Genomic DNA, 113721 nt, shown 5'->3' with positions numbered 1-113721 from the left:
GCGTCTCCCCCAACTCGGCGATCAGCCGCGCCCGTTCGCGGCTCTGCTCGACGACGGAGTGCACCCACAGGCCCATCAGGACGCTGGCGGCGACCACGACGAGCGTGGAGACGAGGGTCTCGCTGAGAAACTCCGCGCTCCAGCCCTGCCGCAGCCAACTCCCGGTGAGGGACGAGACGGTGGCGAGCCCGGTGAAGACCACGGAGGTGCGCGGGGTCCTGCCGAAGAGCCAGAAGTGCGGCAGCGCCACGATGAACAGCGCCGCGTAGCCGCTCCGCAGGTAGGAGAGGCCGCCGATGCCGAGGCCGAGCATCCACAGGTAGGTGTGCGGCCGGAGCACGGGGTTGTCCGGGAACCGGTCGAGGACCGTGTAGCCGAGCACGATGCAGCCGAGCAGCACCAGCACCCCGTACCGCGTCCCGCCGCCGCGGTCCGTCAGGACGAGCCCGACGGCCATCGCGCCGAACAGCACCTGGCAGATCCTGTTCCACTGGCCGAGCGTCCTGCCCCGGAACGGGTCGGCGGGATGGCCGGGGACCGGGCCGTGGGCGGAGTCCTCACCGTCGCCGGTCCCCGCCCCGCGACTGCCGATCCTCGACCAGAGATTCATGGGGATCAACGTACGTCGATCGGTGGGCCGACCGGTACGACGGCGGCCGCCCCACCCCGCGGCGGAGCCTCCTGCGCCCGCCGCATCCCGCGTGAAGGCCACCAGCTCGCCTTGCCGAGCAGCAGCATGACCGACGGCAGGATCATGATCCGGATGATGAACGCGTCCAGCAGGACGGCCGCCGCCAGGACGAAGCCGATCTGCTTCATCTCGATCAGGTGCAGGAAGACGAAGCTGGCGAAGACCGTCACCATCACCACCGCGGCGCTGGTGACCACGCTCGCCGAGCTGCCGATGCCGTCGAGCACCGCCTTGCGGGTGGGCACACCGCGCAGTGCTGCCTCCCTGATCCGGCTCACCACGAACACCTGGTAGTCCATGGAGAGTCCGAAGAGGATCACGAACAGGAACAGCGGCACCCGCGATCCGATCGTCCCGGTGGAGTGGAAGTCCAGCAGTCCCTCGGCCCACTCGCCCTGGAACACCAGCACCAGCAGCCCCAGCGCCGCCGCGGCGGACAGCAGGTTGAGGACGACGCCCACCAGCCCGAGCACCACCGAGCGGAACGCCAGCAGCGTCATGACGAAGGTGACGGCCAGCAGCGCCCCGATGACCAGCGGCAGTTTGTCCCTCTGGTGTGCCGGATAGTCGGCGTACCGCGCGACGTCCCCGGTCACCCCCGTCTCGGCGCCCGGGATCCGGCCGACCGTCCCGGGCACGTAGTCGTCCCGGAGGTGGGCGAGCGACTCCCGCGCCTCGTCGGAGTTGCCCAGGTGGGGAACGGACAGGCTCAGCACGCTGATCCGGTGGTCGGCCGAGGTCCGGAGCCGCGGCTCACCGGTGAACAGCCGGTCGGCCCGCGCGCGGCGGCCCAGCTCCCGGAGGCTGTCCGCCACCTCGCCGGCGCGGCCCGCCGCCGCGCGGACGACGACCTGGTGGGTGACCCGCAGCTCGGGGAACGCCTCGTTCAGCCGGTCGTAGGTCCGCATGGCGGGGATGGCGCGCGAGTGGGTGTCCTGGCTCATCTCGGTCAGCTTCAGCCCGGCCACCGGGGCGGCGAGGGCGAGCATGGCCAGCGTCGAGACGACCAGGGTGATCGCGGGGTGCTTGCTCGCGGGCCGCATCAGGACGGCCCACACCCGGCCGGTGCCGGACTTCCGCGGCCGGCGGGACGGGCGTGCCCGGCGCGCCGCGCGGCGCTGGGCCCGCTGCCCGATCGTGACGAGCAGGGCGGGCAGCACAGTCAGCGAACTGGCCACGGCGACCAGGACGACGAGGACGGTTCCGGTGGCCAGCGAGGAGAAGATGACGTCGGAGGCCAGGTACAGCGTCGCCGTGGAGACGACGACCGCGAGCCCCGCGACCACGACCGCCCGCCCCGACGTCGCGGCGGCCAGCTCCACCAGCGCCTCGGGGCCGATCCGGCCGCCGGAGCGCTCGCGTTCCTCCCGTTCCCGCTTGAGGTAGAAGAGGGTGTAGTCGACGCCGACCGCGAGGCCGATGAGCAGGATGACGTTGTTGCCGACCCCCGCGTCGGGCGAGACGTGCGAGGCGATCATCGACAGCCCCATCGCCGCGGCGATCGACGAGAGCGCCAGCAGCACGGGCACCAGCGCCGTGATCAGCGAACCGAACGCGATGAACAGCGTGATCAGGGTGACCGGAAGGGTGATCTTCTCGGAGAGTGCCAGGTCGCTGTCCCGCTGCCCGTCGACGCCCTTGCTGACGGAGGGGTGCCCGGTCTCCTCGACCAGCAGCCGCGGGTTGCCCCTCTGCACCGCCTCCGTCTGCTCCCGCAGCGGATCGACGTGCTTCTGGGCGTCCAGTTCCGAGCCCTTCATGGTCACTTCGACCACGAGCGCCCGGCCGTCCTTCGCGGCGCGCGGGGCGGCGGCCTTCTCGACCTCGGGCAGCTTCGCCATCCGGGCCGCGACGTCCCGCGCGGCGGCGTCGGCGGCCGCCCGGTCCAGGGCGCCGGCCCTGGCCGATATCAACACCTGCTCGGTGGGCCTGCGTTCCAGATGGCCTTCGGCCGCCATCGCCTCGGCACGGCCCGCCTCGCCGACCCGGTAGTCCTCCGTGGTCGCGCTGTTCGTCCCGACCGCGATGCCGACGCCCAGGCACAGCACCACGAACGCCAGCCATCCGGCGATCGCGCGCCAGGGGTGCAGAGCGCTCCATCGAGCGGCGCGCACAGGTAGCTCTCTCATACGGAAAAGCCTGGTCGAACGGGGTCCGCCCGCGACAGCACCGACCGGTTGTACTTCCCGTCCACCGAACGGTCGACCCCGGTGGTGGGGATGTCCCCACCCTGCCGTTCCGGCGGCACCGTGAGGACACCGTGAGGAGGCGATCAGGGCAGCAGCCGCGGCGTCGCGGCGCTGGGTGGCTGATCGTACGCCCGCTCGTAAACGCCGGTGAAAGCGGCGTGAAACCGACGGATTTCCGAACGCCGTGCGTCCGCTCGGTAACGACCGGGCGTCGGGAAAATACGTCGGCGGCGCGACCTGTCCGCCCTATCGCCGACGCCCGTACGAGAAAGCGCCGGAAAACAGCGAAACGCCGGCCCCCGCATCCGAGGATGCGGGGACCGGCGTCGAAGGTTCGCGATCAGGCGGGAACGATGTTCTCCGCCTGGGGGCCCTTCTGGCCCTGGGTCACGTCGAACGTGACCTTCTGGCCCTCCTGGAGCTCACGGAAGCCCTGGGTGGCGATGTTCGAGTAGTGGGCGAACACGTCGGCGCCGCCGCCGTCCTGCTCGATGAAGCCGAAGCCCTTTTCCGCGTTGAACCACTTGACGGTGCCGGAAGCCATGATGTTTCTCCCTCAGGGAATGCTCTGGACCCGCACTGCGCGAGCCTCGCGTCGCCGCGATGATTTCCCCGTACGGAGAGACCCGGTCACGCCGAGCGCCCGCTCCGGCCGGAGAGCCGGGAGGCGCGTCTGGGTTTTCGGGAACCACAACTGCAACTGATGTCGACGGTAGCACGGCACACCCCACCCTGCGGAGGGAATTTTCCACCCGTTCGGAACGGCGGGAAAAAAGCAGGGGTGGAGCTATTCGGGATTCTGTTACGGCGGAATGAGAAATATGTATCGCGTTATGCGGCGTACGATCGCCACCCCGGCCTGCTCACCGGCCCGGCCCGGCCCGCGGCTCGCCCGGCCGGGCGCCGAAAGCTATCGTGGCGACGACAGACATGCTGCCCGACCCCTCCGTTCGATAGGGTCCGCGCGTGGCGCGACGCCGTCCGGCAGGCGCACCCCGCCGAACAGGCGGCGGCCGGCCGGCACCGTTCACCGGGCCGACGGCGACGACCCACCCGTGGGGCCCGGGCACGCACGGCCCGTCGCCCCTCCGAGGCCCCGACGAAGGGTGTGCATGGCTCCGGAGGCCCGTCCGAACGCCGCCGACAACCTCGACGACGACGATTACCCCGCCTACACGATGGGGCGCGCCGCGGAGATGCTCGGCACCACCCCCGCGTTCCTCCGCGCGCTCGGCGAGGCGCGGCTCATCACCCCACTGCGGTCGGGCGGCGGCCACCGCCGCTATTCGCGCCGGCAGCTGCGCGCCGCCGCCCGCGCCCGCGAGCTCGTCGACCAGGGGACGCCGGTCGAGGCGGCCTGCCGCATCCTCACCCTGGAGGACCAGCTGGAAGAGGCCCTCCGCCTCAACGAGGAACTCCGGCGGGGCGGAAGCCACCCGGACCCGAGCTGACGGGACGGACTCCGCGGCCCGCCCCGCGCCCGGCCGCGCCGATCGACGGCCGGGCACGAGGGCCCACGGCCGCACGTACGAGTCCGCTCGCCCGGCGGGACCCTGTGAGGGCCCCGGGTCACCAGACGAGCGCGTCGGCGGGATCCGTCTGCCAGTAGGTGACGGCGACCGAATCGTCGATCCACGTACCGGCGGGCAGCGCGACCCTCGCCGACTCCCCCGCCGGACCCGACCCGTTGCCGAGGCCGACCCGGACGGCACGCGCCCAACGGCCGTGGCGGGCACTGCCGTCGGCCGCGGACAGCGCTATTCCGGCGTACGCGGACTCACCCGGCGCGAGGGTGACCACCGCCTGCGGCTTGCTGTCCTCCACGACGCCGGTCACCGACTGGTCGTCGTCGAAGCCGAGGTACGGGTGGGCGTAGGCGTTGCACTTGGTGTTGCCGGTGTTGGTGAGGATGAGGAGCTGGTGGTTGATCGGGCGGGACACGTTCCGCACGGTCAATGTGGCATGAGCCACGGAACACGCGGCGGTCACGGGCGCCGCGCCCGGACGGGCCGCCGGCGCGGCCTGGCTCGTCCCGGCGGCGAGTGCGAGGGTGGCGACCGAGAGGAGGGCGGAGGCGGCGAGGCGCGAAATACGCATGGCAAGGCTCCTGTTGTCGGGACAGACGTTTTTGTTGGTTGCTGATGTGCCGTCACGAAATGCGTATAGGCGACGCCTTACCCAGGTGACGCACTCAAAGGTGGCGCAGGAGCGTCACGACCATCAGGACGGACGCGACCAGCACTCCCAGAGCCACGACGTCGACGAGTTCGAAACGGAGGCGGACTCTGATCCGCACGGCAGCTCCTGTTCCGACCGCGCCCGGCGGTTCGTACGGGCCGCGGTCTGTGCCGACAGCCTGTGCCGTGGCGCGTTCCGGCGGCAAGGCGTGTCGCACGCTTGGGGAAGCCGGAACGGCTGCATATAGTCCGACCTGGGAAGATGCCGCGCCCTGGAACGCGGATATGGGACGGGAAGAGCCTGTATGTCCGAGGGGATAGCCGAGTTCGCGGCCCGTTTGCGGGAGCTGAAGGGCCGTTCGGGACAGAGTTACGGAGCCCTGGCCAAGCGGCTGCACATGAGCACGTCCACCCTTCACCGGTACTGCCACGGCGTCGCCGTGCCCACGGAGTACGCCCCCGTCGAGCGCTTCGCCCGGCTCTGCGGCGCCGCCCCGGACGAGCTCGTCGAGTTGCACCGCCGCTGGATCATCGCGGACGACGCCCGGCGCCGGAAGGCGCAGGCGACCACGGACGCGGCACCCGTCAGCAGTGCGGGCGAGGCCGGCGACGAGGACCGGCACCCCGAGGCGGAGACGCCCCCCGAGGCGCAGGCGGCACAGGCATCCCGGAAGGCGCGGACACCGCGAAAGGCCCAGGAACCGCGGGAGACGCAGGCGCCCGGGGGGGACCCGGGAGGACCGGCGGTCCGCCGCCGACGCCGGCCCGGTCGCGCCCCCGACACCGGCACCCGTACCGGCACCGGCACGGGCACCGGTACCGACCGCCGGGGAACCGGCCGAAACCCCGGCCGCGGCCCCCGCTCCGGCGGCCACACCCCCGGAGGGGCCGAAACCGGCCGTTTCCGAAACGGCACCCATATCGGCGCCCGAAACGGCGCCCGAAACGGCGCCCGTAACGGACCTCGCATCCGCACCGAGCGCCGCCCCCGACCAAGAACCCACCACCCCGGCCCCGCCGAAACCTCCCGCTCCGGGCCGGCTCCGCCAGGCGATCGGAGCCCGTCGCCCGAGAGCGGCCTCCGCACGGCCGGGCACCGCCCCGTGCGGCTCCCGGAAGCGCGTCCGGCGCGCCCTGATCGCGGCGGCCGTGGCCGTCGCGGTCCCGGCGGCCGTCGTCGCCAGCTACGCCGCCACCAAACCCGGCTCACGCGCGGACGCGAGCGCCGGCGGAACGCCGACGGGCCGGGCGGACCGGGGCCTCTCGGTGGACCGACGCCCCGGAGGGCCGGGCTACGCCCCCACTGCGCCGGTCCCGAGCCCGCCCGGACTGTCCGGCCCGGACGCCACGGCCGTCCCACTGGTCCCTTCCTTCCCGAGCGGCGCCCCCGCCCCGGGCGGCCCGCAGGGCAACCCGTCGGACGCCGCGCGCGAGTCGGCGTTCCCCGGGCAGGCGTCCCCGGGGCCGACGCCCCCCGGGACCGGCGCACCCGCCCCCGACGCGCCCTCCGGTATGCCCGTGAGGGTGACCACCAGCCCGTACGCCGTGATCGACCGGTGCGACCAGGTGTTCGTCACGGGCCGCACGCCGGCCGAAGTGCCGCCGCCCCCGCCGGACGGGAACGCGCGGGGCTGGGTGAGCGCGCTGCGCGCGGTGCCCGGTGGGCGGATGCAGCTCGAACTGGCCGTCCAGGGCGCGTCCCGGCAGGCGGTCGTGCTGCGCGCGCTCCATGTGCGGGTGGTCGGACGCACGGCGCCGCTGGCCTGGTCGGCCTATGTGATGGCGGACGGCTGCGGCAGCGGTGTCACACCGGCCACGCTCGACATCGACCTGGACCGCGACAACCCGCGCGCCCGGCCGGTGGCAGGCCGGCAGGGGGACATCCGCATCCCGGCGACGGACTTCCCGTACAAGACGTCCGCCACCGACCCTCAGGTCCTGGACGTGGTCGCTCACACCTCCGGCCACGACGTGCAGTGGTACCTGGAACTGGAGTGGAGCAGCGGCGACCGGCACGGCACCCTGCGCATCGACGACCGCGGCCGGCCCTTCCGCACCACCGCGATCAAGGACCGCCCCCAGTACCTCTACCGGTCGGACACCGACGTCTGGGAGGAACTGCCGGACTACGCGCGCCGGGAGTGACGGGCCGTTCGGATCCGTCCGGCGCCCGATGGCCTACTCATCCGGGGCCCATCCCTCTTGGGCCTACTCCTCCGAAGAGTCCTCCTCCGAGGGCTCCTCCTCGTAAGGAGCCTCCTCCGCGAGCCGCTCGCCGATGTCGTCGGCCCAGAACTGCGCCCAGCGCCGCACCGCCTCCGTGCCCGCCTCGTCCAGCCCGCACGCGCTGAACTCGGCGTCCCCGCGCCAGTCCAGCCCCTCCAGCCGCGCCTTCAGATCGGCGAGGTCGAAGGGGTCCCGGGCGTGCCGGCGCCCGAGTTCCTCCAGTTCGACGCGCGACCAGCGGTCCGACGCGGCGTGGACGTCGACGAGGTCGCGCGCGAGCCCCCGGTCGGCCAGCGCCCGGACCTTCGTCCCCACCACGTCCTCCACCGCGAGGACGCGTACGGCTCCGCTGCGGGCCGGCGGGCGCCACAGCGTCTCCTTGGCGATCCCGACCTCGCACTCCTCGTCGTTCAGGGAGTCCGTGGCGGTGAACCGCGCGGCGAGCGGGTCCGCCGCCGCGTCCCGCACCCGCCATCCGCGGGCCTCCAGCCCGGTCCGCACCGTCGCCAGGACGTCGGCCATGGGCGTCTGGGTGTCGGTGGCGAAGTCGAGACCCGGTCCGGGCTCGGGGTGAGGTTCCCCGGGACGGCCGGATCCCCGCGACAGGCCGTGAAACCGCGCCGCGAGCCCGCCGGCCAGGACGAGCGGGAACGCGGCGCCCACGTCGGAGACGTCGTCGAGCAGCCGCCGCCGCGTCCCGGCGAGGAGCGCGCCGAGGCGCGGGTCCTCCACCCGGTCGGACGGCGTGGACGGCACGGAGGGCACGGCCGGCGTCGGGGGGGGTGGGCGGCGAGTTCGTCATCACCCGGATTATCCGGCCGCGCACCCCACACCGCGACCCACGGCCCCCCGCACGCTGCTACGCGCTCGCGCCCCCGTCCACCACCAGGTCGTGTCCGACCACGAACGCCGCCTCGTCCGAGGCCAGCCACGCCACCGCGGCGGTGATCTCCCGGATCTCCGCGACCCGTCCGATCGGCACCACGGCCCGTACCCGCGCGTCGCGCTCCTCGGCCGTCTCGCCGGGCCGGAAGGACATCGGCGTGTCCGTGCCGCCCGGGCTCACCGCGTTGATGCGCACGCCCTCGGCTATGTACTCGCGCGCGGCGGTCCGGGTGAGGACCGACACCGCGGCCTTGGACGCGGCGTAGGCGCCCAGGCCCGGCCGGCGGGCGTGGAAGCCGATGTTGGAGGCGGAGTTGACGATGGCGCCGCCGCCGTGGGCGCGCATGTGCGCGATCTCGTACTTCATGGAGAGCCAGACGCCGGTGGTGTTGACCGCGAGGACGGACGCCCACGCGTCCTCGTCCTGTTCGGCCACCGGAGCCGGCCTGCCGAAGACGCCGGCGTTGTTGAAGGCGATGTGCAGGCCGCCGTGGCGCTCCACGGCCGCGGCCACCATGGCCGCCGCGTCGGCGGCCCGGGTGACGTCCGCGACCACGGCGGAGCCCCGGCCGCCGGCGGCCTCGATCAGCCGGACGGTCTCCTCCAGGTCGGCCGGGGTGGGACCGGCCACGACCACGGTGGCGCCACCGCGGGCGAAGGTCAGCGCGGCCTCCCGGCCGATGTTCCTCCCGCCGCCGGTCACCAACGCCACTTTCCCGGCGAACCGTTGGGACTCGGCGGGCGTGCGGGAGGGCCGGGCGGTGGATGCCGTACCGGGCAGGGACGGATGGCTCATGACGAGAACTCCTCGGTTTCCAGTGGTGAAACGGTGCTGGTGGTCAATACGGCGGACCGTGCGGTCACTACGGCGGACGGCGGTCAGGGGACGGGACCGGCCCCACCGCCTCCCCCGCCGTCGCGCTCCCCGTCCGGCCCGACCCGCTTCAGCGCGTACGCGACGAGCGCCGCCCCGCCCGCGCACACCGCCGCGGCCACCGTCAGCCCGTACCCGTACCCGGCCGACACGGCCTCGGCCGCGGCCGTTCCGCCGTGCCGCAGGCGGTCCGCGCGGGTGGCCGCGAGGGTCACCAGGGCGGCCAGACCGACCGTCGGCCCGACTTCCATGACGGTATTGACGACGCCGCCGGCGAGCCCGGCCCGGTCGTCCCGCACCCCCTCCAGGGCGGCGACCGTCGCCCCGGAGAAGACGCAGGCGATGCCGACGGGGAAGAGGAGCAGCCCGGCCAGGGTGCCGCCGAGGTACGGGGTGTCCGCGCCGAGCCGGCCGAGCAGCAGCAACCCGCCCGCGCAGAGCACGAGTCCGCCCGCCGTGACGGACCGCGCCCCCCGGTTCCGGACGGCCCGCGCCGCGAGCGGGCCCGCCGCCAGCTGCGCGGCGCCGAAGGGCAGAAAGGCCGCGGAGGTCAGCAACGGCGAGGCGGAGCGCACCTCCTGGAGGTACAGGGAGAGGAAGAAGAAGATCGCGGACATCCCGGCGGAGCCGACCAGGATCGCTCCCAGGGCCGCCGCCCGCCGCCGCGACACCAGGAACCCCAGTGGCAACAGCGGTTTCTGGACGCGCAGTTCCACCACGACGAAGGCGACGAGCAGCAGCAGCCCGGCGACGACCGGAGCCCACACCCGCGGCGTGCCCCACGCCCGTTCGCCCGCCTCGACCAGGCCGTGGCTCAGCACCGACAGCCCGGCCGTCACCAGGACCGCCCCCCGGCACGTCCAGCCGGACCCGGACCGGCGCCGGGCCCGCGGGCAGCACGCGCGGCGCGGCGAGGACGACGCACAGCGAGACGGCGGCCGGGACGGCGAACGTCCACCGCCAGGACGCCCAGGTGGTCACGGCGCCCGAGAACAGCGTGCCCGCCGTCGCCCCGAAGCCGCCCAGCCCGCCCCAGACGGCCAGGGCGCGGGCGCGCCGCGCCGCGTCCGGGTACAGGGACCGGACGAGTGTCATGGCGGAGGGCGCCGCGAGGGCCGCGCCGGCGCCCTGGACGAACCGGGTCGCCAGGAGCGTGCCGAAACCGGGGGCGAAGGCCGCCGCCGCGGAGGCCGCCCCGAAGACGGCGACGCCGGCGACGAGCAGCCGGCGGCGTCCGTAGAGGTCGGCCAGCCGGCCGCCGAGCAGCAGCAGGCCGCTGAAGGACAGCCCGTAGGCGGCGCTGACCAGGGTCAGCCCGGCCCCGGAGAGACCCAGGTCGCGCTGGACGGCCGGCAGGGCCGGGGAGAGCATCGTGATGGCGAGGATCAGGACAACCTGGACGGCGCCCAGCAGGGCGAACGCGGGAGCGGTGGCACGAGGTGGTCCCGCGGCGCGTGCGGTGGCTGACGGCGGCATGCGAGAACTGTCGGCCGGAGCCGGGCGGGCTCCTAGCCGTGCCGGGAGAGTCCGTCAGATGCGCGCCGGCCCCCGAGGGGCGCCCCGGGCGCGCGGGAGCCGCCCCCGGGAGGGCCGGGGGCGGCTTCGCCGTGCTGCCGACGGATCAGTGGGAGCGGTTGTGGTCGGCGTTGAACGACAGGATCGGGACGTTGTCCAGGAAGTGGGACAGCGGGTCGTCGCCGTCGTTGATCGTCGAGTTCTCGGTGCACATCTGCTGCTGCTCCGAGGACAGGATCGGAATGTCCTGCAGGCCGATGTTCACCAGGCCGACGATGTCCTGGAGGTTCAGCCTTCCGATGGCGATACACGGCTTGTTGAACGAGCCGTTGATGAGACCCATCTGGGGGCTCATGTAACCGCCGGTGTAAGTGTTTCCGTACATCTGGACGGCCTGGTTGCCATTGGCGACGTCCTGGCTGCGGGGTCCGTCTGCCAGGGCGGGGCCGACGGAGCCGCCGACTGCCGACGCCGTCAGGGCGGCCGTGGCCACTACCTTCTTGATCACAGTGGTTCCTTCGCTCTGGTCGATTAAACGAGCGCTACTTGCCTAACTCGGCGCAGTGGGGGAAGTTTCGGGCTTCATTCATTCGGGCCTCCGTCATTCGGCCCACGGCCGGCGCTGCGGTACACGGCTTTTCCCCCACGCGCCCGGCCCGTTTTCACCGGCACCCTGAGCCGTACCGCCGCCCGGAAAACGGAAACCCCCTGCCGCGGGGCCCGCACACCCGCAGCAGGGGGGAATCCCGTGCTCGTACTTACCAGAGCCGGCCGTTGGCCGAGCCGTTGCCCGAGATGATCGGGATGTCGTCGAGCAGGTGCGACAGCGGGTCATCGCCGTCGTTGATGGACGAGTTGTCGGTGCACTGCTGCTCCTGCTCCGACGAGAGGACCGGGATGTCCTGGAGCCCGATGTTGATGAGGGCCACGATGTTCTGGATGTTGGCCCGGCCCAAGCCGATGCACGGCTTGTTCAGCGTGCCCTGGATCAGGCTCATCTGCGGGCTTTCCTTGCCCCCGGTCTTGGTGTTGCCGTAACCGGTCTTCGCGCCGTTCGCGTTGGCGATGTCCTGCGAGTCGTGACCCACGGCCATCGCGGGGCCGCTGATGGCTCCGACCGTGGAGACCGTCAGTGCGGTCGTGGCGAGTACCTTCTTGAGCACGTCCATAGCCTTTCGATCGTGTAGCGCCCCCACTGAGAAAGCGATCTGGATAACTTCGACCGGAAGGAGAGGTTCCGGGGTTTCACTCATTCGAGCCAGTGAGCGCACGGGATCGGAAGGGTAAAGAGGCGGGACGCTTCCGGTACGAAAAAAGGCTGGTCCTCGCGGACGTTTTCCGGGCATTCGTTCAGGGCGCCCGTCATGATTTCCCGGGTGCCTGACGATGTGATTTCCGTGACGCAAAGGAAAGGGGGAATGGGGCGTTCGCCGGTCAGGCCCAGCCCTGCCAGCTCGTGGGGGCGGTGAATCCCGTCGGCCGCCAGCGGGCCGGGGTGCACGACAGGCCGTACTCGGAGACCTCGGGGGCGGGCCCGGCCCCGAGGACGGGCTCGGGCTCGGGGCCGGCGTCGCAGCCCGTGGCGGCGCAGGCGAGGAGCACGGTGGTCACGGCGGCGAGTTCCTCCTCGCCCGCGACGCCCTTCTCGACCCTCACGAACATGTCGGTCATAGCCGTTCCACTCCCTCGGCGCACCGGACGTCCGTGCGGCGGCGCCGCGAGTGTCCGGTTCTTCCACCGTGCTCCCACCGGCGGCGGGGAGGAACCCCGGTACCTCCGAACGGGTGACGGCGGGAGCGCCGGGCGGTTCGCGCATCCGGATGAACCGTTCCGCCGGCCGTCCGCCGCCGGACCGCGGCCGGGCCGCCGGCGGCCCGCCCGAAGAACGGTCGGACAGCGGTCGGAGAGCGGCCGAAGAGCAGCCGCAGAGCCGCCGAGGGGGCTCCCACAAGGGTCCGGGAGGCCGGTCCCGGCGAACGCTGCCCCGGACCGAGGGGCCACGCGGCCCGGCGCCGTCCCGCCGGGGGCGGGGCAGGCGCACCCATGGGCGGCCGTCGGCAGGGTAGGCGGCCCGGGAGCCGATGGTTTCCTGAGCCATGATCTCTCTCCCCACGGGCGGACGCCGCCGCGGGGAGACGCTCCGACGACGGAAGTACGGGCACAGCGGAACGAAGGAGAGCAGGGACCACATGGGCAGCACCCCCCACACGCGCAGGAGCGACACCCGTGAGCGCATCCAGCGGACCGCGCTCGACCTCTTCGTCACCCGGGGCTACGAGAAAACCTCCCTGCGGGAGATCGCCGAACGGCTCGGAGTCACCAAGGCGGCGCTGTACTACCACTTCAAGACGAAGGAGGACATCCTCGTCGCCATCTCGGACCAGGTGGGGGCGCCCGTGGACGAGCTGATCGACTGGGGCGAGGGCCGGCCGCCCACGCTGGAGACGAAGCGCGAACTCCTCTGCCGCTACAGCGAGAAGCTGCGGGAGGCGGTGCCGGTGTTCCGCATCCTGCAGGAGAACCAGGCGTCGCTGCGGACCCTGGACATCGGGGCCCGGCTCAGAGAGCGGGTCACCCGGCTCTCCCGGCTGGTCCACTCGGGCGCCGACGACCTGGCCACCCGGGTGCGCTGTGCCAGCGCCCTGCTCACCGTCCACTTCGGGGCCCTGGCCCTGGACGACCTGGCGGGCGACCCCGAGGAGCGGCGGCTCGCCGCGCTGACCGTCGCCCTGGAAATCCTGGACACGACGGCTCCCGGTCCGGCCGCGGCGACCGCCTGACGTCCCGTACCGCCCGACGGCCCGAACCAGGGGAGCGGCCGCGTAGGCGCCCCTTACGGCCCGGGGTGGCCGGGCCGTAAGGGGCGGGGACCCGTAGGGGGCATGCGCCCCTCACAGATCCGGGATCCGGGATCCGGTCAGCCGACCCCGACGGGGGCAGGGGTCGGCGCCGGCCCGGTGGTCTCGTCCGCGCGCAGCCGCTCGGCCTCGGCCAGGGCCCGGGCGCCCCGGCCGGGGGCGATGTCGAGGCGGGCCAGCACGGAGGGCACGGCGACGCTCGGCATCACATGCTCGTACAGCGAGATGGCGCGGCGTTCCAGGTCGGCGCGGCCGGTCACGACCTGGGACATGATGTTGATGCCGGCGTAGGCGCCGACGATCAGCTCCGCCGTGTCGGCGGGCACCACGTGCGGCAGCACCTCGCCGCGCTCCTTGCCCTCGGTGAGGACGCGGCTGTGCACCTGGCTCCAGCCGTGGAACGGGCCGCTGCGGTTGAGCGAGGTCGAGCCGTGCTCCAGGGTGAGCCGGACGCTGCCGCGCAGCAGCGGGTCCGTCCGGAGGCGGTGGGCGAAGACCAGGCCCATGTCGACGAGTTGCTGCATCCTCGACGTCACCAGCGGCTCAAGGGTGGCCGGCGACTCGGTCAGCTGGGCGTCTATGACGGCCAGGGCGAGATCTTCCTTGGAGGCGAAGTGGAAGTAGAGCGCGCCCTTCGTCACCTCGGCCCGCGTCAGGATCTCGGTGATGGTCGCCGCGTCGTAGCCCCGTTCGTCGAACACCGCCGCGGCCGCTTCCAGGATCGTCCGGCGCGTTCTGATCGCGCGGTCCTGCTTTGCCACGGTCTGCCTCCGAATCGATAGCCCGCCCACCGCGCGGCCGACGACGGGGCGGCGCATGACCGTGTCGTCCGACGCCTTGACGCGCTCCCCGAAGGAAACCGACGCGTACGTATCGTAAGTCGCCCGGCAAGCGCGGACCCGCCCGGGGAGGGCGCGGGTCGAGCCTACGCAGCCGAGGGCGCCCGGCGCGACGGTGAACCGGCCATGTACGGCGGGCCGTGTCTGGTGCCCGGCGCGTGAAGAACCGTCGGACACCGACCGGTTGGTACGGAACCGCGCCATGTCCGCGACCGGCGGCGGCCGGGCGCGCCGGCGGCCCGTCGCGGCTCCCGGCACGCGTGGGCCGAAATCCACACGTGGCGGGGCGGGTTGCGACGGGCCGGAGACGATTCGGCCGCTACGGAAAGGAGTTCACGGCGGGCGGAGGCGGCGCGGGGTGTGCGGCCGGGGCGCGCGGACCGGCCCGCGGCGGCGGGACGGGCGATCGGACGGGGATGCGGCCCGACGGCCGGCGCCGAGGAACGGAACGGGTGTTCAGATCCGAGGTACGGAGTCGCGCGTCGAAGTCGAGGGTCGAAGTCGAGGGTCAGGGCTGAATGTTGCCGATCATGTAGCAAACGATCGCGATCACTATGAGGGCCAGAACGACAACGGTCTTTCTTTCCTTGCGCGTCATGGATTCCATCACGCCTCCCAGACAACAGCCGGTGATTCGGACCGCCCTGACCAGGAAACTACTCGTGATGGGAGGGCGACACTACGGATGCATCGAAAGTCTGAGCAGGACTTGAGGTTGCCCCTCCGGTTGCCCACGCGCCGGACATATGACCGTTTGGGCCACCGGACCCATCCGGGTTCTCGTCCTCCGTTCCGCCCGATACCCGCACGTTCTGTCGTTATGGTCTGCCGTGCCGTCGCCTGTGGGCGGCCCGACCGAGGGAGATCACAGCGGGATGACTCTCAGCCTCACCGGAACCGCCTTCTTCGCCCTGCTCGTCGCCGTCACGGTGCTGTCCGTCCTGGCCACGCTGCTGTTCTGGGCGAGGATCCCTGGGCCCGGAGCGGTGCGCTGGGCGGCCCGCGTGCTGTTGATCGTCGTATGTCAGCTCACCGCGATCTGCACAGTGGCCACCTGGATCAACACCAGTTACGGCCTCTACGCCTCCTGGGACGACCTGCTGGGCCGCACGGACGGGGCCGGGCCCGTCGCCATGCAGGGGCCGCCCGCCGAGCACGCCCAGTTCGCCGAGGACGACCACGGCATGCGGGAGACGTACTTCCACGGCACCCGGTCCGCCCTGTCGGGCCAGGTCCTGGTCTGGACCCCGCCGGAGTACGACGATCCCCGCTACCGCCGCGCCACGTTCCCCGTCGTGATGCTGCTGCACGGGGTGCCGGGGACGCCGCAGTCGTGGATCGACCAGGGCCGGATGCCCCGGTCCTACCGGAAGCTGCTCGCCGAGGGGCGGACCCGCCCGTTCATCCTCGCCGTGCCGGTCATCAACCCCGGCGGGCGGGACACCGACTGCTCCGACGCGTCCGGGCGGAAGGTCGCGACATGGCTCGCCCGGGACGTCCCCGAGCTCGTCCGGCGGCACTTCCGGGCGGCGCCGCAGCCCAGGTCGTGGGGGCTGCTGGGGATCTCAACCGGCGGCTTCTGCGCGGCGAAGCTGCCGCTGCAGTTCCCCCGGGTCTTCGCCGCCGGCGCGGCCCTCGACCCCGACCCGCTCAACGGCGACGGCGGCGCCCTCGCCGACCCCGCCCTGCGGCAGCGCAACAGCCCCACCTGGCTCGTCGGCCACACGAAGGCCGATGTGTCCCTCTTCCTCGCGACCTCGCGCCAGGACCGCGACAGTCCGCCCGCCTACATCGAGGAGTTCCAGCGGGAGGCGGCGAGCAGCCGGGTCCGGCTGAAGACGATGCTGCTCGACAAGGGGGGCCACAACTACCGCACCTGGTCGGCGCTCTACCCGGAGGCCTTCGCCTGGCTCGCCCAGCAACTCCCGGGCGGACCGCCGGCGCGCTGAGGCCCGGGGGCCGCGGGAGGGCAGCGGCGGGTACGGCGGTACGGCGTATGGCGCCGGGCCGGGGTACGCCGTGGCGGTGGCGAGGGCGTCAGCCCCGCTCGCCCTCCTCCTCGTCCGGCCGGTCGTCGCCCTGCCGCTGCGGGCCGGCGTCTCCGTCGGCCTTGCCGTCGTCCTTCACCTCGGCGTCCTTGCCGTCGTCGGCGTTCCCGGCCCCGCCCTTGTCGTCGGCCTTCCCGTCGTCCTCCTGCCGCTTCTCGTCCTGCTTCTTCTCGTCCTGCTTCTTCTTCTCGCCCGACTTCTTCCCGCCCTCCGTGTCCTGCGGGAACGTGAGCTCCTTGCTCATCCACTCCATCACCGGCCCGATCTCCCGGCGCCAGGTGGAGAACTGGTGGCTGCCCTCGGGCAGGACGATCGTCGCGGTGCGGAGCTTCTTCTCGTTGGCCAGGCGCAGGAACTCCTCGGTGTCGTGGAAGTTCTTCTCGCCCTTGCGGCTGGTCGCGAGGAGCAGGGAGACGGGCGGGGCCGGGAGGTTGCGGAGGCGCCACATCAGGTCGTGCTCGCGCTTGCGCTGCTTGCCCTTCTCGCCGCCGCCGAAGAGGTCGCCGGTGGCGATGTCGTTCTTGACCGAGAGGTCCCCGGAGAGGGAGGCGGCCACCGGATAGACGTCAGGGGCACGCATGGCGAGCTGGAGGGCGCAGGTGCCGCCGGTGGAGTAGCCCATGATGCCCCAGGCGGTGGCGTCCTGGCCGACGCGGTAGGTGCTGCGCAGCGCGTCGGGGAGGTCCTTGGTCAGGAAGGTCTCGGCCTGCGGGCCGTCCGGTACGTCGACGCACTCGGTGTCGCGGGGCTGGGCGATGGTCGGGCTGATCATCACGATGACCGTAGGGGCCATCTTCTTCTCCTCCAGGAGGCGGGCCGCGTTCAGCGGGACCTGGAGGTTGCGGGCGAGGCTGACCCGGCCGCCCGGGTAGCCGCTGACGACGACCATGACGGGGAAGTGGGCGCGCTCGTACTGCTTCTGAAAGTACTCGGGCGGCAGGTAGACGTACGCGGAGTTGACGGCCAGGGTCCGCTTGCCGATGACGCGGACCGAGCGGACGGCGCCCACCTTGTCCTCGGGGCCCTTGGGGTACCCGGCGAACTTCTCGACCCGCTCGCCGCCGGTGGGCTGGATCAGGCCGTCCTTCGTCTCGCTGACCGAGGCGCGGGGGCCGGTCCCGCTGTTCATCTGCGTCACGTTGACGGGGGCCTTGTCGACGCGGCCCAGCAGCTGGTTCCAGGTGCCGAAGAAGCCGACGCTGGAGTTGACCACCAGCAGCACCGCGGCCATGATCGACAGCTGCGTGAGCAGGATGGCGCCGAGCCGGCCGAGGACGGGCAGCGGTCCCCGCCCGGAGAGCCGCGGCCAGATCCACACCATGAGAGCCACACACAACACGGCGGCGAACGCCACCGTGTACATCAGCGACCTGCTGGTCAGGCCCATGCGGTGCTCACTCCCTGCCTCCGGTTTCCGTGGGTACTCACGTTCGGTTCTGCCGCGTTCATCGGATAAGAGGCGAGAAAGGCCCGGCAGGGTTGCCCTGCCCCCTGTTTCTTCCTCGGCCCTTCCCCGCCCGTTTCCTGCCCGTTTCCCGTTCGAGTCCCCGGCTCTCCCGGGGGTTCCCGCGGGGGAAGGGACGCCCGGACGGCCCCGGGCACCTGCCGGGAACACCGGCGCGGTCTGGCCGAACGCCGCCTTCCGCCGGATGGTGGAGAAAGGTTCCGCGGGGGCGGGCCGGGACACCGGTGGAGGTGGAGGGCATGCCGAACGACGCCGCCAGGGCGGTCACCTCGGGGGCGAACCCCTGGCTCAGTGGCTTGTTCGAGCCGGTGCGCGAGGAGATCACGGCCCTCGACCTCCCGGTGACCGGCCGGCTGCCAGATGCGCTGCGCGGCCGCTACCTGCGCAACGGGCCGAACCCGCTCCAGGTGGACGATCCGGCCGCCCACCACTGGTTCTCCGGGGAGGGCATGGTGCACGGCGTCCGGCTGCGGGACGGGCGGGCCGCCTGGTACCGCAACCGCTGGGTGCGCTCCGACGCGGTGGCCCGGCGGCTGGGCGAGAAGGTGCTGCACGGGCCCCGGCACCTGGTGGACTTCGCGCCCAACACCCACGTCCGCCGGTTCGCCGGGCATCTGCTGACCCTGGTCGAGGGCGGGGCGCTCCCCTACGAGCTGGACTCCGAGCTGGACACGGTGGGGCCGTTCGACTTCCACGGCACGCTGCCCGGCGGACTGGCCGCGCACACGGTCCTCGACCCGGCCACCGGCGAACTGCACGCCGTCGCCTACTGCCCGGCCTGGCCGTACGTGCAGTACCTGGTCGCCGGGACGGACGGCCGGATCCGCCGGCACGTCGAGGTGCCGGTGACGGGCCGGCCGATGATGCACGACTTCTCGCTCACCGAGCACCACGTCCTGCTCTACGACCTGCCGGTCGCCTTCACCCTCGGCCCCGGCCTCTCGGTGACCGCCTTCGGCTGGGACCCGGACCGCCCGGCCCGGCTCGGGGTGCTCCCCCGGGAGGGCACCGCCCGGGACGTGCGCTGGCTGGAGCTGGAGCCGTGCTTCGTCTACCACGCCATGAACGCCTACGAGCGGGACGGGCTGATCACCGTCCATCTCGCCCGCTACGAGCGGCTGTTCGACGGCACCCGCAAGGGCCTGGACAAGCAGCCCGCCCACCTGGAGCGCTGGACCGTGGACCCGGCCGCGCGGACCGTGCGGCGGCTCCGGCTGGACGACCGCGCGGTGGAGTTCCCGCGGATCGACCCGCGCCGGCCGACCCGGGAGCACCGCTACGGGTACGCGGTGCGCGAGCCGCTGGGCGAGGACCGGGCCGGGTTCGGCGTCGGGCTGCTCAAGTACGACCTGGAGCGCGGGACGTGCGACGAGTACCCCGTGCCGCCGGGCGGCGACGTCGGCGAGGGCGTGTTCGTCCCGGCGGCGCCCGGGGCGGCGGAGGACGACGGGTGGGTGCTGGCCTACGCCTTCGAGCCGGAGCGCGGGGCCACCGACCTGCTGGTGCTGGCCGCCCAGGACCTGGCGGCGGGGCCCGTCGCCCGGGTGCACCTGCCGGTGCGGGTGCCGGTCGGGGCGCACGGCGATTGGATCCCGGATCCGGGGTAGACGAAAGGCAGCGCTCCGGTGGCTGGACAAGGACCCGGCGCACACCGGACCAGACCCGGTCCCGGACCCGGTGTAATCGGGACCAGCGAGGAGCACGTTACTGACGAGGCGTTAGAGCTAGCCTTACCGGAGTCGCACAGTAGGTACATTCCAGACAAAGGTAAGGATTTCTCCTCATGGGAATTCGCAGCCTGCTGCGGAACGCGTTCGGCCGGTCGAAGACGGGTGACGACGGAACGCCGGGCCTCCCCCAGCAGAGCACCGCCCCCGCGCCGGAGCCGGCCCCGGTCGCAGCCGAGGCGTCGGCCCCAGCCGCCACGACGTCCGCGGCCCGAACGGCCCCCAAGGCGTCCAAGGGTTCCAAGGTCCCGGCGTCCGTCCCCGCCCAGACCACCACCGACCGGGTCCCCGACCCCGGCCCGCTGCACCCCGTCCCCGGGCCGCCCACCCCGGGCCCGCGCCCCGACCCGGTGCCGGACCCGGAGCCCGCCCCGACGCCGATGCCCGAGCCCAAACCCGTACCGCAGCCGGAGCCCGTCCCCACCCCGGACCCCAACCCGGTGCCCGAGCCGGCGCCGGGCCCCGAGCCGGAGCCCTCGCCGGCGATGACGGCGGCGGCCGCGGCCCCGGCGGCCGTGGCGGCCCCGACGGCACCGGTCGCGCCCGCCGCCCCGAGCCCCGCCCCCGCCGAGGGCGAGCGCGGTTCCGCCATCAGCCTGGAGAAGGTCAAGAGCTCCGCCCCCGGCCTGGTCAGCCTCTACAAATCGGCGGGCGTCTCGCTGCGCAAACGCGGCCTCGCCGGACAGCGGGCCGCCGTCTACCTCGTCCTCGACCGCTCCGGCTCGATGCGCGAGTACTACAAGAACGGCAGCGTGCAGCGCCTCGCCGAGCAGGTGCTCGGCCTCTCGGCGCACCTCGACGACGACGGGACCGTCCCCGTCGTCTTCTTCTCCACCGAGGTCGACGGCGTCGCCGAGCTCGACCTCACCGACTACGCGGGCCGCATCGAGGAACTGCACTCCTCCCTCGGGCACATGGGCCGCACCAACTACCACCTCGCCATGCGGGAAGTGATCAAGCACTACAAGAAGTCCGGCGCCACCGACCCGGCGTTCGTCGTCTTCCAGACGGACGGCGGCCCCTACAGCAAGTCCGCCGCCGAGAAGGCCCTCTGCGAGGCCGCGAAGCTGCCGATCTACTGGCAGTTCGTGGCCTTCGGCGACCCCGAGGGCAAGGGCTTCGACTTCCTGCGCAAGCTGGACGCGCTGCCCGTGCCGGAGCGCCGCGCGGTGGACAACGCGGGCTTCTTCCACGCGGGCCGCGACCCCAAGGGTCTCGCCGACGACCTGCTCTACGAAGAGCTGACGGCCGGCTTCCCCGCCTGGCTGGAGGAGGCCCGCGAGGCCCGCGTCATCCGGCAGCGCACCCGCTGACCCTGGCCCGGCGCCCCTCGTCCCCTTGCCGATCCCACCCGGGGGCCGTCCCAGCCGGACGGGGACGGCCCCCGGAACCGGGGAATCCGGCAATTGGGGCGACAGAGAGTAACCACCTCATCGATCGCACCGCGTAAGCACGACGCCCGGACAGATCACCCTCCGTACTCCGCCTCTCGCCGATCAGAAGCCGTTGAAGTGGGCATCGTAGGAATGTGAACGATGAATTCCCCCTCGGCAGCTACGTCGTCGACATCCGCACCGGCCGGCTCGGGCAGGTCATGGACACCCACGCCGGTTACGTTCAGCTACGGCCGCCGCGCGGCGGGATCGAGTGGTCCTGTCCGCCGTCGGCCATCCGGTTCCCCTCCGACGCCGAGGCGGAAGCCCTGGTTCCGGCGCAGCCCCAGGCCGGTGCGGCGGGCCGCGGACGGGCCGGGGGCCGGGCTGACGGCCGGACTGGCGGCCGGACAGGGGGCCGGGCCGGCGGCGGGGCGGACGCGGGCGGCAACGCCGGGGAGCGCGGCCGGAGTCGGTGACCCCGCGCGGTGTCTCCCGCCCCGGCCCCCCGGACGGCGCGCTCCGCCCGCGCGCCCGGCACGGGGCCGTCCATAATGCCGCGCTGCCGCCGCCTGGTACTCGGATACGCTAAAGGTGCCTGTGGACACAGGGTCACAGGCTCCGTACCCGAGCACCGACCAGGGAGCAGCCGGCATGGCTCGACACCTCATCACCAGCGCCCTTCCGTACATCAACGGGATCAAGCACCTGGGCAACATGGTGGGGTCCATGCTCCCGGCGGACGTCTACGCGCGCTACCTGCGCCAGACCGGGCGCGAGACGCTCTACATCTGCGCCACCGACGAGCACGGCACCCCGGCCGAACTGGCCGCGAAGGAGGCCGGCCTGCCGGTCGACGCGTACTGCGCCCAGCAGCACGAGGCGCAGAAGGCGATCTACGACGGGTTCGGCCTCTCCTTCGACTACTTCGGCCGCAGCTCGTCCGCGCAGAACCGCGAGATCACCCAGCACTTCGCGCGGCAGCTGCAGAAGAACGGGTTCATCGAGGAGCGCGCGATCCGCCAGGTGTACTCGCTGGCGGACGCGCGCTTCCTGCCCGACCGCTACATCGTGGGCACCTGCCCGCACTGCGGCTACGACAAGGCGCGCGGCGACCAGTGCGAGAACTGCACGCGCGTGCTGGACCCCACGGACCTGATCGACGCCCGCTCGGCGATCAGCGGCAGCAGCGACCTGGAGGTGCGGGAGACCAAGCACCTGTTCCTGCTCCAGTCCAAGCTGCAGGGCGAGGTCGAGGCGTGGATCGACGAGCAGGGCAAGGACTGGCCGGTCCTCGCCTCGTCGATCGCCCGCAAGTGGCTGACCGAGGGCCTGCACGACCGGGCGATCACCCGCGACCTGGACTGGGGCGTCCCGGTCCCGGCCGACACCTGGCCGGAGCTGGCGGCCGAGGGCAAGGTCTTCTACGTCTGGTTCGACGCCCCGGTCGAGTACATCGGCGCCACCAAGGAGTGGGCCGACGAGCTGCCGGCGGAGCGCGACTGGAAGTCGTGGTGGTACGAGGCGACGGACGTCCGCTACACGCAGTTCATGGGCAAGGACAACGTCCCGTTCCACACGGTGATGTTCCCGGCGACGGAGATCGGCACCCGTGAGCCGTGGAAGCGGGTCGACTACGTCAAGGCGTTCAACTGGCTGAACTACTACGGCGGCAAGTTCTCCACCTCCCAGCGGCGCGGCGTCTTCACGCACGACGCGCTGGAGATCCTGCCGGCCGACTACTGGCGCTACTTCATGATGGCCAACGCCCCCGAGTCGGACGACACCTCGTTCAGCTGGGAGCTGTTCTCCGCGACGGTCAACAAGGATCTCGCGGACGTGCTGGGCAACTTCGTCAACCGCGTCCTGTCCTTCTCCCGGAAGCGGTTCGGCGACGAGGTGCCGGCCGGCAGCGAGGCGGGCGCGGCCGAGACGGAGCTGGGCCGGGAGGTCGCGCGGCTGCTCGCCGAGTACGAGGGCCACATGGAGGAGATGCAGTTCCGCAAGGCGGCGCAGGCGCTGCGCGCCCTGTGGAGCGCGGGCAACTCCTACCTGGAGACCAAGGCCCCCTGGCTGGAGATCAAGACCGACCCGGACGCGGCGGCGCTGACGCTGCGCACGGCGATGAACCTGATCCACCTGTACGCGGTGGTCTCCGAGCCGTTCATCCCGGCGACGGCCGCCGCGATGCGCTCGGCGTTCGCCCTCACCGGCGACGACCGGACCTGGGTGACGCAGGACGAGGCCCGTTCGCTGTCGTCCGTCCCGGCCGGTACGGCGTTCACCGTGCCGCCGGTGCTCTTCGCGAAGATCACGGAGGAGGACCTGGAGTCCTACCGCGAGCGCTTCGGCGGGGGCGACGAGGCGGCCTGACCCGCTCCTCGAACCCGTACGCCGCAGGGCCCGGAACCACAGGTTCCGGGCCCTGTCCCGTCTCCGGTCAACGCGCGTTGATCGTTCGGCAATCGTTCGTTGAGCGGAGCGCGCCAGGCTGTGGGGTGTTGGCCGTGGGGGAGACCGAAGGAAGACCGGACCAGTGTTGGATGACCGAATCACCGTGAGCGTGCACGCCTCCGACGAGGTGGGCCGCGCCCGCCTCGTCCGCGACCTGCGGACCCTGCCCGCCCTCCGGGTGGTGAGGAGCGGCGCGGCGGTGCAGATCCTGCTGCTCGGGCGGCACGACCGCGACGCCGCGGGCGAACTGCGCCGGCGGAGCGCCGGAAACTGGGCGCCGCTGCTGGTGGTGGCCGACGGGCTCGGCGACGCGGAGCTGATGGCGGTGTGGGAGTACGGCGCGCGGACCGTCCTCCCGATGCACCGGGTCACCCCGCGACGGCTGGGCCGGGCGGTGCACGCCGCGGCCGGCTGCTGCCCGCCGGAGCCGCTGCCCGAGCTCGGTGTGCTGGTGTGAGCCGGCCGACGGCTCCCCACGGGGGTGGGGGCCGCCCCGGCCACTCCGGACGTCCTGGTCACTCCGGACGCCCCGGCCACTCCGGCCACCGGAGCGCCGGTACCGGAAGGGCAACGCGGAAGGGCCCGGCACATCGGCGCCGGGCCCCTCGTCGTACGGCTCTCGCGGTTACTTCACCGTCGGCGGCTTGCGCAGCGACAGGTGGAGTTCCTTCAGCCGGGACTCGTCGACCTCGCTCGGGGCGCCCATCAGCAGGTCCTGGGCGTTGCCGTTGAGCGGGAAGGCGATGGTCTCGCGGATGTTGGGCTCGTCGGCCAGCAGCATCACGATGCGGTCGACGCCCGGGGCGATGCCGCCGTGCGGCGGGGCGCCGAACTTGAACGCGCGGAGCATGCCGCCGAACTCGCGCTCGACCTCCTCCTGGGAGTAGCCGGCGATCCCGAACGCCTTGTACATGACCTCGGGCTCGTGGTTCCGGATGGCGCCGGAGGAGAGCTCGACGCCGTTGCAGACGATGTCGTACTGCCAGGCGAGGATGTCCAGCGGGTCCATCGTCTCCAGGGCCTCGAGGCCGCCCTGAGGCATGGAGAACGGGTTGTGGGAGAACTCGATCTTGCCGGTCTCCTCGTCCTTCTCGAACATCGGGAAGTCGACGATCCAGCAGAACCGGAAGACGTTCTCCTCGAACTGGCCGGCCCGCTTGGCGGCCTCGACGCGGACCGCGCCCATGATCTTACTGACCTCGTCGAACTCGCCCGCGCCGAAGAAGACGGCGTGGCCGGCGGCCAGGCCGAGCCGCTCGGTGAGGACCTTGACGTTCTCCTCGGTGAGGAACTTGGCGATCGGGCCGGACAGCGTCCCGTCCTCGCCGACGCGGACCCAGGCCAGGCCCTTGGCGCCCTGCTCGACGGCGAACTCGCCGAGGCCGTCGAAGAACTTGCGCGGCTGGTCCTGCACGGACGGCACCGCGAGGGCGCGCACGTGCTTGCCGGCGAACGCCTTGAACTCCGAGCCCTCGAAGACGTCGGAGATGTCCACCAGTTCCAGCTTGGCGCGCAGGTCCGGCTTGTCGGAGCCGTACTTGAGCATCGCCTCGCGGAACGGGATGCGCGGGAACGGCGAGGTGACGTGGCGGCCGTTGCCGAACTCCTCGAAGAGCTCGGTCATGACCTTCTCGATCACCTGGAAGACGTCCTCCTGCTCGACGAAGGACATCTCCATGTCGAGCTGGTAGAACTCGCCCGGCGAGCGGTCGGCGCGGGCGTCCTCGTCGCGGAAGCAGGGCGCGATCTGGAAGTAGCGGTCGAAGCCCGCGATCATCAGCAGCTGCTTGAACTGCTGCGGCGCCTGCGGCAGGGCGTAGAACTTGCCGGCGTGCAGCCGGGACGGCACCAGGAAGTCGCGCGCGCCCTCGGGGGAGGTGGCGGACAGGATCGGGGTGGCGAGCTCGTTGAAGCCCTGCGCGGTCATCTTCTCGCGGATGGCCCGGATGACGGCGCCGCGCAGCATGATGTTGCGGTGCATGCGCTCGCGGCGCAGGTCGAGGAAGCGGTACTCCAGGCGGCGCTCCTCGTTGACGCCGTCCTCGGTGTTGATCGTGAAGGGCAGCGGCTCGGCGGCGCCGAGCACCTCGACCTCGGTGACCTCGACCTCGATCTCGCCGGTGGGCAGGTCGGGGTTGACGTTCTCGGCGCCGCGGCTCATGACGCGACCGTCGATACGGACGACGGTCTCCTTGGTGAGCCGGCCCAGCGCCTCGTTGGCGGGGGTGCCGGGGCGGGCGACGAGCTGCACGAGACCGTGGTGGTCGCGGAGATCGATGAAGAGGATGCCGCCCAGGTCGCGCCGATTGTGCAGCCAGCCACTCAGGCGCACGTCGGTGTCGACGTCAGCCGCACGGAGCTCGCCGCAGGTGTGGGACCGGTAACGATGCATCGTTCATCCAAGTCGTGGTCGAAGGCGTGGTTCGAGGGGCGCGCTGCACTGGCTCGCCGCACTGGGTTAGCGTGCATACAGCACTGAGCAAGGGTACTGCCCCACCCGCCATCGGTGGTCTGCACCGAGCGAACCCGCATAAAGTGGGGCAATGCGCACCGAGGACGTGCTGGCCGCCGTCGCGACCGGCCTGTGGCACTGGGACGGGGCCACGGGACGCGTCACCTTCGACGCCGAGGCCGCCCGGCTGCTGGGGCTGCCCGCCGAACGGACGGAGCTGTCGGAGTCGGCCGCGCGCGCCCGCTTCCACGCGGTGGACTGGGTGGAGTTCCAGGGCATCATCAGCGTGGCCGTCGCGGAGGACGCGCTCGCCGAGGCCCGCATCCGGGTGGTGGACGAGGCCGGCCGGGTACGCCGCACGGTCCGCGCCCGCACCCGCCAGTCGGCCCACGGCGGCCCCCGGTCGCTCGTCGGCATCCTGGAGGAGGTCCCGGCGCCGCACCCCGGCACCTCGCCCGCCCGGACGACCGTCACCGGCGACTGGCGCCGCAACCGGGAGGCGTTCCTGCTGGACGCGGGCCGGGCGCTGGCGGAGGCCCGGTCCACCGCCGAGGTGCTGCGGGTGGCGGCGGGCCTGTCGATGCCGGGGTTCGAGCCGTCGGCGCTGGCGGTCTTCGGCACCGACGGCGGCCGGGTGACGCTGATCGGCCACCACGGCTACGCGCTGGAGGACGTCTCGGCGTTCCTGGAGATACCGCTGGACGGCAACCACCCGGCGCCCGAGGTCGTCCGCACCGGCCGGGCCATCTACATCCCCTCCCCCGAGGACTACGCCCGCCGCTTCCCGCAGGTCTGGCCGCTGGTGGCCCGGTTCGGCCGGAAGTCCTGGGCGTTCCTGCCGCTGATCAACGCCGGGCAGACGATCGGCGCCTGGATGGCCGGGTTCAGCGTGCCGGTGGCCTTCACCCCGGACGAGCGGTCGGTGCTCACCACGGTCGCCCGGATGCTGGCGCAGGCGCTGAGCCGGGCGAGCGTCCACGAGTCGGAGAAGGAGCTCTCCGCCGGCCTCCAGCGCTCGATGATGCCGACCGTCCAGCCGGACATCCCCGGGATGACCGTGGCGGCCCGCTACGTGCCGACCGGCGGCGGCCTGGAGGTGGGCGGCGACTGGTACGACATGATCCCGCTGCCCTCCGGCCGGCTCGCGCTGGTCATCGGGGACGTCCAGGGGCACGACGTCCGGGCCGCCGGGCTGATGGGCCAGCTGCGGATCGCGCTGCGCGCCTACGCCTCCGAGGGGCACCACCCGGACGCCGTCCTCTCCCGCGCCTCCCGCTTCCTGTCCGGCATCAACGAGAGCGGCCTGTCCGGCGTCGACGACGGCGTCCCCCCGGACCCGCGCTTCGCCACCTGCCTCTACATCGAGGTGGACCCGGCGACCGGGCTGCTGGTCATCGCCCGGGCCGGCCACCCGGACCCGGCGATCCGGATGGCCGACGGCACCATGCTGGTCCGCGCCACGGCCGGCGGGCTGCCGCTGGGCATCGACCCGGACACCGACTACCCCACCACCCGGCTGCTCCTGGAACCCGGCGAGACCATGCTGGTCTGCACCGACGGCCTGATCGAGACCGGCGGGCACGACCTGGAGACCGGCTGGTCGCGGCTGCGGGAGGTCATCGAGGGCGAGCAGGCGGCGGACGACCCGGAGTTCCTGGAGACCCTGGCGGACGCCCTCGTCCAGGCCGTCCACGGCCCGTCCTCGCACTACACGACCGGGCCGCTGGTGGACCGGCGGGAGGACGACATCGCGCTGCTCCTGCTCCGCCGCGAGGCACCGGCCCCCGCCGCCGCGCGGGCCGCGGAGCCGCCGCCGCGGCGCACGGTGATGAGCATCGCCCAGGCCGAGCCGGAGCGCATCGCGGAGGCCCGGCAGCAGGTGCGGGACCTGATGCACGACTGGCCGGACCCGGACCAGACCGACTCGGCGGTGCTCATGGTCTCCGAGATGCTCACCAACGTGCTGGTGCACACGGACGGCGACGCGCTGCTGAGGGCGTCCGTGTCCGGGGAGCGCGGGCACCGGCGGGTGCGGGTGGACGTCGCGGACACCAGCGACGAGCTGCCGCACCGGCGCCACCCCGGCGAGATGGCCTCGTCGGGGCGCGGGCTGGTGCTGATGGAGCTGCTCGCCGGGGCCTGGGGGGTGGACCCGCGGGGCGAGGGCAAGAACATCTGGTTCGAGCTGTACGAGGCGGGGCGGCCGTCGCCGGACGAGCTGGCGGCGATCACCTGACGCGCCGGGGTGCGGGGCGGTGGGGTGACACGCCGGAGCATGGGCGGTGGGGGCTCACCCCCTGAACCGGGTGAGCCCCCACCGCGTCCGGAGCGCCCCTCCGGTGGACCCGGAGGGGCCGGGCCCGCGCGGGAGGGGCGGGCCCGATTTCTTCCCCCGCGCCGGGTGAGGGGAACACCGACCGCCTTCACTCGTTGGAGTGATTCACCGGATGAATGGACCGGTCATCGGCGAGCCCGGCGGCGCTGTCAGGACGCGGGGATCGTCCCCAGCCGCCCGGCCTTGAAGTCGTCGAAGGCCTGGGCGAGTTCGGCGTGGGTGTTCATGACGAACGGGCCGTAGTGCATCATCGGCTCGCGCAGCGGCAGCCCGCCGAGCAGCACCACCTCGAACCGCTCGCTCCGGGAGTCCTGGACGTCCCCGGCCTGGACCACCAGCGCGTCCCCGGCCCCGAAGACCACCGCCTGCCCGCTGCGGAACGGCCGCCGCTCTGTGCCGGCCGTGCCGTGCCCGGCCAGCCCGTAGGCCAGCGCGTTGAAGTCGGGCCGCCAGGGCAGCACCAGGCGGGCGCCGGGGCTGAGCGAGGCGTGGATCATCGTGATCGGGGTGTGCGTGGCGCCCGGGCCGGCGTGGCCCGCGACGTCCCCGGCGATCAGCCGGACCAGCGCGCCGCCGTCCTCCGAGGCGAGCAGCCTGACGTTGCCGCCGCGGATGTCCTGGTACTTGGGCGCGATCATCTTGTCCTTGGCCGGCAGGTTGACCCACAGCTGGAGGCCGTGGAACAGCCCGCCGGAGACCACCAGTTCCTCGGGCGGCGTCTCGATGTGCAGCAGTCCGGAGCCGGCGGTCATCCACTGGGTGTCGCCGTCGGTGATCACGCCACCGCCGCCGTGCGAGTCCTGGTGCACGAAGGTGCCGTCGATGATGTACGTGACCGTCTCGAAGCCGCGGTGCGGGTGCCAGGGGGTGCCCTTCGGCTCCCCGGCCGCGTAGTCCACCTCGCCCATCTGGTCCATCATGATGAACGGGTCGAGGTGCCGGTAGTCGATGCCGGCGAAGGCCCGGCGGACCGGGAAGCCCTCGCCCTCGAACCCGGCGGGCGCGGTGGACACCGCCAGCACCGGGCGGGCCGCGGGGCCCACGGGTGCCGTCACGCGCGGCAGGGTCAGCGGGTTCTCCGCAGTTACAGCAGGCATGTCGCCCTCCTTCGGACGTTCCGTCCCCCGGGTTGCCTCCAATTTAGTTGAAGCCTGAACAACCTGCAAGGAGTGGGTGTTCCCGGCCTGTCTCCTGGGACACTTGATCAATGCGTGCCAGATCCGCCCGGACCGGAACGGGAGCGAGCCCCGGACCCCGGCCCGGCCCCGGCAAGGCCGGGTACACCGTCCTCTTCGCCACCGTGCTGGCCCTGGCCCTGCTGGGCGTACTGGTGGCGACCCGCGGCGCGGCCACCGACGGGCCGCTCGCCGCCGGCGAGTCCTCGGGGCACTACGCCGAGCCGGAGGGGGTGGGGGACGCGGCCGCGGACGCGATGGCCTCGGCGGTACGGATCGAGCCCGGTACGCCGGGGCGGCCCGTGGCGCGGGCGGCGGACCGGGGCGCGGGCCGGAAGGCGCGTACGGATCCCCTCCCACCGTCCCGGCCCCTGGAGGCCGCCCCCCGGGACCCCTCGCCCGCCATCGGGCCCCTCTTCTCCACCGACCAGGACGAGCCCGGCCACGGCTGCACCGCGAGCGTCGTCCACAGCCGGGAGCGGGACCTGCTGGTCACCGCCGCGCACTGCGTGTACACCAACGGCTTCCGCACCGACGTCGCCTTCGCCCCCGGCTACCACGACGGCGAGGCGCCCTACGGCGTCTGGGTACCGACCTCGATCGACGTCGACCCCGAGTGGATGTCCGACCGGGACGAGGACCACGACGTCGCGTTCCTGCGGGTGCGCCAAGTCGGCACCGACACACGGGTGGAGGACGTCACGGGCGCCGAACGCATCGCCTTCCGCCCGGCGGTGGACCGCCCGGCCCGGGTCCTCGGCTACCCGGGGGAGGGCGAGCGGCCGCTGGCCTGCCAGAGCGTGGTGCGGCGGGAGAGCGCTTCGCAGCTGCGGTTCGACTGTGCGGGGCTGCCCGGGGGGACGAGCGGGAGTCCGCTGCTCACGGATGTGGATGCGGATTCGGGGCTGGGGACGGTGGTGGGTGTGCTCGGGGGGAAGGACGAGGGCGGGGACGACGAGACGTCGTACAGCTCGTACTTCGGGGGCGCAGTGGAGCGGCTGTACCGGCGGGCGACCGCCGGGTGAGGGTGCCCCGGACCCTCCCCCAGAGGGGGGGACCCCCACTTCACCGTTTCTTGCGGGGGCGCTGCCCCCGCACCCCCGCAACCGCGCTCCGCGCGGCTGTCCTCAAACGCCGGACGGGCTGACCAGTCAGCCCGTCCGGCGTTTGAGGACAAGGGGGTCTGGGGCGTCAGCCCCAGGAAGCGGCGAAGTGGGGGTCCCCCCTCTGGGGGAGGGACCGGGGCGAACCCCTACCCGTACATCCGCCGCATCGCGAAGTCCACCATCTGCTCGACCGCCTTCGCGTCGAACACCATCCGGTGGTCCCCCTCCATGTCGAGCACGAACCCGTACCCCGTCGGCAGCAGATCGATCACCTCCGCCCCGGTGATGACGAAGTACTTCGACTCCTTGCCCGCGTAGCGCCGCAGCTCCTTCAGGGAGGTGAACATCGGGATCACCGGGTGCTGGGTGTTGTGCAGGGCGAGGAAGCCGGGGTTCTCGCCGCGGGGGCAGTAGACCTTGGAGTTGGCGAAGATCACCTGGAAGTCCTCGGCGGACATCGAGCCGGTGGTGAAGGCCCGTACCGCGTCGGCGAGCGACGGCGGGGACGGCTCGGGGTAGAGCGGCTGCTCGCCGTAGCCGCCGGGCTGCTGCGGCGGCGCGTAGCCCTGTTGTCCCACGTTCTGGTCGTAGCCGTACATGGGCCAAAGCGTAACCAGTCACAGTTGGCCCAACAGGGGTTGCTTCTTATTACCGGTGGGTAGCATCATGCAGATTACTGATCGGTACGCACTCGGTAAGCACGAGGAACGCCCTCCCGTCACCCCTTACGGAGCCGTTGTCATGGGCCACTACAAGTCGAATCTCCGCGACATCGAGTTCAACCTCTTCGAGGTGCTCGGCCGCGACAAGCTGTACGGCACCGGCCCGTTCGCGGAGATGGACGTCGAGACCGCCAAGGACATCCTGTCGGAGATCGCCCGCCTCTCGGAGAACGAGCTGGCCGCGTCCTACGCCGACACCGACCGGAACCCGCCGGTCTTCGACCCCGAGACCAACACCGCGCCCGTCCCGGACACCTTCAAGAAGAGCTACCAGGCGTACATGGACGCCGAGTGGTGGCGCCTGGGCATCCCGGAGGAGATCGGCGGCACGGTCGCGCCGCGCAGCCTCCTGTGGGGCTTCGCGGAGACGATCCTCGGCTCCAACCCGGCCGTCTGGATGTACTCCTCGGGCCCGGCCTTCGCGGGTGTGCTGTTCGCGGAGGGCACCGAGCAGCAGAAGCACATCGCGAAGATCGCGGTCGAGAAGCAGTGGGGCTCGACCATGGTCCTCACCGAGCCGGACGCCGGTTCGGACGTGGGCGCCGGCCGCACCAAGGCGGTGCGGCAGGAGGACGGCTCCTGGCACATCACCGGCGTGAAGCGGTTCATCACGTCGGGTGAGCACGACATGGCCGACAACATCCTCCACTACGTGCTGGCCCGCCCCGAGGGCGCCGGTCCGGGCACCAAGGGCCTGTCGCTCTTCCTCGTGCCCAAGTACGAGTTCGACTTCGAGACCGGTGAGCTGGGCGACCGCAACGGCGTCTACGCCACCAACGTCGAGCACAAGATGGGCCTCAAGGCGTCCAACACCTGCGAGATGACCTTCGGCGACAAGCACCCCGCCAAGGGCTGGCTCATCGGCGAGAAGCACGACGGCATCCGCCAGATGTTCATGATCATCGAGTTCGCGCGGATGATGGTCGGCACGAAGGCCATCGCCACCCTCTCCACCGGCTACCTGAACGCCCTGGAGTACGCCAAGGAGCGCGTGCAGGGTCCCGACCTGGCCAACTTCATGGACAAGACGGCCCCCAAGGTCACCATCACGCACCACCCGGACGTGCGCCGCTCGCTGATGACGCAGAAGGCGTACGCGGAGGGCATGCGCGCCCTCGTCCTCTACACGGCCGCGGTCCAGGACGAGATCATGGTCAAGGAGGCCGCCGGCGAGGACACCAAGGCGCTGAACGGCCTCAACGACCTGCTGCTGCCGATCGTCAAGGGCTACGGATCCGAGAAGTCGTACGAGCAGCTGGCGCAGTCGCTCCAGACGTTCGGCGGCTCCGGGTACCTCCAGGAGTACCCGATCGAGCAGTACATCCGCGACGCCAAGATCGACACCCTCTACGAGGGCACCACCGCCATCCAGGGCCAGGACTTCTTCTTCCGGAAGATCGTCCGCGACCAGGGCCAGGCGCTGACCACCCTCTCCGAGGAGATCAAGAAGTTCCTCGCCGAGGCCGCCGGCGGCGAGGAGCTGGCCGCCGCCCGCGAGCAGCTCGCCAAGGCCGCCGGTGAGCTGGAGGCGATCGTCGGCACCATGCTGACCGACCTCGCCGCCACCGAGAAGGACGTCAAGTCCATCTACAAGGTCGGCCTCAACACCACCCGCCTGCTGATGGCCTCCGGTGACGTCGTCGTCGGCTACCTGCTCCTCCGCGGCGCGGCCGTCGCCGCCGAGAAACTGCCGGCCGCCGCCGCCAAGGACAAGGCGTTCTACACCGGCAAGATCGCCGCCGCGAAGTTCTTCGCCGCGAACGTCCTGCCGGGCGTCTCGGTCGAGCGCACCCTCGCCGAGAACGTCGACCAGTCGCTGATGGAGCTGGACGAGGCCGCGTTCTAACCGTCCGACGGCCCCTCGCCTCTTGACGCACGAGGCCCGCTCCGCGCCGGAGCGGGCCTCCGCGCGTTCCCGCCGCACCCCTTGCCGCGCTCCTTATCCTGAGGCCATGAGCACTGCGCACCGCTTCGACCGCGGCCATACCGACGACCTCATGTCCTTCCTGGCGGCGAGCCCCTCGCCGTACCACGCGGTGGCCAACGCCGCGGCCCGGCTGGAGAAGGCGGGTTTCCGGCAGCTCGCGGAGACCGACGCGTGGGACGCGTCGGCGGGCGGCAAGTTCGTCATCCGCGGCGGTGCGCTCATCGCCTGGTACGTGCCCGACGGCGCGACGGCCGCCACCCCCTTCCGCATCATCGGCGCGCACACCGACTCCCCCAACCTGCGCGTCAAGCCGCGGCCCGACACCGGCGCGCACGGCTGGCGCCAGATCGCCGTCGAGATCTACGGCGGCACCCTGCTCAACACCTGGCTCGACCGCGACCTGGGCCTCTCCGGGCGGATCACACTGCGCGGCGGCGAGCACCGGCTCGTCCACGTCGACCGCGCGCTGCTGCGCGTCCCACAGCTCGCCATCCACCTGGACCGCGCCGTCAACGACGGCCTGACGCTGGACCGGCAGCGGCACATGACCCCGCTGTGGGGCCTGGGCGACGTCCACGAGGGCGACCTCGTCCGCTTCGTCGCCGAGGAGGCGGGCGTCGGCGCCGACGAGATCACCGGCTGGGACCTGATGACGCACAGCGTCGAACCCCCGGCGTACCTCGGCCGCGACCGCGAACTCCTCGCCGGGCCGCGGATGGACAACCTCGTCTCCGTCCACGCCGGCACCGCCGCCCTGACCGCCGCCGTCACCTCCGAATCGCTGCCGTACATCCCCGTCCTCGCCGCGTTCGACCACGAGGAGAACGGCAGCCAGTCCGACACCGGCGCCGAGGGCCCACTGCTCGGAAACGTCCTGGAACGCTCGGTGTTCGCGCGCGGCGGGGCGTACGAGGACCGGGCGCGCGCCTTCGCCGGCACCATCTGCTTCTCCTCCGACACCGGCCACGCCGTGCACCCCAACTACGCGGAGCGGCACGAGCCCGGCCACCACCCCGTCGCCAACGGCGGCCCCATCCTCAAGACCAACGCCAACCAGCGCTACGCGACGGACGGCGGCGGGCGGGCCGCGTTCACCGAGGCATGCGAACGGGCCGGCGTGCCCTGGCAGCACTTCGTCTCCAACAACTCCGTCCCCTGCGGCAGCACCATCGGCCCGATCACCGCCGCCCGGCACGGCATCGCCACCGTCGACATAGGCATCGCTATCCTCTCCATGCACTCCGCCCGCGAACTCTGCGGCGCGGACGACCCGCATCTGCTCGCCTCGGTGCTCACCGCCTTCGTGGCGGGCTGACACCCCGTCGGGGTCTGGCTGCGAACCGGCGGTTCCCGCGGGCGGGTTGGGCGGCGCACCACCGATCCACCACATCCCACCCGGGGGAACCCATGACCCACCGCCTCCTGCGGACCACCGCCGTCGCCCTCACCGCCGCGGCCGCCCTGACCCTCACCGCCTGCGGCGGGGGCGGTGGTGGCGGCGGCAAGGGTGACGGTGACGGCAAGAGCGACAAGTCGGCGGCTACGGCCTCCGACGCGCCGCCCGGCGCCGCGGGCGAGGACAGCGCGGGCAAGGGCGCCAAGAAGGGCGACGCCTGCGCGCCCGCCGATGTGAAGGTCGAGGCCCGCCCGGCGAAGAAGCCGGCCGGCGCGCTGCTCCTCGTCGCCACCGCGAAGAAGGAGTGCACCGCCTACGGCTTCCCCTTCCTCCGCTTCGACAAGGACCAGGCGACCGCCGACATGGACGCCGCCAGCAAGCCGAAGGAGCCGGTCCGGCTGGCCGCCGGGAAGGCCGCGTACGCCGGCGTCCGGCCCACCTCCCCCGACGGCGGGACGGCCCGCGAGGCCAAGGAACTGTCCGTCGGCCTCCAGGCGGCGAACGGGGATCCGGTGGAGGGCGGCGAGGTACCGGCGGCGCTGCCGGGCGGGAAGCTGCGGATTGACGATTCGGTGCGGACGTCGTACTGGGTGGCGAGCGAGGGCGCTGCGCTGGGCGGGTGAGGGGTGCCCCAGTCCCGCCCCTTCACCGATTCCTGGGGCTGCGCCCCAGACCCCCTTTCGCGGCTTCGCCGCTCGTCCTCAAACTCCCCCAGAGGGGGTACCCCCAACGGGCTGAATCGTGCGCCCGGGCACGCTATCCAGCCCGTCCGGCGTTTGAGGACAACCGCGCGGAGCGCGGTTTCGGGGGGCGCGGGGGCGGAGCCCCCGCACGAAATGGTGAAAGGGCGGGACCGGGGCACATCCCCTCCCCACCCGGGGGTAGGCGCGTCGATGAACGGCCGACCGCTCCCGGAAGGAGACACCCCATGGGCATGGGATGGTGCATCGGCCTGATCGCGACAGGAGCGATCCTGACCTTCGCGGTCGACTGGCACATGGAAGGCGTCAACCTCACCCTCGCCGGCCTGATCCTCATGGCAGCCGGCCTCATCGGTCTCAACGCGTACGTCGCCGTCTTCAAGCGCCGCCGCACGCAGCCGCCCCCGCCGGCGGCGCCGGTGGTCGAGGAGGACCACCGGTTCGTCCGCTGACCCCCGACCGAGCAATCAGGCGTCGAGCCCGGCCAGGACCAGCGGCAGCCGGTCCGCCCCGCCGGGGACGACGCGAACCGGAACACCCCAGTCCTGCTGGTGGACATGGCAGGCGGGGTACTCGTTGGCGGGGTCGTCGTCGCAGGACGCGGCCATCGCCGAGACGTGCAGCACGCCCTCCCCGACGCCGTCCGCGAGAACGACGCGCCGGGCGAGGTCCGTGCCCGCGCCGGCGCCCTCGGCGAGCAGCTCCGGGGGCGTGGCGCTGACCAGCAGCCGTGTGGACGGCCCGTACCGGGTGTCCAGCTTCTGGCCGGCCGGCGCGTGGAAGACGACGTCGAGCAGCAGTTCGCCGGGCGCGACCTCGGTCGCCTCGCGCCGGGTGCGGTGGGCCACGGACTCGACGCGTACCGCCTCCTCCGGCAGCCGCAGCCGCGTCAGCCGGTGCCGGGCGGACTCCACGACGACGATGTCGTCGCCGTCGAGGACCGCGCCGGACGGCTCGCGCAGGTCGGTCGCCAGGGTGGTGACCTGGCCGGTCGCCGGGTCGTAGCGGCGGAGGGCGTGGTTGTAGGTGTCGGCGACGGCGACCGAGCCGTCGGGCAGGGCGGTGACGCCGAGCGGGTGCTGGAACAGGGCCTGCGCCGCGTCGCCGTCCCGGTGCCCGAAGTCGAACAGGCCGGTGCCGACGGCGGTGCGGACCGCGAAGCCGTCGCCGTCGCGCTCGACGTAACGCAGCGCGGACGTCTCCGAGTCCGCGACCCACAGCCGGTCCTCCGCGGCGGCCAGCCCGGACGGCTGGGCGAACCACGCCTCCCCGGCGGGCCCGTCGACCAGGCCCTCGTTGGTGGTGCCGGCCGCGACGCCGACGGTGCCGGCGGCCGGGTCGTAGGCCCACAGCTGGTGCACGCCGGCCATGGCGATCCAGAGCCGGTCCGCGAACCAGGCCAGGTCCCACGGCGAGGACAGGGCGACCTCGCGCGCCGGCCCGGCGGTGTCCGCGCCCTGCCACCACTGGCGGCCGGTGCCGGCCAGCGTGCCGACCACGTGGGTCTCCGGGTCGTAGACGCGCAGCGCGTGGTTGACGGTGTCGGCGACGGCCACCCGCCCGTCGGGCAGCAGCGCGAGCCCCTGCGGCTCGCTGAACCGCGCCGGGCTGTCGCTGAACCCGCGCTCCCCCGTGCCGATCCGCCGGACGACGGTCTCGCCGTCCGCGGCGAGCTCGACGAGCTGGTGCCGGGTGGTGTCCGAGACCAGGTAGCCGCCCCCGGGCAGGGCCAGCGCCTTCCCCGGGAACCGCAGCTCCCCCGCGACCGGCTCGGGGGCCACGTACGGGGTGTCGCCGCGCCGCAGCGTCCCCTTCGCCTCGTGCTCCGCCTCCAGCTCGGTGACCAGCGCCTCCAGGGCGTGCGCGTGCCCCTCGCCCGCGTGCTGCGCCACGACGTACCCCTCGGGGTCGACGACGACGAGCGTGGGCCAGGCCCGGACGGCGTACTGCTTCCAGGTGGCGAGCTCGGGGTCGTCCAGGACGGGGTGGTGGACCCCGTACCGCTCGACGGCGTCGACGACGGCCTGGTGCTCGGCCTCGTGGACGAACTTCGGCGAGTGCACCCCGATGATCACCGTGGTGTCCCGGTGCTTCTCCTCCAGCTCCCGGAGCTCGTCCAGGACGTGCAGGCAGTTCACACAGCAAAAGGTCCAAAAATCCAAGATCACGATCCGGCCCCGCAGCGCGGCCAGGGAGAGCTCCTCGCCCCCCGTGTTCAGCCAGCCACCGGCACCGACGAGCTCGGGGGCACGGACACGGGGGCGGCGGGGGGCGGGCGAAGCGGCGTTCATGGTTCAAGGGTGCCATCCGCTTGTGAACGCGGGATCACAGGCACCTGACGCGGGCCGGGCGGTCGGCCCGCCCCTCAGACGCGGGAGCGCCCGTGCGCGGCCGCCGGGACTCAGCTGAGGCCGATCCCGGCCTGCGCCTTGATCGTGGCCACGGCGTCACCGGTGAGCCACCGGAGCGGCACGACGGTCCAGCGGTATGTCGGCGATCCACCAGGTCTCGGCCGCCGCACGGAACCCGGAGCCGTCACGCCGGCCTGTGCGGGACCTGCGCGAGGTGTTCCCTCCACCCTTGAGGTAGTCGGCGGCCTCGCGGCGAACGGCGTCGGCCTCGTCCTGAAAGCCTTGGACACGGGCCCATTGGGCGCGCCCCATCGCGCCGTTGACAGCGCTGCGGTACCGGCCGCAGATCCCGCACTCGTCACGGGTCGGATACATGGGCGGGCCACTGGTGTGCGGCACGGCGGGCGCGCGCTCCAGGGCGGCCGGTGGTGCATTTCCTCGCTTGGCCATGCCGGTGATCCTCCTGCCGGAGGAGTGTGCCGACTAGCGGCCCCGTGTAGGCCGGGTGTCGGCCAGACTGAGGGCATGACGGGAAACGTCGCGGCCAACATCAGGCGGTTCCGTGATCAGCGCGGATGGAGTCAGGCGCGGTTGGCACGCGAGGTGTGCCGCGTCGCCGGTGTTCAGGGGCAGCCGGTCGGACGGCAGGAAGTCAGCAGGTGGGAAACGGGAAAGCGGACGCCCCGCGAGTGGTTGCCCTTTATCTCCACGGCTCTTGGGGTGCCTGTGGAAGCGCTCCGGGCGTCGCGCGAGCCTGTTGAGCCGCCCCCGCCGTCGCTGACCGACTACTTGCCCGAGGGCGATCCGCTCGCCCCGCTCGGCGCTCGCGAAGGGCGACGCGTCGGTGTGACCACCGTGGCCGACTTACAGCGGCGCGTCCACGGGCTCAGGCTCGCCGACGATGTGATCTCCGGGGGCGACTTGCTGCGCCCCGCACTGCGCGAGTTCGGCGCCGCCGTACGGCTGTTCAGGGAAGGGACCCACACGGAGGCCGTGGGCCGATCGCTGCTGCGGGTCATCGGGGAGTTGGCACAGATCGCCGGATGGATCGCGAGTGACGCCGGCCGGCACGCGGAAGCCGAGCGGATCTACCGGCTGGGCCTGTCGGCAGCGCATACGGCGGAGGACGCGACGCTGGCGGGCAACGTGCTGGGCTCGCTGGCCTACCAGCGCACGAACACGGGGGACGTACAGGAAGGGCTCGGCATGGCCCGCGCGGCCCTGGAGAACGCCCGCGCGGCACCACCACGAGCGCGCGCCCTGTACCTGGACCGTGTGGCATGGGCGCATGCCAAAGCCGGGGAGGACCAGGCGGCCATCAGGGCCGTCAACGAAGCGGGCGAAGCACTGGCGGGCCATGGTGGGGAGGACGAACCCGGCTATCTCTACTGGGTGGACGCCGGGGAGCTGCGGATCATGGAAGCCCGCGTCTACACGGAGCTGCGTCGTCCGCTTCGAGCCGTCCCGGTGCTCCGGGACGTCCTCGGCCGCTACGACGCGACGCACACGCGCGAACTCGCGCTCTACCTGTCGTGGCTGGCCGTCGCACTGACCGACGCCAACGAGCCGGAGGAGGCGGCGGCGACGGCGGAGCGGGTCATAACGCTGTCCGCGAGCCTGGCCAGTGACAGGACGGCGCGGCGCACCCAGGTCGTACTCTCGCGTCTGGAGCGGTTCCGCGAGGTCCCGGAGGTGCGTGCGCTCCTCGGCAGTACCGGTGCCCTCCCGGGCGGAGGCGCGGCACGACGGTCCAGCGGTCGCCCTTGCGCATGATCACGGCGTTGCCGTCCTTGGTGCGCCCGATGTGTACGAACCCGTGGTCGCGTCGCAGGTCCTTCGCCAGGTGCTCGCCGTGGATCATGCGCTGCTTCCCTTCGCGCTCCCCATCGTCGGCCATGCCGCCATAGACGTCTCATCGGCCCCCGGCTTCATCAGCGCCACCGCTCGTGAGGCATCCGAAGGTGGTCATCCCGGTTGGTCCGGTAGTTACCCAGCTCTTTCGCCAGGCGCGCACGCTCCCACCGGTCCGGGGCGTCGCGCATCCGTCGCTCCGTCTTGGCGATCACGTCATCCCACCAGGCGCACCCTTCGCAGACTCCCTCGCTCATCGGCGCCCCTCGCGGTTCTGCCGGATCACCCGGGCGCGCAGCCGGTCCATGGCATCGGCCCGGCGGTACCTCGCCGGGCGCCACGTGCGTCCGCCCGCCACGGGCCGGAGGGTGGGCCGCCGGGTGTCGCAATCCCAGCCGACCACCACGCCGAGCTCATCCCGGTCGGTGTCCAGGACCAATTCGAGCAGCTGGGGGATCCAGTCAGCCACGGTGCGCCTCCGCGTGCTTCAGGCTGTCCCGGCGCAGCAGCTCCGCGCGGGCCCAGTCGCCCGAGCGTTCTGCGGCGTGCCGGGCGTCGGTGATCCGGGTGCACTCGGCGCACGGAGCGTGCGGGTTGGGAACGAGGGCTCGCCTGGGTGACATGTGCGTCACGCGTCGCCCCCTCGGGTGATCGCGTCAGGCTTGGCCATGGCTGTCCCCCTCTTCGGGTAGTCCGCGTCCCGGGCCGTCACCCGAGCCCGCGGGTCCTGCTTCCGGCTCTCAAGATCTCGCCACGTGCGCTGCGCGCGCAGGGGCATCGATAGGGGCAAGTACGGCTCGAACACCGGTTCTTGGGCCCCGAGGGGGCAGCTATGAGGGCAGGATGGGTCCATGGCCATCGGCGCATTGATCAGAGACCTGCGAGAGGCGCGAGGCTGGTCGCAAGGACGGCTGGCGGACGAGATCAACAGCGCCTTCGGAACGACGCTGGGCCGGGAGTACGTCAGCCGTTGGGAACGCTCCAAGGTGTCCCCCGGGGCGTTCTACCTCCGATGCCTGTCGGCCGTCCTGGACGTTCCCCTAGCAGTGCTTGAGGGCGAGATGAGACGTCGTACGTTCCTGTCCGATGCGGCGGCCACCGCCATAGCGCCGATTGTCGCTTCGGATTTGCTGAGCGCCGGGTTCGCGGCCAGGCTCCATGGCGGCCCGTCCGTCGAAGAGTGGGAAAGCCGACTGGACGCCTACGGCACGGAATACATGAGCCTGGGTGCGTCGGACATCCAACGGCGTGTGGCCGGCGCATTGGTCTCGTTGCAGCAGCAGTTGGACCAGCCGCGATTGTGGGGCGTGGCCGCGCGGCTCATGACGCTCTACGCCAAGACGTTTCCCGGCTCCGACGGGTCCAGGACGGTTCAGTGGTACCGCATGGCAGCGGAAGCGGCGGACCGGTCGGGCGATGACGAGTCCCGGATCTGGGTCCGAGGGCGTGCCGCTATCGCCCTGGGGTACGAGGGCGCCGCTCTTGGTGTCGCCGACGTTCTGGCCGACCAGGCCATGGCGATATCGGCGAGCCCTTCGCTCGGCCTCCTCAACGCGGTCATGGGAAAGGCGCACGCGGCAGCGATCAGGGGGGACCGGGCGACAGCGCTCCACTTGGCGGACCAGGGGCGGCGCATCTTCGACAAGGCGGGATCACACGAGCAGACCAGCGACTACGCGGTGCCCTGGTGGCGTATGAACGTCTTCCTGTCCCTTCTCCTGGCCCGTCTGGGAGACGAACGCGGAGCCGTGGAAACCCAGGAATCGGCCCGCCGGGAACTCCCCGCGGAACTGCCCCGATTCGCTACACATCTGGAAATGCACCGGGGACTCATGCTGGCAAGGTCCGGGGACCCCTCGGGTGGAGCCGCCTACGCCCGGGCGGCTCTGGAAGCCCTGCCGCCGGAAAGGCATTCTTTGACGCTACGGCTGCTCATGGCGGAGATCGAGAAGTCATGACGGCCGACGGGTCTGAACCTCGTACCGGGACGAAGACGCGCACGGAGTTCTACGACGATCCCGACGCGCCACAGCCCAACAGCATGGTCGTGGCCGCCTCGGCCGTCGTCACCGACGGCCAAGGCCGCATCCTGCTGCAACGGCGCCGAGACAGCGGCCTCTGGGCGCTCCCGGGCGGCGGCATGGAGCTCGGGGATTCGCTGCCCGGGGCCGCCGTGCGGGAAGTCAAGGAAGAGACCGGGTTCGATGTGGAGATCACCGGGCTCGTCGGTACGTACACCGACCCCCGGCACGTCATCGCGTACAGCGACGGAGAGGTGAGGCGGCAGTTCAACGTCTGCTTCACCGCGCGGATCACGGGTGGGGAACCGGTGATCTCGGACGAGAGCACGGAGCTTCGGTTCGTGCGGGCGGACGAGCTGGACGCGCTTCCCATGCACCGCACACAGCGGCTGCGGCTCCGGCACTTTCTGGAGGAGCGGCCTTCGCCCTACTTGGGGTAGGCACGCGGCCCGCCGGACACGCGCTCGCCCCAGGTCCCGATGAGGGCGTTTGTCACCGCAGGGACCTCAAGACCGCCTGAGCGCGGCGAGCGTGGTCTTGGTGTCCTCGATAAGGGCGCTCTCCACCTTCGCGCCGGCGGCGTCGCCGTTCTTCTCCGCCTCGGAGCGGGGGCCGCCGGTGTATTTCACGACGTAGACCGCTCCGCCGTCCTGGACGCTCAGCGTGAAGAAGCGGGCGAACTCGAAGTTCGACTCCACGAGATAGGCCCGTTCCCCGAGATCCGGAATCTTCTTGACGCTGGTCTTGGCCTCCGGGACGTAGTCGGCGCCTTCCGCCTCCGCGACGAACGCGGGTCCCGGGTCGGCCTTTTTGTGGAGACTGAAGGAGGCGCTGAGCATGGTGGGGCGGTCGCCGTCCGATCCCTTGCGCTCCAGGTCCCGGTTGCATTCGCTGCGGTCCATGTTCGCGTGCCGGAGCGTGGCCGGTTTGGGGTCCTTGAGCGTGTAGAGGCGTTCGACCGCCTTGGTGGACTGTTCCTTGCAGAGGTCCACGCCGGTCCGGTACGCGCTGATGTCGGGGGCGGCCCCGTCCCCGTCGCCCCCGCCGGTCAGCGCCAGGGCGGCGCCCCACACGATCGACGCCGCCAGCGCGCCCGCCGCCGCGGCCGACCAGAACCGGCGGCCCGCGGTCCGGTTCGGTACGGGAAGGGTCGGCGGCAGCGGAGGGGCCGCCGCGGGGAGCGGCTCGTTCGGGGCGTACGGGTGCTGGTCGTTCATGGCCTGACCGTACATGGTCAGCCGCGACAGCAACCGGAATGGCAGGATCCGCTGGGGGGGTTAGCCCCTGGGGAGTTGGCTCCGCTACCGGCCCAGCACCCGGTTGCGCAGCGCCGGGAACTCCTCGCGCGTCCGCGCCACCCGGTCCATGTCCAGGTCGGCCGTGAGCACCTGCTCGTCCGGGCCGGCCTCCGCCAGGACCTCTCCCCAAGGGTCGATCACGAGGCTGTGGCCCGCCTGCTGTACGCCCGCGTGGGTGCCCGCCGTGCCGCAGGCCAGGACGTACGCCTGGTCCTCGACCGCGCGGGCGCGGGCCAGCAGCGTCCAGTGGGCGCGGCGGCGCTCGGGCCAGCCGGCCGGGATGACGAGGGTCTGGGCGCCGGCGTCGACCAGGGCCCGGAAGAGTTCGGGGAAGCGGAGGTCGTAGCAGGTGGCGAGGCCGAGGACGGTCTCCGGAAGGGGCGCGGTGACGATGTCGTGGCCCGCGCTCAGCAGAACGGCCTCGCCCCGGTCGAAGCCGAAGAGGTGGATCTTGCGGTAGGTGCGGGCGAGGGTGCCGTCGGGGGCGAAGAGGAGGGAGGTGTTGAACAGGGCGCCGTCCGGGTCCCGTTCGAGGATCGAGCCGGCGTGCAGCCAGACTCCGGCGTCCCGCGCGGCGGCCGACATCGCCGTCGCCGTGGGGCCGTTGAGCGGCTCGGAGCCGGTAGTGAAGGAGTCGAACGCGAAGGCGCCGACCGTCCAGAGCTCGGGGAGGACCACCAGGTCGCGGCCCCGCTGGGCGCGGACGAGGTCCGCCGCGCGCTGCCGCCGGGCGTCCGTCGTCTCGGCCGGGTCCACGGCGAGCTGGATCAGGGAGACGCGCACAGTACCACCACTCTCGGCCCGGGAAACCTCTGCCGTGCTGCCCGTGCGCAGCGTAACTTAACTGCTGAGACCCAGACAGCACTTGCCCCGTAACCATGCCGCCGAACGCACGCACCGCACGAGGGATCACGTGACCGTCCACCCCAGTCTGCAGCCCGCCATCGACGCCTGGACCCATTCCATCGAAGCGATCAACGAGTTGGTGAGACCGCTCGCCGAGGGCGACTGGAACCGGCCCACGGAGTGCCCGGGCTGGTCGGTGCGGGACGTCGTCTCGCACGTCATCGGGGTGGAGAGCGAGATGCTGGGCGAGCCCCGGCCGATCCACACGCTCCCCCGGGACCTGTTTCACGTCACCGACGAGTTCTCGCGGTACGTGGAGGTGCAGGTCGACGTCCGGCGCTGCCACACCGCGCTGGAGATGACGTCCGAACTGGAGTTGACGATCATCCGGCGGTCGCGGCAGCTGCGGAACGAGACGCGGTCGCCGGGCACGCCGGTGCGCTGGCCGCTGGGCGCGGGACCGGAGCGGACGCTCGAACACCAGCTGACCATGCGGGCCTTCGACGTGTGGGTGCACGAACAGGACCTGCGGCGGGCGCTGGGCGTGCCCGGCAACCTGGACGCGCCGGGCGCCCTGGTCGCCCGTGACGTGCTGCTGGCCGGGCTGCCGAAGGTGGTGGCCAAGGACGCGGGGGCGCCGCCCGGCAGCGCGGTGGCCGTGGACGTGCACGGGCCGGTGGAGTTCCTGCGGACCGTCCGGGTCGACGCGGACGGGCGGGGCACGCTCGACTCCAGCGTGTCGCTCGGGCCCGCGGTGACGCTCGCCATGGACTGGGAGACGTACCTCCGGCTGGCCTGCGGGCGGGTCCGGCCCGAGGGGGTGGCGGGCCGGGTCTCGGCGGAGGGCGATCCCCGGCTGGCGGAGGCGATCCTGCGGGCGTTCGCGGTGACGCCCTGACGCGCTCACGGGCCCCGCACCCCGTCACACCGGTACGTGCACCGTCTCCACCCGCGACGCCACCACCCGTTCCCGCTCCCGCCGCCGGACCCGGTCGCGCAGCCGCAGGATCTGGGCCAGGCCCACCGCCTGGACGGCGAAGAAGGTGGCGAAGGCGGCCCGGTAGTCGTCGCCGGTCGCGTCGAGGATGACGCCGATGGCCAGCAGGGTGGTGATGGACGCGGTGAAGCCGCCCATGTTGACGATGCCGGACGCCGTCCCCTGCCGCTCCGGCGGGTTGGCGGGCCGGGCGAAGTCGAAGCCGATCATGGAGGCCGGGCCGCAGGCGCCGAGGACCGCGCAGAGGGTGATCAGCAGCCACATGGGGGCGTGCGGTCCGGGCCAGGCCAGGGTGGCCGCCCAGAGGAGCGCGGTCGCGCCGATCGTGCCGAGGACGAGCGGCAGCCGGGCGGCGTGGTGCCGGGCGACGATCTGGCCGTAGACCAGGCCGACGGCCATGTTCACCAGGACGACGAGGGTGAGCAGCCGGCCCGCGGTCTCCCGGCTCAGCCCCTCGGCCTCGACGAGGAACGGCATGCCCCACAGCAGCAGGAAGACGATGGCCGGGAACTGCGTGGTGAAGTGCGCCCACATGCCCAGCCGGGTGCCGGGCTCCCGCCAGGCGCGGCCGATCTGCTGCCGGACGTAGCCGGCGCCCGGGTGCGGGGCGGGGGCCGGTGCGTACCCCTCCGGGTGGTCCCGGAGGAAGACCAGGAGCAGGACGAGGACGACGACACCGGCCGCCGCGCTGCCCCCGAAGGTCGCGGTCCAGCCGCGGGAGTGCAGCAGCGGGGCGAGGACGAGGGTCGAGACGAGGTTGCCGGCCATCCCGAACAGGGCCGCCACCTGGGCGACCATCGGCCCGTGCCGGGCGGGGAACCAGCGGGCGCCGAGCCGCAGGACGCTGATGAACGTCATCGCGTCGCCACAGCCGAGGAGGGCGCGGGCGGCGAGGGCCATCCCGTAGGAGTGGGAGAGCGCGAAGCAGAGCTGCCCGGCGGTGAAGAGGACGGCGCCGAGGGCGAGCACCTTCTTGGTGCCCATGCGGTCGACCATCAGGCCGACGGGTATCTGCATGCCCGCGTAGACGAGCAGTTGGAGTATGGAGAACGTGGACAGGGCCGAGGCGTTGATGTGGAACCGCTCGGCCGCGTCGATCCCGGCCACGCCGAGGCTGGTGCGGAAGACGATGGCGACGAAGTAGACGCCGACTCCGACGCCCCAGACCGCCGCCGCCCGCCGGCCGCCCGGCGGGTCCCCGGGCAGGCCCGGGCAGGGGGCGGTCATCGGTCGTTTCCCTGGGCGAGGGTGCGCACCCAGCTGACGTGCCGGTCGACGACGGCGATGGCCGCGGGCGCGTCCCCGGCCCGCAGGGCGTCCAGGATCTCGGCGTGTTCGGCGATGTTCTTGGCGATGCGGTCCGGGTGGGCGTGCATCGCGGCGACGCCCATCCGGAGCTGGCGGTCGCGGAGCTGGTCGTAGAGGCGGGACAGGATCTGGTTCCCGGCGCTGCGGACGATCTCCGCGTGGAAGGCGCGGTCGCTGACCGAGACGGCGGCGAGGTCGCCCTCGGCGGCCTGCCGGCGCATGTCCGCGAGCAGTTCCTCCAACCGGGTGATGAGGGCCGGTGGCGCGGGTACGGCCTTGGCCGCCGCGTGCTTCTCCACCAGCAGCCGGGTCTCCACCACATCCGCGATCTCCTGGGCGGACACGGCCAGCACGAGCGCCCCCTTCTTCGGGTAGAGCTTGAGCAGCCCCTCGCCCTCCAGCCGCAGCAGCGCCTCCCGTACGGGCGTCCGGGAGACCCCTACGGCCTCCGCGAGACCGCCCTCCGTGAGCAGCGTCCCACCGGCGTACCGCCGGTGCAGGACGCCGTCCTTGACATGGGCGTAGACGCGGTCGGCCGCGGCGGGCCGGGTGGCGGGCGCCATGGAGGGGGACGCAGCGGGGGTGGGAGGCATGCACACAGCATAGATACAAGACAGATGCCTTGATGAGGGGCTGTCCGCGATATGGACGGGGTGTGGTACGGACCGCGTCGACACCGGCACCCCCGCCTCGGCCGGGCGGGGCGGACGCCTCGGCCGGGCGGGGCGGACGCCTCGGCCGGGCGGGGCGGACGCCTCGGCCGGGCGGGGCGGACGCCTCGCCAAGGAGGGCGGACGCTCTCGGCCGGGCAGGGTGGACGCCTCGGCCAGGCAGGGCGGACGCCTCAGTCGGGCAGCGGTGTGATGAAGACGAAGCGCAGGTCCGGGCGCTGTATCGGCAGCAGCACATGGCTGGTCACCCGGACCTCGGCGTAGTCGTGGTACGGCAGCCGGAGCCGGAAGACGTCCCCGTCGCGGTGCTCGACGACGTCGTGCTCCTCGGCCCAGATGCGGCGGCAGTCCGCGTCGGAGTCGAGGACCTCGCGGACCAGGGCCCGCAGCCCGGCGTCGCCCGGGTTGCTGTTGGCGGCGACGCGGAGCATGGCGAGGTAGGCGCGGGCGCAGCTGTTCTCCCAGTCCAGCATCTGCTCGCGGGCCTCGGGGTGCAGCAGGGCCCACCGCATGAGGTTGGCTCCCGGGCGGAGCACCCAGGGGAACCACTCGCCCATCAGCCGGTTGGCGGCGACGACGTTCCAGGCGTTGTCGGAGAGGTAGGCGGGGTACGAGGTCTGCTGGACGAGCAGGTTCCGGACGCCCTGGGGGAGTTCGCCGGGCGGGCACGGGGAGCCGGGCGGGCGCCGGCCGCAGACGGCGAGGAAGAGCGTCAGCGTCTCCGCCTCGCTCAGCCGCAGGGCCTCGGCGACCCGGAGCAGGAAGCTCTCGGAGAAGTCCTGGCGGCGGCCGGCCTCCAGGGCGCGGTACCAGCCCTCGCTGACGCCGGTGAGCCGGGCGACGTGCCGCTGCGACAGCAGACGGCCCGGTCTGGGGTGGACGCCGCGCAGCTCGGGGATGGTCCGCGCGTCGACCCGGGTCCGCCAGGCGCGGAGCAGACGGCTGATGGACTCGCCGTCCTCCGCGGGGTCCGGAATGCCTCCGTCCGCGCTCGCGCCGGCCAAGGGGAGCCTCCGATTCCGACACTGCAAGTGTCGGTCAATCTTAAGTAAATTGCCCCACACGGGCCATTCCACCCTGCCGATGGAATGGTTCGAGGCCGCTCTGCCATGAGAACGGAGGGCCCGGACGGCGTCCGCTCCTCACTGGAGGGGGGTGAGGAACGGACGCGTCCGGGCCCTTCGTCGTACCGGGTCACGGAAACGGCCGCACGGGGCGGAAACCGGCCCCCCGGTACGGAAAGTACGGCGGACCGCCCGCCTCGGGAGCCGGTCGTCGTCGGCCCGGGCGGACAGCGGCCGGTTCGTCCGTCAGCCCGGGTGAGCAGCCGCTCAGCCCCAGGTGAGCAGCCGCTTCGGGTGCTCCAGGACGGCCGCGATGTCGGCCAGCACCCGCGAGCCGAGCTCCCCGTCCACCAGGCGGTGGTCGAAGGAGAGCGCCAGCGTCGTCACGTGCCGCGGCTTGACCTTGCCCTTGTGCACCCAGGGCTGGAGCTTGATCGCGCCGAACGCCAGGATCGCCGACTCGCCCGGGTTGAGGATGGGCGTCCCGGTGTCCACGCCGAACACGCCGACGTTGGTGATCGTGACCGTGCCGCCGGACATGTCCGCCGGGGTGGTCTTGCCCTCCCGCGCCGTGCTCACCAGGTCGGAGAGCGCCCGCGACAGCTCGGGGAGCGTCTTGGCCTGCGCCTCCTTGATGTTGGGCACGATCAGCCCGCGCGGCGTCGCCGCGGCGATGCCCAGGTTGACGTAGTCCTTGCGGACGATCTCCTGGTTCTCCTCGTCCCAGGAGGCGTTGATGTCCGGGTTGCGGCGGATCGCCACCAGGAACGCCTTGGCCACCAGCAGCAGCGGGTTGACCCGCAGCCCGGCCATGTCCGGGTCGTCCTTCAGCCGCTGGACGAGCTTCATCGTGCGGGTGACGTCGACGGTGACGAACTCCGTGACGTGCGGCGCGGTGAAGGCGCTGGCCACCATCGCCTGCGCGGTCGCCTTGCGGACGCCCTTGATCGGGATCCGGGTCTCCCGCGCGGCCCACGCTCCGGCCGACGCCGGGGCCTCGGCCGGAGCGGCGGCGACGGGCGCCTCCGCCACCGGCGGGACCACGCTCGCCTGGTGGGCGGCGTGCACGTCCTCGCGGGTCACGATGCCGTCCGGCCCGGTCGGGCTGACGGCGGCGAGGTCGATGCCGAGGTCCTTGGCCAGCTTGCGGACGGGCGGCTTGGCCAGCGGGCGGGCGCTGCCGGTGGCCGCGGGGACGCCCGTGACGGCGGGGGCGGCCGGAGCAGCAGGGGCCGCGGGGACCACCGGGGCCGGGGCGGGTGCGGCGTGCCCGTTCAGCTCCGCCTGGACGGCCGCGCCGACCGTCGACGCCTCGGGACGGGCCTTGCGCGGCCGCCGCTTGGTGGACGACGGCGCCGCGCCATAGCCCACCAGGACGGCCTGCCGGCCCTGCCCCTGGCCCTCGCCCTCCGGCGCGGCCGCCGTCTCGGCGTGCGCGGCGGGCTCGGCCGGGGCGCCGGCGGTGGTCGGGTCGATCACGCCGGCCGGGGTCACCGGCCCCTCACCGGGCCGGGTGTCGACCGAGATGATCGCCGTACCGACGTCGACCGTCACGCCCTCCTCGAAGCGCAGCTCGTGCACCACGCCGTCGAAGGGGATGGGCAGTTCGACGGCGGCCTTGGCGGTCTCGACCTCGCAGACCACCTGGCCGTCGGAGACGGTGTCCCCTACCGCCACGTACCACTTGAGGATCTCGGCCTCGGTGAGGCCCTCGCCCACGTCGGGCATCTTGAACTCGCGGAAGCGCTGGTCGCTCGCTGTGCTCGCAGTCATCGTCACGACTCTCCTCAGCCCTCAGTACGCAAGCGCGCGGTCTACGGCGTCGAGCACCCGGTCCAGTCCCGGAAGGTACTCGTCCTCCAGCCGCGACGGGGGGTAGGGGGCGTGGTAGCCGCCGACCCGCAGGACGGGGGCCTCCAGGTGGTAGAAGCAGCGCTCGGTGATCCGGGCCGCGATCTCGGCGCCGGAGCCGAAGAAGACCGGGGCCTCGTGGACGACCACGAGCCGGCGGGTGCGCTCCACCGACGCCTGGACGGCGTCGAAGTCGATCGGGGAGATCGACCGCAGGTCGAGCACCTCCAGGTTCCTGCCCTCCTCGGCGGCGGCCGCGGCCGCCTCCAGACAGGTCTTGACCATCGGCCCGTAGGCGACGAGCGTCAGGTCCGTGCCCTGGCGCACCGTGCGGGCGGTGTGCAGCGGGCCGGGGATCGCCTCGGTGTCGACCTCGGAGCGGTCGTGGTAGCGGCGCTTGGGCTCGAAGTAGATCACCGGGTCGTCGCTCTGGATGGCCTGCTGGAGCATCCAGTACGCGTCCGAGGCGTTCGCCGGCGACACGATCTTCAGACCGGCGACGTGCGCGAACAGCGACTCAGGGGACTCGCTGTGGTGCTCCACGGCCCCGATGGCGCCGCCGTAGGGGATGCGGACGACGACGGGCATCTTGATCTTGCCGAGCGCGCGCGCGTGCATCTTGGCGAGCTGGGTGACGATCTGGTCGTAGGCCGGGAACACGAACCCGTCGAACTGGATCTCCACGACCGGCCGGTAGCCGCGCAGGGCCAGGCCGATGGCGGTGCCGACGATGCCGGACTCGGCGAGCGGGGTGTCGATGACCCGGTCCTCGCCGAAGTCCTTCTGCAGGCCGTCGGTGACGCGGAAGACGCCGCCGAGCTTGCCCACGTCCTCGCCCATGACGATGACCTTGGGGTCGTTCTCCAGGGCGGTGCGGAGCGAGGCGTTGATCGCCTTGACGATGGAGAGCTTCTCGGTGGCCATTACTTGCTCTCCTCGTCGGCGAACGAAGCCTGGTAGGCGATGAATTGTTCGCGTTCCTCGTCGACCAGCGCGTGGCCGTCCGCGTAGATGTTCTCGAAGATGGCCGTGCTCTCCGGGTCGGGCATGGCGCGCACGGTCTCGCGGACGCGCTTGGCCAGCGCGTCGCTCTCGGCCTCCAGGGCGGCGAAGAACTCGTCGTCGGCGAGGCCCTCGCGCTCCAGGTGGCGGCGGAGGCGCAGGATCGGGTCCTTGGCCTCCCACAGCTCCCGCTCCTCGTCGCGGCGGTAGCGGGTGGGGTCGTCGGAGGTGGTGTGGGCGCCCATGCGGTAGGTGAACGCCTCGACGAAGGTGGGGCCCTGGCCGGTGCGGGCGCGCTCCAGCGCGGCCCGGGTGACGGCGAGGCAGGCCAGCACGTCGTTGCCGTCGACGCGGACGCCGGGGAAGCCGTAGCCCTGGGCGCGGCGGTAGAGGGGCACGCGGGTCTGCTTCTCGGTGGGCTCGGAGATGGCCCACTGGTTGTTCTGGCAGAAGAAGACCACGGGGGCGTTGTAGACGGCGGCGAAGGTGAACGCCTCGGCGACGTCGCCCTGGCTGGTCGCGCCGTCGCCGAAGTAGGCGACGACGGCGGAGTCGGCGCCATCCTTGGTGATGCCCATGGCGTAGCCGGTGGCGTGCAGCGCCTGCGAGCCGATGACGATCGTGTAAAGGTGGAAGTTGTTCTCGTTGGGGTCCCAGCCGCCGTTGTTGACGCCGCGGAACATCCCCAGGAGGTTGGTCGGGTCGACGCCCCGGCACCAGGCGACACCGTGTTCGCGGTAGGTCGGGAAGACGTAGTCGTCGTCGCGGGTGGCCCGGCCGGAGCCGATCTGGGCGGCCTCCTGGCCCAGCAGGGAGGCCCACAGGCCCAGTTCGCCCTGGCGCTGCAGGGTGGTCGCCTCGGCGTCGAAGCGGCGGGTCAGCACCATGTCGCGGTACAGGCCGCGCAGTTCCTCGGGCGTCACGTCGATGGCGTAGTCCGGGTGCTCGACCCGCTCGCCCTCGGGCGTCAGCAGCTGTACGAGCTCCGGCTCGCCCGCCCCGGCGGCCGGCTTCTTCGCTCCGGCGCGTTTGCCGCCCCGCGGCTTGCGCGCGGCGGTGCTGTCCACGGTCACGTGTGCTCCTCCGTCTGTCCGGCCCCCGGGGTCGCCGGTGGCCGTAGGGGGTCCCCCCGCCGTGGGGCTGGGGGATGCTCGCCCGCTTCCCGACGGCACACGGGGTGGGTGTGCCGAGGCCGAACCGGGCGTGACAGGTGTCCCGCCGAATGGCCTGCAATAAGCACGTTACCCAGTACCCCGCATTCCTGCGAAACCCTCTCTGACCTGCGATTTTGCTTGGATTTCCAAGTAAATCGAGAAAGGGCCGACAAAGCACTGGTCACAGCGTTGCGAGCCGCCCCCGCCGAGGCAGGGTTACCGCCGGAACGACGGCACGTTATCCCGGAGGACAAGAGCAGGGGAAGACTCGATGTGTGAGACTGACACTGTGCGCGAACAAGGAAAAATCACGGTATTTCTGCTCGACGACCACGAAGTCGTGCGGCGCGGCGTTCACGAGATGCTCTCCACGGAGGAGGACATCGAGGTCGTCGGAGAGGCCGGTACCGCCGCGGACGCACTGGTCCGCATTCCCGCCACCCGGCCCGACGTCGCCGTTCTGGACGTTCGCCTTCCGGATGGCAGCGGGGTCGAAGTCTGCCGTGAGATCCGTTCGCTCGACCCGGGAATCAAGTGCCTCATGCTGACGTCGTTCGCCGACGACGAGGCGCTTTTCGACGCGATCATGGCCGGGGCCTCGGGTTATGTACTGAAGGCGATTCGCGGCAATGAGCTGCTCTCCGCCGTCCGGGACGTGGCGGCCGGGAAGTCGCTGCTCGATCCGGTGGCGACCGCACGGGTGCTGGAACGGCTGCGCGACGGCAAGAACCCGCGCGGCGACGACCGGCTGGCCTCGCTGACGGAGCAGGAACGGCGGATCCTCGACCTGATCGGGGAGGGGCTGACCAACCGCGTGATCGGCGAGCGGCTGCACCTGGCGGAGAAGACCATCAAGAATTACGTCTCCAGCCTGCTCTCCAAGCTGGGCATGGAACGGCGTTCGCAGGCCGCGGCCTACGTCGCGCGTCTGCAGGCGGAGAAGCGCTGAGGGGAGGGGGCTTTACAGCCCCGGGGGATCCCGTACGGGGTGCCCGTTTAGGGACCAACGTCCCGGCCGCGACGGGGCGGGTGGCTCTACGTGTACCGGACGTGACGGTGCAGAGTAAGGCGCATGCCCGCACCGGTACCGCCGGCCGCCCCGCCGGCCACAGACGAACACCGAGCGCTCGACCTGCTCGGCCGCGCCCCTTACGGGCACCTCTCGGTGACCCTGCGCGCCCTCCCGTTCGTCATCACCACCCGGCACATCGTGTCCGACGGGCGCGTGCTGGTACGGCTGCACGGCGGCTACGGCTACAGCCGGGCCTGCGACGGCAGCGTCATCGCCTACAACGCCGACAACTTCGGCGGGCGGGAGGAGGGCGACGAGGACGTCTGGCACGTCCAATTCGTCGGCACCGCACGGCGGTTCACCCCCGGGCCGGCGGAGCTGCTGCGCTTCGGGCCGGCCCCGCGGGCGGCGGACAACGCGCCCTTCCTTCCCGAATACCTGTGCATAGAACCGCAGTTCATCACCCTGCACCACCTCGAAGGCGTACCCGCGCGACAGGCCGCGCACTCGCCGTGAACTAACATTTGGGGCGTGCCGCGCTCACTTGTCCCCCCTGTCGCACCTCCCGACGGCGGCACCCTGCGCACCCTGCTACGCCGCTACCGGCACGCCGGTGAACCCCTCGCCTGCGAACCGCTCACCGAGGGCCTGCTCAACCACGGGTACCGCCTCTCCACCAGCCGGGGCCACTTCTTCCTCAAGCACCACCTCGACGGCGACCGGGCCGCCATCGCCCGGCAGCACGCGGCGACGCAGCGGCTCGGCGCCCTCGGCCTGCCGGTCGCCCCGCCGGTGGCGGCGGAGGACGGATCGACCGTCGCGGTCCTCGGCGGCCGCTGCTACGCGCTGCACCCCTGGGTCGAGGGGCGGCACCGGGACGGCGGCGAGCTCACCACCGCCCAGTCGCGCGGTCTCGGCGCACTGCTCGGCACCGTCCACGTCAGCCTGGAGACGGTGATGCGGGAGGTCGCCGGGCCGGGGGACGCCGGTACGTGGGATTCCGCCGGCGCGGGCGGACGAGCGGCGGGCGCCGGGGGCGGCGGCCGGGCGGCGGGATCCGGCGCGCTGACGGGCGCGGGCGCGGGTGTGACGTCGTATGCCCGGGCGGGCGGCGGCGCGGGCGCGCGGAACGGGACGCTGACGGCCGCGCGGGCGGCGGCCGGCGCACGACGCGGTGAGGGCCCGGGGCTCCGGCTCGGCGCGGGCGTCCCGTACGGGCCGGGGGCGGCGCTGGTACCCGCCGCGGCTCCGGCGGGCAGCGGGCTCCTCGTCGCCCCCGGAAGGCGCCCCGCGGGCCTCAGGGGCGCGCCACCCGGGGCCGGGGTGCGACTGGCCCCCGAGAGCGCCCCTGAGGGCCCTCAGGGCGCCCCCAAGGGCACGGCGCACGCCCCCGACCCCCGGGGCACCCCCGACACGCTGGACGTGGCCGCCGACCCCGAGGACACGTACGCGCTGATCGAGGAGCTGCTGGTCCTGGTCCGCCGGGGCCCCCGCGACTCCTTCGACGAACTCGCCGAGCACCGCCTCCTCGAACGCCGGGCCCTGCTGGAGCGGCACGCCCACCGCCGCCCGCCCCCGGCGGCGACCCCGGCGCGCGGCTGGGTGCACGGCGACTTCCACCCGCTCAACCTGCTGTACCGGGACGCCGAACCCGCCGCGATCGTCGACTGGGACCGCCTCGGCGTCCGCCCCCGCGCGGAGGAGGCCGTCCGCGCCGCCGTGATCTTCTTCCTGCGCCCCGACGGCACCCTCGACTTCGCGAAGATACGCCCGTACGCCCGCGCCTACCGCCGCACCACCGGCGCCGGCCCGGAGGAGCTCGCGGCGGCCGTGCACCGCGTGTGGTGGGAGCGCCTCAACGACTTCTGGATGCTCCGCTGGCGCTACCAGCTCGGCGACCACCGCGCCGACCCCGGCTTCCCGGCGTCGGCGGCGCTGGCGGTGTGGTGGACGGGGGCGTACGAGGACGTGCGGGACGCGTTCACGGACTGAGGCGGGGGACGGCGGGACACATGGGACGAGGCGGGGCCCGTGTGGCCCCGCCTCGTGGTGTCAGGGGGTCGTGTTGCCGGCGGTCGTGTTGGTCCCCTGGTCGCCCGCCGAGCCCGGGACGTTGGTGCCCCCTGGGGGGTTGTTGCTCCCGCCAGGGCCGGCGTTGGTCCCGGGGGTCCCGCCGTTGTTGCCCGAGCTGGTCCCGGGGGTCCCACCGCTGTTACCCGAGCTGGCCCCCGTATTGGTGCCCGGCTTCGGGTCGTCGGTCGGCTTGTTCGTCGGGTCGCCCGACGGATCGTTGGACGGCTCCTGCGTGGGCGGCTTCGTGTACTTGTGCCGCGACCCACCGGTGCTGCTGTAGCTGTCGTTCTCGTCCGAGGTCTCACCCGTCGTGCCGGTCCCCGGGTTGGGGTCGGACGACTTCTCGTCCTTCTTCGGCGTCGCGGACTTCGACGGGTCGGCGCTGGAGGACGAGGAGTGGCTCGGCTTCTTGGTGGGCTCGGTGTCCGCGCCCTTGCCGCCGTTGCCCCTGGTCGCCGCGTACGCGGCCACGGCGACCACCACCGCCGCCACCAGCGCGATGACCGCGATCAGCTTGCCGCGGCTGCTCCCGCCGCCCCGCCCATGCCCGCCCGGCGCGTAATCGTCGTCGCCGGAGCCGCCCATGCCCTGGGGCAGGATCCGCTGCGGCGAGGTGTCGCCGTGCTGCGGGCGCTGCATGGCCGTGGTCTGGCCCAGGCCGACGCCGCCCAGGACCTGGGTGGCCGCGGCGGCGGGCACCTGGCCGGTGTCCCAGGCGCCGGTGTGGCCGCCGGCGTCGTGCAGCATCTGGAGGCTGTACTGGACGAGCGAGCGCATCTCCTCGGCGCTCTGGAAGCGGTCGTCCGGGTCCTTGGCCAGGGAGCGCATGACGAGTCCGTCGAGCTCCGGCGGGACGGAGTCCAGCACCTGGGACGGCGGGACCGGGTTGTCCTGGACGTGCTGGTAGACGACCGAAAGCGGGGTCTCGCCGGTGAACGGCGGGCGCAGCGCCAGCAGTTCGTACAGCATGCAGCCGGTCGCGTAGAGGTCGGAGCGGGCGTCGACGGTCTTGCCGAGGGCCTGCTCGGGCGACAGGTACTGCGGGGTGCCCATGACCATGCCGGTCTGCGTCATGGTGGACGCGGCGCCGTGCAGGGCGCGGGCGATGCCGAAGTCCATCACCTTGACGGCGCCGTTGTTGGTGATGATGACGTTGGCGGGCTTGATGTCGCGGTGCACGATGCCGTGCTGGTGGCTGTAGGCCAGCGCGTCGAGCACCCCGGAGACGATGATGAGCGCCTGCTCGGGCGGCGGCGCCTCCGCGTTGAGCAACAGGTCGCGGATGGTGCGGCCTTCCACCAGTTCCATGACGATGTACGGCACGGTCTGGCGGCCGACGATGTCCTCGCCGGAGTCGTAGACGGCCACGACGGCGTGGTGGTTCAGCCCGGCGACGGACTGTGCCTCGCGGGTGAAGCGGGCCTTGGAGACCGGGTCCTCGGCCAGGTCGGCGCGGAGCAGCTTGACGGCCACGGTGCGGCCGAGGCGCACGTCCTCGGCGGCGAAGACCTCGGCCATGCCGCCGCGGCCCAGCCGGTGGGTGAGGCGGTAGCGGCCGTCGCCGACCATGCCGCCGTTACCCCACATTTCCGGCACATCGGGCATTCCGCCCCCGTTGGCGTCAGGGTCGGACGGACCCTGGGCGCTCTGCGTCTGTGCCATCAGTCCTCGCCGTCGTGTCTGGCCGCTCGCGGGGGCCAAGCCTTGGGGCAGTGCTCACGCTGCTGAGCCGTACGCGGAGCAATGCAGTCTTCCGATAAGGCACGCTACAGGTTCCGCGACGCGCGCCGGTCGGGGATGGACGGGCAATCAAACCCGCAGCGGCCCGGGCAAGGCAAATTCCGTGACGGCTTGTCGCGCATCCGGTCACGGAACGGGCACGCGGCTTGACGTGCCCCTGGCCTGCGGCACACTTGGCCGGGATACGTGTCCGGCCGGATGGGATCCGGCCGGATCCAACCTATGAGCCGGGCCCGGCCCGGGTGTCGCGTCACCGACCCGACGCCGGTCGGCGCCGAGGGGGAAGCAACACCATGAGCCAGGACGGCGCACAGGGCCGCTACGCGGGACGGGCCGTCGGCGGCGGCCGCTACCAGCTGCGCGACCTGCTCGGCGAGGGCGGCATGGCCTCCGTGCACCTCGCGTACGACTCCGTGCTCGACCGCCAGGTCGCCGTCAAGACCCTCCACACGGAACTCGGCCGGGAGTCGTCGTTCCGCGAGCGGTTCCGCCGCGAGGCGCAGGCCGTGGCCAAGCTCACGCACACCAACATCGTCTCCGTCTTCGACACCGGCGAGGACGCGCTCGACGGCACGACGATGCCGTACATCGTCATGGAGTACATCGAGGGCAAGCCGCTGCGCTCCGTCCTCGACGCGGACGTCGCGCAGTACGGCGCGATGCCGACCGCCAAGGCGCTGAAGATCACGGCCGATGTGCTGGCCGCGCTCGAGGTCAGCCATGAGATGGGCCTGGTCCACCGGGACATCAAGCCCGGCAACGTGATGATGACCAAGCGTGATGTGGTCAAGGTCATGGACTTCGGCATCGCCCGCGCCATGCAGTCGGGGGTCACCTCGATGACGCAGACGGGCATGGTCGTCGGCACCCCGCAGTACCTCTCCCCCGAGCAGGCCCTGGGCCGCGGCGTGGACGCCCGCTCCGACCTGTATTCGGTCGGCATCATGCTCTTCGAGCTGCTGACCGGCCGGCTGCCCTTCGACGCGGACTCGCCGCTGGCCATCGCGTATGCGCACGTCCAGGAGGAGCCGGTCGCGCCCTCCACGATCAACCGCTCGATCCCGCCGGCGGTGGACGCCCTGGTGGCCCGGGCGCTGAAGAAGAACCCGAACGAGCGCTTCCCGAGCGCCGCCGCCATGCGGGACGAGTGCGCGCGCGTGGCGGGGACGGCACGGACGGCCGGTTCGCCGGTGATCTCCGGGGACGCGCCCGCGCCGGGCAGCGGCGCCGGGGTCTCCTCGGCGGTCTTCCCGCCGGTGGACCAGCAGGCGGTGCCCGGCCCGGGCATCCAGTCCGTCCAGACGCCGTACCAGGCGCCGCAGCAGCAGAACCCGTACGGGTCGTACGGGGCGGGCTACGGGGCCCCGGCTCAGGGCCCGGGCCCCGCCCCTTCCCCGGCGTATCAGACGCCCCCGCCGCACCAGGGCGCACACACGCCCCCGCCCGGCGGCATGCCCGCGCCCTCCGCCCCGGCTTCCGGCGGCGGCAGGGGCAACAAGCCGGTCATCATCGGCTCGGCCATCGTCGCCGCGCTGGCGGTCATCGCCGTGATCACCGTCGTCGCCCTCAAGAACAACAAGGACGACGACCCGGCCAAGGCGGACGAGCCGGTCGTCCGCGTCTCCCAGTCCGCGGCGCCGGCCCCGGTGGGGGGCTCCTCCGGAGGCTCGTCCGGCGGCTCGTCCGGCGGCTCCAACGGCTCGACGGGCGGCGGCACCGGGGGCGGCGGCGTGGGCAACAAGCACGTCGAGGGCGACAAGGCCAAGGTCATCGAGTCCGAGAAGTGCACGCAGGCGCATGCCAGCTTCCTGGACAAGACGAAGACGAGCATGCCGGACGTCAGTTTCGTCTACATCGACTCGGTGAAGCAGTGCTTCCAGGCCGCCGGCTGGAAGTACCGCGAGGACAAGCAGAACGAGAACGTGTTCGGCAAGGGCACGGTCGTGATGCAGAACCCCCAGAAGGGTGATCCCTTCGACCCGAAGACCACCACGATCGTCCTCACGGTCTCGACGGGCGACCCGGCCTCCTGACGGCGAAGAGCCGGGGGCCGGCCACCGCTGTACGGCGGCAACCGGCCCCCGGCGTACGCCCCTTGGCCTTACGGATCCCTGACAGATCCCTGGCGGTTACAGGTACGGGCCCGAGCGCGCCCCCTGCTGGCCCCGCCCGCCGCCTTCGCCGTCGTCGTCGCCGATGCCGGCCGGGAGGGCGCGGCGCATCTGCTCCAACTGGGCGCGGGCCGCCATCTGCTGGGCGAACAGCGCCGTCTGGATGCCGTGGAAAAGCCCTTCGAGCCAGCCGACGAGCTGGGCCTGGGCGATGCGGAGTTCCGCCTCGGTGGGGATGTTGTCGTCGGTGAACGGGAGCGACAGGCGCTCCAGTTCCTCCACGAGCTCGGGGGCGAGCCCGTCTTCCAGTTCCTTGACGGAGCTGTGGTGGATCTCCTTGAGCCGGACCCGGCTCGCCTCGTCCAGAGGCGCGGCGCGTACTTCCTCCAGCAGCTGCTTGATCATGCTTCCGATGCGCATGACCTTCGCGGGCTGTTCGACCTGCTCCGTCACGGGGACCTCGCGCGACTCGTCGTCACCCGCCCCGCCGCCGGGGCTGGTGCTGCCGAGAGCCATGCCATCCGGGCCTACGACCAGGATGTGCGGGCTCTCCTGCGACCGTTCGTTCCTCGGCATATCCATGCCGCCATTCTCTCGCACAGATGATTTCCCCCTGGTGATGCCCCCGTACGCGTCTGATCCACCGGGGTGCGCGGTGCGGTTGTGCCCATCCGGACGGACCGGCGCGCGCGCCGGTCAGCGCCGCCGCAGGCGCAGGGCGAGGAACCCCAGGCCCAGGCCGGTGAGGGTCATGCCGGTCCCCAGGGGCAGGACCCGCATCACGGGCTCCTCGTCCGGGGCGGCCCCGCCGTTCCGGCTGCCGGCGCGGGCGGGCGCGGGCCGTACCGGGGGTTCCGGGACGACCTGTGCCGGGGTCCAGGCGGGTTCCGGGTCGGCGCCGGTGTCGGGGGCGGGGGACCCGTAGGGGTCCTGCTCCGGCCCGGAAGGGTTCTCGGGGGCCTCAGGGGCGCGTCCGGGGTGCGGGCGCCCCTGACCCGCGACGGTTCCCGCGAGGCGCCCCGCGTCGGTGGCGGGCGGGGTGGAGGGACGCACGGCAAGGGGCGCGGGCGCGGGTGGTGCGAGGGGCGGTGGCGAGGCGAGGGTCAGGGGTGGAGTCAGGGGCAGGAGAGGCGCTGACGGCTGAAGCGCTGGGACGGAAGGCAGCGGTGCAAGAGGCACGGGCGGCACCAAAGGTGCCGGCGGAGCCAGGGGTGCCAGGGGTGCTGGCTGAGCCACGGGTGCCGGCGGCGCCTGAGGCGTGGGAGGCGCCAGGGACAGGGACGGCAGCGGCGGGCCGCCGTCGGCCCGTGCCGCGTCGAACGGCCCGGCGAGGACGGCCGTCAGCGCCAGGCCGGCCAGGACGGCCAGGCGCCCGGCCCTCCGGGATGCTTGAGACGGCGGGGCCGCCGGGCACGTCCGGAGCACCCGGGACGGACCCGGCCGGTCGGTCACGGCCCTCACGGCCCTCACGGCCCGAAGCGTTCCGGCGATCACTGTGATCACCCGTCCACCGTCACACGCCCGCCCGGCCCGGGCACGCCGGGCGGCCGGACGGGTGACGGCCCGGCCGCCCGCCGAGGCGCCCGCGCCGACCCGCGTCGCGCCGCGTCCCGTTCGTCTCAGTCCGTGGTGAGCAGCACCTTCCCCACGTGGGAGCTGTCCTCGACGATCCGGTGTGCCGCGGTCGCGTCCCGCAGCGGCATCGTCCGGTCGACGACGGGACGGACCCGGCCGCCGGAGACGAGGGGCCAGACGTGTTCGCGGACGGCCGCCATGATGGCCGCCTTCTCGGCGAGCGGCCGGGAGCGGAGGGCGGTCGCCATGACGGCGGCCCGCTTCGTCAGCAGCTTGCCGAGGTCGAGTTCGGCCTTCCGGCCGCCCTGCAGGCCGATGATGGCGAGGCGGCCGTTGACGGCCAGGACGTCCACGTTCCGGTCCAGGTACTTGGCGCCCATGATGTCGAGGACGACGTCGGCGCCGGCCCCGCCGGTCACCTTGCGGATCTCCTCGACGAAGTCCTGCTCCCGGTAGTCGACGAGGATGTCGGCGCCGAGCTCACGGCAGCGCTCCAGCTTCTCGCGGCTGCCGGCGGTGACCGCGACCCGCGCGCCGACCGCCTTGGCGAGCTGGACGGCCATGGTGCCGATGCCGCTGCCGCCGCCGTGCACGAGCAGGGTCTCGCCGGGCCGCAGGTGGGCGAGCATGAACACGTTCGACCAGACGGTCGCGGTGACCTCGGGCAGGGCGGCCGCGGTCACGACGTCCAGGCCGTCGGGCACGGGCAGCAGCTGGCCGACGGGGACGGCGACCTTCTCCGCGTACCCGCCGCCGGCGAGCAGCGCGCAGACCTCGTCGCCGACGGCCCAGCCACTGACCCCCGGGCCGAGGGCCGCGATCCGGCCGGAGCACTCCAGGCCGGGGTACGGGGACGCGCCGGGCGGCGGGTCGTAGAACCCCTGCCGCTGCATCAGGTCGGCGCGGTTGACGGCCGTCGCGGCGACCTCGACCAGCACCTCCCCGTCACCGGGCACGGGGTCGGGTACCTCGGACCAGACCAGGGCGTCGGGTCCGCCGGGCTCGGGAATGGTGATCGCATACATGGCGCGAGGCTACTCCCCGCCCGTCGAGCCCCCTAGGGACCCGCAGGGGAAGCGACGCCGCGGCCCCCGAGACCCGTAGGGGCCGTCCGAGACCCGTAGGGGCCGCTACGGACCCTCCGAGCCCGCATAAGGGATCATGGGCGGGTGCCGAACCCCTCGTCCTCCGCGCCCCGGAACCGGATGACCGGCGGCAACCACGCCCACTCCCCGGAGCCCCCGGCCGTCCCGGACCACCACCGGGGCGGCGGGCTGCTCCTCAAGTCGCTCTGGCGCCGCACCCGCGCCGAGGCCGAGGACGCGGAGGCGGGCCGCTCCATCGTGCTGCCCGTCCAGCGGGTGACCGCACCCCTGCAACAGGTGCTGCGGCGCCTGGTGATGGCGCTGATGGTGCTGGTGGTGACGACGCTCGTGGTGTGGCTGGACAGCGACGGCTACCACGACAACGCGGACGGCCCGGTCGGCTTCGTCGACGCCGCGTACTACGCGACCGTCACCCTCTCGACCACCGGCTACGGCGACATCACGCCGGTGAGCGACGCGGCCCGGCTGACGAACATCTTCGTCGTCACCCCGCTGCGCGTGCTGTTCCTGATCATCCTGGTCGGCACCACGCTGGAAGTGCTGACCGAGCGGACGCGCCACCAGGTCCGCATACACCGTTGGAGGTCCCGGATGCGCGACCACACCGTCGTCATCGGCTACGGCACCAAGGGCCGGCACACCATCGAGACACTGGTCGGCCAGGGCCGCCCGAAGGACCGGATCGTCGTCGTCGACCCGCAGAAGAAGGCCGTGGACGCCGCCGCCTGCGACGGGATCGTGGGGGTCGTCGGCGACGGCACCCGCTCCGACACCCTGCTCCGCGCCGAGCTCCAGAACGCCTCCCACGTGGTGATCACCACGGAACGGGACGACACCGCCGCCCTCGTCACCCTGACGGCCCGTCAGCTCAACAAGCGGGCCACGATCGTCGTCGCCGTCCGCGAGGACGAGAACGTGCCGCTGCTGCGGCAGAGCGGCGCGAACACGGTGGTGACGAGCTCCAGTTCGGCGGGACGCATGCTCGGCATGTCGATGGTCAGCCCGTACGTCGGCACGGTACTGGAGGACCTGCTGACCTACGGAACGGGCCTGGACGTCGCCGAACGCCCGGTCACCAAGGCCGAGGCGGGCCGATCGCCCCGCGACTGCGCCGACCTCGTCGTCGCCGTCGTCCGCGGCCACCGCCTCCTGAACTTCACCGACCCCGAGGCGACCCCCCTCCGCCTCACCGACCGCGTGATCACCATCCGGCAGGCGTCGGGGGCGGCGGAGTAGCGCGCGGAAGGTCAGTCGGCGAAGTCCTTCAACTCCTCGGTGTCCAGCATGAAGGCCACCGGTTCGGGGAGGCTGACGGGCGCGCCGTACGGCCGGGAGACCGAGCTCAGGTACGTGCCGTCCTCGGGGTCCGAGTACACGGTCACCCTGCGGCGCTCACGGTCGACGAGGAGGTAGACGGGAATGCCCGCGGACGCGTAGCCGACAGGCTTCTCCATTCGGTCGCGCCGGTTGGTGTCCGCGTCGTCGGAGGTCACCTCGACCACCATCAGCACACCCTTGGGGTCGGACCAGTCGCCGTGCCCGGCGAAGTGCTTCCGGGGCGCGAGGGCGGCATCGGCGATAGCCCGGCCTTTCCGGTAGTTCTCCACCTTCAGGCTCGCCTCGGCGTAGAGACGCATGTCCGGTCGCCGGTTCCGGCATACGTCCTGCAACCACATCACGATCTCGCGGTGGTCCCCGTCCGGCACCGGCTTGACCTCGATCCTTCCGTTGATGAACTCCAGGCGCACGGTCTCGGGCGCCGATCGGGCCAGTTCCTCGAACTCCTCGACACCGAGCAGGGGACGTGCGGCGGGGACCGGGGTCATGTGATCGCCTCCTCGCCTCCATGGTGCCCCGGCCAGCGACAGCATGTCGTGTATGGCGGTCATGGCTACCCCTTCTCCCACGCCGACGGTCACGTGTGCAGCAGGCTATGCACCGGCTACGGACTGCGGCAAACCTGATACCGAGTGTCAGGACTCCGTGGTAGGTGCGCCTCCGCCGGGGCTTTCCGGTGAACGAGGCTTCGCCCCGCGAGCACTCCGCAGCCACGCGTCGAGGGTGGTGAAGTCCCCGTCGGTGAGGCCCCTTACGGGATCGACCCGGTGGAGAAGGGCCGCTGCCGGGTGATGGGCGCGCACCCAGTCCCGGTCGGCGGGGCCGATCTCGTCGTCGACCCAGGCGAACGGACGCCCGTCCGCCCACGCGACGAGGGCCCGGGTCTTCCAGTGGACGCCGCCTCGCCGCCAGGGCCCGCCCGGTGCGCCGTACCGGTCCGGTGCGTCGGGCCCGCCCGGTGTGCCGGGCTCGTCCGCCGCATCGGGCTCGTCCATCGGGTCGGGCCAGGCCACAACGGGAAGTGGGGGCAGGCCGAGCCACGGACAGAGGCAGTCGTTGGCGTCGGACATCCACGTCGTCGCCCACACCAGTTCGCAGGGGAGGGCCGCGAGCCGGGGTCCGAGGGCGGGGTCGACCCTGGCGATCAGGGGGTTGCCCCCGTCGCCCGGCGACCCCGGGGCGAGCCAGGGGCTGCGGTACGTCGGGTAGCCGCCCGGAAGTTGCCGGCTCGTCGCGCCGAAGGGGATGAGGGGGCCGTCGACGTCGAGGAAGAGCAGGGGCGGGCGGGCGTCCATCGTGCCGGTCATGTCCGGAACCTAGCCGGTCATGACCGGAACCTGACGGGCAGACGGCGGGGAGCGGCCGTCGCGCCCCCGTCCGTCAGCCGAAGCCGCCGCCGGTCGTCGTCCACGGCAGGTCCAGGAGGGCCACCCGGCCCCGCGCCGTGTTCCCGCCCGGCGGGATCACCGCGATGGCGTCGGCCGCGGCCAGGCCGCGCAGCATCGCCGGGCCGTGGAAGCGCAGCGGGCGCGCCCCGTCGCCGCCGCGCAGCACGACCGGCACCAGGCGGGTGTCGGACGGGTGGCTCGGTACGGGTCCGGTGAGCACGGCGCGGCGCAGGGACGGCGCGGCGCGGCCGGAGAGGCCGCGGAGCAAGGGCTCGGCGAGGGTGAGCAGGCCCGCGACCGCCGCCAGCGGGTTGCCGGGCAGGCCGACGAGGTGCCGCTCGGGGGTGAGGCGGGCGAGCAGCATGGGGTGCCCGGGGCGGACGGCGACGCCGTCGACCAGCATTTCCGCGTCGAGGCGGCGCAGGGTGGGGTGCAGGTGGTCGCGCGGGCCGGACGCCGTACCGCCGGTGGTGATCACCAGGTCGGCGTCGGTCGCGGCGAGCGCGTCGTGCAGCGCGTCGGCGTCGTCGCCCAGGCACACGGTGTCCACCGCCTCGGCCCCCAGGGAACGCAGCCAGGGGGCGAGCATCGGCCCGAGCGCATCCCTGATGCGGCCGTCCTCCGGCAGCCCCTCGTGGACGAGTTCGTCCCCGAGGACGACGATCAGCACGCGCGGCCGGGCGGTCACGGGCAGCTCGTCGTGGCCCGCGGCGGCGGCCAGGCCGAGGACGGCCGGGGTGATCAGCGTGCCCGCAGGCAGGAGTTCGTCGTCGCGGCGGCACTCCTGGCCGCGCGGGCGGATGTCCTGGCCCTGGGCGGTCCGGCGGGTGGCGTGCAGTTCGTCGCCGCTCGCCCGGCCGTGTTCGGTGCGCAGCACGGCCGTGGCACCGGCCGGTATGCGGGCGCCCGTCGCGATCGGCACGGCGTGTCCGTCGCGCAGCGCCTCGTCGCCGGTGTGGCCCGCGAGGATGCCCTGGTCCGCGTCCTCCGGCAGGCGCCACGGCCCCGGGCCCGCGACCGCCCAGCCGTCCATCGCCGAGGTGTCGAACGACGGCAGGTCCGTCAGCGCGGTGAGCGGCGCGGCGAGCGTCCGGCCGACCGCGTCCGCCAAGGGGGCGGCGAGGGCGGGCAGGGGCTCGGCGGCCCCGGCCGCGACACCGCCGGCCGTGGCCCAGGGCATGGGACGGCGGGGGGCCGTTGTCGTGGGGCGACTGCGGTCGGGGTGCCGACGGGGTTCGTGCTCGCTCGCGGCCGTCGGCCTGCGGGCGGCGTCGGCGTCTGGGCCGGGCTTCGCGTCTGCGCCGGTCTTCGCGTCGCCGCGCGCCTTCCCGTCGCCGTCGGCCTTCTCGTCTGCACCGGCGGGGCGGTCTTCGGCCGCATTCCCCTTGCCGTTCGCGGTGTCCGCTCCGTTCCCGTTTCCGATTCCGATTCCGTTTCCGTCCCTGTGCCCGGTCGCGGCCGCGCCGTCGGCGGGTGCCAGCGACGGCGAAGTCCGCGTCGGCTTAGAGGACTTGGCGGACTTACGCGTTCCGCCCTGCCCCTGACGGGGCCCGGCCGGCCCGGCAGGGGCAGGCTCTGCTCCGACGGTCCCGGTGCCGTCACCGTCATCCGTGCCGACGGTCACGTCACAGACCGACCGCCAGACGTCGGTCAACTCCTCGTGGTCGCCGGCCTCACCGGCCGCACCGGCCTCACCGGCACGCTGCCTCCGCCCGCGTCGCCGCGGGTCCTCGTCGTCGTTCCCGGGCGCGGACGCCGCCGCGTGCGCCGGGGCCTCCGGGCGGCGTCCCGGCCCGTCGTCTCCCCCGGCGCGTGGGGAGCCACCGGAGGCGGCGGCGTCGCGCACGGAGCGCCAGATGTCCGTCAGTCCCTCGCCCGCGTCGGTATCCGTTTCCGGTCCACCGGCTCCACCGGAGCCGTTCCGCGCCGGCACGGACGCCGACGCGGACGCCGGCCCGGAGCGCGGGCCGTCCTCACCGGTACCGCCGGTACCACCGGTCATGTCGCGGATCGACCGCCACACGTCCGTCAGGGCCTCGGCGCCGCGGTGCCCACCGTCGGGCTCGCGGCCGGGCGGGCCGGACGGGGTGCTTCCGGCCGGACACGCCCCCACCCCTACGGCGCCCCGGGCGCGGAACGGCTCGTCGGCACCGGCCACCTCGCGGATCGACCGCCAGACGTCCGCCAACGCCTCACCGGCCCCCGCCCGTCCCCCAGGGGCCCCGAAAGTCCCAGGAGTCTCGGAGATCCCGGAGGTCCCTGGAAGAACGCGGGCATCACGCGCCCCCGGCACGGCCGTTCCCCGGGCTCCGGGGGCGGCACCGCTCGTACCGTCGTCGAACGCGTCCCCGACAGGGGCGCCCGCGCCCGCTTCCGGCTCCTCGAAGGGCAGGTACCCGCCCTCGACCGGCGCCACCTGCCGCTCCGGACCGCCGTGTTCACCGGAGAGCAGGGCCAGGGCCTCGTCCGTGGCGCGGTCCAGCGCCGCCGCGTCCGCCTCCCGGTCCCGGCCCCTCATGAGGGGGGACCCGCGGGGGTGCCGGCCGGGGAGTCGTCCTGTTCGGCCGCCCACCGTTCCGCCAGGGCGGCGGCCTCGCGGGCGGCCCGGGCGACCGCTTCCGGGCCCCCGCCGCGCAGGGCGGCCGCGTAGCCGACGAGGAAGGTGGTCAGGGGGGCGGCGGGGCGGGCCACGCCGTGCGCGGCGTCACGGGCCAGGTCGAGCAGGAGCGCTCTGTCGACGTCGAGTTCCATGCCGAGTTCGGCCTTGACCGCGGCGATCCATTCATCCAGCACGGTCCCATCGTCCCTGATCCTGGCGCGGGCCGCGCCGATGTCGTCCCAGGTGTCGCAGTCGAACGACGCTTCGTGGTGCGGCAGCCGGCGCAGGGACAGCCCCTGGGTGAGCAGCCGTACGGGAAGTCCCGTGAGGGTCCCGTGCTCGGTCGCCAGCAGGGCCAGTTCCCGGCGGACCGGTTCCGCGCGGTACGCGGCGACGAGCGGCTGGTCGCGCCCGCCGGCGTCGGCGAGGAGCGCCCCTTCGGTGCCGGCCGACGCGGCCGCCTCCAGCAGGTTCCGTACCGTCGCGGCGTCGAGGAAGGGCAGGTCGGCCGAGAGGGCGAGGACGACCTCCGCCGAGGTGTGGCGCAGCCCGGCGGACAGCGCGGCCAGCGGGCCGCCGCCGGGCGGCTGTTCACGGGTCCAGGTGACCGGCCGGACCGTGGCCCGGCGCGGTCCGACGACGACGGTGGTACGGGCGGCGGCGCACGCGCCGAGCACGCGGTCGAGCAGGGCGCGCCCGCCGACGCGCAGGCCGGGTTTGTCCGCCCCGCCCAGCCGCCGGGCGGCCCCTCCGGCGAGTACGACCGCGTCGAAAACCGTGTCCGTCACCCCCGCAGTATGCGCCCGCCGGGAGACGGCCGTGCGCCGGAGGGCGACGGCCCCGCCCTCAGAGCGACCGGGCTCAGAGACGACCGCCCTCAGAGGCGACCGGACTCGGAGCGACCGGATTCAGAGCGAGCGGAGGAGCAGGGCGGGCCGCTCCACGCAGTCGGCGACGTACCGGAGGAATCCGCCGGCCGTTCCCCCGTCGCACACCCGGTGGTCGAAGGTGAAGGAGAGCTGGACCACGTGGCGTACGGCCAGTTCGCCGTCGTGCACCCAGGGTTTGGGGACGATCCGGCCGACGCCCAGCATGGCCGCCTCGGGGTGGTTGATGATCGGGGTGGAGCCGTCGACGCCGAAGACCCCGTAGTTGTTGAGCGTGAACGTGCCGCCGGTCAGCTCCGCCGGGCTCAGCCGGCCCGCACGGGCGGCCTCGGTGAGGCGGGCGATCTCCTCCTGGAGGGAGGCCGCGCCGCGCGTGTGCGCGTCCTTGACGACCGGGACGACCAGGCCGCGTTCGGTCTGGGCGGCGAACCCCAGGTGCACGGCCGGCAGCCGGACGATCTCCCGGGCCTCGGTGTCCACCGTCGCGTTGAGCTCCGGGAACTCGGCGAGCGCAGCCGTGCAGACGCGGGCCAGGAGGGCGAGCAGGGAGATCTTGGTTCGGCCGGGTCCGTCGTTCATGGCCCGGCGGGCGGCGAGCAGTTCGGTCGCGTCGGCGTCCACCCAGCAGGTGGCGTCCGGGATCTCGCGCCGGCTGCGGCTCAGCTTCTCGGCGACGGTCCCGCGCAGTCCGCGCAGGGGGACGCGCTCGCCGGCCGCGCGCTCCGGCGCGGGCGTTGGTGCGAGCGCCGGAGCGGACACTGACGCGGGCGCCGGTGCGGTGGCGCGTTCGACGTCCGCGCGCAGGATGAGCCCCTCGGGCCCGGTGCCGCGCAGACTCGTGAGATCCACTCCCCGCTCCCGGGCCAGCCGCCGGACGAGCGGCGATATGACGGCCACGGTCGCGGGCGCCGGGGCAGCGGCGCCGTCCACGATCGCGCTGTTCGCCTTCACACTGTGCACCGGCGCCGCCTCCACCGGCTCCGGCGCGCGCCGGCCCGGCGGCCGGATCCGCGCCCGGCGGGCGGCCGGCGCCTGGGTCCCGTACCCGACGAGGACGTTCCCCGACCCCTCGTCGCCCGCACCCGCGTCGCCCGCGACCTCGTCGGCCGGCTCGCCGACCGCCACCGTCAACAAGGCGGCCCCTACGGGCAGTTCCGCCCCCTCCTCCCCGAAGCGCGCCGTGACGACACCCCCGTAGGGGCACGGCACCTCGACCATCGCCTTGGCCGTCTCCACCTCCACGACCGGCTGGTCCACGGCGACGACGTCACCGACGTCCACGAGCCAGCGGATCACCTGCGCCTCGGTGAGCCCTTCCCCGAGGTCCGGCAGCGCGAACTCCTTTACGACGGCCATCAGCGCGCACCCCCCTGCGTACCCGGGACTCCACGCGCCCCCGAGGCGCTCCCCCGGGAGTCCCCGGAGTCGCTCCCCGGAGAGGTCCAGTCCGCCTCCCACTGCAACCGCGCCACCGCGTCCAGCACCCGGTCCACGCCTGGCAGATGGTGCTTCTCCAGCATCGGCGGCGGGTACGGGATGTCGAAGCCGGTCACCCGCAGCACCGGCGCCTCCAGGTGGTGGAAGCAGCGTTCGGTGATCCGGGCGGCCAGCTCCCCGCCGGGACCGCCGAACCCGGTCGCCTCGTGTACGACGACCGCCCGTCCGGTGCGCCGGACGGAGGCGCAGACGGTCTCCTCGTCGAGCGGGACCAGCGAGCGCAGGTCGACGACCTCCAGGTCCCAGCCCTCCGCGGTGGCGGCCTCGGCCGCCTCAAGGCAGACGGGCAGGGACGGCCCGTAGGTGATCAGCGTCGCCGAGGTGCCGCGCCGGCGGACGACGGCGGTGCCGATCCCTGGCACCTCCTCGGGCCGGCCCGGCTCCCAGTCGGCCTTCGACCAGTACAGCCGCTTGGGCTCCAGGAAGACGACCGGGTCGTCGGAGGCGATGGCCGCGCGCAGCAGCCCGTAGGCGTCGGCCACGGTGGCGGGCGTGACGACGTGCAGGCCGGGGGTGGCCATGTACAGCGCCTCGGACGAGTCGCTGTGGTGCTCGACGCCCCCGATGCCGCCCCCGTAGGGGACGCGGACGGTGATCGGCATGGGGAGGGCGCCGCGGGTGCGGTTGCGCATCCGGGAGACGTGGCTGATGAGCTGCTCCAGCGCCGGGTAGGCGAACGCGTCGAACTGCATCTCGACCACCGGGCGCAGCCCGTACATCGCCATGCCGACGGCCGTGCCCAGGATGCCGGCCTCGGCCAGCGGCGTGTCGGTGCAGCGGTCCTCGCCGAACTCCTTCGCCAGCCCGTCGGTGATCCGGAAGACGCCGCCCAGGGTGCCGACGTCCTCGCCGAGGACGTGCACCGCCGGGTCGTCGGCCATGGCGTCGCGCAGGGCCCGGTTGAGGGCCTGGCTCATCGTCGCGGGCTTGCGGCCCGTCGCGGCGACCGCGGTGGTCATCGGTCCGTTCCTTCCCGCCCGCCGCCGTGCGCGGAGCCGTCGGCGGCACCGGCCGCCGCGAGCTCGGCGCGCAGCAGCTCGGCCTGTTCGCGCAGGCGCGCGGTGCGCCGGGCGTAGACGTGGTCGAAGAGCTCCATCGGATCCAGGTCGGGATCCTCGTTCATGCGTTCGCGCAGGCCGGCGGCCATGCGCTCGGCCGCCTCGCGGACGGCGGCGAGGCCGTCGGCGTCCACCAGGTCGCGCCGGACCAGCTCCCGTTCCACCAGCTCGACGGGGTCGTGCGAGCGCCAGGCGGTGACCTCGGCGTCGCTGCGGTACCGCGTGGCGTCGTCGGCGTTGGTGTGGGCGTCGAGGCGGTAGGTGACGGCCTCGACGAGGGTGGGGCCGCCGCCCGCGCGGGCCCGCCGGACGGCCTCGGTGAGCACCTCCAGCACGGCCGGCGCGTCGTTGCCGTCGACCAGGCGGCCGGGCACGCCGTAGCCGACGGCCTTGTGGGCGAGGGATGGCGCGGCGGTCTGTTTGGACAGCGGTACGGAGATCGCGAAACCGTTGTTCTGCACCAGGAAGACGACGGGCGCCCGCCACACCGCGGCGAAGTTCAGCGCCTCGTGGAAGTCGCCCTCGCTGGTGCCGCCGTCGCCGACCATGGCGAGGGCCACGACGTCGTCCCCCTTGAGCCGCGCGGCGTGCGCCAGCCCCACGGCGTGCGGGAGTTGGGTGGCGAGCGGGGTGGCCAGCGGGGCCACGCGGTGCTCGTGCGGGTCGTAGCCGGTGTGCCAGTCGCCGCGCAGCAGGGTGAGGGCCTGGACGGGGTCCAGGCCGCGGGCGACGGCGGCGAGGGTGTCGCGGTAGCTGGGGAAGAGCCAGTCGCGCTCCTCCAGGGCGAGAGCCGCCGCGACCTCGCACGCCTCCTGGCCCGTCGAGGACGGGTAGACGGCCAGCCGGCCCTGCCGGGTGAGCGCGGTGGCCTGGGTGTTGTAGCGGCGCCCGCGGACCAGGTGGCCGTGGAGCAGCCGGAGCAGCTCGGGGTCCAGCGCGTCCGCGGCGGGGGTGCCCAGCAGCCGGTACGGCTCCTCGTCGGGCAGCAGCGGAGCGGGATCGGTGCGGGGCTGCCAGGCGGGGGGCGGGGTCGGCCGGTAGGCACCGGGCTGCTCCAGGACCGTCATGACGAGCACCTCCTCTGGGGGCAGGCGTGAGGCAGGCGTGACCGGAAAGCGCCCTGCGCTCTCCCTACCGATTGTTCGGTTGCCGGTGCATTTTGGCTACAGGCGGCCCGGGCCTGTGGACAAACGGTTCTCCACAGCCTGAGATATGAACAGCGCGTCCACCCAGGGGAGGCATGGCGGTATGCCGGACGAACAGATGGCCAAAACGAGCCCCAGAACGCCCGCACGACCGCTCGACGAGATCGACCGCTCGATCCTGCACATGCTCCAGACCGACGGACGGGCGTCGATACGGTCCGTGGCCGAGCGGGTGCACGTCTCCCGCGCCAACGCCTACGCGCGGATCAACCGCCTGATCGACGACGGGGTGATCCGGGGCTTCGGGGCGCGCATCGACCAGGAGCGGGCCGGGCAGGGCGCGTCCGCGTACATCACGCTGAAGATCGTGCAGAACTCCTGGCGCACCGTGCGCGAGAAGCTGCGGGTGCTGCCGGGGGCCGCGCACATCGCCCTGGTGAGCGGGGACTTCGACGTCCTGCTGCTGGTCCACACCAAGGACAACCGCGCCCTCCGCGAGCTCGTGCTCACCCGGATCCAGGCCATAGAGGAGGTGCTGAGCACCCGCACTCTGCTGGTCTTCGAGGAACAGGACCTCAAGGAGGGCGTGGACGGCTGAGACAAGGCGTGGACGGATGGGACAGGGCGCGAACGGACGAGACGTTCAGGGCGGCCGGGCGCGGGGCGCGGCGTCCGGGCCGCCGGACGCGCCCACCACAGTGCCCCGCCTCAGCACGTCCGCCTAGGCACGCTCATCTCAGTACGCCCGCCTCGGTACGTCCGCTTTTAGCACGCCCGCCTCAGTGCGCCCGCAGTCCCGCGAACGCCGTGTTGATCACCGCGTCGGCGACTTCCTCGCTGGTGGCCGCGTTGCCGCGTTGCGGCCGGTACCACTCCACCACGGAGTTGATCATTCCGAAGAGGAGCCGGGTGGCCAGCCGGACGTCCACGTCGGCCCGCAGGTCGCCGTCGGCCGCGGCCTCCTTGAGGAGGGCCGCGACCCGGTGGTCGAACTCGCGCCGGCGCTCCATCGCCCAGCGCTCTGTGTCGGTGTTGCCGCGCACGCGCAGCAGCAGCGTCACATAGGGCAGTTCGGCGATCAGCACCTCGACCGTGCGGCGGGTGACGTGTTCCAGCCGGTCCACGGCGGGCCCGGTGGTGGCGCCCGGCTCGTCCAGGACGGCGAACAGCCCGTCCAGCGCACGGCTTATGGCGCGCCGCAGCAGCTCCTCCTTGCTCCTGACGTGGTGGTAGATCGAGGACTTGGAGATTCCCGCGGCGCGCGACAGGTGCTCCATGGAGGTGCCGTCGTAGCCGCGCTCGTTGAACACCGCGACGGCGACCGCGAGCAGCGAGTCCGGCGTGTAGGTGTCGCGCTTGGACATGGTCATGATGGAAGCAGGCTCTCCTTGACGGCGGCGGCCGCTCGGCGGCGCAGCGGCTGGGACGGGGCGTAGCGACCGCCCGGGTACTCGTACTCCATGTTCGCCAGGAAGCGGTGGACCCAGGCGGCACCGAGCTCCCGGCCCCACTCCAGCGGCCCGCGCGGGTAGTTCACGCCGAGCCGCATGGCGGTGTCGACGTCCTCCGGTCCGGCGACGCCGCGGCCGGCGGCGTCCTCGGCGAGGTCGACGAGCAGGGCGACGGTCCGCGCGACGATCAGGCCGGGCGCGTCCGCCACGACGCTGACCTTCTTGCCGAGCGCTTGGAACAGGCCCACGGCGGCCCGCAGATCATCCTCTGACGTGCCGGCGGAGGCGGCGAGGGCGACACGGTCGCAGGAGCGGTAGTCCAGGGCCAGGTCGAAGCGGACGGCCGGCTCCCCGGCGTCACCCGTGGCGGAACGCCCGTCGGTGAGGGCCAGCCGGGCGCCGCCGGGCAGCGCGAAGTACCCGTCGCCGTCCGCCTCAGCCCGGGTCAGGGCTATGCCCGCGGCCTCGATCAGCTCCGGTAGAACGGCGGCGGCGGGGGGCAGGGCGCCGTGCAGGACGAGCGCCCCGGGCGCCTTCTCGGGGGCCGCGGTGTGCGGTTCCGGCCGGGCGGCGCCCTCGGCGTGGTCGTACCAGCCCCGCCCGCTCTTCCGCCCCAGCAGTCCCGCCTCCACCAGGCGCCGCTGGGCGAGGGAGGGCGTGAACTTCGGGTGATGGAAGAAGGCTTCGTACACCGAACGGGTGACGGCCTCGTTCACGTCCTGCCCGATGAGGTCGGTCAGTTCGAACGGGCCCATGGCGAAGCCGCCGCTCTCGCGCAGCGCCGCGTCGATGGTGGCGGGGTCCGCGGCCCGCTCCTCCAGGAGCCGGAACGCCTCGGCGTAGAACGGCCGGGCGAGCCGGTTGACGATGAAGCCGGGGGTGTCGGCGCAGCGTACGGGCGTCTTGCCCCAGGCGGCGGCGGTGGCGTACGCGCGGTCGGCGGCGGCGGGGTCGGTGGCGTGCCCCCGGACGACCTCGACCAGCGGCAGCAGCGGCGCCGGGTTGAAGAAGTGCAGGCCCACGAGGCGGCCGGGGCGGCGCAGCGGCCCGGCGACGGCCGTCACGGGCAGGGACGAGGTGTTGGTGGCGAGCAGGCAGTCGTCGCCGACGACCTCCTCCAGCTCGCGGAACAGCCGCTGTTTGACGTCCAGCCGCTCGACGACGGCCTCGACGACGAGCGCGGAGCCCGCGAGCCCGGCGGGCTCGGCGACGGGACGCAGCCGGGCGACGGCCGCGTCCCGGGCGTCCGCCGGCATCCGGCCCTTGGCCATGAGGCGGTCCAGCCGGGCGGCGACGGCCCGCGCGGCGTCCTCCGCGCGGCCCGGGAGGGCGTCGTACAGCCGCACGGGATGGCCCGCGACCAGGGCGACCTGGGCGATGCCCTGGCCCATGGTGCCCGCGCCCACGACGGACACGGTCTGCTCCGGCTCGATTGCGGTCATGGCAGTGATCCTCCCCGATGAGGTGGTCCCGGATTCGCCGGGCCCCCTTGTCCCGACCGATCGTTCGGTTAATGTATCTGGCGGGTACGACAACGGCACCCGGCCGTACGGATCCGGCACCACCGCTTCACCTGGTTCCACTGCTTTCCCAGCTTTCACAGCACTGATCTCCAGCGCTGTTCCCAGGTCCACCGCCACCGCATCCATGCCCGTCCGACGAGGAGTTGGTCAACCGTGACCGCCGGACTCACCATCGACCAGTTGGCCGAGAAGCACTCCGCCACGCTCGACACGGCCCTCGACGTCATCCGCACCCGCGCCTACTGGTCCCCGCACCCCGAGCACCCCAAGGCGTACGGCCCCGACCAGGACGGCGGCCTGGACGCCGCCGCGGGCCAGGCGGCCTTCGAGGCCCTCCGGGACCGGCGCTTCGAGCTCGACCAGCCCGGCACGGACGGCTGGACGGGTTCCGAGGTCTCCCCCTACGGCCCGCGGCTCGGCGTCGAGTACCCCCACGCCGACCTCTCCGTGCTGCTCCCGGCCATGCGGTCCGCCATGCGCCCCTGGCGCGACGCGGGCCCCCGCCACCGGGCGCTGGTGTGCCTGGAGATCCTCAAACGGATCAGCGCCCGGACGCACGAGATGGCGCACGCGGTCATGCACACCAGCGGCCAGGCGTTCATGATGGCGTTCCAGGCCGGCGGCCCGCACGCCCAGGACCGCGGCCTGGAGGCCGTCGCCTACGCCTACGCCGCGCAGGCCGAGGCGGAGCGGACGGCCGAGTGGGTCAAGCCGCAGGGCAAACGCGACCCGCTGAAACTGGCCAAGGAGTTCACCGCGGTGCCGCGCGGCATCGCCCTCGTCATCGGCTGCAACACCTTCCCCACCTGGAACGGTTACCCCGGCCTCTTCGCCTCGCTCGCCACCGGCAACCCCGTACTGGTCAAGCCCCACCCGCGCGCGGTCCTGCCGCTCGCGCTGACCGTGCGCGTCGCCCGCGAGGTGCTGCGCGAGGCCGGCTTCTCCCCCGACCTCGTCGCCCTGGCCGCCGAGCGGGACGGCGAGGGCATCGCCAAGTCGCTGGCCGTCCACCCGGACGTCCGGATCATCGACTACACCGGCTCCACGGCGTTCGGCGACTGGCTGGAGGCCAACGCCGGGCAGGCGCAGGTCTTCACGGAGAAGGCCGGCGTCAACACCGTGATCGTCGACTCCACCGACGACTACAAGGGGATGCTGTCCAACCTCGCCTTCTCGCTCTCCCTCTACAGCGGCCAGATGTGCACCACCCCGCAGAACCTGCTGATCCCGCGCGGCGGCATCGGCACGGACGCCGGCCACAAGACGTACGACGAGGTGGTGGCCGACCTGGCGGCGGCCGTCGGCACGCTCCTGGGCGACGACGCCCGGGCCAACGCCCTGCTCGGCGCCATCGTCAACGACCAGGTCAAGGAGCGCGTCGAGGCGGCCGGCCGGCTCGGCGAGGTGGCGCTCGCCTCCCGCACGGTGACCAACCCCGACTTCCCCGACGCGACCGTCCGCACCCCGGTGATCGTCAAACTCGACGGCGCGAAGCCGGACGCCGAGGCCGCCTACTTCTCCGAATGCTTCGGCCCGGTGTCGTTCGCGGTGGCCGTGGACTCCACGACGGAGGCGGTGGAGCTGCTGCGCCGCACGGTGCGGGAGAAGGGCGCGATGACCGTCGGCGCGTACACCACCTCGGCGGAGGCGGAGCGGCTGATCGAGGAGGCGTGCCTGGAGGAGTGCGCACAGCTCTCGCTGAACCTCACCGGTGGCGTCTACGTCAACCAGACCGCCGCGTTCTCGGACTACCACGGCTCGGGTGGCAACCCGGCGGCCAACGCGGCGCTGTGCGACGCGGCGTTCGTGGCGAGCCGGTTCCGCACGGTGGAGGTGCGGCGGCAGGCGTGACCAGGCGATGGGTTATGACCCGGCGATGGGGATGACCCGGCGGAGGCATGACCTGGGGGCGGGCATGACCTGGGGGCGGGCTAGCCGGCGGGCCGAGGCGGCCCGTCAGCCCGCCGCCTTCGGGCCGCCCCAGTGGAACAGCGTCATCCCGACGCTCGTGGCGAGGTTGTAGCTCGACACCTGCGGGCGCATCGGCAGCGAGACCAGCCGGTCCGCCCGTGCCCGCACCTCGTCCGAGATGCCGTGGCGTTCGGATCCGAAGGCGAGGACGGCTTCGTCCGGCAGGACGACGGACCTGACGTCCTCGCCCTCCGGGTCGAGCGCGAACAGCGGCCCCGGGGGCAGGCCGTCGGTCTCCACCCGCTCCACGGCCGTGGCGTAGTGCAGCCCCGCGCCCGCACGGACGGCGTTCTGGTGCCACGGGTCGAGGTCCCCGGTGGTGACGACGCCGGTCGCGCCGAAGCCGGCGGCCAGCCGGACGACCGCGCCGACGTTCCCGAGGTTGCGCGGGTTGTCGAGGAGCACGACGGGCGCGGGGCGGGGGCGGCGGGCCAGCGCGGCGAGGTTGTCCTCGCGGGCGGGCCGGGCGGCCAGCGCGGCGACCTCGGTGGTGTGCCCCCGGGGCACCAGCCCGCGCAGGGCGTCCCGGTCGACCTCCGTCAGCAGGCCCCGCAGCGCCTCGGTCACGTCGTCGGCGAGCCGGTCCGCCAGCGCCAGGACGGCGGCGGCGTCGGTGGTGAGCACGGGACCGACCCGGGCCCCGAAGCGCAGGGCGTGTTTGATGGCGTGGAATCCGTCGAGCAGCACGGCACCGGGGGCCAGCTCGCCCCACTGCCGCACGGCGATACCGGTCGCGTCCTCGGTCATGGGCTCAGCCTACGGCGCTGACCTGGGGAGTCGCGGCACGGAGGCAAGCGGGCCGGCGGGGATGGGGCCCGCTCGCCGTCGCTCAGCCGGTCTTCGAACGGGCCGGGTCCGCTTCGGCCGCCTCATCCCTCACCCGGGCTTCGGACGCCCGGTCCGCCGCCCTCCGGTTCCACTGGGCCGGGATCTCACGCCGGTTGAACCGGACGAGCGTGTTCCAGCCCCTGGTCACCGTCCGCCCCACGGCGCCACCCGCGCGCACCAGGAAGACGGTCGGCAGGAACACGGCGTCCGCGAAAACCATCACCAGGGAGAAGAAGGGCAGTCCCAAAAGGACCGCGATGCCCAGGTGCTCCGCGATCATCACCACCACCAGGGCGTTCTTCACCCGGCGGTTGATCAGCGTGAGGGGGAAGGCCGCCTGGACCGCCACCGTCCCGTAGCTGAGCAGCAGCACGACGACGCCGCTGGCGGCCAGGGCGTGCGACAGGCCCGGCCAGGGGGAGAAGTAGTCGAGGTGCAGGGGGTAGTAGAGCGCGGTGCCGTCCTGCCAGAGCGAACCCTGCACCTTGTACCAGCCGGCCGCCCCGTAGATCAGGCAGACCTCGGCGAGTATCACCAGCAGGGCGGCGTTGTGCGTCAGGTGCCCGAACGCGGCCATCACCGCGCGCGGTTCGGTGCCGCCGTACCGCCGCACGGCCCACCAGAGCCCGTGCCCGCACCACAGCGACCACAGCACCGTGGCCCAGCCGATGCCCGGGACCGGCCCGTGCGCCGCCCAGGCGAGCCGGGTGCCGGCGTCCGTCGTCGCCAGGGCCAGCGCGAGGCCGCAGAGCGTCCACAGCACGACCCCGGTGACGTCCCGGTCCCGGCCGGGATCCGGTTCCCCGTCCGGCCCGGCCGCCGCCCGGCGTCGGGCGCGCCGGGCGTCGAGCGACCACACCTGACCGCAGCGGGTGAACACCGTGTAGATCGCCATCAGGTGCAGGACGTTGTCCCCGCCGTCGCCGACGAAGACACTGCGGTTCTGCAGCGACAACAGGCCGATCATGTAGAGGACGGACATGGTCCTGGTCCGCCAGCCGAGCATCAGCAGCAGGGCCGACACCATCGCCATGAGGTAGACCAGCTCGAACCACCAGCCGCTGTCGGACCACATGAGCACCGTGAAGGAGCCGTTGTCGTCCGTCAGCCGCCGGGCGAGGTCCCAGCTCCAGGCGGCGTCCGGGCCGTACAGCTCATGGCGGTTGACCCACTCGCGGGCCAGGAAGAACAGCCAGGTGAAGGAGAACCCGATCCGGATCAGGGCGGTCTGGTACGGGCCGAGGGAGCGGCCCGTGACCCGGGCGTAGGCCGTCGAGCAGGCGGTACGTACGGAGGAGAGGCTCACCAGGACCGCACCACCTTCAGGTCTTCGGCGCTGACCTGCCACCAGGCCAGCTCACGCCGGACGGGGTCGCCGGTCTGGCCCTTGCTCCACGGCGGCGGCGCGACGTTCGAGGTCACCGAGCGGAGCTGGACGCGTTCCAGGTCGCCCGCCGCACGGTCGAGACCGATCCGGGAGACGGCGAGCCGGCGCAGGTACTCCTCGGCGAGCGGGCTCCGCTTCCCCAGCGGCCGGCCCTGTTCGTCGTGCCAGGAGAGGTAGAAGTCCCAGGCCCGGCGGAGCTGGTTCTGCCGCGCGTGGCTCGGGAGGGGGTTGTGGTGGATGGCGGCACCGTCCTGGGCGGAGAGGTCGGTCCACGGGGTGACCGTGACCTTGCCGTCCGGGGCGCGCACCTGGGCACGGACCTGGACGTGGATGTTCTGCTGGAGCGGATTGGGTGCGAAGAACTTCCAGTTCTGCTCGAACTCGGGCAGGACGTAGTCCGCGATGGTCGAGGCGTGCTGCTTGCTGACCGTGTTCGGCGGCGCCACATGCAGGAACATCATGCCGAGATGGACCGCCGTCACCAGGGCGACGGCCACGGCACCGAGCGCGATGACGCAGCGGGCGGGCCGGGACAGCCCGGCGGGGGCGGCCGGAGCCGCCCGTTCACCGGCGCCGCCCTTCCGCTCGCGTCCGTCGTCCGTGTCCATGTACGCCCCGTTTTCCGCTCGTCCGATCGCGCGCGGACGCCTTCCGCGCACCCGAACGGTACCGACCCGACCGCGACCCACACAGCGGCCATAAGACCTTGACCCGGCCGGCCGGCCCGCCGCCGGGCCTCCCCGCCCCTTCGAGCCGTCGGCCCGTAGGGAGCCGACCGCCCGTCCCGTACGGGCTCTCGCGCGACCCCCGAGACGCTTCGGCGCGGTTGTCCACAGCCGGTCACAGGCGGTTATCCACAGGCTTGACACCGCTTCCGAGCCACCTCACCATTGAACCGAACGATCGGTCGGTAGGCTGCCGAGGACTCTCCCAGGCACTGCCGGGCGCGCGTTCACGCGTTCACATCGGACGAGGGGGCAGAGGGGCATCGACATGACCACGACGGCACCAGAAACGGTGGACACGGCGGCTCTGGAGGCGGTGTTCGACGCCGCGGTGGCGGCGGACGAGCGCATCGAGCCGCGCGACTGGATGCCCGACGCCTACCGCGCCACCCTCATCCGGCAGATAGCCCAGCACGCCCACTCCGAGATCATCGGCATGCAGCCCGAGGCCAACTGGATCACCCGGGCCCCGTCACTGCGCCGCAAGGCCATCCTCATGGCCAAGGTCCAGGACGAGGCCGGCCACGGCCTCTACCTCTACAGCGCCGCCGAGACCCTGGGCGTCGGCCGCGACGAGCTGCTGGACAAGCTGCACTCCGGCCGTCAGCGGTACTCCTCGATCTTCAACTACCCCACGCTGACCTGGGCCGACGTCGGCGCCATCGGCTGGCTGGTGGACGGCGCGGCCATCACCAACCAGGTCCCCCTCTGCCGCTGCTCCTACGGGCCGTACGCGCGCGCCATGATCCGCGTCTGCAAGGAGGAGTCGTTCCACCAGCGCCAGGGCTACGAGCTGCTGCTCGCCCTCAGCCGTGGCACGGAAGCACAGCACGCCATGGCCCAGGACGCGGTGAACCGCTGGTGGTGGCCGTCGCTGATGATGTTCGGCCCGCCGGACGGCGAATCCCCGCACTCCGCCCAGTCCATGACCTGGAAGATCAAGCGCCACTCCAACGACGAGCTGCGCCGGCGCTTCGTCGACATCTGCGTCCCGCAGGCCGAGTCCCTGGGCCTCACCCTCCCCGACCCCGACCTGCGGTGGAACGAGGAGACCGGGCACTACGACTTCGGCCCGATCGACTGGGACGAGTTCAACGAGGTCCTGCGCGGCAACGGCCCCTGCAACGAGCAGCGGCTCGCCCGCCGCCGCGAGGCCCACGAGGAGGGCGCCTGGGTACGGGAGGCCGCCGCCGCGTACGCCGCCAAGCACGCCCCCGGCCCCCGCCCCGGCGGCACCCCGCACCACACCCCCGAGCGCGGGACCGCCGCGTCCGGCCCCACCAAGCACCCGGAGGCGATGGCATGACCGGCACCGACTGGCCGCTGTGGGAAGTGTTCGTCCGCAGCAGGCGCGGCCTCTCGCACACCCACGCCGGCAGTCTGCACGCCCCGGACGCGCGGATGGCCCTGCGCAACGCCCGCGACCTGTACACCCGGCGGTCCGAGGGCGTCTCGATCTGGGTCGTGCCCTCCGACGCCATCACCGCCTCCTCACCGGACGAGAAGGACCCCTTCTTCGAGCCGGCCGGCGACAAGGCGTACCGCCACCCGACGTTCTACGAGATCCCCGAGGGGGTGCGGCACCTGTGACCGCCACGACCACCCGTGCCGCCACCGGACCCGTGCCCGTCACGGCCGCCCTCGCGCTCGGCGACGACGCCCTGGTCCTCGCGCACCGGCTGGGGGAGTGGGCGGGCCGCGCCCCCGTCCTGGAGGAGGAGGTCGCGCTCGCCAACATCGCCCTCGACCTGCTCGGGCAGGCCCGCACCCTGCTCTCGCTCGTCGGCGACGAGGACGAGCTGGCCTACCTCCGCGAGGAGCGCGCCTTCCGCAACGTCCAGCTCGTCGAGCGGCCCAACGGCGACTTCGCCCACACCATCGCCCGGCAGCTCTATTTCTCCGCCTACCAGCACCTGCTCTACACCCGGCTCGCCGAGGGCGACGGGCCGTTCGCCCCGCTGGCGGCGAAGGCCGTCAAGGAGGTCGCCTACCACCTCGACCACGCCGAGCACTGGACCCTGCGACTCGGCGACGGCACGGCCGAGAGCCACGAGCGGATGCGCGGCGCGGCAGAGGCCCTGTGGCGGTACACGGGCGAGCTGTTCGAGCCCGTGGAGGGCCTCGACGGCGTCGATCCGGCCGCCCTCCGCGCGGCATGGACGGAACGCGTCGGCGACACCCTGCGACGGGCCACCCTGGAGCTCCCCACCGGTCCCACGTCGGTCTCCTGGGCCGCGGGCGGCGGGCGCCAGGGCGTCCACACCGAGCCCTTCGGCCGCATGCTCGCCGAGATGCAGCACCTGCACCGCAGCCACCCGGGGGCGTCATGGTGACCGGATCCGCGCCCCCACCCCGGGCCGCCGAGGGCCTGACGCCCCTGGAGGAGCGGCTGCGCGCGCTGGCCGGCGCCGTCCCCGACCCCGAGCTGCCCGTCATCTCCCTGGAGGAGCTAGGCGTCCTGCGCGGCCTGCGTGTCACCGCCCCCGGCCGGGTGGAGGTGGACCTCACCCCCACCTACACCGGCTGTCCCGCCGTCGAGGCCATGTCCGCTGACATAGAGCGCGTCCTGCACGCCGAAGGGGTCGCCGACGTCGAGGTCCGCACCGTGCTCTCGCCACCCTGGACCACCGACGCGATCAGCGCCGAGGGCCGGCGCAAGCTCGCCGAGCACGGCGTCGCCCCGCCCCGCCCCTCCGGCCCCGGCGGTCCCGTGCCCGTACAGCTCGCCATCCGCTGCCCGCACTGCGGCTCCACGGACACCACGCTGCTCAGCCGCTTCTCCTCCACCGCCTGCAAGGCCCTACGCCGCTGCGAGGCGTGCCGTGAACCGTTCGACCACTTCAAGGAGTTGCACTGATGGCAGCGGCCCGCCACGGCACCTTCCACCGCCTGCGGGTGGCGTCTGTCGACCCGCTCACCGACGACGCGGTCGCCGTGACCTTCACCGTCCCCGCGGAGCTCCGGGACGCCTTCCGCCACGCCCCCGGACAGCACCTGACCGTGCGGCACACCGCCCAGGGCGCCGAGATACGCCGCACCTACTCCGTCTGCGGGCAGGCCCCCGGCCCCGAGGGGCCGAGCACCCTGCGGGTGGGCGTCCGGCTGGTCGACGGCGGCGCGTTCTCCACCTACGCGTTCAAGGAGTTGCGGGCGGGGGACGAGCTGGAGGTGATGACGCCGGCGGGGCGGTTCGTCCTGGAGCCGCGCCCCGGGCACTTCGCCGCGGTCGTCGGGGGCAGCGGGATCACTCCCGTCCTGTCCATCGCCACGACCCTGCTCGCCCGTGAGCCGGCGGCCCGCTTCACGCTCCTGCGCAGCGACCGCACCACGGCCTCCACGATGTTCCTGGAGGAGGTCGCCGACCTCAAGGACCGCTACCCCGGCCGGCTCCAGGTCGTCCAGACCCTCTCCCGGGAGGAGCAGCAGGCCGGCCCGGCCTCCGGGCGGCTCGACGAGCGGCGGCTGACCGGCCTGCTGCCCGCGCTGCTCCCCGTCGGCGCCGTGGACGGCTGGTTCCTGTGCGGCCCGCACGGGCTGGTCCTGTCCGCCGAGCGCGCCCTGCACGGCCTGGGAGTGCCCCGGGACCGCGTCCACCAGGAGATCTTCCACGTCGAGGACGGCCCGGCCGCTCCGGCCCCGCCCCGGTCCGCCGCCGCGCCCACCCGCGGCACGGTCACGGCCACACTGGACGGCCGCGGCGGCCGCTGGCCCGTCCACGAGGGCGAGTCCCTGCTGGAGGCCGTCCTGCGCAACCGCCCCGACGCGCCCTACGCCTGCAAGGGCGGCGTCTGCGGCACCTGCCGGGCGTTCCTGGTCTCCGGCGAGGTGCGCATGGACCGGAACTTCGCCCTGGAGGACGACGAGCTGGCGGCGGGATACGTCCTGGCCTGCCAGTCGCGGCCGGCGACGGAGGAGGTGGAGCTGGACTTCGACCGCTGAGCCGGCCGGCAAACGGCGCGCGACGCCTCCGGAAGACGCCTCCGCCCGGCCTGACCACGCGGAAGGTACTCGCAGCCGGCGGGTGCGCCCCCGCCCAGTGCGGGCGAGCGGCTCCGGCCGTCACCCGAACCCCGCGTTCGCAGAGGGACGGAAAGCCTTTCCGTATCCGGCGCCCGCCCGAGCGGGACCACCCCGCAGACCCGGTCGACGGCAGCCACCGACCCCACGACAACGCCCCAGTGCCGGAAGCCGGCCATGCCGCGCCTCCGCGATCAGCGGCGCTGCGGGCGGACCCGGGCACGTGCCCCGGGTCACCGCGGCGAGAGGCAGCCGACTCCGGCTCCGCGACTCCCGCTGTCGGGGCCGCACCGGTCCTTGCCGCGCCACCGGCCCATCGATCAACGATGCGGTCGGCGGGACGCGGTCGCACGGCGGTGACAGCACCCGGACTGCGACCCCTGGCCCCGCGCCGCACCGGCCGCGGGACTCCGTGGCGCCAATCCCTGCGTCAGATCACCGCGCCCGGGCCCCCGCCGGACGCGACGACCGGACGGCCCGCGGCCTCCCACGCCTGCATGCCGCCGCCGACGTTCACCGCGTCCATGCCCTGCTGCACCAGATAGGCGGTGACCTGGGCCGAGCGGCCGCCCGAGCGGCAGATCACGTTGATCCGGCCGGCGTCGGGCGCCTGCTCCGTGAGCTCGCCGAAGCGCGCGGTGAACTCGCTCATCGGGATGTGCAGGGCGGCCTCGGCGTGCCCGGCCTCCCACTCGTCGGCCTCGCGCACGTCCAGCAGGAAGTCGTCCGCCGCGAGCGCGCCGACCTCGACCGTGGGAACCCCGGAACCAAACATCATGGGCCCGACGCTACCCGACCGCCGGGCTCCCCTACCGACCAGTACCGCCCCAATACCGCCGCTGCCACCGCCCGCCGGATCCCCTGGACCATTGCCGTCGCCGCTACCCGGCCAGCGGATCCTCCCCACCGGCCCGGCCCGCTGCCCGGGGACCGGCCCGGTGGCCCAATCCTGGTCCGGCTCGCGCGGCCACTATCCGGCCGCCGGGACCCCGGCCTCGCCCGGCCTCCGACCCCTGGCCCCCGACTCCGCGCCCGGTCGCCCGGCGCCGCCGCCGCTACCCGACCAGCGAGGCCAGCCGGGTCTCGCGCTCGGCGATCTGCGCCAGCAGCCCGCCCGCGATCTCGTCGAGCAGCCCGTCGGGGTCCTCCGGCGCCATCTTGATCATGGCGCCGATCGCCGAGGACTCCAGCTCGGCGGCCAGCTCCGCCAGCAGTTCCTTGCGCCGGGCCAGCCACTCCAGCCGCGCGTAGAGCTCCTCGGCGCGGTCCGGGCGCCGCTGCCCGGGGACGGGCCCGGCGGCCCACTCCTCGGCCAGCTCGCGCAGCCGCTCCTCGTCACCCGCCGCGTACGCCTCGTTGACCCGGACGACGAACTCCTCGCGCCGCCGCCGCTCCCCCTCCTCCGTGGACAGGTCGGGGTGGGCCCGGCGGACGAGGTCGCGGTACGCCTTGCGGGCCGCGTCGCTGGGCCGGACGCGCTCCGGCGGCCGGACCCGCTGCCCGGTGAGCATGGCGGTCGCCTCGGGCGACAGCCCGTCGGAGTCCATCCAGCCGCCCAGCAGCTCCTCGACGTCCGGCATCGGCTGCACCAGCGCCCGCGCCTCGCGCGCCCGCCGCAGGTCGTCCGGGTCGCCGGAGCGGGCGGCGACGGCCTCGGCGATGCGCGCCTCCAGCTCGTCCAGCCGCCCGTACAGCGGGCCGAGCCGCTGGTGGTGGAGCCGGGAGAAGTTCTCCACCTCCACCCGGAACGTCTCCACCGCGATCTCGAACTCGATCAGCGCCTGCTCGGCGGCCCGCACGGCCCGCTCCAGCCGTTCGGTGCCCGGTTCGGCCGGCACGTCGGTCTCCGGATTCATCACCCGCCCAGCCTACGAGCTCCGGCCCCCCTCCCGCCTCAGACGCCGACGGCTTCCTCCATCTCCTCCTCGGCCTCGGCCCGGGCCGCCGCGGCCGCCCGCAGCCCGCGCCGGCGCTCCACCGCCCAGGCGGCACCCAGCACCACGAGCCCCACGGCCAGCCAGACCAGCAGCGTGGCCACATGGCCGCCCAGCCCGGAGTGGCCGAAGTAGACGAGGCTGCGGGTGCCCTCCACAAAGCCCGCGCCGTTCCAGAATCCGTGCAGCCCGGCGAAGAACCCGTTCTGCAGCTCGGGCCGGAAGACACCGCCGGCGCTGGTGAAGTTCAGCATCACGAACAGCACCATCACCCCGAGCGTGGTCCACCGCTTGAGGAAGGTGTGCAGCCCGGTACCGACGAAGAGCACACCCGCCGAGTACAGCCACGACAGGCCCCACAGCCCCCACAGCCCGTGGTCCACCAGGTTGAAGACGGGCCCCGCCAGCACCACGCCGATCACGCTGACCACGAGCGACGTCGCGGCGGCCAGCACGGCCCGTATCCGCAGCGCCAGCGCTCCGCCGGCCCCGCCGATCACCGCGACGGAGGCGTAGGAGCCGATGCTGAGCGCGACCAGCAGGAAGAAGATGCCCTGCCCGGTCGGGTCGCCTTCGGAGGGCGGCACCACGTCCGTCACCTTCAGCGGGGCGTTCTGCCGGGCGGCGACGGGCGTGAACACCTTCTGCACCGCCGACGCCGTGGTGTCCGAGCCGGCCGAGGCGATCAGCAGCTCCGGCGCCCGCCGGTCGGGGACATAGGCGCCGAAGACGTCCTGGTCCTTCAGCTCCCGGACGGCCGCCGCGCGGTCGGCGACGGTGTGGACGGACAGCTTGTCGCCGGCCCGCTCCCCGATCGCGCCGGCCAGTCGCTCCGCGCCGGGTCCGGAGCCGACGACCGCCACCGGCAGTTCGTGCGGCGTCGGGTCGGCGAAGGCGCCGAGGTAGGCGAGTCCCATGCCGACGCACATCAGCAGTGGCGTCAGCAGATGGGTCAGTACATGCCGGAGCGCGGCGCGCGTCGCGGGCCTCATGGGCACCCCTCTCCAGGATGATCAAGATGGTTGGCTTATACAACTTTCACGTTCAGTTGTACTATACAACCAAACGGGCAGGAAGGGACTTCCGTGGCACATCGAGCCGATCACCTCGACACCATCCAGCGGGAACTGACCGCCTTCGCACGCCGCGCCCGCGCCGCCGCGGCCCGGCTGCACCCCGAGCTGTCGCTGGTCTCGTACACCCTGCTCGCCCACCTCCAGGACCAGCGGGGCTGCCGGGCCACCGACCTCGCCACGCACTACCTGCTCGACAAGTCCACGGTCAGCCGGCAGGTGGCGGGCCTGGAGCGGCTGGGCCTCGTCGAGCGCCGCGCCGACCCCGACGACCAGCGGGTGCAGGTCCTGCACCTCACCGACCGCGGCACCGAGGTCCTGGACCAGGTCGCGGCCAGCCGCCGCACCGCCTTCGAGAACCGCCTCGCCGACTGGGACGAGGCCGACCTCGCCCGGTTCGCGGGCTACCTGCTGCGCTACAACGCCTCCGGGACGGAGGGGGATTGATCACCGCGCCCGGCAGGCGGCCCCGTTGAGAGATACGGCACAGGGGCACCCGGCACCCCGGCGAACACCGGACGGCCAGACCACCGGACGGCCACCGGGAAACCGGCCGGCCACCCGGCAAACAGAAGAACGGGCAAACAGAAGAACGGGCCCCGTCGTTTTCACGACGAGGCCCGTTCTCACGGTGCGCGAGGGGGGAGTTGAACCCCCACGCCCTTTCGGGCACTGGAACCTGAATCCAGCGCGTCTGCCTATTCCGCCACCCGCGCATTGGGTGTGTCTTCCGGCTTCCGCTCTCTCCCCGGACTTTCGTCCGGTTCGCGGCGCGTCCGCCTTCCGACATGCAGAACATTAGCACGCTCGGGAGGGTGCCTTCACACCCGTTGTCCACCGCCCGCCCCCCGACCGCCCCCGGCCGGTCACCGGGGTACCGGCGGGGACCCCGCCGGTTGCGGGACACTGGCCTCCGGGCGCCTCTACGATCCCCCGTGGAGGATCCCGGCAGGACCGGAGGACCCCGACAGGACCCGGGGGATCCCGGCGGGAACCCGCAGGACCGCACGGAACGCGGAGGGAAACACGGCACGGACGCGGGGGCGACACTCGTCACTCCTGGCGCCGAAGGGGAACCAGCCGTTTTCCCGGCGCGTGGATACGATCAGTAAGCAGTATCAGGAACGGCACCGGGCATCACAGGCGTCACCGAGGGAAGGAGGTGCCCCGTGGGAGTACTGAAGCGCTTCGAGCAGCGACTCGAAGGTCTCGTGAACGGCACCTTTGCCAAGGTGTTCAAGTCCGAGGTCCAGCCCGTGGAGATCGCGGGCGCACTCCAGCGGGAGTGCGACAACAACGCCACCATCTGGAACCGTGACCGCACGGTCGTTCCCAACGACTTCATCGTGGAGCTGAGCGGCCCGGACTACGAGCGGCTGAGCCCCTACTCCGGCCAGTTGGGCGACGAGCTGGCCGGCATGGTCCGCGACTACGCGAAGCAGCAGCGGTACACCTTCATGGGGACCATCCAGGTCCACCTGGAGAAGGCGGACGACCTCGACACCGGTCTGTACCGCGTCCGCAGCCGCACCCTCGCGGCCAGCGAGTCCCAGGAACCTCAGGCACAGCAGGGCCACCAGGCCCCCCACGCTCCGTACGGCGGCGGCGCTCCCCGCGGCGGCGGCCCCTCCCCCGTCACCCAGGGCGGCGGCTACCCGCCGCAGCCTTCCGGCGCCCCGCCCATGCCGTCGTCCCCGCCGCCCGGCGCGGCCCGTCCCCAGCCCCGCGCGGGCGGGCCGGGAGCCGGCGCGGCGGAGCGGACGCGGCGCTGGATCGAGATCAACGGCGCCCGGCACCAGATCTCCCGTCCGACGCTGGTGCTGGGCCGCAGCACCGAGGCGGACGTCCGTATCGACGACCCCGGCGTCTCCCGCAGGCACTGCGAGATCCGGGTCGGCACCCCCGCGACCATCCAGGACCTGGGGTCGACCAACGGCATCGTCGTGGACGGGCAGCACACCACGCGCGCTACGCTCCGCGACGGCTCACGGATCGTCGTGGGCAGCACCACCATCGTTTATCGGCAAGCCGAAGGGTGAAGCGGGGGCAATGTCAGAGCTGACCCTCACGGTCATGCGGTTGGGTTTCCTCGCCGTACTGTGGCTGTTCGTCATCGTGGCCGTGCAGGTCATTCGCAGTGATCTGTTCGGCACGCGGGTGACCGCGCGCGGCTCGCGCCGCGGCGGCGACGGACGTCCGGCGCAGCGGGCGGCCCAGCAGGCCACCCCGCCGCCGCAGCGCCAGCAGTCCGGCGGGCGCCGGGGCGCGGGACGCGCCGAGAGCCGCGGCCGCCGCGGCGCCCCCACCAAGCTGGTGATCTCGGAGGGCACGCTCACCGGCACCACGGTGGCCCTGCAGGGCCAGACCATCACCCTCGGCCGCGCCCACGACTCGACGATCGTGCTGGATGACGACTACGCCTCCAGCCGGCATGCCAGGATCTATCCCGACCGCGACGGCCGCTGGATCGTCGAGGACCTCGGGTCGACCAACGGCACCTATCTCGACCGGACCCGGTTGACCACCCCGACCCCGATCCCGCTCGGCGCGCCGATTCGCATCGGCAAGACCGTCATCGAGCTGCGGAAGTAGTAGGACCATGACGACCGGAGGGTGGGCAGCGAGGTGGGCAAGGGGCTGTACCCGGAGCCGACGGGCGAGGTGCGCATGAGTCTGACACTGCGTTTCGCCGCCGGATCGCACAAGGGCATGATCCGGGAAGGCAACGAGGACTCCGGTTACGCCGGCCCCCGCCTGCTCGCCATCGCCGACGGCATGGGCGGCCAGGCCGCGGGCGAGGTGGCCAGCTCCGAGGTGATCTCCACCCTGGTGACGCTGGACGACGACGTCCCGGGTTCCGACCTGCTCACCTCGCTCGGCACCGCCGTCCACCGCGCCAACGAGCAGTTGCGCGTGATGGTCGAGGAGGACCCGCAGCTGGAGGGCATGGGCACCACGCTCACCGCCCTGCTGTGGACGGGCCAGCGGCTCGGCCTCGTGCACGTCGGCGACTCCCGCGCGTACCTGCTGCGCGACGGCGTCCTCACCCAGATCACCCAGGACCACACCTGGGTGCAGCGGCTGGTGGACGAGGGCCGGATCACCGAGGAGGAGGCCACCACCCATCCGCAGCGCTCGCTGCTGATGCGCGCGCTGGGCAGTGGCGACCACGTCGAGCCGGACCTGTCCATCCGCGAGGTGCGGGCCGGCGACCGCTATCTGATCTGCTCCGACGGCCTCTCCGGCGTGGTCAGCCACGAGACGATCGAGGAGCGGCTGGCGAGCTACCAGGGCCCGCAGGAGACGGTCCAGGAGCTGATCGAGCTGGCCCTGCGCGGCGGCGGCCCGGACAACGTGACGGTGATCGTCGCGGACGTCCTGGACGTCGACGGCGGGGACACCCTCGTCGCCCAGCAGCACAGCGACACCCCGGTGGTCGTCGGCGCGGTCGCCGAGAACCAGTTCCCCACGGGGGACAACGGCGCCATGCAGACCCCGGCCGGCCGGGCGTCCGAGCTGGGCCGCACCCCGCCGCCGGACCCGGCGGGCGGCGGTTTCGGCCCGCCCGGCAGCGGTCCGGGCGGCGACGCGGCCCCGGCCGGCGAGTTCGGCGCCTTCCACGACGACTACGACGAGAGCGGCGTGGAGACCGGCAAGCCCCGCCGGCGCGGGGGCTGGGTCAAGCGCTCGCTGATCATCGCGGTGGTGCTCGGCGTCGTCGGCGGCGGCCTGTACGGCGGCTACCAGTGGACGCAGACGCAGTACTACCTGGCGGCCAAGGACAACACCCATGTCGCCCTCTACCAGGGCATCGACCAGGACCTCGCCTGGATCAGCCTCAGCAAGCTGTACCAGGACCACCCCGAGATCGAACTCAAGTACCTGCCCGTCGACCAGCGCGGCCGGGTGGAGGACACGATCGCGGTGAGCAGCCGCGCGCAGGCGGAGCAGAAGGTCAAGGACCTCGGCACGCTGGCGAGCGCCTGCAAGAAGAAGGACGAGCAGCAGAAGGCCGAGCGCCGGCAGCGCGAGAACCAGAAGGCCGAGACGCCCAAGCCCGACACCGGCAAGCCCGACGCCGGGAAGCCGTCGGGCAAGCCCACCACCCCGGCGGCCGGTGCGGGTTCCGGCCTCGCCCTCCAGGCCGCACCGACCCCGGCGCCCGGTCCCACCCTCAGCGAGGAAGAGCAGAAAGTGGCAGCGCAGTGCAACGGCTCCCAGCAGTAAGGCTGTAGGGGGCCAGCGACGTGTCAGCCATCTCACCCATGCCGAACACCAACACCACCACCGTCAGCACGGCGGGCCAGCCGAGCCGGCGCAACACCGAGTTGCTGCTGCTCGCCTTCGCCGTCATCCTCCCCTGTTTCGCGTACGCCAACGTGGGCCTGGCGCTGGACGGCGAGATGCCCTCCGGCATGCTCGGCTACGGCATGGGCCTCGGCCTGCTCGCCGGTGTCGGCCATCTCGTGGTGCGGAAGTTCGCGCCGTACGCCGACCCGCTGCTGCTGCCGCTGGCCACGGTCCTGAACGGGCTGGGGCTGGTCATCATCTGGCGGCTGGACCAGTCCAAGCGCCTCCAGGCGTCCAAGACGTTCGCGCCGGCCGCCACCAACCAGCTGCTGTTCTCGGCGCTGGGCATCGCGCTGTTCGTGGCCGTGGTGATCTTCCTCAAGGACCACCGGGTCCTCCAGCGCTACACGTACATCTCGATGGCCGTGGCGCTGGCCCTGCTGATCTCCCCGCTGTTCTTCCCGGCGAAGTTCGGCGCCCGTATCTGGATCACCGTTCCCGGTCTGGGCAGCCTGCAGCCGGGTGAGTTCGCCAAGATCGTGCTGGCGGTGTTCTTCGCCGGCTATCTGATGGTCAAACGGGACGCGCTGGCCCTGGCGAGCCGCCGGTTCATGGGCATGTACCTGCCGCGCGGCCGCGACCTGGGCCCGATCCTGGCCGTCTGGGCGTTCAGCATCCTGGTCCTGGTCTTCGAGACGGACCTCGGTACCTCGCTGCTGTTCTTCGGCATGTTCATCGTGATGCTCTACGTCGCGACCGAGCGCACCAGCTGGATCGTCTTCGGCCTGCTGATGTCGGCGGCGGGCGCGGTGGGCGTGGCCTCCTTCGAGACCCACGTGCAGCAGCGTGTCCAGGCGTGGCTCGACCCGCTGGGCGAGTTCCTGATGAGCAAGAAGGGCATCGGCGGCCACTCCGAGCAGTCGATGCAGGCCCTGTGGGCCTTCGGCTCGGGCGGGGTCTCCGGCACCGGCTGGGGCCAGGGCAACTCGGACCTGATCGGCTTCGCCGCCAACTCCGACTTCATCCTGGCCACCGTCGGCGAGGAGCTCGGCCTGGCCGGTCTGATGGCCGTCGTCCTGATCTACGGCCTGATCGTGGAGCGTGGCGTGCGTACCTCGCTGGCCGCCCGCGACCCGTTCGGCAAGCTGCTGGCCATCGGCCTCGCCGGCGCGTTCGCCATCCAGGTGTTCGTGGTGGCCGGCGGTGTCACCGGGCTCATCCCGCTGACCGGTATGACGATGCCGTTCATGGCCCAGGGCGGATCCTCCGTGATCGCCAACTGGGCGCTGATCGCCATCCTGATGAAGATCAGCGACGCGGCGCGCCGCCCGGCACCCACCCCCGTGAGCAACCCAGACGCCGAGATGACCCAGGTGGTCCGACCGTGAACAAGCCCGTGCGCCGGATCGCGATCTTCTGCGGACTCCTCGTCCTCGCGCTGATGATCCGCGGCAACTGGCTCCAGTTCGTCAAGGCCGACGAGCTCAAGAACGACAAGAACAACATGCGGGTCAACATCGCCCGCTACAGCCAGCCCCGCGGCAACATCATCGTCGACGGCCAGGAGATCACCGGCTCCAAGGAAGTCAACGGGATCAACTACAAGTACAAGCGCACCTACAAGAACGGCGAGATGTGGGCGCCGGTGACCGGCTACAGCTCGCAGGTCTACAAGCCCACCCTGCTGGAGGGCGTCGAGGACAAGATCCTCACCGGTGACGACGACCGGCTGTTCTTCAACCGGACGATCGACATGATCACCGGCAAGGGCAAGAAGGGCGGTGACGTGATCACCACCCTCAACGCCAAGGCCCAGGAGGCCGCCTTCAAGGGGCTGGGCAACAAGAAGGGCGCGGTCGCCGCCATCGACCCGCGCACCGGCAAGATCCTGGCGCTCGCCTCCACCCCGTCGTACGACCCCTCGCGGATCGCCGGGGCCAACGACGGCGACGCCTGGACGAAGCTCAACGACGACAAGAACAAGCCGATGCTCAACCGGGCGCTGCGGGAGACCTACCCGCCCGGTTCGACGTTCAAGGTCGTCACCGCCGCCGCGGCCCTGGAGAACAACCTCTACAAGGACGTCGACGAGAAGACGAACTCGCCCAAGGGCTGGACGCTGCCCGACACACGGAACCTGCCGCTGCCCAACGAGACGACGATGCCCTGTGACAACGTCTCGATGCGCGCGGCCCTCCAGTGGTCCTGCAACAGCGTCTTCGGCAAGATCAGCGCGGATCTGGGCAACCAGAAGATGATCGAGCAGGCGAACAAGTTCGGCTTCAACAGCGACGACCTGCAGATCCCGGTCGGCGTCTCCAAGAGCGTCTACCCCAAGGACAACCGCCCGCAGAACGCCATGGCCGGCATCGGCCAGGCGTCCAACCGCGCCACCCCGCTCCAGATGGCCATGGTGGCCGCCGCCGTCGCCAACAACGGCAAGCTCATGGAGCCGTACATGGTGGACAAGCTGCGCGCGCCCAACCTGAACGTCATCGAGACGCACCAGCCCAAGGAGATGAGCCGGCCGCTCAGCCCGGAGCACGCCCAGACGCTGCAGAGCGCGATGGAGACGGTCGTCGAGGAGGGCACCGGCACCTCGGCGAAGATCGACGGCGTCAAGGTCGGCGGCAAGACGGGTACCGCCCAGCACGGTGTGGACAACAGCGGCAACCCCTACGCGTGGTTCCTCTCCTACGCCAAGAAGGGGGACGGCTCGCCGGTGGCCGTCGCGGTCGTCATCGAGGGCTCGAACACGATGCGCGACGACATCGCGGGCGGCAAGCTGGCCGCGCCGATCGCCAAGAACGTCATGGAGGCGGTGCTCAACTCCTCCAAGTGAGCCCCGGCACGCACCGGCGTCGCGCGCCGGTACCAGGTACGTATCGGGTGCCGGTCACGCCCGGGTGCCGTACGGGACGCCGGGTACGGTAAGCGCGAACAGCACACCGCCGGACCCACGTCGGTGCGGTCGGGAAGAACGGAAGGGCTGGAGCTATGGAAGAGCCGCGTCGCCTCGGCGGCCGGTACGAGCTGGGCTCGGTGCTCGGCCGTGGTGGCATGGCCGAGGTCTACCTCGCCCACGACACCCGGCTCGGCCGCACCGTCGCCGTGAAGACGCTCCGGGTGGACCTCGCCCGGGACCCGTCCTTCCAGGCCCGGTTCCGCCGTGAGGCCCAGTCGGCCGCCTCGCTGAACCACCCGTCCATCGTCGCGGTCTACGACACGGGCGAGGACTACGTGGACGGGGTCTCGATCCCGTACATCGTCATGGAGTACGTGGACGGGTCCACCCTCCGCGAGCTGCTCCACTCCGGCCGCAAACTGCTGCCCGAACGTTCGCTCGAAATGACGATCGGGGTGCTCCAGGCGCTGGAGTACTCCCACCGCGCGGGCATCGTCCACCGCGACATCAAGCCCGCCAACGTCATGCTGACCCGCACCGGCCAGGTCAAGGTCATGGACTTCGGCATCGCCCGCGCGATGGGCGACGCCGGCATGACCATGACCCAGACAGCGGCCGTGATCGGCACCGCCCAGTACCTCTCCCCGGAGCAGGCCAAGGGCGAGCAGGTGGACGCCCGCTCCGACCTGTACTCGACGGGCTGCCTCCTCTACGAACTGCTCACCGTCCGGCCGCCGTTCATCGGCGACTCGCCGGTCGCGGTCGCGTACCAGCACGTCCGCGAGGAGCCCAACCCGCCGAGCGCCTTCGACCCCGAGATCACGCCCGAGATGGACGCCATCGTCCTGAAGGCGCTGGTCAAGGACCCGGACTACCGCTACCAGTCGGCCGACGAGATGCGCGCCGACATCGAGGCCGCCCTGGAGGGCCGCCCGGTGGCCGCCGCGGCCGGCTACGGCGCCATGGGCGCGGTCGGCTACGGCGGCGAGGACCAGCCGACGGCCATGCTCGGCCGGCACGACCCGAACGCCGCCGGGCAGACGTCCATGCTGCCGCCCGTACGGGACGGCGGGGGCTACGGAGGCGGCGGGTACGGCGGTTACGACGAGGGCGGGGACGGCTCCGGCCACGGCGGCAACGGCCGGAAGAAGAGCAGCCTCTCGACGATCCTCCTGGTGGTCGCGGGCATCCTGGTGCTCGTCGGCGCGATCTTCATCGGGAAGTCGCTGTTCAGCGGGGACGGCAAGAGCGGTGAGGTCACCGTGCCCAACCTGATCGGCGAGAAGCTCGACTCCGCGCAGAAGCAGGGCGAGAACGTCGAGCTCAAGGTCGTCGACAGCGGCAAGGCGGTCAACTGCGACGCCGACAAGGGCAAGGTCTGCGAGCAGAACCCCAAGCCGGGCGCCAAGGTCGAGCGGAACAGCGAGGTCACGGTCTCGCTGTCCAAGGGGCCGGCCAAGGTCGAGGTCCCCAACGTCCTGCACATCCAGTTCGACAAGGCGAAGAAGCAGCTGGAGGACAAGGGCTTCACGGTCCACCGCAGGGAGGAGCAGACCGACGAGGCCACGGCCGGCACCGTCATCAAGCAGAACCCCGACGCCAACGAGCAGGCCGAGAAGGGCGCGGAGGTCACCCTCACCGTCGCCACGGCCGTCCCGACGAAAACCGTCCCGCCGGTGGTGGGTCAGCAGTTCGACGCGGCCAAGAAGCAGCTTGAGGACAACGGGTTCGAGGTGTCCCGGAAGGACGTCGACGACACCGCCCCGGCCGGCCAGGTAACCGCCCAGTCCCCGCAGGGCAGCACCGCGGCCTCGCCCGGCTCGACGGTCGAACTGACCGTCTCCAAGGGCCCGCAGGACGTCGACGTCCCCAACCTGGCCAACATGCCGCTCAAGGACGCCAAGAAGGCCCTGGAGGACGCGGGGCTCAAGGTCGGCACCATCATGGGCCCGAACGACGACAAGGCCGTCGTGCAGACGTCCATGCCGCTCCCCGGCGGCAAGGTGAAGAAGGGCACGGCGGTCAACCTGTTCACTCGCGCGGGCACTCCCGGCACCGACATCGGCGGCGCCAACCAGGGCGGCGACAACCAGGGGAACCCCGGCGGCAACGACCAGGGCGGCCCCTTCGGCGGCTTCCTCGAAGGCCGCCGGCACTGATCCCATAGGGCACACAGGAGCCCCGGCACCGCCTTCTTAAGGAGGGCGGCGCCGGGGCTCCGTGCTTCCGGTCTTAGCCCCGGAGCTCCTTCGGCGGCGTCCGCTTCTCGTCGACCTTCTCCGTCCGCGTCAGCTCCGCCCAGACGACGTAGCGGTAGTCGGAGGTGTAGATCGGCGTACAGGTCGTCAGCGTCAGGTAGCGGCCCGGCACGGTCTTCCCGGACTCCCGGGGCACCGGGTCGAGGACCTTCACGTTGAACCGCGAGGTCTGCTTGAGCTCCTTGTAGACCGTGTAGACGTACCAGGTGTCCCGGGTCTCGAAGACGACCGGGTCGCCGTCCTTGATCTTGTGGATGTTGTGGAACTTGGCGCCGTGTCCGTCCCGGTGCGCGGCCAGCGTGAGGTTGCCCTGGCCCTCCCAGGGCAGGGTGGCCTTCACCGGTTTGCGGTAGTAGCCGGCCACGCCCTCGTTGAGCACCGAGCTGCCCGTGCCGGGCTTCACCAGTACCTCGCCCTTGCCCATGGCGGGCACGTGCAGGAAGCCGACCCCGTCCTTGGTGTCCAGGGCGCCCGGCCCCTTCCGCGCCCAGTTCTCGCGCACCTGGGCGCCCTGCCGCTTCGCCTCGCGGTCGGCTATCACGTTCGTCCACCACAGCGAGTAGACGACGAACAGCGCCAGCAGCACGCCGGCGGTGATCAGCAGTTCGCCGATCACGCCGACGGTGGCGGCTATCCGGCCCCGGGTACGGCCGCGCCGCGGTGGCGCGCCGTCGGTCAGCTCCTCGGTCTCTGCCACAGCCCGCCCGTACCCCGTTCCCCTGCCGTCCGTCAGTCGACGAGCGCGTCCGGCTTGCCCTTCGCGCGCGGGCGCTCGTCCACCATCTTGCCCCACACGATCATCCGGTACGTACTGGTGAATTCGGGGGTGCAGGTGGTCAGGGTGATGTACCGGCCCGGTCCCGTGAAGCCCGAACCCTGCGGCACCGGGCGGATGACCCCGACGTTCGCCGGTGACGTCTGGTCCAGTCGGCTCGTCATCTCATAGGTGTAGAAGGCGCTCTTCGTCTCCACCACGATCTTGTCACCGGGCTGCAGCCGGTTGACGTAACGGAACGGTTCGCCATGGGTGTTGCGATGACCCGCGAGCGCGAAGTTGCCCTGCCGGTCCCAGGGCATCGCGGTCTTCAGCGGCCCCTTGCCGTAGTGCCCGACCATGCCGCGGTCCAGGACCTTGTGCTTCCCGGTGCCCTCGGCGATCGGGGCCTTCACGTCGAGCTTGGGGATGTAGATGATGGCGAAGCCCTCGCCGGGCGAGAACGCGCCCGCGTCCCGGTCCGTGCCGCCGTCCCGGGCCCAGCTCCTGCGGAGGTCCTTCGCCGCGCCGCCGGCCTGCTGCTGGGCGATGACGTTCGTCCACCACAGCTGATAGGCGACGAACAGCAGCATCACCACACCGATGGTGATGAACACTTCGCCCAGCAGCCGGCTGACGACCACCCCGAGGCCGTCCTTGCGTGCCCGTTCCGCCCGCCGGGCCGCGCGGCGCCGCTCCGCCCGCCCGCCGGCCGGAGGAGCCGTGACCGACGGGGCCGGAGGAGCCGCCGTCCGGCGCAGCGGCATTGTCGCGTCGTCCTCGGGCGGCAGCGGCAGGGCGCTGCCCTGGGACTGCGGGGGGACGCCCACCGGGGCTTCGGGCGGGAGGGGCCGGGAGACGGCCTGGTGCGGCGTCTCGGGAGGAAGGGGCCGGGCGACGACCCGTCCGGCGTTCTCGGGCGGCAGCGGCCGGGAGACGCCGGGGGACCAGGCGGCAGGCGCCGACGACCAGGGCCCGGCGGCCCGCTCGCCCGGCACGTACTCGTACGGGTCGTCGGCCGGAACGTTCCGCCCGGGCCCGTACGGGCCGGTGGACGACGCGTCGCCGTACGGTCCGGTGGCCGACGCGGGCCCCCCGTACGGGCCCGGCTCGCCCGCCCCTTGCCCATGCGGCCCGTCGGCCGGCTCGCCCTGTCCGTACCCGTACGGGTCCGCGGGCGGCCGGGGGTCCGCCGGCGGGGGCGCGTACCGCTCCGGCGCCGGCGCCCCCCAGGGGTCCCGCTCGGGGCGGAGCCCGTTCACTCTCCGGCCTTGCCCACCACCGGGGCGAGCCCGGCCGACCGTTCCACCGCCCCCGTGTCGCCGCAGGAGACGAGCCAGTTGGCGAGCATCCGGTGCCCCCACTCGGTGAGCACCGACTCGGGGTGGAACTGCACGCCCTCGACGGGGAGGTCGCGGTGGCGCAGGCCCATGGCGACGCCGCTCTCCGTCCAGGCGGTCATCTCCAGCTCGTCCGGCCAGTTCTCCCGCGCGACGGCGAGGGAGTGGTAGCGGGTGGCGGTGAACGGCGAGGGCAGGCCCTGGAAGACGCCGGCGCCCTGGTGGCTCACGGACGAGGTCTTGCCGTGCAGCAGCTCGGGCGCCCGGCCGACCACCCCGCCGTACGCGACGGCCATGGACTGCATGCCCAGGCAGACGCCGAAGACCGGCACCCCGGTGGACGCGCAGTGCCGCACCATGTCGATGCAGACTCCGGCCTGTTCGGGCGCTCCGGGGCCGGGGGAGAGCAGCACCCCGTCGAACCCGTCCTGCGCGTGTGCCGGTTCGACCTCGTCGTTGCGGCGCACCTCGCACTCGGCGCCGAGCTGGTAGAGGTACTGGACCAGGTTGAAGACGAAGCTGTCGTAGTTGTCCACGACGAGGATGCGCGCGCTCATCGCGTCACCGCCATTCCGTTGCCGGTGTCGGCAGGCTGTCGTTCACCGTCACGTCGTTGAACGGCAGCAGCGGTTCGGCCCAGGGGAAGACGTACTGGAAGAGGACGTAGACGACGGCCAGCACGAGGACCACGGAGATCAGGGCCTTCACCCACGCGTTGCCCGGCAGATGACGCCAGATCCAGACGTACATGCTGTCCCTACTTGCCGACGGGGATGGTCTTTGCCGGACCAGAGTAAGGGGCCGCACCCGTGCGCGGGGCGCAGCCGGGCAAACCCCGGCGCGGAGTTCCCGCCGGGCGCGCGGGGGCCCGTCAGCCGGCCGGCTTGGCGTAGTGCAGCTCCACCGCGCCGGTGTAGCCGGGCAGGGTCACCTTGTCGTGCTGGTCGACCTTCCAGCCGAGGCCGTAGGCGGCGACGTACTGCTGGTAGTTCTGGATGGTGGGCGAGGTGTCCAGGGCCTTGCGCAGCCGGCCGCGGTCACCGACGGCGGTGATCTTGTAGGGCGGGGAGTAGACGCGGCCCTGGAGGATGAGGGTGTTGCCGACGCAGCGGACGGCGCTGGTCGAGATCAGCCGCTGGTCCATCACCTCGATGCCCTGGGCGCCGCCCTGCCAGAGGGCGTTGACGACGGCCTGGAGGTCCTGCTGGTGGATGACCAGGTCGTTGGGCTGGGGCTGCGGGACGCCGGGGAGCTTGGCGGTGGCGTTGGGCGGGGCGTCGGTCAGGGTGACCGTCAGGCCGGTGCCGCCGATCTCCCGGGTGCCGGCGGCGTCGCCCAGGGCGGCCAGCCGGCGGGCCTCGGCGGTATCGCCGCCGGAGTCGCGGCCGGCGAGGGAGTCGACCTCGGCGCGCAGGGTGGCGGCGCTCCGCTCCAGTTCGCCGTTGCCCTTGCTGCGCTGCTGGATGAGGTCGGACAGCCGGAGCATGGAGGCGTCGGTGCGGATGTCGGTGCCCTTGGCGGTGTTGAAGCTCATCCAGAAGATGAGGCCGGCGAGGGCGAAGACCGCGGCCGTCAGCAGCCGTACCGGGCGGAATCGCCGGGGAGGGCGGTGGCCGGGCGCTGCGTCGCTGGTGGAGACGGCAGAATTGCTCAACGTACCCTTGTCCTCTCCGACGCCGCTGAAGCACTACGCTAACGGACGCCCGGGGGGAGGAAGCGCTCCCCGACGCGGCCGACCAGCCCTTGTACCCCCAGCGCGGTTACGCAGCGCATCGACAGGAGAGTTCCTCGTGCCGAAGTCACGGATCCGCAAGAAGGAAGACTTCACGCCTCCGCCGGCGAAGCAGCAGAGCATCAAGCTGAACAGCGGGCGGCGGTGGGTGGCTCCGCTCATGCTGGCGCTGTTCCTGATCGGGCTCGCGTGGATCGTCGTCTTCTACGTGACGGGCAGCGACATGCCCATCGAGTCCCTGCACAACTGGAACATCGTGGTCGGCTTCGGCTTCATCGCGGCGGGGTTCGTGGTCTCCACCCAGTGGAAGTAGCGGGTCGGAGCGGGGGGCCGGAGTAGCGGTCCGACCCGGTTATCCACACCCTCATCCACAGTGGGGAAAAACTCAGAAGATCTGTGGATAACTTCCTCGGCGTTGACGCCGGTGTGACTGTTCGCGATCCCTGTGGATCGTCGGCCACATCGGCGTCCGTCGTCATACTCGCAGGTCGGAGGCGGTTCGTCCCAGGCCGGAGGCGGCTTTCCCCCCGTCCTGCACACCGGTCGGCCGATGCTGTGGACAACTCCCGGCGCACTGATGTGGGTGACGGGGGCGGGCGACGGTCCGGGGCCGGAGCCCCGGAGGGCCTCCCCTAGGTCAGCTCGGCCGTCCTGACGACCACCGTCACCAGGATCGCCACCAGCGCGGCCCCGCAGGTCAGCCACTGCACCAGCGCCCGCCGCGCGCGGGGCGCGTGCACCATGCCGTACGCCACCAGGGCACCCACCACCAGGCCGCCGATGTGCGCTTCCTTGGCGATGTTGTTCCAGGTGAAGGTGAAGATCAGGTTGAGCACGAGCAGCGCCATCACCGGCCGCATGTCGTACTTCAGCCGGCGCATCAGCACGGCGGTGGCACCCAGCAGGCCGAAGATCGCGCCCGAGGCGCCGTACGACCGCCCGCCCGGGTCGACCATCAGATAGGTGAGCGCGCTGCCGCCGAGCCCCGACAGCAGATAGAGCGCCAGGTACCGGGCCCGGCCGAAGGCGGCCTCCAGCGGGGGGCCCAGCCACCAGAGCGACAGCATGTTGAAGCCGATGTGCATCACCGACTCGTGCAGGAACAGCGAGGTCAGCAGCCGGTACCACTGGCCCTCGGCGACGCCCTCGCCGTCCTGGTACGGGTCGCGCCCGATCAGCTCCAGGGTGCCGACGACGTCCTGCCCCTTGACCATCACCGCGATCCAGATCGCGAGGTTGATGCCGAGCAGCACCTTGGTCACCAGAAAGGGGTCACCGGGACGTTCGACGGACCCCGCGGCCGTACGCGGGGCGGTGTCCTGCCGGTCGTCCCCCCGGCCGGGGCCGGAGCCGCCGCCCGAGCACTCGGGGCAGTGGAAGCCGACCGAGGCGTTGACCATGCAGTCGGGACAGATCGGCCGTTCGCAGCGCGTACAGCGGATGCCCGTCTCGCGGTCCGGATGCCGGTAACAGCAGACGGCCTGGTCGTTCATGCTCTCCCCTCGCCCCTGTGGCGGTCCCGGGCACCGCCGTTGCCGAGCAGGGCCCCGCCCGTCTTACGGACGGGCGGGGCGCCGGGTTCCCCGCGTACGCGAACGGTCCTCAGCGGGACTCGATCACGACGCTCTCGATGACGATGTCGTTCACCGGACGGTCGGTGCGCGGGTTGGTCTGGGTGCCCGCGATGGCGTCCACGACCTTCCTGCTCGCGTCGTTGCTGACCTCGCCGAAGATGGTGTGCTTGCCGGTCAGCCAAGCGGTCGGGGACACGGTGATGAAGAACTGCGAGCCGTTGGTGCCCGGGCCGGCGTTGGCCATGGCCAGCAGGTACGGCTTGTTGAACGCCAGGTCGGGGTGGAACTCGTCCTTGAACTCGTACCCCGGACCGCCGGTGCCGTTGCCCAGCGGGTCACCGCCCTGGATCATGAAGCCGCTGATGACGCGGTGGAACACCGTGCCGTCGTACAGCTTGTCCGTGGACTTCTTTCCGGTCGCCGGGTGGACCCACTCGCGCTCGCCCTTCGCGAGCTCGACGAAGTTCTTGACCGTCGTCGGGGCGTGATTCGGCAGGAGCCGGATCTCGATGTCCCCCTGGTTGGTCTTCAGGGTCGCGTAGAGCTGCTCGGCCACGATCTACCTTCCATAGTCTGCACTGACAGCCACCGATCCTCGCACGGACCGGGGTCCGGCGAGTAACGCCCAAAGCCCCGCGCGCGGCGGCGAACCATGGCATTGTCGAGCCGGAGGCCCGTTGACCCGGATGCCCCTCCGAACCTGCCGGACCGCCCCTGGACAGGCATGATTTCCCACTGGGTGGAAAGGCGACAGTCCAGTACGCCACCGAGGAGGAGGTTCTCGTGACCCGCAAGGACAGCGTGCGCGCCGCGACCAGCACCGCCAAGGACAGCGTGCGCCACGCGGCCGAAGTGGTGGCGCCCTACGCCGGCACGGCCAAGGACGCCGCCGTGCACTATGCGCACGAAGCCCGCGTCCGGCTCGCCCCCAAGGTGGCCGAGGCCGCCCACCAGGCGCGCTCCCAGTACGACGCGCACCTGCAGCCCCGGATCGATCACGCCCTCGAGGTGCTGCCGCCCAAGGTCAACCAGGCCGCCGCCCGGGCCCGCGCCGCCGCCGAACCGGTCCGCGACGAGGCCGTCTCCCGCGGCACCGCCGCGCTCGCCGTGCTGCGCGGCCAGGTCCCGGCGCAGGACGTGGAGCGCCTGGGCCGCAAGCGCTCCCGCCGCGGCCGGGCCGGCCGGGTGGCGAAGCGGCTGGCCTTCGCGGGCCTGCTGGTGGGCGGCGCCGTCGCGGCCTGGCGGTGGTGGGACAAGCAGGCCAACCCGGACTGGCTGGTCGAGCCCCCGGCCGCCACCGAGATCGCCGACCGCCCCCACCTCACCTCCGTCGACGGCAGCGGCGACCGCTCCCCCCTCGACCCGGAGGTCCAGGCCAAGCAGGCCGAGGCGGAAGCGGCGTCCGCCGAGGACGAGAAGGCCACCGAGGACCGGGCGGGTGACGGGAAGAAGGAGGACGACCCCTCCTAAGGAGGACGACCCCTCCCGAGGCACCGGCCCCCGGCCCCGCCCCGGACGTCAAAAAATCCCCTCCGACCGCGTCGACGCAGGTCGGAGGGGATTTTGCGTGGAGCCTAGGGGAGTCGAACCCCTGACATCTGCCATGCAAAGACAGCGCTCTACCAACTGAGCTAAGGCCCCTCGGAGCACCAGGGTACCCGGTGCCGGCAGCAGGGCCGACCAGGTATCGCCGCGTCCCGCCACTCTCCGTAGGATGCACCGCAAGATTCGCGGCAGCGAAGCGAAGGGGAGAGCGAGATGGACGCAGCACAGCAGGAAGCCACCGCCCGCGCACGAGAGCTGCAGCGGAGCTGGTACGGGGAGCCGCTGGGGGCGCTCTTCCGCCGGCTGATCGACGATCTCGGTCTCAACCAGGCCCGGCTGGCCTCCGTACTGGGCCTTTCGGCGCCCATGCTCTCGCAGTTGATGAGCGGTCAGCGGGCGAAGATCGGCAACCCGGCGGTGGTACAGCGCGTCCAGGCCCTCCAGGAGCTCTCCCACCAGGTGGCCGACGGCAGTGTGAGCGCCGCGGAGGCCGCGGAGCGGATGGAGGAGGTCAAGCGGAGCTCCGGCGGCTCTGTCCTCAACTCCACGCAGACCACGGCCAGCAGCGGCGCCCCGACCGTCAAGCGGGTGGTGCGCGAGATCCAGTCGCTGCTGCGCTCGGTGGCCGCCGCCGGCGACATCATCGAGGCGGCCGGCACGCTCGCCCCCACCCACCCCGAACTGGCCGAGTTCCTGCGCGTCTACGGCGCCGGCCGGACCGCAGAGGCGGTCGCCCACTACGAGGCCCACCAGAGCTGATCCGCCGCGATGGGGGAGGTCCTCGCCGGGCGCTACGAGCTGGTGGACCCCATCGGACGCGGTGGGGTGGGGGAGGTCTGGCGGGTCTGGGACCGGGTACGGCGGCGGTACGCGGCGGCGAAGGTGCTCAAGCAGAGCCACGCCCACACCCTGCTGCTGCGCTTCGTCCGCGAGCAGGCGCTGCGCATCGACCATCCGCATGTGCTGGCCCCGATCAGCTGGGGCGCCGACGACGACCGGGTGCTGTTCACCATGGACGTGGTGCACGGCGGCTCAGTCGCCCATCTGATCGGCGACTACGGGCCGTTGCCCGCGCGATTCTGCTGCGCGCTGCTGGACCAGTTGCTGGACGCGCTCACCGCGGTGCACGCGGAAGGCGTGGTGCACCGGGACATCAAACCCGCGAATCTGCTTTTGGAGGCGACCGGGACCGGTCCCCCGCATTTACGGCTCTCCGATTTCGGCTGTGCGATGCGGAAGGGCGAACCGCGGCTCACCGAGACCAACTATGTGATGGGAACGCCGGGTTACTTCGCGCCCGAGCAAATGGCGGGTGAGGAACCGGACTTCCCCGCCGATCTGTTCGCCGTCGGACTGGTCGCGCTGTATCTGCTGACCGGGCGGAAACCGGACGCCGGCGCCCTCGTCGGCCGGTTCCTCACCGAGGGCGCGCCATCCGTGCCGCCGGCCCCGGACGAGGTCCCGGCGGCGCTGTGGGACGTCCTGGCCCGGCTGCTGGTCCCCGACCCGGTGCTGCGCTTCCGGAGCGCCGCCGAGGCCCGTACGGCCCTGGCCGCGGCCGTGCCGCTGCTGCCCCCGCCGGTCGCCGGGGAGGAGCCGGTCGAGGTCTTCGACCAGATCGGTCCGCTGCCTCCCGGCTTCGGCCCCGAAGGCCCTGAGCGCCCTGAGACCCCTGTGCGTCCTGGGACCCTTGCGGCCCACGAGCCGGCGCCCCCTCACGGCCCCTTGGGCGCCCCACCGCGGCCCGCACCGCCCCCGATGCCGCCCACGCCCCCGCAGCCCGTCGTACTCCCCCTGACGGCGGCCCCCGACGGCCGTGTACGCCGCCGCGCGCGCCCCCGGCGGCCGGCGCCGCCGTCACACTCCACGGCCGCCGTGGTGCTGGTGCTGGCGTTGCTGTGCCTCGCGGTGGGGGTCTGGGCCCTCTCCCGCACCTGATCCGGGCACTTCACAACTGCAATCATTTTATTCGCGTTAGCGAATTGGGGTGGTGGTGAAAACAACGGAGCCCCGGCCGTCGTACCGGCCGGGGCTCCGCGTAGAACTCGTCGTCTCACACACCCGAACCTGCGGGCACGGAGTCGGTCGCCTCCGTCCACAGATCCTGCTCGGCGCGATCCGCCTGGATCTGGCGGTACACGAGGAGCCCGCCGATGGCGGCCAGTGCGACCAGGAGCAGCTTCTTCACCGCGCGACCTCGTCTTTCCTTGACGTAAGGGGACTCTGGTGGCCGATGATACACACCGGCCGATACCGATCGGTGACCTGTATCGGACCTTTGTCGGACCGCCCCGGCGCTCGTGGACGACTTGTCCGGAAAAGCCGATCGGCCCGGCCGGAGATTTCTCTCCGTCCGGGCCGATCGGGCCGGTGGGGCTAACAGGACTTGAACCTGTGGCCTCTTCCTTATCAGGGAAGCGCTCTAACCGTCTGAGCTATAGCCCCGCGCTGCACCGAAAGATTAGCGCACTTGGGGCCCAGTCCCAAAATCGCCCGGCCTCCCCACCCCGGCGGGCCGTTCCGCGAGGGCTATTCGTCCTCGGCGAGGGTCAGCTCGACGCCGCCGACGAAGGACGCCGAGAGGTTGTAGACGAAGGCGATGAGGGTCGCCAGGGCGGTCGCCAGGACCACCTCGATGACCGCGATCACGACGGTGAACATCAGGACGCGCGGCAGCGACAGGAACGACTGGAGGTCGAAGCCGCCGCCCTCCCCCGAGGTGGCGTCGCTGATGGTGCCGCCGACGGCGGAGAAGACCCCCATGGCGTCCAGGACCAGCCACAGCACCGTGACCGCCACGATCGTGCAGACGGCCAGGGCGAGCGACAGCAGGAAGCTGACCTTCATCACCGACCACGGGTCGGCCTTGGCCACCCGCAGCCGCGCGGAGCGGGTGCGGGGCGCCGCGGCGGCCGGCGCCGCCTGGGCGGGCACCTGCCGGGACGCGGACGGGGCGGTGGCGGTCCCCGCGGGCTTGCTCATGCTCTTGGTGCCCCCCTTGGCGGCGCCCCCGGCGCCCTTGCCGGCCTTGGACGCGGTGCGCTCGGCCGGCGGCTCGTAGGCCTTCGGCGGGTGGTACGGCTTCGGGCCCTTGGTCTCCGTCATGGAGTCCCCCCTGTCGGCGGCGGTGGTGTCGCTCCCACCCGGGGAGTCTGCCCCGTCCGCGCCGGCGCCACGGGCACCGTCCTTGCCGACCGCGGTGCTCGACGAAGCACCGGCACCGCGTCGCTTGGCGTCCGCACCGCTTGCCGCGGTGCCCGTGGCTCGACTCACGACCTACTCCTCGGTGTCCTCGACCGCAGGCTCCGTGCCTCCGGCCACCTCGGGCCCCCCGCCCCCGGCCTCGGCCGACGTGTCCTCGTCGACCTCCTCGGCCTCTCGGCCGGCCTCGGCGTTCCTCGCGATGCCCACGACGGCGTCGCGCTTGCCCAAATTGATCAGTTGGACGCCCATGGTGTCACGCCCGGTTTCCCGCACTTCGTCGACCCGGGTCCGGATGACACCACCGCTGAGGGTGATCGCGAGGATCTCGTCGGTCGCCTCCACGACCAGGGCGCCGACCAGCGATCCCCGGTCCTCGACGATCTTCGCGGCCTTGATTCCGAGGCCGCCGCGGCCCTGGACGCGGTACTCGTCCACGGCCGTGCGCTTGGCGTAGCCGCCGTCGGTGGCGGTGAAGACGAACGTGCCCGGACGGACGACGTTCATCGACAGCAGCTCGTCACCCTCGCGGAAGCTCATGCCCTTGACGCCGGAGGTGGCCCGGCCCATCGGGCGGAGCGAGTCGTCCGTCGCGGTGAACCGGATGGACTGCGCCTTCTTGCTGATCAGCAGCAGGTCGTCGTCGGCCGACACCAGCTCGGCGCCGATCAGCTCGTCCTCGCGGCCGTCGTCCATCGCCCGCAGGTTGATGGCGATGACTCCGCCGGAGCGCGGGGAGTCGTAGTCCTTGAGCGAGGTCTTCTTCACCAGGCCCGACTTGGTGGCCAGCACCAGGTAGGGCGCCGCGTCGTAGTCGCGGATGGCGAGGATCTGGGCGATCTGCTCGTCCGGCTGGAAGGCGAGCAGGTTGGCCACGTGCTGGCCGCGCGCGTCCCGGCCGGCGTCCGGCAGCTCGTACGCCTTGGCCCGGTAGACCCGGCCCTTGTTGGTGAAGAAGAGCAGCCAGTGGTGGGTGGTGGAGACGAAGAAGTGGTCGACGATGTCGTCCTGCTTCAGCTTGGTGCCCCGCACGCCCTTGCCGCCGCGCTTCTGCGAGCGGTAGTCCTCGGTCTTGGTGCGCTTGACGTAGCCACCGTTGGTGATGGTGACGACGATGTCCTCCTCGGCGATCAGGTCCTCGATGGACATGTCACCTTCGAAGGGCACCAGCTTGGAGCGCCGGTCGTCGCCGAACTTCTCGACGATCGCCGTCAGTTCCTCGCTGATGATGCCGCGCTGGCGCTCCGGGGAGGCCAGGATCGCGTTGTACTCGTTGATCTTCGCCTGGAGTTCGTCGTGCTCCGCGACGATCTTCTGCCGCTCCAGGGCCGCCAGCCGGCGGAGCTGCATCTCCAGGATCGCGTTGGCCTGGATCTCGTCGATCGACAGCAGGCCCATCAGACCCTCGCGGGCGACGTCGACGGTGTCGCTGCGCCGGATCAGCGCGATGACCTCGTCGATGGCGTCCAGCGCCTTGAGCAGACCGCGCAGGATGTGGGCGCGCTCCTCGGCCTTGCGCAGCCGGAAGCGGGTGCGCCGGACGATGACCTCGATCTGGTGGGCGACCCAGTTGCGGATGAACGCGTCCAGCGACAGGGTCCGCGGCACACCGTCGACCAGGGCGAGCATGTTCGCGCCGAAGTTGGTCTGGAGGTCGGTGTGCTTGTAGAGGTTGTTGAGGACGACCTTGGCGACGGCGTCCCGCTTGAGGACGATCACCAGGCGCTGGCCGGTCCGGGACGAGGTCTCGTCGCGGACGTCCGCGATGCCGCCGATCTTGCCGTCCTTCACCAGGTCGGCGATCTTCTGCGCGAGGTTGTCCGGGTTGACCTGGTAGGGCAGCTCGGTGACCACCAGGCACTGGCGGTTGTGGATCTCCTCGACCTCGACCACCGCGCGCATGGTGATCGAGCCGCGGCCGGTGCGGTACGCCTCCTCGATGCCCTTGCGGCCGACCACGAGGGCGCCGGTCGGGAAGTCGGGGCCCTTGATCCGGTCGACGAGCGCGTCGAGCAGCTCCTCGGGGGTGGCCTCGGGGTTGGCCAGGTACCACTGGGCGCCCTCGGCGACCTCGCGCAGGTTGTGCGGCGGGATGTTGGTCGCCATGCCGACCGCGATGCCGGCGGAACCGTTCACCAGCAGGTTGGGGAAGCGCGACGGCAGGACCGTCGGCTCCTGGTTGCGGCCGTCGTAGTTGTCCTGGAAGTCGACGGTCTCCTCGTCGATGTCCCGGACCATCTCCATGGACAGCGGCGCCATCTTGCACTCGGTGTACCGCATGGCCGCCGCCGGGTCGTTGCCCGGCGAGCCGAAGTTGCCGTTGGAGTCGACCAGCGGCATCCGCATCGACCACGGCTGGGCCAGCCGGACCAGCGCGTCGTAGATGGAGGCGTCACCGTGCGGGTGGTACGTACCCATGACGTCGCCGACGACGCGGGCGCACTTGTAGAAGCCCTTCTCGGGCCGGTACCCGCCGTCGTACATCGCGTAGAGCACACGCCGGTGCACCGGCTTGAGGCCGTCCCGGACGTCGGGCAGCGCACGCGAGACGATGACGCTCATCGCGTAGTCGAGGTAGGAGCGCTGCATCTCCGTCTCGAGCCCGACGGGCTCGACGCGCATCCCGACGCCCTCGATGGTGGCGGGCTGCCCCTCGGGCGTGGTGCCGTCCGGGGTCACGGGCGTGTCAGGGGTCATCTCGTCGGCCATTGGTGTTCAAAGTCCTTTCGAGCCGCGGCTGTTCGTGCAGGCCGACTCAGATGTCGAGGAAGCGGACGTCCTTGGCGTTGCGCTGGATGAACGAGCGCCGTGCCTCGACGTCCTCACCCATGAGCACCGAGAACAGGTCGTCCGCCTGCGCCGCGTCGTCCAGGGTGACCTGGCCGAGCACCCGGTGGTCGATGTCCATCGTGGTGACGCGCAGCTCCTCGGCGTTCATCTCGCCGAGACCCTTGAAGCGCTGGACCGAGTCGTCCCGGATGCGCTTGCCGTTCTCGCGGCCGAGCTGGATCAGCGCGTCGCGCTCGCGGTCCGAGTACGCGTACTCGAAGTCGTCACGGCCCCACTTGATCTTGTACAGCGGGGGGCGCGACAGGTAGACGTGACCGGCCTCGACCAGCGGGCGCATGAAGCGGAAGAGGAAGGTCAGCAGCAGGGTGTTGATGTGCTGGCCGTCGACGTCGGCGTCCGCCATCAGGATGATCTTGTGATAGCGGAGCTTGTCGATGTCGAAGTCCTCGTGCACGCCGGTGCCGAACGCGGAGATCAGCGCCTGGATCTCCTGGTTCTGGAGGATCTTGTCGATCCGGGCCTTCTCGACGTTGAGGATCTTGCCGCGGATCGGGAGGATCGCCTGGTACTCGGGGTTCCGGCCGGACTTGGCCGAGCCGCCGGCGGAGTCGCCCTCGACGATGAAGATCTCGCACTTGGCCGGGTCGTTCGACTGGCAGTCCGACAGCTTGCCGGGCAGCGAGGCGGTCTCCAGCAGGCCCTTGCGGCGGGTCAGGTCACGCGCCTTGCGGGCGGCGACGCGGGCCGTGGCGGCCTGGATCGACTTGCGGATGATGTCCGCGGCCTCGATCGGGTTGCGGTCCAGCCAGTCGGTGAGGTGCTCGTAGACCGCCTTCTGGACGAAGGTCTTCGCCTCCGTGTTGCCCAGCTTGGTCTTGGTCTGGCCCTCGAACTGCGGCTCGCTCAGCTTGACCGAGATGATCGCGGTCAGACCCTCGCGGATGTCGTCGCCCGTGAGGTTGTCGTCCTTCTCGCGGAGCAGCTTCTTGTCGCGCGCGTACTTGTTGATCAGCGAGGTCAGCGCCGCCCGGAAGCCCTCCTCGTGCGTGCCGCCCTCATGGGTGTGGATGATGTTGGCGAAGCTGTAGACGCCCTCGGTGTACTGGCTGTTCCACTGCATCGCGATCTCGAGGGAGAGCTGCCGCTCCTTGTCCTCGGCCTCGAGCGAAATCACCGTGGGGTGGATCAGCTCGCCCTTGCGCGAGTTGAGGTAGCGGACGAAGTCCGAGATGCCGCCCTCGTAGTGGTAGCGGACGGTGAGCGGCTTGCCCTCCTCGTCCACGTGGTCCGGGCGCTCGTCGGTCAGGGCGATGGTCAGGCCCTTGTTGAGGAACGCCATCTCCTGGAAGCGCCGCGAGAGCGTCTCGAAGGAGTAGTCGGTGGTCTCGAAGATGTCGCCGTCGGCCCAGAAGGTGACGGAGGTGCCGGTCTCGTCCGTCGCCTCGTTCTTCTGCAGAGGGGCGGTGGGGACGCCGAGCTTGTAGTCCTGGGTCCAGCGGAAGCCGTCCGTCTTGACCTCGACGGCGACGCGCGAGGACAGCGCGTTGACGACGGAGACGCCGACGCCGTGCAGACCGCCGGAGACCGCGTAGCCGCCGCCGCCGAACTTGCCGCCCGCGTGCAGGACGGTCAGCACGACCTCCACGGCCGGCTTGCCCTCGGAGGGGACGATGCCGACGGGGATACCGCGGCCGTTGTCGACCACGCGGACGCCGCCGTCCGCCAGGATCGTGACGTCGATGGTGTCGGCGTGGCCGGCCAGCGCCTCGTCGACGGAGTTGTCGACGACCTCGTACACCAGGTGGTGCAGACCGCGCTCACCGGTGGAGCCGATGTACATGCCCGGCCGCTTGCGGACCGCGTCCAGACCCTCCAGCACGGTGATCGCGCTGGCGTCGTACGACGCACCTCCGCCCGGAGCGCCGGACGAGGCGTCCTCCGGCACAGGAGTGGCGCCTTCCTCGAGGGAAGGGGTGGTGTTCTCGTTGGGGTTGCCGGAATCGGCCACGAAGCGCCCTTTCTGGCACAGCACAGACTTTCTCCTGCCTGTGCGGCGGGGCGCCGTCGGTCGGGAGACCGGGAGGGCAGGCGGGAGCGACTGCGTCGTTCGACTTGTTTCCGCGAAACGCGCGGGATTACCACCAGTCTACCGGTAGCGCCGACATGAATGGGGGTTTGGCGGCGTCTGAGTCCGCATGTGCCGCCCTGAACCGGCATCAGCCGACTCCCTATATGCGCCCCGGGGCTCCAAGAGGCTCACAGCGGCACTCAGCGCTTCGGGTTGTCAACCGCCCGCTACCACGCTCGGGGGACACCTGTCGTCCCCCTTCTCCCGGTACGCCCCACGGCTCTCCCGGGCACCGGGAACGCCGCGGCTCACCCGTAGGTGTCGCCCGGTCCCGTGCTCCCCGGCGCGCGCAGCGCACCGTACCGGCGCGACGGCCCGCCCGGGCCCAGCACCTTGATCAGCCGGACGGTGCCCTGGCCCAGGTCGTCGTTGAGCCGGGCCACCAGCGTCGGGGCCAGCAGCCGGAGCTGGGTCGCCCACGTCGTCGAGTCGCACCGCACGGTCAGCACCCGCGCGTCCTCGTCGTAACCCTGCGGCTCGCAGTGCAGCGCCACGTTCTCGCCGACGATCTGCGGCCAGCGGCCGGTCACCCCGCCGACCGCCGCGGGCGTCTCCCAGCCGCGCTCGGTGATCAGGCGGTTGATGGCCGCGCCCAGCGGCAGCGGGTCGCGGCCGTCGGCACGCGCGCCGGAGCGCAGGCCGCCGCGGCGCGCCTGCTTTTTCTGCTGCACGGCCGCGCCCCGCGCCCGCGCCTGCTCCTTGGCCGCGCGCAGCGCGACCCGCGCCAGGTCCACCCCGGACGGCTCCGGGACCCTGCGCGCCGGGGACTGCTGTGCCGGGGAGTGCCCGGTCAGAGGGGAGTGCTCGGTCATACCCGCTCGACCGTCCCCTCGGAGACCGCGTACCGCGCGCCCGTCAGGACGCCCGGGACGTCGTCGTCCACCGCGGCCGTCACCAGCACCTGCTCGCCGCCGGCGACCAGCTCCGCCAGCCGCTCCCGGCGGCGGGCGTCCAGCTCGGCGAAGACGTCGTCGAGGACGAGCACCGGCTCGTTGCCCTCCGCCTTGAGCAGCTCGTACGAGGCCAGGCGCAGCGCCAGCGCGTACGACCAGGACTCGCCGTGGCTCGCGTACCCCTTGGCGGGCAGCTGCCCCAGCCGCAGCACGAGGTCGTCGCGGTGCGGGCCGACGAGGGTCACCCCGCGCTCCATCTCCTGCTTGCGCGCCTCGCCCAGCGCGGTCAGCAGCACCTCGTACAGCTCCTCGCGGGTGCGCGCGCCGTCCGGCCCGCCGGCTCCGACCGGGCCGCGGTAGTCGAAGGCGAGCGGGCCGCCGCCCGGCGCCAGCCGCTCGTACGCCGCGTCGGCCAGCGGCAGCAGCGCGGCGATCAGGTCCAGCCGGTGCGCCAGCAGTTCGGCGCCGGCGCGGGCCAGGTGCTGGTCCCAGATGTCCAGGGTGGAGACGTCCATCGTCCGGCCGGCGTGCCGGCGGGCCAGCACGGCGGACTTCAGCAGGGTGTTGCGCTGCTTCAGGACGCGCTCGTAGTCCGAGCGCACGCCCGCCATCCGCGGGGACCGGGCGGTGACCAGCTCGTCGAGGAACCGGCGGCGCTCCCCGGGGTCGCCCTTGACCAGGGCCAGGTCCTCGGGGGCGAACAGCACCGTGCGCACGATGCCCAGCACGTCCCGGGGCCGGACCTGGGACGAGCGGTTGATCCTGGCCCGGTTGGCCTTGCCCGGATTGAGCTCCAGCTCGATCAGCTGCTGCCGCTCGCCCTGGACGACGGCGGCGCGGATGAACGCCCGGTCCGCGCCGAGGCGGACCAGCGGGGCGTCCGAGGAGACGCGGTGGCTGCCGAGGGTCGCCAGATAGCCGACCGCCTCGACGAGGTTGGTCTTGCCCTGGCCGTTGGGTCCCACGAAAGCCGTGACGCCCGGGTCGAGCGGGACCTCGACCCGGGCGTACGAGCGGAAGTCGGCGAGCGAGAGATGCGAAACGTGCATGAGTGCGCGCCGAGCCTCCTGATTCGCGTGGGGTGTTACTTGCTCTCGACCGCGTGGCCGCCGAACTGGTTGCGCAGCGCGGCGATCATCTTCATCTGCGGCGAGTCGTCCTGGCGGGACGCGAAGCGGGCGAAGAGGGAGGCGGTGATCGCGGGGAGCGGGACCGCGTTGTCGATGGCGGCCTCGACCGTCCAGCGGCCCTCGCCCGAGTCGGACGCGTAGCCGCGCAGCTTGTCGAGGTGCTCGTCGTCATCCAGGGCCTTGACGGCGAGGTCGAGCAGCCAGGAGCGGATGACCGTGCCCTCCTGCCAGGAACGGAAGATCTCACGCACGTCGGTGACGGAGTCGACCGCCTCCAGCAGCTCCCAGCCCTCGGCGAACGCCTGCATCATGGCGTACTCGATGCCGTTGTGGACCATCTTCGCGAAGTGGCCCGCGCCGACCTTGCCGGCGTGCACGGAGCCGAACTCACCCTCGGGCTTCAGCGCGTCGAAGACCGGCTGCACCTTCGCGACGTGCTCGGCGTCGCCGCCGTACATCAGCGCGTAGCCGTTCTCCAGGCCCCAGACGCCGCCGGAGACACCGCAGTCCACGAAGCCGATGCCCTTGGCTGCCAGCTCCTCGGCATGCTTCTCGTCGTCCGTCCAGCGGGAGTTGCCGCCGTCCACGACGACGTCGCCGGGCGACAGCAGCTCGCCGAGCTCGTCGATGGTGGACTGGGTCGCCGCGCCGGCGGGGACCATGACCCACACGACCCGGGGACCCTTCAGGGAATCCACCAGCTCCTGGAGGCTGTGGACGTCCGCGAGGTCCGCATTGCGGTCGTATCCGATGACGGTGTGGCCTGCGCGGCGGATGCGCTCGCGCATGTTGCCGCCCATCTTGCCGAGACCGACGAGACCGAGCTCCATCAGTGATCCTCTATGCCGTAGTCGTAGCGGTTTACCCGGATCCGAGCCTACGCCCGGGGGTCCGTGCACACCTGTCGGGACCGAACGCTCAAACGGTGGGGCGGCTACCCGCCCGCCGTCCGTCCATGCGGCGCTCCGTCCCCCGGCCGCTGGTACGTACGGGGGACGGGAACAGTGCCTCGGATCAGCCCGACAGCCGCACCGGCATGCTGCGCTCTTGCGAGGGCCGACCCTCGCGCTCCCAGCCGCCGGCGCGTCCGTGGCGCGTCAGCCCGACAGCCGCACCGGCATGATCAGGTACTTGTACGCCTCGTCCGCCTCCGCGTCGACCGCGGGCTTGCCGCTGAGCAGCGCCGGCTTGGTC

At 72.4% G+C, this 113721-nt stretch carries 103 protein-coding genes, 3 tRNA genes and 2 pseudogenes (2 of these 108 only partly in view); 43 read left to right on the top strand and 65 right to left on the bottom strand.

The window, feature by feature from the left end; translation table 11 throughout:
• From K7I03_RS16840 to K7I03_RS16830, 3 genes are all read right to left on the bottom strand, one after another.
• Positions 1–610 carry the 5' end (the start) of a sensor histidine kinase gene (locus tag K7I03_RS16840; RefSeq protein WP_185944318.1) on the bottom strand. It extends 689 nt beyond the left edge of the window, so only the first 610 of its 1299 coding nucleotides appear in the window; its start codon is at positions 608–610; the stop codon falls past the left edge of the window.
• A 5-nt stretch (positions 611–615) separates the two neighbouring features.
• Positions 616–2820, bottom strand: a complete 2205-nt coding sequence (locus K7I03_RS16835) for an MMPL family transporter (RefSeq protein ID WP_185944317.1) — start codon at positions 2818–2820, stop codon at positions 616–618.
• A 400-nt stretch (positions 2821–3220) separates the two neighbouring features.
• Positions 3221–3424 (bottom strand): cold-shock protein, encoded by a 204-nt coding sequence (locus tag K7I03_RS16830; protein WP_069779708.1) that lies wholly within the window; start codon positions 3422–3424, stop codon positions 3221–3223.
• A 568-nt stretch (positions 3425–3992) separates the two neighbouring features.
• Here K7I03_RS16830 and K7I03_RS16825 point away from each other — a divergent pair.
• Complete coding sequence (locus K7I03_RS16825; RefSeq protein WP_185944316.1) at positions 3993–4331, top strand: MerR family transcriptional regulator; 339 nt, start codon at positions 3993–3995, stop codon at positions 4329–4331.
• Positions 4332–4449: 118 nt separating this feature from the next.
• On the opposite strand, the gene K7I03_RS16820 is transcribed toward K7I03_RS16825, so the two are convergent.
• Entirely contained in the window at positions 4450–4977 is a 528-nt protein-coding gene (locus K7I03_RS16820) for a DUF4232 domain-containing protein (protein WP_185944315.1), read from the bottom strand.
• Positions 4978–5362: 385 nt separating this feature from the next.
• Between K7I03_RS16820 and K7I03_RS34505 the strand changes: the two are divergent.
• Positions 5363–5615, top strand: a pseudogene (locus tag K7I03_RS34505) (helix-turn-helix domain-containing protein); the annotation flags it as partial.
• Positions 5616–6581: 966 nt separating this feature from the next.
• Positions 6582–7202 (top strand): hypothetical protein, encoded by a 621-nt coding sequence (locus tag K7I03_RS16810; protein ID WP_224347083.1) that lies wholly within the window; start codon positions 6582–6584, stop codon positions 7200–7202.
• Positions 7203–7265: 63 nt separating this feature from the next.
• Here K7I03_RS16810 and K7I03_RS16805 read toward each other — a convergent pair whose 3' ends face one another.
• The 7 genes and pseudogenes from K7I03_RS16805 to K7I03_RS16780 form a co-directional block, all read right to left on the bottom strand.
• Positions 7266–8015: a nucleotidyl transferase AbiEii/AbiGii toxin family protein gene (locus tag K7I03_RS16805; RefSeq protein ID WP_317988289.1), complete on the bottom strand. Its 750-nt coding sequence runs from the start codon at positions 8013–8015 to the stop codon at positions 7266–7268.
• A gap of 127 nt (positions 8016–8142) precedes the next feature.
• Entirely contained in the window at positions 8143–8964 is an 822-nt protein-coding gene (locus tag K7I03_RS16800; RefSeq protein ID WP_224347082.1) for an SDR family NAD(P)-dependent oxidoreductase, read from the bottom strand.
• 83 nt (positions 8965–9047) lie between these two features.
• Positions 9048–9881, bottom strand: a complete 834-nt coding sequence (locus K7I03_RS33825; RefSeq protein ID WP_185944312.1) for an MFS transporter — start codon at positions 9879–9881, stop codon at positions 9048–9050.
• Positions 9882–9969: 88 nt separating this feature from the next.
• Positions 9970–10413: pseudogene (locus K7I03_RS34340) on the bottom strand (MFS transporter); the annotation flags it as partial.
• Between the two features lie 250 nt (positions 10414–10663).
• Positions 10664–11065 carry a rodlin gene (locus K7I03_RS16790; RefSeq protein WP_185944311.1) on the bottom strand — a complete coding sequence of 134 codons (402 nt, stop codon included), beginning with the start codon at positions 11063–11065 and terminating at the stop codon, positions 10664–10666.
• A 250-nt stretch (positions 11066–11315) separates the two neighbouring features.
• Positions 11316–11720, bottom strand: a complete 405-nt coding sequence (locus K7I03_RS16785; protein ID WP_185944310.1) for a rodlin — start codon at positions 11718–11720, stop codon at positions 11316–11318.
• A 271-nt stretch (positions 11721–11991) separates the two neighbouring features.
• Positions 11992–12228 (bottom strand): acyl-CoA carboxylase subunit epsilon, encoded by a 237-nt coding sequence (locus K7I03_RS16780; RefSeq protein WP_185944309.1) that lies wholly within the window; start codon positions 12226–12228, stop codon positions 11992–11994.
• 518 nt (positions 12229–12746) lie between these two features.
• Between K7I03_RS16780 and K7I03_RS16775 the strand changes: the two genes are divergently transcribed.
• Positions 12747–13337: a TetR/AcrR family transcriptional regulator gene (locus K7I03_RS16775; protein WP_185944308.1), complete on the top strand. Its 591-nt coding sequence runs from the start codon at positions 12747–12749 to the stop codon at positions 13335–13337.
• Positions 13338–13474: 137 nt separating this feature from the next.
• Here K7I03_RS16775 and K7I03_RS16770 read toward each other — a convergent pair whose 3' ends face one another.
• The gene (locus K7I03_RS16770; protein WP_185944307.1) at positions 13475–14176 is read right to left on the bottom strand and encodes a ScbR family autoregulator-binding transcription factor; all 702 of its coding nucleotides are present in this window, start codon (positions 14174–14176) and stop codon (positions 13475–13477) included.
• 953 nt (positions 14177–15129) lie between these two features.
• Here K7I03_RS16770 and K7I03_RS16765 point away from each other — a divergent pair.
• Positions 15130–16203, top strand: a complete 1074-nt coding sequence (locus K7I03_RS16765; protein ID WP_185944306.1) for an alpha/beta hydrolase — start codon at positions 15130–15132, stop codon at positions 16201–16203.
• Between the two features lie 88 nt (positions 16204–16291).
• On the opposite strand, the gene K7I03_RS16760 is transcribed toward K7I03_RS16765, so the two are convergent.
• Positions 16292–17689: an alpha/beta hydrolase gene (locus K7I03_RS16760; protein ID WP_185944305.1), complete on the bottom strand. Its 1398-nt coding sequence runs from the start codon at positions 17687–17689 to the stop codon at positions 16292–16294.
• Positions 17690–18006: 317 nt separating this feature from the next.
• Between K7I03_RS16760 and K7I03_RS16755 the strand changes: the two genes are divergently transcribed.
• From K7I03_RS16755 to K7I03_RS16735, 5 genes are all read left to right on the top strand, one after another.
• Entirely contained in the window at positions 18007–19374 is a 1368-nt protein-coding gene (locus tag K7I03_RS16755; RefSeq protein WP_185944304.1) for a carotenoid oxygenase family protein, read from the top strand.
• A 176-nt stretch (positions 19375–19550) separates the two neighbouring features.
• Positions 19551–20807, top strand: a complete 1257-nt coding sequence (locus tag K7I03_RS16750; protein WP_185944303.1) for a vWA domain-containing protein — start codon at positions 19551–19553, stop codon at positions 20805–20807.
• Between the two features lie 215 nt (positions 20808–21022).
• Positions 21023–21346, top strand: coding sequence for a hypothetical protein (locus K7I03_RS16745; protein WP_185944302.1), 324 nt, complete (start codon positions 21023–21025; stop codon positions 21344–21346).
• A gap of 175 nt (positions 21347–21521) precedes the next feature.
• Entirely contained in the window at positions 21522–23240 is a 1719-nt protein-coding gene (gene metG / locus K7I03_RS16740; protein WP_185944301.1) for a methionine--tRNA ligase, read from the top strand.
• A gap of 163 nt (positions 23241–23403) precedes the next feature.
• The gene (locus K7I03_RS16735; RefSeq protein ID WP_185944300.1) at positions 23404–23778 is read left to right on the top strand and encodes a DNA-binding response regulator; all 375 of its coding nucleotides are present in this window, start codon (positions 23404–23406) and stop codon (positions 23776–23778) included.
• 168 nt (positions 23779–23946) lie between these two features.
• Here K7I03_RS16735 and aspS read toward each other — a convergent pair whose 3' ends face one another.
• Positions 23947–25713, bottom strand: coding sequence for an aspartate--tRNA ligase (aspS, locus tag K7I03_RS16730; protein WP_185944299.1), 1767 nt, complete (start codon positions 25711–25713; stop codon positions 23947–23949).
• A gap of 151 nt (positions 25714–25864) precedes the next feature.
• Here aspS and K7I03_RS16725 point away from each other — a divergent pair, with 151 nt between their 5' ends.
• Positions 25865–28009, top strand: a complete 2145-nt coding sequence (locus tag K7I03_RS16725; protein ID WP_185944298.1) for an ATP-binding SpoIIE family protein phosphatase — start codon at positions 25865–25867, stop codon at positions 28007–28009.
• 248 nt (positions 28010–28257) lie between these two features.
• Here the strand turns inward: K7I03_RS16725 and K7I03_RS16720 are convergent, their stop codons facing one another.
• Positions 28258–29205 carry a pirin family protein gene (locus K7I03_RS16720; protein ID WP_185944297.1) on the bottom strand — a complete coding sequence of 316 codons (948 nt, stop codon included), beginning with the start codon at positions 29203–29205 and terminating at the stop codon, positions 28258–28260.
• Between the two features lie 110 nt (positions 29206–29315).
• Between K7I03_RS16720 and K7I03_RS16715 the strand changes: the two genes are divergently transcribed.
• Complete coding sequence (locus K7I03_RS16715) at positions 29316–30308, top strand: trypsin-like serine peptidase (RefSeq protein WP_185944296.1); 993 nt, start codon at positions 29316–29318, stop codon at positions 30306–30308.
• Positions 30309–30535: 227 nt separating this feature from the next.
• On the opposite strand, the gene K7I03_RS16710 is transcribed toward K7I03_RS16715, so the two are convergent.
• The gene (locus K7I03_RS16710; protein WP_185940286.1) at positions 30536–30988 is read right to left on the bottom strand and encodes an SseB family protein; all 453 of its coding nucleotides are present in this window, start codon (positions 30986–30988) and stop codon (positions 30536–30538) included.
• Between the two features lie 142 nt (positions 30989–31130).
• On the opposite strand from K7I03_RS16710, the gene K7I03_RS16705 reads away from it, so the two are divergent.
• The 4 genes from K7I03_RS16705 to K7I03_RS16690 all read left to right on the top strand — a co-directional run bounded on the left by K7I03_RS16705 (position 31131) and on the right by K7I03_RS16690 (position 35587).
• The gene (locus K7I03_RS16705) at positions 31131–32957 is read left to right on the top strand and encodes an acyl-CoA dehydrogenase (RefSeq protein WP_185940287.1); all 1827 of its coding nucleotides are present in this window, start codon (positions 31131–31133) and stop codon (positions 32955–32957) included.
• Positions 32958–33063: 106 nt separating this feature from the next.
• Entirely contained in the window at positions 33064–34353 is a 1290-nt protein-coding gene (locus K7I03_RS16700; RefSeq protein WP_185940288.1) for a M18 family aminopeptidase, read from the top strand.
• A gap of 92 nt (positions 34354–34445) precedes the next feature.
• Positions 34446–35057: a DUF4232 domain-containing protein gene (locus K7I03_RS16695; RefSeq protein ID WP_185940289.1), complete on the top strand. Its 612-nt coding sequence runs from the start codon at positions 34446–34448 to the stop codon at positions 35055–35057.
• A gap of 305 nt (positions 35058–35362) precedes the next feature.
• Positions 35363–35587, top strand: coding sequence for a DUF6458 family protein (locus K7I03_RS16690; RefSeq protein ID WP_185940290.1), 225 nt, complete (start codon positions 35363–35365; stop codon positions 35585–35587).
• A gap of 15 nt (positions 35588–35602) precedes the next feature.
• Here the strand turns inward: K7I03_RS16690 and K7I03_RS16685 are convergent, their stop codons facing one another.
• Positions 35603–37426 carry an NHL domain-containing thioredoxin family protein gene (locus K7I03_RS16685; protein WP_185940291.1) on the bottom strand — a complete coding sequence of 608 codons (1824 nt, stop codon included), beginning with the start codon at positions 37424–37426 and terminating at the stop codon, positions 35603–35605.
• 156 nt (positions 37427–37582) lie between these two features.
• Entirely contained in the window at positions 37583–37936 is a 354-nt protein-coding gene (locus tag K7I03_RS16680; protein WP_185940292.1) for a hypothetical protein, read from the bottom strand.
• A gap of 75 nt (positions 37937–38011) precedes the next feature.
• On the opposite strand from K7I03_RS16680, the gene K7I03_RS16675 reads away from it, so the two are divergent.
• Positions 38012–39259: a helix-turn-helix transcriptional regulator gene (locus tag K7I03_RS16675; RefSeq protein ID WP_185940293.1), complete on the top strand. Its 1248-nt coding sequence runs from the start codon at positions 38012–38014 to the stop codon at positions 39257–39259.
• Positions 39260–39590: 331 nt separating this feature from the next.
• Here K7I03_RS16675 and K7I03_RS16670 read toward each other — a convergent pair whose 3' ends face one another.
• Complete coding sequence (locus K7I03_RS16670) at positions 39591–39806, bottom strand: hypothetical protein (RefSeq protein WP_185940294.1); 216 nt, start codon at positions 39804–39806, stop codon at positions 39591–39593.
• Entirely contained in the window at positions 39799–39969 is a 171-nt protein-coding gene (locus K7I03_RS16665) for a hypothetical protein (RefSeq protein ID WP_185940295.1), read from the bottom strand. The genes K7I03_RS16670 and K7I03_RS16665 overlap by 8 nt, the downstream gene beginning before the upstream one ends.
• A 219-nt stretch (positions 39970–40188) precedes the next feature.
• Here K7I03_RS16665 and K7I03_RS16660 point away from each other — a divergent pair, with 219 nt between their 5' ends.
• Both K7I03_RS16660 and K7I03_RS16655 read left to right on the top strand, forming a co-directional pair.
• Entirely contained in the window at positions 40189–41295 is a 1107-nt protein-coding gene (locus K7I03_RS16660; protein ID WP_185940296.1) for a helix-turn-helix domain-containing protein, read from the top strand.
• Positions 41292–41798, top strand: a complete 507-nt coding sequence (locus K7I03_RS16655) for an NUDIX hydrolase (protein ID WP_185940297.1) — start codon at positions 41292–41294, stop codon at positions 41796–41798. Before K7I03_RS16660 ends, K7I03_RS16655 begins: the two co-directional genes overlap by 4 nt.
• 66 nt (positions 41799–41864) lie before the next feature.
• Here the strand turns inward: K7I03_RS16655 and K7I03_RS16650 are convergent, their stop codons facing one another.
• Together K7I03_RS16650 and K7I03_RS16645 are read right to left on the bottom strand one after the other, a co-directional pair.
• Complete coding sequence (locus K7I03_RS16650) at positions 41865–42575, bottom strand: hypothetical protein (RefSeq protein WP_185940298.1); 711 nt, start codon at positions 42573–42575, stop codon at positions 41865–41867.
• An 84-nt stretch (positions 42576–42659) separates the two neighbouring features.
• Positions 42660–43439: a carbon-nitrogen family hydrolase gene (locus K7I03_RS16645; protein ID WP_185940299.1), complete on the bottom strand. Its 780-nt coding sequence runs from the start codon at positions 43437–43439 to the stop codon at positions 42660–42662.
• Positions 43440–43569: 130 nt separating this feature from the next.
• On the opposite strand from K7I03_RS16645, the gene K7I03_RS16640 reads away from it, so the two are divergent.
• The gene (locus K7I03_RS16640) at positions 43570–44400 is read left to right on the top strand and encodes a maleylpyruvate isomerase family mycothiol-dependent enzyme (RefSeq protein ID WP_185940300.1); all 831 of its coding nucleotides are present in this window, start codon (positions 43570–43572) and stop codon (positions 44398–44400) included.
• A 24-nt stretch (positions 44401–44424) separates the two neighbouring features.
• On the opposite strand, the gene K7I03_RS16635 is transcribed toward K7I03_RS16640, so the two are convergent.
• From K7I03_RS16635 to pdhA, 6 genes are all read right to left on the bottom strand, one after another.
• Positions 44425–45726: an MFS transporter gene (locus K7I03_RS16635; RefSeq protein ID WP_185940301.1), complete on the bottom strand. Its 1302-nt coding sequence runs from the start codon at positions 45724–45726 to the stop codon at positions 44425–44427.
• Positions 45723–46400 carry a GntR family transcriptional regulator gene (locus K7I03_RS16630; RefSeq protein WP_224347081.1) on the bottom strand — a complete coding sequence of 226 codons (678 nt, stop codon included), beginning with the start codon at positions 46398–46400 and terminating at the stop codon, positions 45723–45725. The genes K7I03_RS16635 and K7I03_RS16630 overlap by 4 nt, the downstream gene beginning before the upstream one ends.
• 251 nt (positions 46401–46651) lie before the next feature.
• Positions 46652–47482, bottom strand: coding sequence for a helix-turn-helix transcriptional regulator (locus K7I03_RS16625; protein ID WP_185940302.1), 831 nt, complete (start codon positions 47480–47482; stop codon positions 46652–46654).
• Positions 47483–47809: 327 nt separating this feature from the next.
• On the bottom strand, positions 47810–49315 hold the full coding sequence (locus K7I03_RS16620; RefSeq protein WP_185940303.1) for a dihydrolipoamide acetyltransferase family protein: 1506 nt from the start codon (positions 49313–49315) through the stop codon (positions 47810–47812).
• Between the two features lie 21 nt (positions 49316–49336).
• Positions 49337–50317 (bottom strand): alpha-ketoacid dehydrogenase subunit beta, encoded by a 981-nt coding sequence (locus tag K7I03_RS16615; RefSeq protein WP_185940304.1) that lies wholly within the window; start codon positions 50315–50317, stop codon positions 49337–49339.
• The gene (gene pdhA, locus K7I03_RS16610) at positions 50317–51468 is read right to left on the bottom strand and encodes a pyruvate dehydrogenase (acetyl-transferring) E1 component subunit alpha (protein WP_185940305.1); all 1152 of its coding nucleotides are present in this window, start codon (positions 51466–51468) and stop codon (positions 50317–50319) included. Before pdhA ends, K7I03_RS16615 begins: the two co-directional genes overlap by 1 nt.
• A gap of 370 nt (positions 51469–51838) precedes the next feature.
• Between pdhA and K7I03_RS16605 the strand changes: the two genes are divergently transcribed.
• The 3 genes from K7I03_RS16605 (at position 51839) to K7I03_RS34500 (ending at position 54553) form a co-directional block, all read left to right on the top strand.
• Positions 51839–52498 carry a response regulator gene (locus K7I03_RS16605; RefSeq protein ID WP_274390176.1) on the top strand — a complete coding sequence of 220 codons (660 nt, stop codon included), beginning with the start codon at positions 51839–51841 and terminating at the stop codon, positions 52496–52498.
• Between the two features lie 123 nt (positions 52499–52621).
• The gene (locus K7I03_RS16600; RefSeq protein WP_185940307.1) at positions 52622–53077 is read left to right on the top strand and encodes a pyridoxamine 5'-phosphate oxidase family protein; all 456 of its coding nucleotides are present in this window, start codon (positions 52622–52624) and stop codon (positions 53075–53077) included.
• A 15-nt stretch (positions 53078–53092) separates the two neighbouring features.
• Positions 53093–54553, top strand: coding sequence for a phosphotransferase (locus K7I03_RS34500; protein WP_185940308.1), 1461 nt, complete (start codon positions 53093–53095; stop codon positions 54551–54553).
• Positions 54554–54613: 60 nt separating this feature from the next.
• Here K7I03_RS34500 and K7I03_RS16590 read toward each other — a convergent pair whose 3' ends face one another.
• A complete protein-coding gene (locus K7I03_RS16590; protein ID WP_185940309.1) occupies positions 54614–56296 on the bottom strand; it encodes a protein kinase domain-containing protein in 1683 nt (560 codons plus the stop codon).
• Between the two features lie 371 nt (positions 56297–56667).
• On the opposite strand from K7I03_RS16590, the gene K7I03_RS16585 reads away from it, so the two are divergent.
• Entirely contained in the window at positions 56668–58407 is a 1740-nt protein-coding gene (locus tag K7I03_RS16585) for a Stk1 family PASTA domain-containing Ser/Thr kinase (RefSeq protein WP_185940310.1), read from the top strand.
• A 96-nt stretch (positions 58408–58503) separates the two neighbouring features.
• On the opposite strand, the gene K7I03_RS16580 is transcribed toward K7I03_RS16585, so the two are convergent.
• The 3 genes from K7I03_RS16580 to K7I03_RS16570 all read right to left on the bottom strand — a co-directional run bounded on the left by K7I03_RS16580 (position 58504) and on the right by K7I03_RS16570 (position 61085).
• On the bottom strand, positions 58504–59067 hold the full coding sequence (locus K7I03_RS16580) for a bacterial proteasome activator family protein (protein ID WP_185940311.1): 564 nt from the start codon (positions 59065–59067) through the stop codon (positions 58504–58506).
• Positions 59068–59181: 114 nt separating this feature from the next.
• Positions 59182–59538: a hypothetical protein gene (locus K7I03_RS16575; RefSeq protein ID WP_185940312.1), complete on the bottom strand. Its 357-nt coding sequence runs from the start codon at positions 59536–59538 to the stop codon at positions 59182–59184.
• 566 nt (positions 59539–60104) lie between these two features.
• The gene (locus K7I03_RS16570) at positions 60105–61085 is read right to left on the bottom strand and encodes an NAD(P)H-quinone oxidoreductase (protein ID WP_185940313.1); all 981 of its coding nucleotides are present in this window, start codon (positions 61083–61085) and stop codon (positions 60105–60107) included.
• 144 nt (positions 61086–61229) lie between these two features.
• Here K7I03_RS16570 and K7I03_RS16565 point away from each other — a divergent pair, with 144 nt between their 5' ends.
• Complete coding sequence (locus K7I03_RS16565) at positions 61230–62402, top strand: potassium channel family protein (RefSeq protein WP_224347080.1); 1173 nt, start codon at positions 61230–61232, stop codon at positions 62400–62402.
• An 11-nt stretch (positions 62403–62413) separates the two neighbouring features.
• Here the strand turns inward: K7I03_RS16565 and K7I03_RS16560 are convergent, their stop codons facing one another.
• The 7 genes from K7I03_RS16560 to K7I03_RS16530 form a co-directional block, all read right to left on the bottom strand.
• Positions 62414–62992: a Uma2 family endonuclease gene (locus K7I03_RS16560; RefSeq protein WP_185940314.1), complete on the bottom strand. Its 579-nt coding sequence runs from the start codon at positions 62990–62992 to the stop codon at positions 62414–62416.
• 147 nt (positions 62993–63139) lie between these two features.
• The gene (locus tag K7I03_RS16555) at positions 63140–63811 is read right to left on the bottom strand and encodes an HAD domain-containing protein (protein WP_224347079.1); all 672 of its coding nucleotides are present in this window, start codon (positions 63809–63811) and stop codon (positions 63140–63142) included.
• A gap of 73 nt (positions 63812–63884) precedes the next feature.
• Positions 63885–65321, bottom strand: coding sequence for a molybdopterin molybdotransferase MoeA (locus K7I03_RS16550; protein WP_398858530.1), 1437 nt, complete (start codon positions 65319–65321; stop codon positions 63885–63887).
• 1085 nt (positions 65322–66406) lie between these two features.
• Positions 66407–67279, bottom strand: coding sequence for an NTP transferase domain-containing protein (locus K7I03_RS16545; protein ID WP_185940315.1), 873 nt, complete (start codon positions 67277–67279; stop codon positions 66407–66409).
• Between the two features lie 120 nt (positions 67280–67399).
• Positions 67400–68734 (bottom strand): dihydrolipoamide acetyltransferase family protein, encoded by a 1335-nt coding sequence (locus K7I03_RS16540; protein ID WP_185940316.1) that lies wholly within the window; start codon positions 68732–68734, stop codon positions 67400–67402.
• Complete coding sequence (locus K7I03_RS16535; protein ID WP_185940317.1) at positions 68734–69834, bottom strand: alpha-ketoacid dehydrogenase subunit beta; 1101 nt, start codon at positions 69832–69834, stop codon at positions 68734–68736. The genes K7I03_RS16540 and K7I03_RS16535 overlap by 1 nt, the downstream gene beginning before the upstream one ends.
• Positions 69831–71000: a thiamine pyrophosphate-dependent dehydrogenase E1 component subunit alpha gene (locus K7I03_RS16530; RefSeq protein WP_185940318.1), complete on the bottom strand. Its 1170-nt coding sequence runs from the start codon at positions 70998–71000 to the stop codon at positions 69831–69833. The genes K7I03_RS16535 and K7I03_RS16530 overlap by 4 nt, the downstream gene beginning before the upstream one ends.
• Before the next feature lie 181 nt (positions 71001–71181).
• Here K7I03_RS16530 and K7I03_RS16525 point away from each other — a divergent pair, with 181 nt between their 5' ends.
• Positions 71182–71676: an Lrp/AsnC family transcriptional regulator gene (locus K7I03_RS16525; RefSeq protein ID WP_004939966.1), complete on the top strand. Its 495-nt coding sequence runs from the start codon at positions 71182–71184 to the stop codon at positions 71674–71676.
• Between the two features lie 181 nt (positions 71677–71857).
• On the opposite strand, the gene K7I03_RS16520 is transcribed toward K7I03_RS16525, so the two are convergent.
• Positions 71858–72448 (bottom strand): TetR/AcrR family transcriptional regulator, encoded by a 591-nt coding sequence (locus K7I03_RS16520; RefSeq protein WP_185940319.1) that lies wholly within the window; start codon positions 72446–72448, stop codon positions 71858–71860.
• Positions 72445–73971 (bottom strand): 3-hydroxyacyl-CoA dehydrogenase, encoded by a 1527-nt coding sequence (locus K7I03_RS16515; protein WP_185940320.1) that lies wholly within the window; start codon positions 73969–73971, stop codon positions 72445–72447. Before K7I03_RS16515 ends, K7I03_RS16520 begins: the two co-directional genes overlap by 4 nt.
• Positions 73972–74205: 234 nt before the next feature.
• Here K7I03_RS16515 and paaN point away from each other — a divergent pair, with 234 nt between their 5' ends.
• The gene (gene paaN / locus K7I03_RS16510; RefSeq protein WP_185940321.1) at positions 74206–75903 is read left to right on the top strand and encodes a phenylacetic acid degradation protein PaaN; all 1698 of its coding nucleotides are present in this window, start codon (positions 74206–74208) and stop codon (positions 75901–75903) included.
• Between the two features lie 105 nt (positions 75904–76008).
• Here paaN and K7I03_RS16505 read toward each other — a convergent pair whose 3' ends face one another.
• From K7I03_RS16505 to K7I03_RS16495, 3 genes are all read right to left on the bottom strand, one after another.
• Positions 76009–76770, bottom strand: coding sequence for a TrmH family RNA methyltransferase (locus K7I03_RS16505; RefSeq protein ID WP_185940322.1), 762 nt, complete (start codon positions 76768–76770; stop codon positions 76009–76011).
• A gap of 82 nt (positions 76771–76852) precedes the next feature.
• Positions 76853–78157 carry an HTTM domain-containing protein gene (locus tag K7I03_RS16500; protein ID WP_185940323.1) on the bottom strand — a complete coding sequence of 435 codons (1305 nt, stop codon included), beginning with the start codon at positions 78155–78157 and terminating at the stop codon, positions 76853–76855.
• On the bottom strand, positions 78154–78846 hold the full coding sequence (locus tag K7I03_RS16495; protein WP_185940324.1) for a DUF5819 family protein: 693 nt from the start codon (positions 78844–78846) through the stop codon (positions 78154–78156). Before K7I03_RS16495 ends, K7I03_RS16500 begins: the two co-directional genes overlap by 4 nt.
• Positions 78847–79231: 385 nt before the next feature.
• Between K7I03_RS16495 and paaA the strand changes: the two genes are divergently transcribed.
• Genes paaA through K7I03_RS16470 form a run of 5 tightly spaced genes read left to right on the top strand, consistent with a single transcriptional unit; the run spans position 79232 to position 82902 of the window.
• The gene (gene paaA, locus K7I03_RS16490; RefSeq protein ID WP_185940325.1) at positions 79232–80269 is read left to right on the top strand and encodes a 1,2-phenylacetyl-CoA epoxidase subunit PaaA; all 1038 of its coding nucleotides are present in this window, start codon (positions 79232–79234) and stop codon (positions 80267–80269) included.
• Positions 80266–80553 carry a 1,2-phenylacetyl-CoA epoxidase subunit PaaB gene (gene paaB / locus K7I03_RS16485; RefSeq protein ID WP_004939950.1) on the top strand — a complete coding sequence of 96 codons (288 nt, stop codon included), beginning with the start codon at positions 80266–80268 and terminating at the stop codon, positions 80551–80553. The genes paaA and paaB overlap by 4 nt, the downstream gene beginning before the upstream one ends.
• Positions 80550–81296 carry a 1,2-phenylacetyl-CoA epoxidase subunit PaaC gene (gene paaC, locus K7I03_RS16480; protein WP_185940326.1) on the top strand — a complete coding sequence of 249 codons (747 nt, stop codon included), beginning with the start codon at positions 80550–80552 and terminating at the stop codon, positions 81294–81296. The genes paaB and paaC overlap by 4 nt, the downstream gene beginning before the upstream one ends.
• Complete coding sequence (paaD, locus tag K7I03_RS16475) at positions 81290–81820, top strand: 1,2-phenylacetyl-CoA epoxidase subunit PaaD (protein WP_185940327.1); 531 nt, start codon at positions 81290–81292, stop codon at positions 81818–81820. Before paaC ends, paaD begins: the two co-directional genes overlap by 7 nt.
• Positions 81820–82902: a 2Fe-2S iron-sulfur cluster-binding protein gene (locus K7I03_RS16470; protein WP_185940328.1), complete on the top strand. Its 1083-nt coding sequence runs from the start codon at positions 81820–81822 to the stop codon at positions 82900–82902. Before paaD ends, K7I03_RS16470 begins: the two co-directional genes overlap by 1 nt.
• Positions 82903–83410: 508 nt before the next feature.
• Here the strand turns inward: K7I03_RS16470 and K7I03_RS16465 are convergent.
• From K7I03_RS16465 to K7I03_RS16455, 3 genes are all read right to left on the bottom strand, one after another.
• A complete protein-coding gene (locus K7I03_RS16465) occupies positions 83411–83758 on the bottom strand; it encodes a rhodanese-like domain-containing protein (protein WP_185940329.1) in 348 nt (115 codons plus the stop codon).
• A gap of 277 nt (positions 83759–84035) precedes the next feature.
• A complete protein-coding gene (locus tag K7I03_RS16460; RefSeq protein WP_185940718.1) occupies positions 84036–84836 on the bottom strand; it encodes a hypothetical protein in 801 nt (266 codons plus the stop codon).
• A gap of 38 nt (positions 84837–84874) precedes the next feature.
• The gene (locus K7I03_RS16455; RefSeq protein WP_185940330.1) at positions 84875–85906 is read right to left on the bottom strand and encodes a hypothetical protein; all 1032 of its coding nucleotides are present in this window, start codon (positions 85904–85906) and stop codon (positions 84875–84877) included.
• Between the two features lie 93 nt (positions 85907–85999).
• On the opposite strand from K7I03_RS16455, the gene K7I03_RS16450 reads away from it, so the two are divergent.
• On the top strand, positions 86000–86434 hold the full coding sequence (locus tag K7I03_RS16450) for a MarR family winged helix-turn-helix transcriptional regulator (protein ID WP_185940331.1): 435 nt from the start codon (positions 86000–86002) through the stop codon (positions 86432–86434).
• 185 nt (positions 86435–86619) lie between these two features.
• On the opposite strand, the gene K7I03_RS16445 is transcribed toward K7I03_RS16450, so the two are convergent.
• Positions 86620–86703, bottom strand: a tRNA-Leu gene (locus tag K7I03_RS16445).
• A gap of 453 nt (positions 86704–87156) precedes the next feature.
• Here K7I03_RS16445 and K7I03_RS16440 point away from each other — a divergent pair.
• The 6 genes from K7I03_RS16440 to pknB all read left to right on the top strand — a co-directional run bounded on the left by K7I03_RS16440 (position 87157) and on the right by pknB (position 95341).
• Positions 87157–88026, top strand: a complete 870-nt coding sequence (locus K7I03_RS16440; RefSeq protein WP_185940332.1) for an FhaA domain-containing protein — start codon at positions 87157–87159, stop codon at positions 88024–88026.
• A 10-nt stretch (positions 88027–88036) separates the two neighbouring features.
• On the top strand, positions 88037–88579 hold the full coding sequence (locus K7I03_RS16435; RefSeq protein ID WP_185940333.1) for an FHA domain-containing protein FhaB/FipA: 543 nt from the start codon (positions 88037–88039) through the stop codon (positions 88577–88579).
• A 21-nt stretch (positions 88580–88600) separates the two neighbouring features.
• Positions 88601–90214 carry a Stp1/IreP family PP2C-type Ser/Thr phosphatase gene (locus tag K7I03_RS16430; protein ID WP_398857327.1) on the top strand — a complete coding sequence of 538 codons (1614 nt, stop codon included), beginning with the start codon at positions 88601–88603 and terminating at the stop codon, positions 90212–90214.
• Positions 90215–90252: 38 nt separating this feature from the next.
• Positions 90253–91665, top strand: a complete 1413-nt coding sequence (locus K7I03_RS16425; RefSeq protein ID WP_185940334.1) for an FtsW/RodA/SpoVE family cell cycle protein — start codon at positions 90253–90255, stop codon at positions 91663–91665.
• Complete coding sequence (locus K7I03_RS16420) at positions 91662–93119, top strand: peptidoglycan D,D-transpeptidase FtsI family protein (protein WP_185940335.1); 1458 nt, start codon at positions 91662–91664, stop codon at positions 93117–93119. Before K7I03_RS16425 ends, K7I03_RS16420 begins: the two co-directional genes overlap by 4 nt.
• Before the next feature lie 155 nt (positions 93120–93274).
• Positions 93275–95341 (top strand): Stk1 family PASTA domain-containing Ser/Thr kinase, encoded by a 2067-nt coding sequence (pknB, locus tag K7I03_RS16415; RefSeq protein WP_185940336.1) that lies wholly within the window; start codon positions 93275–93277, stop codon positions 95339–95341.
• A 73-nt stretch (positions 95342–95414) separates the two neighbouring features.
• Here the strand turns inward: pknB and K7I03_RS16410 are convergent, their stop codons facing one another.
• From K7I03_RS16410 to K7I03_RS16390, 5 genes are all read right to left on the bottom strand, one after another.
• Positions 95415–96137 (bottom strand): class E sortase, encoded by a 723-nt coding sequence (locus K7I03_RS16410; RefSeq protein ID WP_185940337.1) that lies wholly within the window; start codon positions 96135–96137, stop codon positions 95415–95417.
• A gap of 32 nt (positions 96138–96169) precedes the next feature.
• Positions 96170–97456, bottom strand: coding sequence for a class E sortase (locus K7I03_RS16405; RefSeq protein ID WP_185940338.1), 1287 nt, complete (start codon positions 97454–97456; stop codon positions 96170–96172).
• Positions 97453–98091 carry an aminodeoxychorismate/anthranilate synthase component II gene (locus K7I03_RS16400; protein ID WP_185940339.1) on the bottom strand — a complete coding sequence of 213 codons (639 nt, stop codon included), beginning with the start codon at positions 98089–98091 and terminating at the stop codon, positions 97453–97455. Before K7I03_RS16400 ends, K7I03_RS16405 begins: the two co-directional genes overlap by 4 nt.
• A 4-nt stretch (positions 98092–98095) precedes the next feature.
• The gene (locus K7I03_RS16395) at positions 98096–98284 is read right to left on the bottom strand and encodes a hypothetical protein (protein WP_185940340.1); all 189 of its coding nucleotides are present in this window, start codon (positions 98282–98284) and stop codon (positions 98096–98098) included.
• Between the two features lie 121 nt (positions 98285–98405).
• Positions 98406–99188, bottom strand: coding sequence for a DUF881 domain-containing protein (locus K7I03_RS16390; RefSeq protein ID WP_185940341.1), 783 nt, complete (start codon positions 99186–99188; stop codon positions 98406–98408).
• Positions 99189–99324: 136 nt separating this feature from the next.
• Here K7I03_RS16390 and crgA point away from each other — a divergent pair, with 136 nt between their 5' ends.
• The gene (crgA, locus tag K7I03_RS16385; RefSeq protein WP_004939905.1) at positions 99325–99579 is read left to right on the top strand and encodes a cell division protein CrgA; all 255 of its coding nucleotides are present in this window, start codon (positions 99325–99327) and stop codon (positions 99577–99579) included.
• A gap of 319 nt (positions 99580–99898) precedes the next feature.
• On the opposite strand, the gene K7I03_RS16380 is transcribed toward crgA, so the two are convergent.
• Positions 99899–100759, bottom strand: a complete 861-nt coding sequence (locus tag K7I03_RS16380) for a rhomboid family intramembrane serine protease (RefSeq protein ID WP_185940342.1) — start codon at positions 100757–100759, stop codon at positions 99899–99901.
• Between the two features lie 109 nt (positions 100760–100868).
• Positions 100869–101396, bottom strand: coding sequence for a peptidylprolyl isomerase (locus K7I03_RS16375; RefSeq protein ID WP_185940343.1), 528 nt, complete (start codon positions 101394–101396; stop codon positions 100869–100871).
• 227 nt (positions 101397–101623) lie between these two features.
• Between K7I03_RS16375 and K7I03_RS16370 the strand changes: the two genes are divergently transcribed.
• Positions 101624–102310 (top strand): DUF5324 family protein, encoded by a 687-nt coding sequence (locus tag K7I03_RS16370; protein WP_185940344.1) that lies wholly within the window; start codon positions 101624–101626, stop codon positions 102308–102310.
• A 98-nt stretch (positions 102311–102408) separates the two neighbouring features.
• Here the strand turns inward: K7I03_RS16370 and K7I03_RS16365 are convergent.
• Positions 102409–102481 (bottom strand) — tRNA-Ala (locus tag K7I03_RS16365).
• Positions 102482–102598: 117 nt separating this feature from the next.
• Between K7I03_RS16365 and K7I03_RS16360 the strand changes: the two genes are divergently transcribed.
• Positions 102599–103144, top strand: coding sequence for a helix-turn-helix domain-containing protein (locus tag K7I03_RS16360; RefSeq protein WP_004939854.1), 546 nt, complete (start codon positions 102599–102601; stop codon positions 103142–103144).
• A 9-nt stretch (positions 103145–103153) separates the two neighbouring features.
• Positions 103154–104323 (top strand): serine/threonine-protein kinase, encoded by a 1170-nt coding sequence (locus K7I03_RS16355; RefSeq protein WP_185940345.1) that lies wholly within the window; start codon positions 103154–103156, stop codon positions 104321–104323.
• Between the two features lie 115 nt (positions 104324–104438).
• Here the strand turns inward: K7I03_RS16355 and K7I03_RS16350 are convergent, their stop codons facing one another.
• The 9 genes from K7I03_RS16350 to dnaN all read right to left on the bottom strand — a co-directional run.
• Positions 104439–104573: a DLW-39 family protein gene (locus tag K7I03_RS16350; RefSeq protein ID WP_003958712.1), complete on the bottom strand. Its 135-nt coding sequence runs from the start codon at positions 104571–104573 to the stop codon at positions 104439–104441.
• Between the two features lie 183 nt (positions 104574–104756).
• Positions 104757–104830: transfer RNA gene (locus K7I03_RS16345), tRNA-Ile, on the bottom strand.
• A gap of 84 nt (positions 104831–104914) precedes the next feature.
• Complete coding sequence (locus K7I03_RS16340) at positions 104915–105658, bottom strand: DUF3566 domain-containing protein (RefSeq protein ID WP_224347078.1); 744 nt, start codon at positions 105656–105658, stop codon at positions 104915–104917.
• Between the two features lie 3 nt (positions 105659–105661).
• Positions 105662–108295 (bottom strand): DNA gyrase subunit A, encoded by a 2634-nt coding sequence (gene gyrA / locus K7I03_RS16335; RefSeq protein WP_185940347.1) that lies wholly within the window; start codon positions 108293–108295, stop codon positions 105662–105664.
• 46 nt (positions 108296–108341) lie between these two features.
• Entirely contained in the window at positions 108342–110408 is a 2067-nt protein-coding gene (gene gyrB, locus K7I03_RS16330; protein ID WP_274390175.1) for a DNA topoisomerase (ATP-hydrolyzing) subunit B, read from the bottom strand.
• 344 nt (positions 110409–110752) lie between these two features.
• Positions 110753–111316 carry a DUF721 domain-containing protein gene (locus tag K7I03_RS16325; protein ID WP_185940348.1) on the bottom strand — a complete coding sequence of 188 codons (564 nt, stop codon included), beginning with the start codon at positions 111314–111316 and terminating at the stop codon, positions 110753–110755.
• The gene (gene recF, locus K7I03_RS16320; RefSeq protein WP_185940349.1) at positions 111313–112446 is read right to left on the bottom strand and encodes a DNA replication/repair protein RecF; all 1134 of its coding nucleotides are present in this window, start codon (positions 112444–112446) and stop codon (positions 111313–111315) included. The genes K7I03_RS16325 and recF overlap by 4 nt, the downstream gene beginning before the upstream one ends.
• Positions 112447–112481: 35 nt before the next feature.
• Entirely contained in the window at positions 112482–113357 is an 876-nt protein-coding gene (gene gnd, locus K7I03_RS16315) for a phosphogluconate dehydrogenase (NAD(+)-dependent, decarboxylating) (protein WP_185940350.1), read from the bottom strand.
• 267 nt (positions 113358–113624) lie between these two features.
• Positions 113625–113721: the 3' end of a DNA polymerase III subunit beta gene (gene dnaN, locus K7I03_RS16310; protein ID WP_004939840.1), read on the bottom strand. Its footprint extends 1034 nt past the window's final position; 97 of the gene's 1131 nt are visible here — the last part of the coding sequence; its start codon lies beyond the right edge, outside the window; it ends in the stop codon at positions 113625–113627.

The organism is Streptomyces mobaraensis (assembly GCF_020099395.1).
GTDB lineage: Bacteria > Actinomycetota > Actinomycetes > Streptomycetales > Streptomycetaceae > Streptomyces.
Note: the sequence above shows the minus strand (reverse complement) of the source record. Positions and strands in the feature narration are given on the sequence as shown.

Coding starts and splice junctions, on each gene's coding strand:
- K7I03_RS16835 (WP_185944317.1), bottom strand. CDS start 2,820: ATGAGAGAGCTACCTGTGCGCGCCGCTCGATGGAGCGCTCTGCACCCC.
- K7I03_RS16830 (WP_069779708.1), bottom strand. CDS start 3,424: ATGGCTTCCGGCACCGTCAAGTGGTTCAACGCGGAAAAGGGCTTCGGC.
- K7I03_RS16825 (WP_185944316.1), top strand. CDS start 3,993: ATGGCTCCGGAGGCCCGTCCGAACGCCGCCGACAACCTCGACGACGAC.
- K7I03_RS16820 (WP_185944315.1), bottom strand. CDS start 4,977: ATGCGTATTTCGCGCCTCGCCGCCTCCGCCCTCCTCTCGGTCGCCACC.
- K7I03_RS16800 (WP_224347082.1), bottom strand. CDS start 8,964: ATGAGCCATCCGTCCCTGCCCGGTACGGCATCCACCGCCCGGCCCTCC.
- K7I03_RS16780 (WP_185944309.1), bottom strand. CDS start 12,228: ATGACCGACATGTTCGTGAGGGTCGAGAAGGGCGTCGCGGGCGAGGAG.
- K7I03_RS16775 (WP_185944308.1), top strand. CDS start 12,747: ATGGGCAGCACCCCCCACACGCGCAGGAGCGACACCCGTGAGCGCATC.
- K7I03_RS16765 (WP_185944306.1), top strand. CDS start 15,130: ATGACTCTCAGCCTCACCGGAACCGCCTTCTTCGCCCTGCTCGTCGCC.
- K7I03_RS16760 (WP_185944305.1), bottom strand. CDS start 17,689: ATGGGCCTGACCAGCAGGTCGCTGATGTACACGGTGGCGTTCGCCGCC.
- K7I03_RS16755 (WP_185944304.1), top strand. CDS start 18,007: ATGCCGAACGACGCCGCCAGGGCGGTCACCTCGGGGGCGAACCCCTGG.
- K7I03_RS16750 (WP_185944303.1), top strand. CDS start 19,551: ATGGGAATTCGCAGCCTGCTGCGGAACGCGTTCGGCCGGTCGAAGACG.
- metG (WP_185944301.1), top strand. CDS start 21,522: ATGGCTCGACACCTCATCACCAGCGCCCTTCCGTACATCAACGGGATC.
- aspS (WP_185944299.1), bottom strand. CDS start 25,713: ATGCATCGTTACCGGTCCCACACCTGCGGCGAGCTCCGTGCGGCTGAC.
- K7I03_RS16725 (WP_185944298.1), top strand. CDS start 25,865: ATGCGCACCGAGGACGTGCTGGCCGCCGTCGCGACCGGCCTGTGGCAC.
- K7I03_RS16720 (WP_185944297.1), bottom strand. CDS start 29,205: ATGCCTGCTGTAACTGCGGAGAACCCGCTGACCCTGCCGCGCGTGACG.
- K7I03_RS16715 (WP_185944296.1), top strand. CDS start 29,316: ATGCGTGCCAGATCCGCCCGGACCGGAACGGGAGCGAGCCCCGGACCC.
- K7I03_RS16710 (WP_185940286.1), bottom strand. CDS start 30,988: ATGTACGGCTACGACCAGAACGTGGGACAACAGGGCTACGCGCCGCCG.
- K7I03_RS16705 (WP_185940287.1), top strand. CDS start 31,131: ATGGGCCACTACAAGTCGAATCTCCGCGACATCGAGTTCAACCTCTTC.
- K7I03_RS16700 (WP_185940288.1), top strand. CDS start 33,064: ATGAGCACTGCGCACCGCTTCGACCGCGGCCATACCGACGACCTCATG.
- K7I03_RS16695 (WP_185940289.1), top strand. CDS start 34,446: ATGACCCACCGCCTCCTGCGGACCACCGCCGTCGCCCTCACCGCCGCG.
- K7I03_RS16690 (WP_185940290.1), top strand. CDS start 35,363: ATGGGCATGGGATGGTGCATCGGCCTGATCGCGACAGGAGCGATCCTG.
- K7I03_RS16685 (WP_185940291.1), bottom strand. CDS start 37,426: ATGAACGCCGCTTCGCCCGCCCCCCGCCGCCCCCGTGTCCGTGCCCCC.
- K7I03_RS16680 (WP_185940292.1), bottom strand. CDS start 37,936: ATGGCCAAGCGAGGAAATGCACCACCGGCCGCCCTGGAGCGCGCGCCC.
- K7I03_RS16675 (WP_185940293.1), top strand. CDS start 38,012: ATGACGGGAAACGTCGCGGCCAACATCAGGCGGTTCCGTGATCAGCGC.
- K7I03_RS16660 (WP_185940296.1), top strand. CDS start 40,189: ATGGCCATCGGCGCATTGATCAGAGACCTGCGAGAGGCGCGAGGCTGG.
- K7I03_RS16655 (WP_185940297.1), top strand. CDS start 41,292: ATGACGGCCGACGGGTCTGAACCTCGTACCGGGACGAAGACGCGCACG.
- K7I03_RS16650 (WP_185940298.1), bottom strand. CDS start 42,575: ATGAACGACCAGCACCCGTACGCCCCGAACGAGCCGCTCCCCGCGGCG.
- K7I03_RS16635 (WP_185940301.1), bottom strand. CDS start 45,726: ATGACCGCCCCCTGCCCGGGCCTGCCCGGGGACCCGCCGGGCGGCCGG.
- K7I03_RS16630 (WP_224347081.1), bottom strand. CDS start 46,400: ATGCCTCCCACCCCCGCTGCGTCCCCCTCCATGGCGCCCGCCACCCGG.
- K7I03_RS16620 (WP_185940303.1), bottom strand. CDS start 49,315: ATGACTGCGAGCACAGCGAGCGACCAGCGCTTCCGCGAGTTCAAGATG.
- K7I03_RS16615 (WP_185940304.1), bottom strand. CDS start 50,317: ATGGCCACCGAGAAGCTCTCCATCGTCAAGGCGATCAACGCCTCGCTC.
- K7I03_RS16600 (WP_185940307.1), top strand. CDS start 52,622: ATGCCCGCACCGGTACCGCCGGCCGCCCCGCCGGCCACAGACGAACAC.
- K7I03_RS16590 (WP_185940309.1), bottom strand. CDS start 56,296: ATGGCACAGACGCAGAGCGCCCAGGGTCCGTCCGACCCTGACGCCAAC.
- K7I03_RS16585 (WP_185940310.1), top strand. CDS start 56,668: ATGAGCCAGGACGGCGCACAGGGCCGCTACGCGGGACGGGCCGTCGGC.
- K7I03_RS16580 (WP_185940311.1), bottom strand. CDS start 59,067: ATGGATATGCCGAGGAACGAACGGTCGCAGGAGAGCCCGCACATCCTG.
- K7I03_RS16570 (WP_185940313.1), bottom strand. CDS start 61,085: ATGTATGCGATCACCATTCCCGAGCCCGGCGGACCCGACGCCCTGGTC.
- K7I03_RS16560 (WP_185940314.1), bottom strand. CDS start 62,992: ATGACCCCGGTCCCCGCCGCACGTCCCCTGCTCGGTGTCGAGGAGTTC.
- K7I03_RS16555 (WP_224347079.1), bottom strand. CDS start 63,811: ATGACCGGCACGATGGACGCCCGCCCGCCCCTGCTCTTCCTCGACGTC.
- K7I03_RS16540 (WP_185940316.1), bottom strand. CDS start 68,734: ATGGCCGTCGTAAAGGAGTTCGCGCTGCCGGACCTCGGGGAAGGGCTC.
- K7I03_RS16535 (WP_185940317.1), bottom strand. CDS start 69,834: ATGACCACCGCGGTCGCCGCGACGGGCCGCAAGCCCGCGACGATGAGC.
- K7I03_RS16530 (WP_185940318.1), bottom strand. CDS start 71,000: ATGACGGTCCTGGAGCAGCCCGGTGCCTACCGGCCGACCCCGCCCCCC.
- K7I03_RS16525 (WP_004939966.1), top strand. CDS start 71,182: ATGCCGGACGAACAGATGGCCAAAACGAGCCCCAGAACGCCCGCACGA.
- K7I03_RS16520 (WP_185940319.1), bottom strand. CDS start 72,448: ATGACCATGTCCAAGCGCGACACCTACACGCCGGACTCGCTGCTCGCG.
- K7I03_RS16515 (WP_185940320.1), bottom strand. CDS start 73,971: ATGACCGCAATCGAGCCGGAGCAGACCGTGTCCGTCGTGGGCGCGGGC.
- K7I03_RS16505 (WP_185940322.1), bottom strand. CDS start 76,770: ATGACCGAGGACGCGACCGGTATCGCCGTGCGGCAGTGGGGCGAGCTG.
- K7I03_RS16495 (WP_185940324.1), bottom strand. CDS start 78,846: ATGGACACGGACGACGGACGCGAGCGGAAGGGCGGCGCCGGTGAACGG.
- paaA (WP_185940325.1), top strand. CDS start 79,232: ATGACCACGACGGCACCAGAAACGGTGGACACGGCGGCTCTGGAGGCG.
- paaB (WP_004939950.1), top strand. CDS start 80,266: ATGACCGGCACCGACTGGCCGCTGTGGGAAGTGTTCGTCCGCAGCAGG.
- paaD (WP_185940327.1), top strand. CDS start 81,290: ATGGTGACCGGATCCGCGCCCCCACCCCGGGCCGCCGAGGGCCTGACG.
- K7I03_RS16470 (WP_185940328.1), top strand. CDS start 81,820: ATGGCAGCGGCCCGCCACGGCACCTTCCACCGCCTGCGGGTGGCGTCT.
- K7I03_RS16465 (WP_185940329.1), bottom strand. CDS start 83,758: ATGATGTTTGGTTCCGGGGTTCCCACGGTCGAGGTCGGCGCGCTCGCG.
- K7I03_RS16460 (WP_185940718.1), bottom strand. CDS start 84,836: ATGAATCCGGAGACCGACGTGCCGGCCGAACCGGGCACCGAACGGCTG.
- K7I03_RS16455 (WP_185940330.1), bottom strand. CDS start 85,906: ATGAGGCCCGCGACGCGCGCCGCGCTCCGGCATGTACTGACCCATCTG.
- K7I03_RS16435 (WP_185940333.1), top strand. CDS start 88,037: ATGTCAGAGCTGACCCTCACGGTCATGCGGTTGGGTTTCCTCGCCGTA.
- K7I03_RS16425 (WP_185940334.1), top strand. CDS start 90,253: ATGCCGAACACCAACACCACCACCGTCAGCACGGCGGGCCAGCCGAGC.
- pknB (WP_185940336.1), top strand. CDS start 93,275: ATGGAAGAGCCGCGTCGCCTCGGCGGCCGGTACGAGCTGGGCTCGGTG.
- K7I03_RS16400 (WP_185940339.1), bottom strand. CDS start 98,091: ATGAGCGCGCGCATCCTCGTCGTGGACAACTACGACAGCTTCGTCTTC.
- K7I03_RS16395 (WP_185940340.1), bottom strand. CDS start 98,284: ATGTACGTCTGGATCTGGCGTCATCTGCCGGGCAACGCGTGGGTGAAG.
- K7I03_RS16380 (WP_185940342.1), bottom strand. CDS start 100,759: ATGAACGACCAGGCCGTCTGCTGTTACCGGCATCCGGACCGCGAGACG.
- K7I03_RS16360 (WP_004939854.1), top strand. CDS start 102,599: ATGGACGCAGCACAGCAGGAAGCCACCGCCCGCGCACGAGAGCTGCAG.
- K7I03_RS16355 (WP_185940345.1), top strand. CDS start 103,154: ATGGGGGAGGTCCTCGCCGGGCGCTACGAGCTGGTGGACCCCATCGGA.
- gyrA (WP_185940347.1), bottom strand. CDS start 108,295: ATGGCCGACGAGATGACCCCTGACACGCCCGTGACCCCGGACGGCACC.
- K7I03_RS16325 (WP_185940348.1), bottom strand. CDS start 111,316: ATGACCGAGCACTCCCCTCTGACCGGGCACTCCCCGGCACAGCAGTCC.
- recF (WP_185940349.1), bottom strand. CDS start 112,446: ATGCACGTTTCGCATCTCTCGCTCGCCGACTTCCGCTCGTACGCCCGG.
- gnd (WP_185940350.1), bottom strand. CDS start 113,357: ATGGAGCTCGGTCTCGTCGGTCTCGGCAAGATGGGCGGCAACATGCGC.